Below are 115,343 nucleotides of genomic sequence, written 5' to 3'. Positions count from 1 at the left end.
GCCGACCTCAAGCCCAACAGCGAAAAACTGCTGCAATACCTTTCTCAAACCGAGCTCGATGAACTGCTGACACTGGGCAGTGATGCGATAGCCCAAGGCTTGTTGGTGCTCAGTGATGAGCCGCTGCTGTTTATCGACCTGACGGCGCTGGTCAGCTGGATGCGCATGCTCCCGCCACCGGAGATGGCTGAACTGTGGGGTGAGATTACCGGTGAGGTGCTGATCAATCTGCTGCTGATTCGCGTGTTGGGTGCGATGGGCGTGGTGGTGCGATTGGGGGCTCGTGTGCTCAATCACGTCAAATCCGGGCGGGCGCGGGCGTTGTTGGAGTTGCTGGCCAAGCAGGTGGCGGGGCCTCGGCTGGAAACCCATGTCGAGGCCGCCAAGCCGGTGTTGCTGAGCAGTGCGGCGACGCCGATTAAGACGGTGCCGGCTGTGCCGTTGAAGGCGGGCGACACGCTGGTTTCGAACCCGGTGCCGATGGTGCGCGGCAAGGCCCAGCGCACGACGTTGGTCCGTCATGAGCCTGTCGATGATGCGCCGGCCATGGCTTCAAATCCGAAGGGGGACGCGGCGGCGCCAGCGGACAAGACCGTTACCCACGGTTGCCCGGTGTCGATGGTCACTGGCGAGGAATTGCTGACCCTCACCGATGGCGTGCTGGATGGGATCTTGCCGTTTGAGTGGACGCGGCTGTACCGCACCAGTGCGGTGGACATTGATTGTGGGTTGGGGTTTGGCTGGAGTCATGCGCTGGCTCATCGGCTGGTGGTGTCGGGCGATTTGGTGGTGTGGACTGACCATGAGAACCGCTCGACTACCCTGCCCTTGCCCACCGACTCTCGGCCCGCGATCACCAATAGCCTGGCGGAAGCGGCGATCTACTTGGGTTCGGCTCCTGACGAGTTGGTGCTGGCCCAGGCCTCGCGTTTTTATCACTTTCGCGACGGTGTGCTGGTCTCGATCAGCGACGCGTATGACAACCGCCTGCGCCTTTGCCGGGATCGTTCAGGGCGGATTGAGCGGCTGGATAACGGTGCGGGTCGCTCGTTGCTGTTGCGTTATGAGTTGGGTCGCATCGTTGCGGTGGACTACCAGGTGCATCGCGCCAAAGGGCGTGAGCCCTACGTGTGGGAGACCGAGCAGAACCTTGTTTCCTACGCCTATGACGAACATGGACGACTGGTTTGCGCGACCAATGCTGTCGGTGAAAGCGAGCGTTATCGCTACGACGATCAGCACGTCATTCTTGAACGCCAACTGGCCGGTGGGGCGAGTTTCTTTTGGGCGTGGGAACGCGCTGGCAAGGCGGCGCGTTGCGTCCGGCATTGGGCGAGCTTCTCGCAGATGGACACGCGTTATGCCTGGGGCGATGACGGCCACGTCACCGTGCATAACGCCGATGGTAGCCAGGAAGTCTATGTCCATGACGACCGGGCGCGCTTGGTGCAGCGCATCGATCCGGATGGCGCTCAGCATTACAAATCCTACGATGCCAAGGGCCGGCTGACCGTCGAGCAAGACCCGATGGGCGCGGTGACGGCCTATCAGTATGACGACGCCGGACGCTTGGTGGCGCTGTTTCCGGGGGATGATGAGCCGACTTCCTACGAACATGACAACGGTTTTGTTCGGGTTGTCAGGCGTGGGGAGGCGGTCTGGAAATATGAGCGCAATGTTCAGGGCGATGTCATCCGCAAGATTGACCCGGATGGCAATTCGACTGACTACAGCTATGACAAACATGGGCAATTAGTTGGGGTTTGGTATCCCGACAGCAGTTGCCATCGGCTGGTGTGGAACGAACGCGGGCAACTGCTTGAGGAGCAATTACCCAATGGTGGGATCAAGCGTTATCGCTATGACGATCTGGGGCGGCAAGTTGCCTGTGAGGATGAGCATGGTGCGCTGACGCAATATCACTGGGACTGCGTCGGCAGGTTGATTCGTCTTGTATTGCCAGGCGGTGGTTGTAGGGAATTCAGCTACAACCCCTACGGCAAAATCATCGCCGAACGCGACGAACTCGGCCACGTCACCCGCTATGAATACGCCGACGGCCTGCACCTGATCAGCCGCCGTCTCAACGCCGACGGCACCCAGGTCAAGTACCGCTACGACAACGCCCGGCTGCTGCTCACCGAGATCGAAAACGAAGCCGGCGAAACCTACCAACTCGACTATCACCCCAACGGCCTGATCCGCCAGGAAACCGGCTTCGACGGCCAGCGCACCGCCTACGCCTACGACCTCAACGGCCACCTGCTGGAGAAGACCGAATACGGCGACGATGGCAGTCAGCTAATCACCCACTACCAGCGCGACCACGCCGGGCGCCTCGTCCGAAAAACCCTGCCCGATGACAGCGTTGTCGACTATGCCTACGACCGCCAAGGCAACCTCCTCAGCGCCGAAGACGGCCACTGGGCGCTGGCCTACGAGTACGACCGCCAAAACCGCCTCACCGCCGAACACCAGGGATGGGGCACCCTGCGCTACGGCTACGACGCCTGCGGCCAGTTGAAAAACCTGTGTCTGCCAGACAACAATCGCATCACCTTCAACCACGACAAAGGCGGCCACCTCGCCACGGTCGAACTCAACGGTGAAGTACTCACCTCACATCTGTTCAAGAGCGGCCGCGAACATCAGCGCCAGCAAGGCCAACTGCTCAGCCACTACCACTACGATGACCAACACCGCCTGCACGCCCACGCGGTGACCCAACAGCAAAACCACCTCTACCAACGCCAATACGACTACGACAAATCCGGCAACCTCACCCGCCTGCTCGACACCCGCAAAGGCGAACACCTTTACCGCTACGACCCGCTTAATCGCCTGACCCGCGCCGACCACTCCCATGACGTACAGGAACGATTCGCCCACAACCCGGCCGGCAACCTGCTAATGCAAGACCGCCCGGGCCCGGACATCGTCGCGGCGAATCGTCTGATGATCCAAGGCGACTGCCATTACGACTACGACGCCTTCGGCAACCTCATCCGCGAACGACGCGGTAAAGGCCAGCAAGTTGTCACTGAGTACCGCTACGACTCCCAGCATCGGTTGGTCGGGGTTACAACGCCCAACGGCCAAACCGCCAGCTATCGCTATGACCCATTTGGACGCCGCATCAGCAAAACCGTGGACGACAAAACCACCGAGTTTTTCTGGCAAGGCGACAAGCTAATTGCCGAACACCATGCAGAACGCCATCGCAGCTACCTCTACGAACCCGGCAGCTTCCGCCCACTGGCACTGTTGGACGGTTTCGGCCCAAAAGAAACCAAGCCCTACCACTACCAACTCGACCACCTCGGCACCCCGCAAGAACTGACCCGCCCCGAGGGCGAAATCGTCTGGTCCGCCCACTACCGCGCCTACGGCCAGATCGCCCGGCTCGACGTGGGCAAAGTCGACAATCCACTGCGGTTTCAAGGCCAGTATTTCGATGCAGAAAGCGGCCTGCACTACAACCGCCATCGCTACTACAATCCGGATATTGGTCGTTACCTGACGCCAGATCCAATGAAGCTGGCGGGGGGGATCAATGGGTACCGGTATGTGCCCAATCCGACAGGTTGGGTAGACCCGCTGGGACTGAGCTGTAAAAAAACAAGCTGCCCTGAAGGTCCGTATAGCGTAATCGTTCCAGGAGGAGGTTTAGCCGCACATGAGGCGGCAGGAGGACATCTAATGCAAAAGCATGTCGGTAGAACTGATCAACAGCTGCTTGACCGCTTGAGACAGGAACCACATATCCCGGCAGCCTCTACGTTTCATGATCGCGCAACAGCTGAACTCGCCGTTTCAAAGGTATTGGATAACAATCAAGACAAAATCAAAGACTTCCTAGAAGGAAACAACCAGCAGATAGTCATCACTCAACTATCCCCAGAGCCAATCGGCACAAGTTTCAAAAAGAACACTACGACACCTGTACCCGGAAAAGAAATTTACTTAATTATTCGCAGAGACCAAAAAATGCATACTGGATATCGAATTCACACAGGGTTTCCAAACCCATGAATAAAGACTACCCCGAGCTGCAGCAATTTCTTGCTGGATACTTCAATCAAGATTGGGTTGATGATCATAAAAGCGCAAACGACGTAATTGATTTTTTTATTTCGGAGTCGCCTGAAGATACGATAAAAATAGTGCTATCAGAGCTAGAAAAACTAATCTCAGCCAAAAAAACAGAGCAAGATCTTCAAGACTTTTTACTCTCTGATATCGGCTGTTATTACTATTACCCTAATGAATGGAGTGATGGGCAAAGGTGGTTAAACCATGTTGCCTTAACATTAAAAAACGCCATTAAATAATTTCCTGGCCGAGATACGGGGCTGCTAGGCAGCCCCACGCGAGCAAGCTCGCTCGCCACCGGTGTACTCAGCTCCTTTAGATCCCCGCCACCGCCAAATCCATCGCAAAATACGTAAATATCAAATCCGCCCCCGCCCGCTTGATCGACCCCAACGTCTCGCGCACCACCCGATCCTCATCAATCGCCCCGGCCTGTGCGCCGAACTTGATCATCGCGTACTCACCGCTCACCTGGTACGCCGCCACCGGCAGGCGCGAGGCTTCGCGGATGTCGCGGATGATGTCGAGGTAGGCACCGGCAGGCTTGACCATCAGCGCATCAGCGCCTTCCTGTTCGTCCAGCAGCGATTCGCGCACGGCTTCGCGGCGGTTCATCGGGTTCATCTGGTAGCTTTTGCGGTCGCCCTTGAGCGCGCTGCCGCCGGCTTCTCGGAAGGGGCCGTAGAGGGCCGAGGCGAATTTGGTGGAGTAGGCCATGATCGGGATGTGGGTGAAGCCGGCGTCATCCAGCGCGCGGCGGATGGCCTGGACCTGGCCGTCCATCGCCGCTGACGGGGCGATCACGTCGGCGCCGGCGCGGGCGGCGGCCACGGCTTGTTTGCCGAGGTTGACCAGGGTCGCGTCGTTGTCGACATGGGCACCGTGCATCACGCCGCAGTGGCCGTGGTCGGTGTATTCGCAGAAGCAGGTGTCGGACATCACGATCATTTCCGGCACGGCGTCCTTGATGATCGAGGACATGCGCGAAACCAGGCCGCGTTCTTTCCACGTGTCGCTGCCGCTGGCGTCGAGGTGGTGGGACACACCGAAGGTCATCACCGACTTGATGCCGGCGCGAGCGTAACGCTCGATCTCACCGGCGAGTTTTTTCTCAGGAATGCGCAACACACCCGGCATGCTGGTGATGGGCACGAAGTCGTCGATTTCTTCTTCGACGAAAATCGGCAGTACCAAGTCGTTGAGGGTGAATTCGCTTTCCTGGAACAGGCCACGCAATTCCGGGGAGCGGCGCAGGCGACGTGGACGGGCTTGGGGGAACTGGCTGGTCATGGCAATCCTGAAAAATGGCTGAACACTTTGGGGCGAAAGCTTATGCCCCCAAGTCCCGGCAACACAAATGCCGAGGGGCCAATAGTGTATTGCCGGGTGCGTAACAATTCATTGATCTAAAGCTGTAGACGCCCTTCGATGCACAACGCTACGGCGCCGCCCACCCAGATTTCATCGCCCTGGCGCTCGATATGAATACGCCCCGCTCGCCCAATCGCCGTGCCTTGGCTGACCACGTAACGGCTGGGCGCCAGGCCCTCGGCGAGCAGCCATTGGGCCGCGCCGGCATTCAAGCTGCCGGTGGCCGGGTCTTCGGCGGCGCCATCGCCAGCGACAAAAGCGCGCACTTCAAAGTGCGCGTCCACCGCATCACGCGTCGGATCACAGGGGGCGATCACCCCTACGGCCAGACCCAGCAGTTGCGCATAGTCCGGTTGCAACGCAAGCACCGCGTCACGATCAGCCAGCATCACCGCCAGCCAACCCGCACCATTGTCGACCCACTGGCTGCGCACAATCGCCTCGGGCGCCAGCTTCAAAGCCAGGCGCACGCGCTCCAGCAACGGCGCCTCCACGGGCCCTGCACGCAACAATGGCGGCGCGATAAACGCCAGTTGGTCACCCTGGCGACGAATACGCACCAAGCCGATTTCGCACTCCTGGATAATCTCCTCCCCACGTGGCACGCCGCCAGCCTGCAACCAGGCGTGGCAACTGCCCAAGGTCGGATGCCCGGCGAACGGCAGCTCTTTGAGGGTGGTGAAGATTCTTACCCGATAGTCAGCACGTGGGTCGCGCGGCGTCAGTAAAAACGTGGTTTCGCTGAGGTTGGTCCAATTGGCAAAGTCCGCCATCTGCTGGTCGGTGAAGCTATCGGCCCCCAGCACCACGGCCAAGGGGTTGCCTTTGAGCGGCACGCTGCTGAATACATCCAGTTGTTGAAAATCGAAAGTCGACATGCTTCAGCTCGGAATGTTCAGGCCACGGATCACCGCAGGACGTGCGACAAAGCCGTCCAGCGCGCGCAGTACGTTAGGGAAATCGGTGATGCCTACCAGATCACCGGACTCGTAGAACCCAATCAAGTTGCGAACCCACGGAAAGGTCGCAATGTCGGCGATGCTGTACTCGTCGCCCATGATCCAGGTGCGGCCCAACAGGCGCTTTTCCAGCACGCCCAGCAAGCGCCGCGATTCGGCGGCGTAGCGATCACGCGGGCGCTTGTCCTCATAAGCCTTGCCGGCGAATTTGTTGAAGAACCCCAGTTGGCCAAACATCGGGCCAATGCCGCCCATCTGGAACATCAACCATTGCAGGGTTTCATAGCGGGTGGCCGGGTCTTCGGAGAGCAACTGGCTGGTCTTTTCCGCCAGGTAAACGAGGATCGCGCCGGATTCGAACAGTGCCAGCGGCTGCCCGCTCGGGCCGTTGGGGTCGATAATCGCAGGGATCTTGTTGTTGGGGTTCAGGGACAGGAACTCGGGAGACAATTGGTCCTGGGTGTCGAAGCTGACCTTGTGCGCCTCGTAAGGCAGGCCCAGTTCTTCGAGCATGATCGACACCTTGACGCCGTTGGGCGTGGGTAGCGAATACAGCTGCAGGCGTTCTGGGTGCTGGGCGGGCCATTTGCTATTGATCGGGAAAGCGGCGAGTGCGTTCATCGAGAACCCCCTGGTCGGAAAGCCCCATCATAGTCATCTGCCTGCCGCCGTGCATGGGTCATCGTTGCGCAACATTTGCCGGCTAGTATCCCGCGTGGGCGAACCAAAGCGCCCGAATGCACTCTTAAAGAGCGCCCGAACAATGAATGGAGGCTGCTTGCTATATCGACAGGGAACACCGCAGGACGCTGATGCGTCACTGGGGCCGGGCTTGCCCGCCTTAACCCGACGCACGAAGACTCGAACCTATCATGAAGATCAAGCCTCTGCGCCTTGTGCCACGACTCAAACGTTATTCCTACATGGTATTGCCGCTGCTGCTGGTCAGCGCTGCTATCGTCACCGCCCTGGACGCCCGTGAAAGCCGTGCGCAACCGGTCGATGGCGTGCAAACCCTGGTATTCCTGCGCCATGGTGAAAAACCCGCCGGTGGCCTGGGCCAACTCAATTGCCAGGGCCTGAACCGCGCCATGAACCTGGCGACCCTGTTGCCGGAAAAGTTCGGCAAAGCCAACTATGTGTTCGCTGCCAACCCGACGCGCAACGTCGAGGAAGGCGAACTGGATAACTCCTACAGCTACATTCGCCCACTGATCACCATCAGCCCCAGCGCGATCAAGCTCGGCCTGCCGGTGAATATCGAGTTCTCAGCGAATGACACCAGTGCCCTGGCCGAAGAACTGGTCGAGGACAAGTACCGCAACGCGACCATCTACACGGCCTGGTCCCACGGTTACTTGCCGGAACTGATCAACAAAGTCGCCAGCGAAGCCGCTGGCGAAAAACACACCATTACCGATGATTGGTCTGGCAATGACTACGACTCCCTGTACGTGCTGACATTGACCTGGCACAACGGCAAGGCTTCGCTGCTCAGCCGCAACTACAAGCAAGGGCTGAATAACGGCGGGGAAAACTGCCCGGACCCGACCCAGGTCAGCGCAGATATCTGAAGCTTGGGCCGCAGGGGCGTATGATGCCGGGCTATCGACTCACCTGCGGATCCTCTCCATGTCCAACCTCGCTTCCACCCAGCCCAACCGCGGCTGGGCATTCTGGTGCAAACCTGCGCTGTTTCTCCTGGTGGCCTGCATCGGCCTCTACTATGTGAAGTGGTCGCCCTACTACCTCAAGGCGTTTGTAGCGGCCGACAACCACAGCATTGGCGCCTCGATTCTCAATGACCAGCAAAGCTCGCCCCTGGCGGCGGCGCTGGCCTATGCCCAGGTGTATTTCCTGGCCATCTGGAAAGCCGCCGTACTGGCAGTGATCCTCGGTTCATTGCTGCAGGTATTGATCCCTCGCGACTGGCTGCTGCGCCTGTTTGGCCGCGCCGGGCTGGGCTCGACCCTGCGCGGTGGGCTGTTCGCCCTGCCGGGGATGATGTGCAGCTGCTGCGCGGCCCCGGTGGCGGCGGGCATGCGCCGCCAGCAAGTGTCGGTCGGCGCGGCGCTGGCGTTCTGGATTGCCAACCCGGTATTGAACCCGGCCACACTGGTATTCATGGGCTTTGTGCTGGGCTGGGGTTTCACCGCGCTGCGGCTGGTGGCGGGGATTGTGCTGGTGGTGGGCGTGTCCCTGGTGGCACAGCGCATTGCGCGCCCGGACCACGTGCCGGAAGCAGCACTTGAAGCCGTTGCCGACGTCAGCACAGTGGAGTCGCAACCGTTCTTGAGCCGCTGGTTACGCACGCTGTGGCAGCTGTTCTGGAGCACTATCCCGGTTTATATCCTGGCGGTGCTGATCCTCGGCGCGGCACGGGTTTGGTTGTTTCCCCATGTGGACGGAGCGATGGCCGACAGCCTGGTGTGGCTGGTGCCGCTGGCGATTGTGGGCACGCTGTTTGTGATTCCGACAGCGGCAGAGATTCCCATCGTACAAACCATGATGGCCCTGGGCATGGGCACCGGCCCGGCCGTGGCCTTGCTGATGACCCTGCCGAGCGTGAGCCTGCCGTCGCTGTTGATGCTGCGCAAGGATTTCGATGCGCGGGTGCTGGTGACGGTGGCCGGCTTGACCATGCTGGTGGGGGTGGTGTGTGGGTTGATTGGAGCGGTAATTCTTTAGATTTTCAGTGGGGCCGATGGCCTCATCGCAGGCAAGCCAGCTCCCACCTTTGTATGTATTCACACTTCAAAAGGTGGAAGCTGGCTTGCCTGCGATGGCGTCCCAAAGGTCACCCCACCCGGGCCGCCCGCTCGCGCAAATACTCCACCACTGCACCCTGCTCCCCGGCAAACTCGATACGCGCGCCCTTGCTTTCGCGCTGGAACGCATACATCGGGTCGTAATACTCACGCAGCAAACCTTCAATCCATACCCGATGCAACTCCACTGCGCCGCTGCGTGCCTGTTCGGCCAGGGCATCCTGCAACACCGCCTGCAACCGCTGGAAACGCTCGCCGCCCAGTCGCTTGTGAATATTGGCCAGGCTTTGGGTCAGGCGCTCGGCAAATAATCGCTGGCCGGTTTCCCCAAACACCTCAATGAACTCGGCGCACAGGTCCACCACGTAATCCTTCAGGATGCGCTCGACACGGCCCTCGACGCTGTCTTCCAGCCACACCATCGGAAACGTCTGCATGCCCTTGTGCAATGGCAGCGGCAGCGCACAGCTGCCGATCATGCGGCTCTCGTCCTCGACCACGAACTGGTCAATGCCCGTCGCGCGCTTCTTCAACAGGTCCACCGCCAGGCGGTTCTCGAAGTCGATATTGGACGGTTGCGCCGTAGCACGCTTGCCGAAGCTGGAACCGCGATGGTTGGCGTGCCCTTCCAAATCCAGCGCATTGCGCAGTTGGCCGAGCACTTCGGTCTTGCCGGTGCCGGTCATGCCGCCCAGCAGTACGAAATCACACTGGGCAGTCGCCTGCTCCAGGGTCTCCAGCAGGAAGGTGCGCATGGCCTTGTAGCCACCGCCCACGCGGGGATATTCGATGCCCGCTTCGGTTTTCAACCATTGCTGCACGATCTGCGAACGCAGGCCGCCCCGAAAGCAGTAAAGGTAGCCATTGGGGTTAGCCTGGGCAAACTGCGCCCACTGTTCGATGCGCTCGGCCTTGATCGCCCCGGACACCAACTCATGCCCCAGCACGATCGCCGCTTGCTGGCCTTGCTGCTTGTAACAGGTGCCGACCCGCTGGCGCTCGTCGTCGGTCATCAGCGGCAGGTTGATCACCCCGGGGAACGCGCCCTTGGTGAATTCGACCGGCGCGCGGGTATCCATCATCGGGCGGTCGTTGAGGAAAATGTCGCGGTAATTGGTGATGTCCGTCGCCATCAAATCACCTCAACCGCGTTGGTCTGTCGCTCCAGCAGTTCACCGATAGGCTCAAGGGCCAGGCCCAGCTCGGCGGCGACGGCGTGGAACTCGGCATCACCCTCCGGGGTAACGGCGATCAGCAGGCCGCCGCTGGTCTGGGGGTCGCACAGCACGCGCTTGTGCAGTTCCTGCACACGCCCCAGCTTGCTGGCGTAGCTTTCAAAGTTGCGCAAGGTGCCACCCGGCACACAGCCCTGGTCCAGGTAATACTCCACCCCTGGCAGGCGCGGAACCTTTGCATAATCGATGCGGGCCGTCAGGCCACTGCCGTCGGCCATTTCCACCAGGTGGCCGAGCAGGCCGAAACCGGTGACATCGGTCATGGCCATCACGCCGGCCAACTTGCCGAAACGGCTGCCAGGCTTGTTGAGGGTGCACATCCAGTCACGGGCCAGGCCGATATCCGCCTCGCGCAGTTTACCCTTCTTCTCGGCGGTGGTGAGGATGCCGATGCCCAGGGGCTTGGTCAGGTACAGGCGGCAACCGGCGGTGGCCGTGTCGTTACGCTTCATATGGCGCTTTTGCACAATGCCGGTCACGGCCAGACCGAAGATCGGCTCCGGCGCGTCGATGGAATGCCCGCCCGCAAGCGGGATGCCCGCCGCGTCGCACACCGCCCGACCGCCACGAATCACTTCGCGGGCAATCTCCGGCGCCAGCACGTTGACCGGCCAGCCGAGAATGGCGATGGCCATCAAGGGATCGCCGCCCATGGCGTAGATATCGCTGATGGCATTGGTGGCGGCAATGCGGCCGAAGTCGAACGGGTCGTCGACAATCGGCATGAAAAAGTCCGTGGTGGACACCACGCCGCGCTCGTCGTCGATGGCGTATACCGCCGCATCGTCGCGGGAGGCATTGCCCACCCACAGGTTGGGGTCGAGGTTCTGTGCACCGCTGCCCGCAAGGATCACTTCCAGCACCTGGGGCGAAATCTTGCAACCGCAACCCGCACCGTGGCTGTACTGGGTAAGGCGAATCGGCTCGTTCATGGGGGACCTCAAGCTAACAAGTGGGCCGATTCTAGCAGACAGCAAAAGGCCGGCTGGGCTCTTGTGAGCACAGCCGGCCTGTTTGTTCAGCGATTACTGGCGTGCAGCGAGCAAACGTGCGTGCCGGTTACGCCGGGCGATGTTCAAGCATTCGATCGCAGCCGAGAACGCCATGGCCGCATACACGTAGCCTTTTGGTACGTGGGCGCCGAAGCCTTCGGCGATCAGCGTCATGCCGATCATGATCAAGAAGCCCAGGGCCAGCATCACCACGGTCGGGTTGTCGTTGATGAACTTGGCCAACGGCTCAGCGGCCACCAGCATCACGATCACCGAGACCACCACGGCAATGATCATGATCGGCAAGTGCTCGGTCATGCCCACGGCGGTGATGATGCTGTCGATGGAGAACACCAGGTCGAGCATCAGGATCTGGCCGATGGCGGCGGCAAAACCGATGGTCACGGTGTTGCTGACAGTTGCCTTCTCTTCAGGCTCCGGGTCCATGCTGTGATGGATCTCGGTGGTTGCCTTCCACACCAGGAACAGGCCGCCGGCGATCAGGATCATGTCCTTCCACGAGAACGCCTGGCCGAACACTTCGAACACCGGTGTCGTCAATTGCACGATGAATGCGATGGTGCTCAGCAGGCCCAGGCGCAAGATCAACGCCATGCTGATACCAATGCGCCGCGCCTTGGCCCGGTGCTTCTCCGGTAGTTTGTTGGTGAGGATCGAGATAAAGATCAGGTTATCGATGCCCAGCACGATTTCCATGACGATCAAGGTAGCCAATGCGACCCAGGCGGTGGGGCTGGCGGCCAGTTGTAAAAGGTAATCCATAGGTCAGTCCTGACGTGGTAGTGCTGGGGAATTAGGTTTCTTTGGTGTCGGATTCAGCAGCGTTTTCGGCGTCTTTTTCCTGCTTCTCAGGGCTGATCAAGCCCTGGGTTGCTTCACTCAATGCCTGTTCGGCGGCCTTGTGGGTGTCATCGATCGCCTGCTTGGCCGACTCGGTGGCTTTGCCCAGCACCTGTTGCGCGCTTTTCTCGACTTGATCACAGCCGCTGACCCCTATCAATGAAAGCGCAAGCAACGACGCCGCGCCCAGGGAATTGAGTTTCATGATGTCTTCCTCGTTAGAACCATTGGGTCCAAGTAGTGGCCCCTCGATAGCGAGGCATTCTATGCAGGCGAACAGTTCAGGAAAATTCGTATTTTTCTCGCGTATACTTCGATTTTTACGAAGTGTAGGCCGTGATGCTCAATTATCGACAACTGCATTACTTCTGGGTGGTGGCCAAGACCGGCAGCATCGTGCGCGCCTGTGAGCAATTGAACCTCACGCCGCAGACCATCAGCGGGCAGATCAGCCTGTTGGAGCAGACCTTCGGTATTGCCCTGTTTCAGCGGGTCGGGCGCCAGCTTGAACTGACCGAAGCCGGGCGCCAGGCGCTGCCCTACGCCGAGCAGATGTTCCAGACCGGCAACGAACTGGAGGCGATGCTGCGCGCCCAGCCCGACGAACAGCAGATCCCGTTCCGCGTTGGGGTGGCGGATGTGGTGCCCAAATCCATCGTGTACCGGTTGATCGCGCCGACCATGGAGTTGAGCGAACCGATCCGCATCACCTGCCGTGAAGACAAACTCGAACGTTTACTGGCCGACCTGGCGATCCAGCGCCTGGACCTGGTGATTTCCGACAGCCCCATGCCCACGCACTTGGACATCAAGGGCTACAGCCAGAAGCTGGGAGAATGCGGCATCAGTTTTTTCGCCACCCAGACGTTGGCTGACCAGCATGGGGGGGATTTTCCCCAGTGTTTGCAGGGCGCACCGCTGCTGATCCCGGGCGCTGAGACCGTGGTGCGCAGCCGTTTGCAGCGCTGGTTTGCCGAACAGCAAATTCAACCCCGCATCATCGGCGAGTTCGACGACAGCGCTTTGATGCAGGCCTTCGGGCAATCCGGCAGCGGAATTTTTATCGCGCCCAGCGTGATCGCCGACGAGGTGGTGCGCCAATACGGCGTAGCGCTGATCGGCCAGACCGATGCAGTGACCGAGTCGTTTTATGCAATCTCAGTGGAGCGCAAGGTCAAGCACCCCGGCATTGTGGCAATTACCGAGGGTGCCCGGCGGGAGTTGTTTACCGCCCTGCCCTGATCGCTCAGGCATTGAGCGCCGTGGGTTTGGCGGTCATCAGCCACAGTGCGAGCAGGATCGACACCAGGATAAACCCCGAAGCGGCAAACCCCAGGCTGCCCAGGCCCAGGGTGTCGATGACATGCCCGCCCACCATCGCGCCCAGGCCAATGCCGAGGTTGGCGCCGGCGATATTCAGCGACGCGGCAAACGCCGGTGCATGGGGCGCGGCCTTCATCAAGCGCACATGGCTGACCAGGAACATCGCCGCCTGGGTCACGCCCCACACCGCCATCGCCGCGGCCAGGCCGATGGTCGAGTGAATCGCCGGCACCACCGCCACCATGCCCGCGATCATGAACCCGCAAAACACCATGGACGCAATCAACGGATGACGATCCACGGCACGTCCGCCCAGGGAGTTACCGATCAGCCCGACCGCGCCAAAGCCCATCAGGCACCAGCCCACCAACGTGCCGTCGAACCCGGCCAGGCGCTCAAGGATATCTGCCAAGTAGGTATAGGCGGTGAACATGCCACTGAACACCAGGATCGACAGCAGGATATGCCCCTGCATCACGGGGCTGCGCAGGATCTTGAATTGCGAGCGCAAGCTGGCCTGCTGGTGCTTGGCCGGGGTAACCGGCAGGTAGACGTACAGCAGCAATGCCTTGGCCAGGGCAATCACCGCGAGCACGGCGAACGCGGTGCGCCAGCCGAACATATCGGAAATCAGCGTGCCCACCGGAATACCAAATACGGTGGCGCAAACAATGCCAAAGCCGATTTTTTCAATCGCACGCCCGGCGAACTCAGGGCCGACAATGTCAACCGCCGTTTCGCTGGCCAGGGCCCAGAACACGGGCAAGCCCAGGGCCGGGATCAAACGGGCCAGGGCCATTACCCAAATATTCGGCGCCAGTGCCGCCACCGTATTGGCCGCTGCAAACATGATCAAGATGCTGATGAACAGACGCTTGCGTGGGAAGCGTGCGCAGTAGGCAGTGAGGAACGGGCCGAACGCGGCCACGGTGAACGCGAACAAGGTCACCAGCAGCCCGGCCTGGGACACACTGACGTTCAGGTCCCGAGCAATCGAGGGCAACAGGCCGACGATGACGAATTCTGTGGTCAGCACGGTAAAACCGGCGGCTGACAGCAGCAGGATAGGAAACAACATGAAAACTCCAGAAACAACGACATCAACGACAGCCCGAGGGGCCCGCTGACGGATAGGAAAGATGAGAGGGATGAATCTTAACAGAACATGTGCGGATCTGACCAAGCCCGACTGAAACGGGTGACGGAATGCCGCAGCGAACGAGACGCGTCCTACAGCATGCTAGACTTCGCGCCTGCTTCCTACAGTGCTTTCTGCCTGCAATGCTGTGCCCTACTAAAAAAACTAGAGACAACTCTTTATGACTGCTGCCCCTTCCCTGTTGCAACGTTTAATGCGCGTCAGCCTGGTCACCCAAATTGTCATCGGCCTGATTGCCGGGATCGTGTTGGCCTTGCTGTTCCCCGAGGCCGCGCGCGCCACCGGTTTTATCGGCAAGGTATTTGTCACGGCACTGAAGGCTGTCGCGCCGATCCTGGTGTTTGTGCTGGTCATGGCCTCGATTGCCAACCACAAGCACGGTCAGGAAACTCACATCCGCCCGATCCTGTTTCTGTACCTGCTCGGCACTTTTTCCGCCGCCGTGGTTGCAGTGGTCGCCAGTATGTTGTTCCCGTCTGCCTTGGTACTGGTCACCCATGACGCCACGGTAAGCGCCCCCGGCGGTATCGGCGAGGTGCTGCAAAGCCTGTTGCTCAGCGTGGTGGATAACCCGGTCAGTGCGCTGATGAACGCCAACTTCATCGGCATTCTGGCCTGGGCCATTGGCATGGGCATCGCCATTCGCCATGCCGGTGAAACCACCCGTACGGTATTGGACGACTTGTCCAACGGCGTCACCCTGATCGTACGCGTGGTGATCCGCTTCGCCCCGCTGGGCATCTTTGGCCTGGTGGCCTCCACCCTGGCCACCTCGGGTTTCGGTGCCCTGCTCGGCTATGCCCATCTGCTGGTGGTGCTGATCGGCTGCATGCTTTTCGTGGCGTTGGTGATCAACCCGGCCATCGTGTTCTGGAAACTGCGCCGCAACCCGTACCCGCTGGTGCTGATGTGCCTGCGTGAAAGCGGGATCACCGCCTTCTTCACGCGCAGCTCGGCAGCGAACATTCCGGTCAACCTGGCGTTGAGCAAACGCCTGGGCCTGCATGAAGACACCTACTCGGTGTCGATCCCCCTCGGTGCCACCATCAACATGGCCGGCGCCGCCATCACTATCACCGTGCTGACCCTGGCGGCTGTGCACACTCTTGGGATTACCGTGGACCTGCCAACCGCCGTGCTGCTCAGCGTGGTCGCGGCCATTTGCGCCTGTGGGGCTTCCGGCGTGGCGGGCGGCTCGCTGCTGCTGATCCCGCTGGCGTGCAGCCTGTTTGGTATTCCAAGTGAAATCGCCATGCAGGTTGTCGCCGTTGGTTTCATCATCGGCGTACTGCAGGATTCGGCCGAAACGGCACTCAACTCATCTACCGATGTGTTGTTTACTGCGGCGGCGTGCCTGGGTAAAGAAGATCAGACCGCCTGATTGAGCAAAAAAAGCCCGAGCCGTTCACTCCTGAACCGACTCGGGCGTTTTTCATGGCGGCTGAATATCCATCAAGGTGGCGAAGTGGCCGCAGTGAATCCCTGAAGGGGCATCCCGTATCGCTCGTTTGTTTGCGGATTGAATCGGTACCATTTACCACTGACGGAATCTAGCTGAGCGATAATCTTTGTCGCGTCCTCGCCCGCAGAAGTGCCAACCATTACATTTTTCGGCTTGTGCTGAAAAACCCTGTTAACACTAATGTTAGCCGCAACGCTTTTCCAGCCAAGGCTTAATTTGCCCACTACCGAAGAAAACGCTGTCAGGCCTCTAGTCCCGATGGCCGCCCCGCCTGCAAAGGGGTTGGCGGCGCTTATAAATGCCCGCCCCAGCCTGCCTGTAACACCTCCGCGCCCTAGCTGCCCACCTACCTTCGCGATCTTTGAAATTTTTCCGACGGCGCCTGCACCTGCGACAACAAAACCAAACACGTCAAATGCAAGGAATTTCAGCCCTTCACCAACCCTACCCTGCTGAAAACTGTGAAGCGCCGACGCTCCCGGTATCAGTGCACGGGTCACCGCCTGGATTTTTTCGAACTCAGTCACTTCAGTGTCGAACGTGGTGACACCTCTGGCCGCGTTGACCACCGTTTCACGTTCGTCGGCCCTGAAAAAATGGCGTGTGACTGCGTCTGCTATATGCTGCGTTCGCTGCGAACTGAAGGCTTGGATAGGAGATGAAGTTTGAAGCTTTGATTCTCGCTCTTTACGTTCTGCCGAATCATTGGCATTAATTTCACTGATTTTGGTGTTGGATCGAACTCTGACCTTGGGTTTATTCGTAGCAACGGGGCTCCACTCGCCTTGCAGCCCTGTCTTGAGCCCCTCCGCTAAATCTGCGCGATGCTGCAGCCCGCCCGTCGCGGGATTGAATTCGTAAATCCGTTTCTTGCCTTTATGCAGCGTCTCAAGAAATACAGAGCTACTTTTAACTTCTTCAGTCTCCGAAACATCGTATTGAATCTTGTAACCTGCCGATGTAATGGTTTGGGTGACTTTTTCCTCCCCATAGATTTTCAACGCGCCGTGCTGCAGTGCCTCCTGATCCTCCTGAGGCAGCAAAGACATCTGATGTTTAACATTCACGCTCATGGCGTCTTTAAATCCGTCGAAATACTCCAAGACATGTGATTCGAACGCTTCGTTTAAAGATCCCATCTCGTGAACGTCAGCCGCTATTTTTTCAATCGGAACAGCGGGATCATTGGAAAACCATCTGACATGTTGCTGCGGGGCGGAATAGATATCCAATATCGAATAGGGGCCTTTTAAGTCGCGGTGTTTCTCGGTGGGATAGATTGTTTTTTTCTCGAAGTCTATTTTCCCATAGGTTTCCTCGGGAAAACGGGCCTGAATTCATAGAATAAGCGCAACGCTTGAAACGAGAGGCAGAGAGCCAGCCACCGGTAGAATCCAGGCTCTCACACCGAAGGATTCAAGCGCAGATGACTACGCATTACCGGCAGCTGACTCAGGGACAACGTTACCAGATTGAGGCTGGCTTGAGCGCCGCAGAGAGCCAGGCGAGCATTGCAAAGCGGGTCGGCGTGCATCCCTCGACGATCAGTCGCGAGGTTCGCCGCAACAGCACCCAGAATATCTACAAGGCTGTTTCTGCGGCCCATGAAAGTGATGCTCGTCGAGCGGGTGCGCGCAAGTTTTGCAAGCCGGCGACATGGCTCAGCCATCATCTCCCGGTGTGGCTCAAGCATGGCATGAGTCCGGAGCAGATCGCCCAGCGGTTGAAGCAGGAGCAGCCAAGCCGGGCGGTCAGCCATGAGTGGATTTATCGGTTCATTGCCGCCGAACAGCGCGCCGGTGGTGAGCTTTATACCTATCTGCGACATCGCCGAAAGCGCTACCGGAAACGCTATGGAAGCCACGATCGGCGCGGGCAGCTGCGTAATCGCGTGTCAATCAGTGAACGCCCAGCCGAGGTCGAAAGCCGCGAGCGCCTGGGGGACTGGGAGGGCGATACGGTACATGGACTGGGCGGTAACCTGGTGACCCTGGTTGATCGCAAAAGCGGCTATCTGAGCGCCTATCCGGTCAAGCGCAGAACGCGCCGGCAGGTAACGCGGGCGATCAATCTGATGCTTCAGGGCCATGCCGCTCACACGCTGACGCTGGATAACGGAAGGGAGTTTGCCGGGCATGAACGCATCGCGCTACGGAGCCAGTGCCAGGTCTTTTTTGCAGACCCCTATTCATCCTGGCAACGTGGCACCAATGAAAACACCAACGGTCTGCTCCGCCAGTATTTCCCCAAGGGCAGCGACTTCAGCAAGCTGACCGTCGAAGCCGTCAATCGGACAGTAGCGAGGATCAATCTACGCCCGCGCAAGCGCTTGGGCTGGAAGACGCCGTACGAAGTGCATACAGGGGTGAGCGTTGCACTTATGTGTTGAATTCAGGGGGCCCTCAATATACTGAGCCCTAATTCCGAGCGACTATGTAATATCGTGCGTTGCGCTTCTGAAGCCGTTGTCAATAACTCGAAGCGCTCGTTGGCGAGGACGCCGGCACGTTCAATTTCTTCATCCGTATAATTGTTATCCTCCCGTTTTTCGATGGCCCCATCCGCCACTGCCCAATGAATCAACCCCTCTCGCGCCGCCAACGCTTCCACTTGTATCCCGGCATCGTCTATGGGCCTCAAGTCGTCTTTGAGCAACTGCTCATATGTTTTAGTCGCCGCCACACCTGGAGAGCGCATTTCAGCTTTGGCAACGATCGATTTCAAACTGACCCAACCCGGTGAGCCGTAAGTCACATGATCCGGGACATCTTTGACCAGTAATTCCGGAGCGTGGTGCGACAACGGCAGATAGGCCGCAACAGGAGCGTTACCGCCGTATGACTTGCTCAGATGATCAGTGAGCCCCTTCAGAACAAATGACAGCGGTTTTCCCCAGTTCTCGCGCGCCGACAGATCAAACCCGGCCACCTTGTTCTTTTCGCCCGGTTTCCATAACGCATCCTGATTGAGGCCTATCTGGAGAGCCGAAAGTACCCAGTCCTCAACACTGCCGACCCCCTCGAACTTATCGCGCAAGGCTTCGCCCAAGGACTGCGCAGCCGGGCTTTGCAAAAGCCTCAAGATCGCTTGTCGGGGATCTTTCAACTCTGCTTCGGACCATTGGATGGTTTGTGTCAGATACCCGAACGCGTTTTGGCTCAATTTCAACTGGTCGAATTCGGGTAGCCCCATCGCGTTATAGGAAACAGCATCGTAGATCGCCTGCTGTTGCGTCGTATCGAGCGGCGTTGGCCACGCTAGTCCTCCGCCCAAATCCTGACGCCGTTGTGGGTACTGGAGCTCTGCTAAACTGAGGCCAATTTGTCGCATTTCTTCTGTATTAACCGGATGTTTCCAACCATTGGCCGTCATGAACTGCAAGAGGTTCACTTGTCGTCCGGCCATTGGTTGGTTATCCAAGTGGAAACCAGATTCAGGGCCAATCGTGAACAGTTGCGATTGCAGGTAGGATAGAAATCCGGCTTCACGATCATAGGGAGGCTGGAAGCCAGGGCGAAAAGAGAGGTTACTCTGATGCAAGCGCTCTTGTTGATCCAGATACTTGCCTACCTTAGCATTAGCTTCGACCAGGGCATCTTGGAAGGCTTGCAGATCGCGTCTATCGGCAAGTTGTTGTTTTTGTAACATCAGGGTTTCTTCAGAACGCGCTTGACCAACGCCCGACGTCGCAAATGCGTTGTTTTTTTGCAACGCTTGAGCTCGTGCTCGATCCTCGGTTGAATCGTTATGTATCGTCTCTCCATAAAACTGGGCGATCAACTTGAGCGGTACACTGTCGGCGCGCACGGCCGAGTAGCTTATCCCGTCGGGAGCATAGGCTTTCAATGCGGCCAGAATTGGCCCTGCGTATAACGCCCAGCGAGGGTGGTCTTTTAAAGTAAATCGGGCAATTGCTCCATTTTTTTCTTTAACGCTCAGCGTCCCGTCTGGGGCGATCTCCATGGTGGTCGGGTCCAAACCCTGCCTCTTCAGCACATAGGCAAGATACGGGTCTGCAAATGTATTACGCAACTGTGTACGCCATTGGCCGAGAGACGACGCGTCTGGAATATTCGGAATAATAGTGTGCTCATCACGGGCTCGACTCTCCAGGGCTTCTGCATAACGGGCGGCCAATTCACTGTCGGCTTGAGCACGGTCAGAAGTTGATAGAACCGCTTCGTTACCGGGAGCCTCTCGACGGGTCCGGCTCATCGCAAACGAACGTGAAGACGAATCCTGGCTGACGGAGGTATTGCGTGTATCTTCGAAATAAGCGTTATGGGTTGTCGACGTTAACGCAGAGGAGGAAAGCTGCATTTAGTTTGTGGTCTCCAGGTTCTTCGGTTGAAAGTTTAATAGGCACTCCTGAGTGAGATTTACTTAATATTGGTTGCATCAAGATATGTAACAAAGCATTGGTGAAAAGAATATCCTGCAAAAAAAAACCGAGGCCGTTCATTTCAGAACAAGCCCCGGTTTTTTATTGAAGCGTGAGTTTAGAACGCGCCCATGTAATCACGCTTGCCCACTTCCACACCGTTATGACGCAGCAAGGCATAAGCGGTAGTGATGTGGAAGAAGAACTGCGGCAGGCCGTAGGTCAGCAGGTAGGACTGGCCGCTGAAGCGCTTCTCTTTCGGCGTGCCTGGGCGGGTGATGATTTCGATACCTTCCTTGCCGTCGATCTGCTCGGGCTTGATGGTGTCGACGAAGGCCAGGACCTTGGCGATCAGTGCTTGCAGGTCGGCAAAGGTGACTTCGTTGTCTTCGTACTTCGGTACTTCGATCTCGGCCAGGCGTGCCGACACACCTTTGGCGAAGTCCACGGCGATCTGCACTTGGCGCACCAACGGGAACATGTCCGGGAACAGGCGCGCTTGCAGCAAGGCGTTGGGCTCGATGTTCTTGGCGCTGGCGTGGGCTTCTGCTTTCTTCAGCACATCGCTCAACGCGTTGAGCATTTGCTTGAAGACTGGGATAGAAGCGGCGTACAGGGAAATGGTCATGTCAGTCTCACTGATAATGGCAGGGTTGGAACCAGCGGCGATTATAGCCATGCCCGGTGCTTGTCTTTTATTTTTTGAGGATTACGCTGGTGAGCTTCACTGCATAGGGAAAGCGCGATGACCGCCGAGCACGACACCGACACCCCTGAGCCGCGCCTGAACAGCACGGAAATCCGCATCCTGGGCTGCCTGATCGAAAAACAGGCGACCAACCCGGAAACCTACCCCCTCACCCTCAACGCCCTGGTGCTGGCCTGCAACCAGAAGACCAGCCGCGAGCCGGTGATGAACCTCAGCCAAGGCCAGGTCGGCCAGAGCCTGCGCGCGCTCGAAGGCCAAGGCTTCACGCGCCTGGTGATGGGCAGCCGCGCCGACCGCTGGGAGCACCGTGTGGACAAGGCCCTGGAACTGGTGCCGGCCCAGGTGATCCTGACCGGGCTGCTGTTCCTGCGGGGGCCGCAGACCGTCAATGAGTTGCTCACCCGCAGTGGGCGTATGCATGACTTTGAGGATGCCGAACAGGTTGTGCATCAGCTCGAGCGCCTGATTGCACGAGGACTGGCGCTGCTGGTGCCGCGTCAGGCGGGGCAGCGGGAAGACCGATATACCCATGCACTGGGGGACCCGGCAGATATTGAAGCGATTATGACCGCGCGGGGGAATCCGGTAGAGCGTAGCGCAGGGGCTGTTTCGGTGGAGCGCATTGAAGAGCTGGAAGCGCGGATTGCCGCACTGGAAGAACGGCTGACGCAGCTGGAACAGGTATAACGCAGATAAACATGTGGGAGCTGGCTTGCCTGCGATAGCCATTGGTATCGACACAACTTTGTAGGTTGCAGCAGCCAACGGTAACTACGATGCGAAGCGAGCCGCTCTTGATCTTGCTCTGCTTTTGATCTTAGGCGCCCCGTTAAACCACGCTGGCCGAACGCAGGCTTTAATTCGTGGGTAACCCGGCAGGACGCCGGGTTAGCCGCCCCGCGCCATGGATGGCGCGTGGCGGCGGCCCACGGATTCAAGCCTGCGTTCGGGCACACCGAGCCTAGGCGAGGTGCCGAGTGGTGGGGCAAGAGCCTTTTGCTTACTTTTGGGCTCTTTTCAAAAGTGAGCCGCTGTAAAAGCGGAACCCTAAGTAGCCGTTACCGCAGGAATGGATATGTACTCGGTATTACGGCGTCGACTGTGAGGCCGTCTTCGCAGGCAAGCCAGCTCCCACAGATGGATCGTGGGGTGTCAGGTAGATAGCCGTCGCCTGGCAGGCCGCCATCGCAGGCGAGCCAGCTCCCACAGTTGGATCGCGTGCGCGTCAGTTAGATCACCGAATGGTTGTGCGTAAGGCTTTAGCTGCGGGCGAAGGCCACCGCTGCCTCGAACTGCTCCTGCGTAGGCCGCACACCGGTATAAAGCACAAACTGCTCCAACGCCTGGATAGCGATCACTTCCAGCCCGGTAATCACCCGCTTGCCCTGGGCACGGCCACGCACGATCAACGGCGTTTCCGCTGGGATCGCCACCACATCGAAGACCGTCTCGGCCTGATCGATTGCCTCGGCGTCAAACGCCAACGCATCCGCTTCCGCACCGCCGGTCATGCCAATGGGCGTCACGTTGATCAGCATCTGTGGCCGCAGGCTGCCCAGATCCGCCTGCCACGCGTACCCCAGGTTCCTGGCCAATGCCTGGCCCGCCACCTCATTACGTGCCACGATCACGCCATTGGCGTACCCCCCGTCACGCAAGGCACTGGCGACCGCCTTGGCCATGCCGCCGCTGCCGCGCAGGGCGAAGCTGGAGTCCTTGGGTACCGCGTGTTTTTTCAACAGTTGCTCGATGGCGATGTAGTCGGTGTTGTAAGCCTTGAGGTGGCCGTTGGTGTTGACGATGGTGTTCAGGGAGTCGATGGCTTGAACCGAATCGTCGAGTTCGTCCACCAAGGCAATGGCAGCCTCCTTGAACGGCATGGACACCCCGCAACCGCGCACACCCAGGGCGCGGATACCGCCGATCGCGCCGGGCAGGTCCTGGCTGCTGAAGGCTTTATAGTAAAAATTCAGACCCAGTTGTTCATACAGGTGGTTATGAAAACGCAGGCCAAAGTTCCCAGGGCGCGCCGACAGTGACATGCACAGTTGGGTGTCCTTGTTGGGGTGCATCTGCATGGATAACTCCTTGAAGTAAGCAAATCGGTACAGACCTTACACAACCTTTACTCACTGGCCGTGCTGTTTTCTCGAAATACGTTGTCTTAAAAGTATCCCCGCGACAATCCTTGAGTCTATTGATTGCAGACCACAAGCGCAGGGGCTAATTGAGGAATGACCATCATGCGTAAACTTCCCAGGATCGCCTTGCTTATCGGCGCACTCGCAATGGCCGGCCAAGCTTCCGCCCACGGTGGTGGTTGGGGTGGCCCGGCCGTGTTCGGTGCGCTTGTCGGCGCAGCGGTAGTCGGCTCTGTGGTTGCCAGCCAGCCGCGTGAGGTGTACGTGCAACAACCGGTGTATGTGCAGCCGCAGCCGGTGTATGCCGCGCCGCCGCCGGTCTACTACGCGCCACCGCCACCAGTGTATGTGCAACAGCAGGTTTACTACCGCCCGGCGCCCGTCTATTACGGCCCACCGCGCGGTTATTATGGGCCACCTCGCGGCTACTACGGCCCGCCCCACGGCTACTACCGCCATGGTTGGTAAGTTTTAATCCATTGACAGACACAGGCCTCGCCCACACGCGGGGCCTTTTTTTGGTGCGCCAGGCATGGCGCGTTGCGCGCAAGCGCAACCAGCTTGGCTGTGGTGGCCACGCTGGTGACTGGGAGGTGAAAGTCCTCTACACACCCGGCAAGGGGAAGTGTTAGCCAGAGGCAAGGGTGTCGCGGGTGACTGCGAATCTGAAGGAAGCCCGAGGCAAAATGCTGGCCTGACGAACAGGAAGCGGATAGAGGCGGCGCAGCGGGGTAAGAAGGCCAAAATCTTCAAAGCCCAATACTTGCACGGAACGCTGTGACGTAGATCCGACAGGCATAAGCAGGAAGGTCGCGCGAATTACCCTGGGAGATCTGCACGTTTGCCAGTGTGCTACCGAGCGTCGAGAGGCGATGGGATGAGCGTGCAGAAGTCAGCCGAAGCCGTAGTAAGTGGCGAATAACCGCGCCACCAAGGGCCGAACAGGTTATGCCGCCAGTAGGCGTCAGAGTCTCGTTGAATACCGAAATGCAGAAATTTCTCCAAGAGAAGACTGTGACTCCGAGTCCCGGACAGAATCCGAGGATGACGGCTGACAGCGCAAAGGTATCGACGGCATCTGTGACGTGGACGAACGCGGAGCCGGACACGCTGATGGCGCGGGTGCTTGCACCGGCCAACCTCAGACGTGCGTATCAGCGCGTGGTCAGCAACAAGGGCGCGCCGGGTGCCGATGGCATGACGGTCGACGACTTGGCGGACTACGTGAATCAGTATTGGCCGATCCTCCAGAGGAGGTTGCTGGCCGGCGAATACCACCCGCAAGGTGTACGCGCCGTCGACATCCCCAAACCCAAAGGCGGCACCCGACAACTGGGCATTCCCTGCGTCGTGGATCGCCTGATCCAACAGGCACTGCTGCAACAGCTCACGCCGATCTTCGACCCGCTGTTTTCGGATTACAGCTACGGCTTCCGTCCGGGCAGAAGCGCCCACCAAGCCATCGAGACAGCCCGCGCCCATGTGGCGGCAGGGCATCGCTGGTGCGTGGAACTCGATCTTGAGAAATTCTTTGACCGGGTCAACCACGATCTCCTGATGGCGTACGTGGCGCGCCAAATCGTAGATAAACGCGTGCTCAGACTGATCCGGCGGTACCTCCAAGCCGGTGAGATGTCGGGTGGGATCGCCAGCCGACGGCAGGAAGGGACGCCGCAAGGCGGCCCGCTCTCGCCGTTGCTGTCGAACATCCTGCTCAACGAACTCGACCGCGAGCTGGAACGGCGGGGTCATCGCTTCGTGCGTTATGCCGACGATGCGAACATCTATGTGCGCAGCCCTCGTGCTGGCGAACGAGTGATGGCCAGTGTTGAGCGCTTCCTGAATCAGCGCCTGAAACTAACGCTGAATCGGGATAAGAGCCGAGTAGCCGGGTCTTGGATGTGTGATTACTTGGGTTACGGGATGAGCTGGCATCAGCAACCGAGACTGAGAGTGGCGACGATGAGCCTGGGTCGCTTGCGCGACCGGCTCAGAGAGCTGCTACGTAAAGCGCGGGGCCACAAGGTGGCGACTGTCATCGAGCGGATAAACCCCGTGCTGCGCGGATGGGCGGGCTACTTCAAGCTGAGCCAGAGCAGACGGCCACTTGAGGAATTGGACGGCTGGGTGCGTCACAAGCTTCGCTGTATCGTCTGGCGTCAATGGAAGCGGCCCTCTACGAGGGCGCGCAACTTGATACGCTTGGGACTTAATGCGGCGCGGGCGTGGAAATCGGCAGTCAATGGCCGAGGCCCATGGTGGAACTCGGGAGCGCCCCATATGAATCAGGCGTTGCCGAAGAAGCTGTGGGACCGCCTCGGGCTGGTCTCGATACTGGATACGATAAACCGACTTAACCGTATAACCTGAACCGCCGTATACGGAACCGTACGTACGGTGGTGTGAGAGGACGGCGGATGTGAATCCGCCTCCTACTCGATCCTGAAAAGTCCGGATTTATCCTGCCGATGTCGCTGTGAGAACAACGCACGAGCGCCAATCCCACATCATGAGCGTCGAATATCCTCTTGATCGATGGCGGGCTGCGCTGTCATGTTTGCGTCACAAAACAGTCGCACTATCGACCCAGTCCAGCCAATAACAATTAAGGACGATTGACCATGCCCACGCAAAACCCGCACCGCACCGCCGGCCTGTGCACCTCCAGCAAGGTCTATAACGCTTTGACTGAACTCAAGCACCTTGAAGGCCATCGCAGCGCCAAGTTCCTGGCATTGCTGGCCGAAAACCTGGTGCGCAAGGGCCTGCTCAGTGAGCACGAAGTGGTGAACATGCTCGACCAGGTGGTGGATTAACGCCTGGCATTGATGTCGACTATCGAGCCAGGTGATTTTTCCCAAGCACCGGCAAACCGTAAGGTGACCTCCATAACGTTTGGAGGTACTTATGCCCACTGTTCAAATCATGTCTGTCATCGGTAGCGCCGTCCCCGCCCCTCTGCGCAAACTGGGCTTGCTCGCCTGCTGGTATGTGGTGCGCGATGGCGAGCCGATCAGCGGCCCGCTCACTTCGTTATCGGATGCCGAAACACAACGCCGAATGGCAACCGACTTCAGGCTAGAAGCCTGAACGCTATGGCAGCGGCAACTTGACCCGCGGCTTGGTTTCGACGAACAACGCCCAGCACGACATGAACAACGCCGCCACCAGCGGCCCGATGACAAAGCCGTTAAGGCCGAACACCGACAGGCCACCCAAGGTCGAGATCAGGATCAGGTAGTCCGGCATCTTGGTGTCCTTGCCCACCAGGATCGGGCGCAGTACGTTGTCCACCAGGCCAATCACGAACACCCCGAACAGCCCCAGCACCACGCCCTGCCAGATCGAACCGCTCAACAGGAAGTAAACCGCCACCGGCCCCCAGACCAGCCCGGCACCCACCGCTGGCAATAGCGACAGGAACGCCATCAGCACGGCCCAGAGCAAGGCACTGGGGATGTCCAGGAACCAGAAGATCAAACCTCCCAGCGCACCTTGGGTCACAGCCACCAGCACGTTGCCCTTGACCGTGGCGCGCACCACGCGGTTGAACTTGAGCTGCAGGCGACGCTTTTGCGGCTCGGCCAACGGTACGGCTGTGCGCACTTTGCGTACCAGTTCCGGGCCATCGCGCAGCAGGAAAAACAGCAGGTACAACATGATGAAAAAGCTCACCAGGAAATCAAACGTCCCCTGGCCGAAGCTGAACGCCTGAGAGGCAAAGAACTGACTGCCCTGCATCGCGCCCTTGACGACCTTTTCCCGCAGCCCTTCGAGGTTGCCCATGCCAAAACGGTCGAGCAACTGCTGGAAATACGGTGGTAGGACGTTCTTGAATTGCTCGATATAACCCGCTACGTCGAGTTTGCCGCTCTCGATGTTTTTGTAGAGCGTGGCCCCCTCTTGCACCAGCAAAGCACTGGTGATGATCACCGGCAGAATCGCGATCACCAGGCACACCATCAAGGTGGTCAGGGAGGTCAGGTTGCGGTTCCAGCTAAAACGCTGCTGCAGGCGGCGCTGCATCGGCGCAAAGATAATGCCCAGGATCACGGCCCAGAACACCGCGCCGTAGAACGGCAGCAATATCCAGATAAAAGCCACGGTGACCAAGGCCAGTAGCAGCAACAGGGTTTTGAATTGCAGGTTGGTTTGATTCATGTCCGGTCCATGTCAGAAAAACAGGGCCGATGGCGGCCCTGTTGCTTAGTCCGCAGCCAAACGTGGGAGTGCCCTTGTTTATCGAACAAGCATAGATCGCCATGCGTAGACGTGGATCAATGAACGGCGCCCGGCCCTGCACTACCCTCGCGCCTTTTGCGACCTACAGCCATGCCCTCGATGATTGCCCCCGAACTGCTCGCCCCTGCCGGCACCCTGAAAAACATGCGCTACGCCTTCGCCTACGGTGCCGATGCGGTCTATGCCGGCCAACCGCGCTACAGCCTGCGGGTGCGCAACAACGAGTTCGACCACGCCAACCTGGCCCTCGGCATCCACGAAGCCCATGACCTGGGCAAGCGCTTCTACGTGGTGGTGAACATTGCGCCCCACAACGCCAAGCTCAAGACCTTCCTCAAGGACCTGGCGCCGGTGATCGCCATGGGCCCGGATGCGCTGATCATGTCCGACCCGGGGTTGATCATGCTGGTGCGCCAGCACTTCCCGCAGATGCCGATTCACCTGTCGGTACAGGCCAATACGGTGAATTGGGCCAGCGTGGCGTTCTGGCAGCAACAGGGTATTTGCAGGGTGATTCTGTCGCGGGAGCTGTCCCTGGAAGAGATCGGCGAAATCCGCCAGCAAGTGCCGGCGATGGAGTTGGAGGTGTTTGTACATGGCGCCTTGTGCATGGCCTATTCCGGGCGGTGCCTGCTGTCGGGCTACATGAACAAGCGCGATGCCAACCAGGGCACCTGCACCAATGCCTGCCGCTGGAAATACCAGGCCACGCCGGCAGTGGAGAATGCCACTGGCGATATCGTCCATGAATATCAACCCACATTAGGGATCGGCACGCCCACCGATCAGGTGTTCCTGCTACAGGAAGCCAATCGCCCCGATGAACCCATGCCCGCCTTCGAAGACGAACACGGCACCTACATCATGAACGCCAAGGACCTGCGGGCCGTGCAGCATGTGGAGCGCCTGGCACAGATGGGCGTGCATTCGTTGAAGATCGAAGGCCGCACCAAGTCCCACTTTTACTGCGCGCGCACCACCCAGGTCTACCGCCAGGCCATCGATGACGCAGTGGCCGGGCGTGCATTTGACCGCGGCTTGATGACCAACCTCGAGTCCCTGGCCCAGCGTGGCTACACCGAAGGTTTTCTGCGCCGCCACGTGCACGATGAATACCAGAACTACCAGAACGGCAGCTCGGTTTCCGAGCGCCAGCAGTTTGTCGGGGAGCTGACCGGCGAGCGCCGTGGCGCGTTGGCGGAGGTGAAGGTCAAGAACCGCTTTGCGCTGGGCGACCACCTGGAGTTGATGACGCCCGCGGGCAATTTTCATTTTGACTTGCCGAGCCTGCATAACGCCAAGGGCGAAAGCATTGAGGTGGCGCCGGGGGACGGGCATACGGTGTATGTGCCGATTCCGGCGCAGATGGACCTGCGCTTTGGCCTGCTGATGCGCGACGTTTAAACCCTGCCATGGGTTGAATGGGTCAGATCCTGAACTGGCCCACCAACTGTCCGAGGCGCTGGCCCAGGTCGGCCAGACTGCGAGACGTCTGAGCGCCCAGTTGGGTTTCGTCCGCCACGCTGTCTACCGCTACCGCAATCTGATGCACGCTGCGGTTGATCTCTTCCGCCACGGCGGTCTGCTCTTCCGCGGCGCTGGCGATCTGGGCGTTCATTGAGTTGATGGTGCCAATCAGTTGCGCCATGGTGTCCAGGGACGCGCCGGCCTGGTTTGCCTGGGCCGAGGTGCCGTCGCCGGCATCGCTGGAGCGGCGCATAGCGTCCACGGCCGCCTCGGTGCCTTTTTGCAGGCGATCGATCATGCCCTGGATTTCCTGGGTGCTGGTTTGGGTGCGACTGGCCAGGGCGCGCACTTCATCGGCGACTACGGCAAAGCCACGCCCAGCCTCCCCGGCCCGTGCGGCCTCGATGGCAGCGTTGAGCGCCAGCAGGTTGGTTTGCTCGGCGATGGAGCGGATCACGCCGAGCACACTGACGATTGACGACACATCCTGCTGCAGACTGTCCAGGGACACGCCGCTGCTACGAATGTCGTTCACCAGCGCATGGATCTGCGCGATGCTGCCGTCTACCACACGTTTGGCGGCCTGGCCTTCGGCGTCGGTCTGCTGCGCAGCGACGGCGGCGCCTTGGGCACTGCGTGCCACTTCGTGCGCCGCCGAAGACATCTGGTTGATCGCAGTGGCCACCTGGTCGGTCTCGTGGCGCTGGCGTTCCATGGCCTGTTCGGAACGCTGGGCCTGGTCGGACACCTGGCTCACCAACCCGGTGAGTTGGGCGGTCATGTCGGTGATCTGGCGCACCAGGCCGTGGATTTTATCGACAAAGCGGTTGAATGCACCGGCCAGGTCGCCGAGTTCATCCTGGCTGGTAATGGCCAGGCGGCGGGTCAGGTCACCTTCACCCGCGGCGATGTCATCGAGGTTGGCTTTCATCAGGTGCAGCGGGCGCAGGATGGTATTGGCCAGCAGCATGCCCACGGCGGCGATCACCAGCAACACCACCACGGCCACGCCGAGGATGCTCAACAGCACGCCTTGCATGCGCTTCTCGACTTTTGCCTGCACCACCGCCACTTGGGCGTCAATGCCATCGAGGTTCACCGAGGTGCCGATCACCATGTCCCACTTGGGCAGGTACTCGGTATAGCCGAGCTTGGGCACCAGTTCGGTCTGGCCGGGCTGGGTCGAGCTGTATTGCAGGTAGTGGCTGCCGTCCTTGCCGACCTTGACCAGGTCGCGGTTGACGTAGACGCCGTTGGGGTCGCGGTTGTCCTTGAAGCTTTTGCCTACGCCGTCCGGGCTGTTGCCCTTGAACAGGCGGATGGTCTCGGAGTCGTAGCCGAAGAAATAGCCGTCTTTGCCGTAGCTGGTATTGGACAGCAACTTGACCACCTGCGCCCGCGCCGCGCTGTCGCCGGGGGCTGCCGCGTCGTAGAGCGGCTTGATGGTGGTCATAGCCACCTCGACATAACTTTGCAGGGTGGCCTTGGCGTCGTTGAGCAGGCGCTGACGGGTTTCATCCACCTCGTTGCGGGCCTGGCCCTGCAGAATCCACACGGTGGTCAGGCTGATGACCACGGCAAACAACAACACCGGCACGACAGCAAGGGCCAGGACTTTGGCCTTCAAACTCAGACGCATGGCTTTTCTCTCTTGTTAGTGGCGACTTGAGAGGTTAACGGCCATGTGAGCGATTACTGTAGGCGCGAGCTTGTGTGGCCAGAGCTTGCTCCCGCTCGGGTGCGCAGCGCCCGCAAGCTTTTTGGGGCTGCTTCGCAGCCCAGCGGGAGCAATCTCTGGCCACAGGGGGCTCACTTGGATCAGAGCGTCATCGCAGCCAGCCAGCCGAACGCCAGCAGCGGCAGGTTGTAGTGCAGGAAGGTCGGTACCACGGTGTCCCAGATATGGTGGTGCTGGCCGTCGATGTTCAGGCCGGAGGTGGGCCCGAGGGTGGAGTCCGAGGCGGGCGAACCGGCGTCGCCCAAGGCACCGGCGGTACCGACAATGCACACGATGGCCAGCGGGCTGAAGCCCAGTTGCACACACAGCGGCACGAAAATCGCCGCGAGGATCGGCACCGTGGAAAACGACGAGCCGATGCCCATGGTCACCAACAACCCCACCAGCAGCATCAACAACGCGCCGACGCCCCGGCTATGGCCGATGAACGCTGCCGAGGCCTGCACCAGCGAGTTCACGTCACCGGTCGCCTTGAGCACTTCGGCAAAACCTGAGGACGCGATCATGATGAAGCCGATCATCGCCATCATCTTCATGCCTTCGGTGAACAGGTCATCGGTGTCGCGCCAGCGCACGATGCCCGACACCGAGAAGATCAGGAACCCGGCCAGGGCGCCGATGATCATCGAGTCCAGCCACAACTGGATGATGAACGCCGAGGCAATCGCCAGGCCGGCCACCAGCAGGGTCAGCGGGTTGTACTGCACCGCCACTTGCTCGACACGCTCGATTTTCTTCAGGTCGTACACACGCTTTTTGCGGTAGCTGATCAACACCGCCACCAGCAGGCCGACCACCATGCCCAGCGCCGGCAAGCCCATGGCGTGGGTGACATTGACCCCGCTGATATCCACCCCGCTCTTGGCGACGTTGGCCAGCAGGATCTGATTGAGGAAGATATTGCCAAAGCCCACCGGCAGAAACATGTACGGGGTGATCAGGCCGAAGGTCATCACGCAGGCGATCAGGCGACGGTCCAGTTGCAGCTTGGTCAGCACATACAGCAGCGGCGGTACCAGCAGCGGAATAAACGCAATGTGGATCGGCAAGATGTTCTGCGAGGCAATCGCCACCACCCACAACAGGCCGATCAGCAGCCATTTGACGTGGTTGCCACCGCTGGCGTCCTGGCGGTCCACCAGCAGCAAGGCTTTGTCCGCCAGCGCATGGGCCAGCCCGGACTTGGCAATCGCCACGGCGAAAGCCCCGAGCAATGCGTAGGACAAGGCCACGGTTGCGCCGCCGCCCAGCCCGCCGTTGAAGGCCTTGAGCGTGGCCTCGATACCCAGGCCACCGGTCAAGCCGCCCACCAGGGCGCCGACGATAATGGCGATGACCACGTGCACGCGGGACAGGCTGAGTACCAGCATGGTGCCGACCGCGGCGATGACTGCGTTAATCATGGTTACCTCAAGCAGAAACAAAAAAGACAGGCATGCCCGCGCGCGGCCCATGGGAACAGCTGCCGGCGTGCAAGCTTGAAAGAGGTCTTATTAGAGGGCGCGCACTTTGCAGGAGCTGGGCTGTCATGTCAAAAACTGTGGTGAGGCAAAGCCCTCTGCACGCATAAAGAATTACAGGCGCTGGCCGATACGCTGTCTCTATGTGCTTTCAGGTAAGGATGTCCCGATGTCGCTCAGGCAGCTCTCCATTCAATGGAAAATCACCCTGCTGGCGGGCCTCTGCCTGCTGGGGATCGTGACCCTGCTGGTGGGTCTGTCGCTGTATCGCATGGCGCAGAGCTCCCAGCAGGTCAAGGCGTCCAGCATGCAGATGCTCGACGAAGCCGCCCAGTCGCGCATCGAGGCCCAAGGCGAAGTGCAAGCGCTGGGCATTCGCCAGCAGTTCATGGATGCCTACCAATACGGCCATGGTTTTTCCCGCCAGGTGCTGTTTTTGCGCGAACAGGCCGAGAAGCGCTTTCTCGATGCCTTCGACACCCGTGAAGACCTAACCCGCCAGGTCAAGGCCGCCCTGCAGGCCAACCCCGACCTGCTCGGCCTGTCCCTGGTGTTCGAAGCCAATGCGCTGGACGGCAAAGACGAACTGTTCGCCAACCAGGCAGAACTAGGCAGCAATGACAAAGGCCGTTTCGCACTGTACTGGTCGCAACCGACACCGGGGAAAATCACCTCGATGGCACTGCCCGAGAGCGACATGGCCGACACCTCCATCGGCCCCAGCGGCGAAAAAGCCAACGCCTGGTTCACCTGCCCGCGCACGACTCTCAAACCCTGCGTGATCGAGCCCTACTTCTATGTGATCGACGGCCAGAACGTGCTGATGACCAGCATCGTGTTCCCGCTGATGGTCAATGGCAAAGTCATCGCCTCGCTGTCGGTGGATATCAACCTCAACAGCCTGCAGGCGGTCAGCCAACAGGCCAGCCAGAAACTGTACGACGGCCAGACCCAGGTCAGCATCCTCAGCCCGACCGGCTTACTGGCCGGCTACAGCCCGGATGCCAGCAAACTCAGCCAACGCCTGGAGCAGGTCGACCCGGCCAGCGGCGCACAGTTGACCAGTGCCTTGGCCAGCAGTACCCAGACCCACAGCCTGCGCACCGACCATCAACTCAAGGTACTGGCGCCTTTTGCGCCGATTCCCGGCGGTAAGGCGTGGGGCGTATTGCTGGATGTACCGGAAAAAGTCCTGGTCGCCCCCGCCGAAGCGCTGAAAAACCAGCTGGACGCCGACAACGCCAAAGGCACCCTGCTAGAACTGGGCCTGGGCCTGCTCGCCGCCGTGGTCGGCTTGATCCTGGTGTGGCTGATGGCGCGCAGCGTGACCCGGCCAATCCTTGGCGTGGCGCACATGCTTGAGGATATCGCCAGCGGCGAAGGCGACCTGACCCGGCGCCTGGCCTACGCCAAACAGGACGAACTGGGCCAATTGGCAGGCTGGTTCAACCGCTTCCTCGACAAGCTGCAGCCGATCATTGCCGAGGTCAAACGCTCGGTGCAGGACGCCCGCGGCACTGCCGACCAGTCCGCGGCCATTGCCACGCAAACCAGCGCCGGCATGGAGCAGCAGTACCGCCAGGTGGATCAGGTGGCTACCGCATCCCACGAAATGAGCGCCACCGCCCAGGACGTGGCCCGCAGCGCCGCCCAAGCGGCCCAAGCCGCCCGAGATGCCGACCAGGCAACTCGTCAAGGCTTGACGGTTATCGACCGCACCACCGCCAACATTGGCGAGCTCGCCGCCGACATGAGCACCGCCATGACCCAGGTAGAGGGCTTGGCCGCCAACAGCGAACAGATCGGCTCGGTGCTTGAAGTGATTCGCGGCATCGCCGAGCAGACCAATCTGTTGGCGCTCAACGCCGCCATCGAAGCCGCTCGCGCCGGTGAAGCCGGCCGCGGTTTTGCCGTGGTCGCCGACGAAGTGCGCAACCTGGCGCGGCGCACCCAGGAATCGGTGGAAGAAACCCGCCTGGTGATCGAACAATTGCAAACCGGTACCAGCGACGTGGTCGGCTCCATGGGCAACAGCTATCGCCAGGCTCAGGGCAGCGTCGAACAGGTCGGCCAGGCCGTCACCGCCTTGCGCCAGATTGGCGATGCGGTCACGGTGATCAGTGATATGAACCTGCAAATCGCCAGCGCCGCCGAAGAGCAAAGCGCCGTGGCCGAAGAGATCAACAGCAACGTGGCGACCATTCGCGATGTGACCGAGTCGTTGTCGGAGCAGGCCAATGAATCGGCGCGGGTCAGCCAGGCGTTGAACAGCCTGGCAAATCAGCAGCAGGGGTTGATGGATCAGTTCAGGGTCTGAATGTAGCAAGGCTTTACTGTGGGAGCCGGGCTTGCCCGCGATGCAGACACCTCGGTATGTCAGGCAAACCGAGTCGATGCTATCGCAGGCAAGCCAGCTCCCACATTTTGAGCGGTGGTGTGTGAATGCTAGCGCCGTGGCAACTGGATCAATACCTTGAGCCCACCCAGCTCGCTCTCTTGCAGTTGCAACACCCCACCCCACACCTCAACGATATCCCGCACGATCCCCAAACCCAGGCCATGGCCAACCCTTTGCTCATCCAGGCGTGCGCCACGGCTGAACACTTGGTCGCGCTGGGCCTCGGGAATGCCGGGGCCGTCGTCTTCCACCGCCAGCCGATAGCCCTGGGGCGTCTCGCTAACGCTCAGGCGTACCTCGGCGTCCGCCCATTTACAGGCGTTGTCCAACAGGTTGCCCAGCAGTTCCAGCAGGTCTTCACGGTCCCAAGGCAGTTGCAGGCCCGGCGCCACCTGGTAGCTGAGGTCCAGGTGTTCGCCGTGGATCATGCGCAGGGTGGCCAGTAAACCGGGCAGTTCTTGTTCACAGTCAAACAACGCGCCCGGCAGCGCATCACCCGCCAGGCGCGCACGGTTGAGTTCACGGTTGAGGCGCTGCTGCACCTGCTCCAATTGCTCGCGCAGCAACTGGCTCAGTTGCGGATGATCCTTGAGGGCGTCACTGGAGGCCGCGCTCAACAACACTGCCAGCGGGGTTTTCAGCGCATGCCCCAGGTTGCCGAGGGCGTTGCGCGAGCGCTTGAGGCTGTCTTCGGTGTGCGCCAACAGGTGGTTGATTTGCGCCACCAGTGGCTCCAGCTCAAGCGGCACCTGAGTATCGAGTTGCGAGCGCTGGCCTTGTTGCAGTTGGGCGATCTGGTTACGTGCGGTCTCCAGGGGGCGCAGGGCACGGCGCACGGTGACCCGTTGCAGGATCAGCACCAGCAGCAGCGCCGCCAGCCCCATCACCAGGCCGACCTGACGCATCAGGCGAAAGCTCTCGCGCACAGGCGTGTAGTCCTGGGCCACGCTGATGGAAATCGATTGGCCAAAGCGCTTGTAGTCCGAGCGCAGCACCAACAGTTGCTGGCCTTCGGGTCCCAGTTGCAGGTTGCCCTTGAGCCCCGCCACCGGGAGCCGGGGCAGTTCCTGGTCCCACAGTGAGCGGGAGCGCCAATGCACATCGGCAAAGTCGATACGAAAGTAATGCCCGGAAAATGGCCGTTGGTACGCCGGCGACAGGCGTTGCTCATCCAACTGCACGCCGTTGGGCCCACGCACCAGCGCCACCAGCAGGTTTTCGCTGTCGTTGCGCAAGCCCGCTTCAAGGTAGCGCTGCAAACCCGCCTCGAACAACCACAGGCTGGTTTGCGCCAGCACCACGCCGACGATCACCATCACGCTGATCAACCCCAGGCTCAAGCGCCGCTGGATCGACCTCATGCCGGGGTGGCGCCGAAACGGTAGCCCTGGCCGCGGCGGGTCTCGATCACGCTGCGGCCCAATTTGCGCCTCAGATGGTTGACGTGCACCTCCAGCACATTGGAGTCGCGCTCGGTCTCGCCGTCATACAAGTGTTCGGCCAGGTGGCTTTTGGACAGGATCTGTTCGGCATGGAGCATGAAATAGCGCAACAAACGAAACTCGGCAGCCGTCAGCTGGATCTCGGCGCCGTCGCGTAGCACGCACTGGCGACCTTCATCCAAATGCAGGCCGGCGGCTTGCAGGGTGGGCTGGTTCGTCTGGCCGTGGGAGCGGCGCAACAGCGACTGGATGCGCAGGTACAGCTCTTCAGGGTGAAAGGGTTTGCTCAGGTAATCATCGGCGCCGGCCTTGAGCCCTTCGATGCGCTCGGCCCAGGAATCGCGGGCGGTAAGGATCAGCACCGGGATGGCCAACGCGGCGGCGCGCCATTGGGCCAGCACATCAAGCCCGGGCAAACCGGGCAGGCCAAGGTCGAGAATGATCAAGTCATAGGGCTCGCTGCGCCCTTGATACACGGCGTCCCGGCCGTCGGCCAGCCAGTCGACTGCATAACCCTGGCGCTGCAGGCCGGCCATCAGTTCGTCGGCCAGGGGCACGTTGTCTTCCACCAGGAGCAGGCGCATCAGTCTTCCTCATCTTTGATCAGGTCGCCATTGGTGGCATCCAGCTTGATCTCGCGCACCACGCCCTCGGTGGTCACCAGTTCCACTTCATAGGCGTATTGCCCGTGTTTCTTTTCCAGTTCGGCCTCCAGCAGCCGCGAGCCGGGGTATCGCGCCATGGCCTGCTGCAACAGCTGTTCCAATGGCAGGATCACGCCTTGCTGGCGCAGGGCCAGGGCTTCGTCCTGGTTGAGGTCGCGGGCCGCCAGGCTGGAACAAAACACCATGAGCACCAGCGCCACGCGACTGCCGACGCGTAAATTTACCTTCATTACGTATCCTGATGATTCTTGAGAACCTGCCCGGTGAGCGCATTCAATTCAACATCCCATTCAATGCCGTCGGTATCTCGTAGCTCGACTTCATAAACGTACTTGCCGTATTCCTCATCCAAATCGGTGTCCAGCAGCGTCGAACCAGGGTGAAGGGCCAGGGCCGTAGCGTCCAATTGATCGAAAGCGACAATTGTAACAGTGGCCGGCACGATCAGTGGCTTGTCGGGGTCCACGGCGGCGGCCGGGGTCGCCGTAACGAGGATGATAGCGGCGGCGCCCAGGGCAGTGAGGCGCTTCATGATAAGTCTCCGTTACATGATGTTTTCCTACGCCGGCCACGGTACGCGCTGCAACTTAACTGAAACTGAATTGCCACCATGGCAATTCCGGTTAAGCCATTTTTCCCACTGCCTGCGAGATTTCTTATACTGCCCCGCTCGCCTCAACAGAGACCGGTATGACAGCCATCCATATCAAGTTCCCGGCCTTGACCCTCAAGGCCGGCAAACGCGCCTTCACCCGCATCCGCGAGCAGGGCCTTGCGCCTGCCGACGTCGGTATCCTCCCCGGCGCGGCGGGCGGCCCCAAGGCCCTGGGTATCCAAGGGCTGGACCTGGCGCTGTTCGGTGACTGGTTGCCCCGTGCGCCGCGCGAGCGTGCGCTGATCGGCGCGTCCATCGGCTCGTGGCGGTTCGCCAGCGCCTGCCTGCCCGACCCGGTGCAAGGTTTGCTCGACCTGGGCCGCCTGTACAACGAGCAGCGCTTTGCCAAAGGCGTGACCATGGCGCAAGTCAGCCAGAGCTGCCAACGCATGCTCGACGACCTGCTGGCCGGGCGCGATGCGCGGGTGCTGGACAACCCCGACTATCGGCTGAACATCATGGTGGTCAAGAGCCACGGATTGCTCGCCGATGACCACCGTGGGCGGCTGGGGCTGGGCCTGTCATCGGTGATTGCCGATAATCTGCGGGGCCGCGCACGGCTGTCGCGGCATTTCGAACGGCTGATCATCCACGACCCGCGCCAGGCGCCTCCGGTACACCCCCTGAAAGATTTCCCCTCGCGCTTCCTCACCCTGGACGTGGGCAACCTGCGCCAGGCGTTGCTCGCGTCCGGCTCGATCCCCATGGTCATGCAAGGCGTGCGCGACCTGCCCGGTGCCGGGGTCGGCACCTACCGCGACGGCGGCCTGTTGGATTACCACCTCGACCTGCCCTACCACGGCGATGACATTGTGCTGTACCCGCACTTTACCGACCGGGTCATCCCCGGCTGGTTCGACAAGGGCCTGCCATGGCGACGCAGCAACCAGCAGGGCTTGCAGGATGTGTTACTGCTGGCGCCGTCCAGGGACTACCTGGCCCGCCTGCCCCACGGCAAGCTGCCAGACCGCAGCGACTTCAAGCGTTTCATGGGCGATGATCCAGGCCGCAACAAATATTGGCAAACTGCCATGAGCGAGAGCCAACGACTGGGGGATGAGTTTTTGGCATTGGCGGATAACGGCAAGCTCGGCGACCGTTTGCTAACCCTTTGACCGCATGGGTGCCTGCGGCCGAGGGGCGGTATGCGCAGAGGTTGATCAAACTGTTAAACTCGCCGCCTGCCAGACACCTGACCGAGCTGAAAACACTGTGGAAATCTTCAAAGAGTTTACCTTCGAATCCGCCCACCGCCTGCCCCACGTACCGGAAGGCCACAAATGCGGGCGTCTGCATGGGCACTCGTTCAAGGTGGCCATCCACCTGAGCGGCGACCTGGATCCCCATACCGGCTGGATTCGCGACTTCTCGGAGATCAAAGCGATTTTCAAGCCGCTCTATGAACGCCTCGACCACAACTACCTCAATGACATTCCCGGCCTGGAAAACCCCACCAGCGAAGTGCTGGCCAAGTGGATCTGGAATGAACTGAAACCCTTGCTGCCGGAACTCAGTGCGATCCGTATCCACGAGACGTGCACCAGTGGCTGCATCTATCGCGGTGAGTAAGAACCACCTGCGGGTGGTTTTTTTCGAAGCGCCGGCGGGCTGATCCATTTGGGAAACCCGCACAGACGCTGTTCGACTGAGCCAGTTTGGCTCACCGCTGCACTGCTTTTGCGCTGATTGGGAGGGGGCGACCTTATAAAAGGCTTGCTCCCGTCAGCCCATACCTGCCTGCACCTGCATTGGCACGCAGGATGCACACGACCTGGGTCACCACTCAGGGAGCAGCCCCCATGACGCAGCAAGAACCCGGCAACGACTACCCTCTCAGCGAAGTCCCCTTGCACGCGCGTAAGGGCCTGGCCTCTACGGCCATGGTGTTGCTGGGGTTCACCTTTTTTACCGCGACCATGTTCGCCGGCGGCAAGCTGGGGGTAGCGTTCAGCTTCATGGATATGCTCGGCGTCGTGGCCCTGGGTAACCTGTTGTTGGGTATCTACGCCGCAGGCTTGGGTTACATCGCGTTCAAGAGCGGCTTGAACTCGGTGTTGATGGGGCGTTTCTGCTTTGGCGAAGTGGGCAGCAAGCTCAGTGACTTGATCCTCGGTTTTACCCAGATCGGCTGGTATGCCTGGGGCACAGCCACGGCTGCGGTGGTATTAGGCAAGTATTTCCAATTGAGCCAAGGCAGTGTGCTGGGGCTGATGGTGGTATTTGGCTTACTGTTCTGCGCCACCGCCTACGTGGGGTACCGCGGCTTGGAAATCCTGTCCTACATCGCGGTACCGGCCATGGGCATCCTGTTGACGCTGTCGATGTGGGTCGCCACCGTGAAGGTCGGCGGGTGGGAGGGGCTGCTGGCGGTGGTGCCCAGCGCTGAGCTGGACTTGTCCACCGCCATCACGCTGGTGTTCGGGACCTTTGTCAGCGGGGCAACTCAGGCCACCAACTGGACACGGTTTTCGCGCTCGGCCAAGGTTGCGGTGCTGGCCAGCCTGATCGGCTTTTTTGTCGGCAACGGCTTGATGGTGCTGATCGGGGCCTATGGCGCCATCGTCTATCAGCAACCGGATGTAGTGGAAGTCTTGCTGCTGCAAGGTTTCGCCACGGCGGCGATGGCGATGTTGCTGCTCAATATCTGGAGCACCCAGGACAACACCATCTACAACTTCGCCGTCGCCGGTTGCAACTTGCTGCGCACCCAGCGTCGCAAGAGCGTGACCCTGGCCGGCGCGGTGATCGGCACCCTGCTCGCCTTGTTCGGCATGTACGACCTGCTGGTGCCGTACCTGATCCTGCTGGGTACGGTCATCCCGCCGATAGGAGGCGTGATCATGGCGGACTTCTTTTATCGCTATCGCGGCCACTATCCCCGCTTGGCAGAGGCTCGCTTACCGGCGTTCAATTGGCCAGGTCTGATCGCGTATGGGGTGGGCACCGTGGTCGCATTCAACTCGCCGTGGGTCGCGCCGTTGGTGGGAATTTTTGCCGCATCGCTGACCTATGTGCTGCTCAGCGCCATACTACGCGCCATGACCGCCTGGACATCGGTATCGCCCTGAGGATCTGGCGGCTGTCTGCCTGATTGTTTTTAGCCAAGAGGAACTTGCCCATGCACATCATCAATGCCCGCCTGCGCAACCGTGAAGGCCTGCATGATCTGCACCTGGAACACGGCCGGATCGCCAGCATCACTGCGCAAACGGGGGAGCCGGCGCTGATGGCCGGCGACTTGGACGCCGCCGGCAACCTGGTCATACCGCCCTTTGTCGAGCCCCACATCCACCTCGACGCCACCCTCACCGCCGGCGAGCCGCGCTGGAACATGAGCGGTACGCTGTTTGAAGGCATCGAGTGCTGGGGCGAACGCAAGGCCACCATTACTCTGGAAGACACCAAGGCCCGGGCCAAAAAAACCATTCAGACCCTCGCCGCCCATGGCATCCAGCATGTGCGCACCCATGTCGACGTCACCGACCCGGACCTCACCGCACTCAAGGCCCTGCTGGAGGTACGTGAAGAGAGCACGCACCTGATCGACCTGCAAATCGTCGCCTTTCCCCAGGAAGGCATCGAGTCCTTCCGCAATGGTCGTGAGTTGATGGAAGAAGCCATTCGCCTGGGTGCCGATGTGATCGGTGGCATCCCGCACTTCGAATACACCCGCGACCAAGGCGTGAGTTCGGTGAAGTTCCTCATGGACCTGGCCGAACGCACCGGTTGCCTGGTGGACGTGCACTGTGACGAAACCGACGACCCCCACTCACGCTTTCTCGAAGTCCTAGCGGAAGAAGCCCGCAGCCGCGACATGGGTGCCCGCGTGACCGCCAGCCATACCACCGCCATGGGTTCCTACGACAATGCTTACTGCGCCAAGCTGTTTCGCCTGCTGGGGCATTCCGGCATCAGCTTTGTCTCGTGCCCCACCGAAAGCATCCACCTGCAGGGCCGCTTCGACAACTTCCCGAAACGGCGCGGTGTCACCCGTGTGAACGAACTGCTTGAGGCCGGCATGAACGTGTGTTTCGGCCAGGATTCCATCGTCGATCCCTGGTACCCGCTGGGTAACGGCAACATTCTGCGAGTACTGGAGGCCGGTCTGCACATCTGTCATATGCTCGGTTACCGCAATTTGCAAAACGCCCTGGACCTGGTCACCGACAACAGTGCCAAAGCCATGGCCCTGGGTGATCGTTATGGGTTGCAAGCAGGCCGCCCGGCTAACCTGTTGATCCTGTCGGCCGACAGCGACTACGAAGTCATACGTAGCCAGGGCTTGCCGCTGTACTCGATTCGCAACGGCAAGGTGCTGATGAAGCGGCAACCGGCGCAGGTAGAGTTTATGTAACCGCGCGGGTTAGACGATTGAGTCGATGTCCAGCGTTTGCCCCCGTGCCTGTTCGTCGTGGGCAGGCGGCGGGATGCTGGCGAATTGGGCCGGCTCACGATTCTCGCGGTGGCTGAACCAACGTTTGAGGCTCGATTGGAGATGTGCAGAACGGGCATGGCTGCCGTAGACATCGCGGGCTTCCAGGCGTCGCCAGCGCAGGCTTGCCAAGCGCTCACGACTGGTGTGCAACCGGTCGATCTCTGCGTTCAAGGCATCAGTAGGTTCATGGCTACGATCATTGGCAGGGCGCCGTAGCGCAAGTTCACGCCGCTTGGCCCGGAGTTGCTCGCGCATGTCTTCAAAGGCCCGGTCGAGCAGCTCGAACTCCCTCTGAGTCACCAACGCGCCCTCACTCTCCAGGGTTTGTTGCCAGCGGCGCAATGTCGCCCACGCCGCGGGGATGTAGCTGGTGGTCATGAAGTGCTGGTCGGCTTGAAACAGCTGCCTCAGCACATTATCGCGCTCGGGCATGTCGCCCTGCAGTTGCAATGCGCGGTTGCAACCCGCTTCTTGGAGGGATTCACAGCCAGGCTTCCATAACACCGAGGAGTGGCTGCCATCCGGGAGCGTGATCGGCATGAAGTGATATTGCTCGCCATGATGTCGATAAGGGTTACCACCCACCCGCACCAGCCCTGCGGCGAACAACAGGCCACCGGGCACGGGGTGGCTGAATAGCGTGATGGCTCCGGGAATCCAGAGCTTGGCGGTGGTATTCATCCAGGGTGCCGGGACGCTGGGGACAGGGTCGTTGTGGTTGACGATGCGGTGGTGGACCAATGTTGAGGCGCCGGCAGTGAATTCGGCGTCGGCGGCGCGGGGGGCGCCGTAGGTGTAGAGCAGAATGTTGTAGTGGGCGTCTGGGGTTCGGCGCAGTCCTTCGGCCAACAGCAATGCAATGGCGCCGCCGAGGCTGTGACCGCAAATTACGATGCGCTGACCTGTGTGAAACTGATCAAGATATTGCAATACGAAATTACGCATAGCCCGATAGGCCTGGTAAAAACCATCGTGTGCTTTTCCAATACCGCCTTCAAAAGCCACCTGATGGGCGTCGGCGTCACGTAATGCGTCGGCACGGCTGACCGTTCCTCGCACAGAAATCAGGATGGCTTCATCGTGGTGGGTGATGAAAGCCTGGGTGTCAGTACCGAATTTTTCATCATCGAAAAAGTGCAAGCGTGCGGGGTGTTCCTGTTCTTCCTTCCGTTCCGGGCGATTTTGTGGATACAACTGCGGATCGAAAGGCAGGATTTCGAAGCGTTGGGAGTAAGGGATATCTTCGTAGAGGGGGTAAAAACGGTGTGATTGCTTCGGATCAATTCGCCAGGCTTCGTGATACACCGAAAGCTGTTCAGCGAATAAATTTCCAACGCTCGGATCTAACGGAAACCGAACTTCGTCTAACGGTCTTTCTGCGGGGACCTGCCCAAAATCGCAGTAACTCAACGCAGCAAACAATGCCAGTTGGTATAGGTTCAAGGCGCAGAAGCTGTCTTCGGTGGATAACATTGGGCGTAACGCCCGTAGGGGTCGTACTTCTAGAACGGTGTGCTTGTTGGGGAACAGTACGATACCCACCAATGAGGGCTGAGGCGGGCCGAAGCCCAGATCGGCCATCATTTTCAATGCGTGACGCTTGGGTCGCAAAGCTGACGAAGCAGGTCGGGGCAGATGAGCGCTATGGCGTACCAAATCGCTTACTTCAACCTGATAAACTCCATCCGCTTGTGGGTAGGCAGGCGCCCCCTCAACGCGTCTTCCGTCAGCACTAGCAAAAAAAGTTCGCTCAGCGCGAATTTGAAGTTCGGTGATAGGTAGTTTGTACGTTCGGCGCGTTCTTAGCTGGTAGTACGGCTCCTCAGTCCCGCTATACAAATCATCCAACATGAGAACAACAGGGCCGCAATAGAAATCCTGCAGACTGGCAAAACCCTCACCATTCAATTTACCGACGTACTGCCTCCCTGAACTGTCATGGACCGAAAATGATTGTCCGCCATAGGCTTTTCCATTGCCCGCCATATCGACTAAACGAAAACTTACCCAGTGCCCTTTCAATGCGCAAGCAGGCATTCGTTCACTGAAAAAAGCGTGCTTCCATGCATCCAGCTTCATGAATTCGTCCTTGTTATTGGCATGTTGGATAGACGTCGCATATGCGCCCGTCCGGCATTTTTATGGGTTTGAAGTCCGTGGTGTTACCTGCGCAATATGCAAAAAGGTCTTCGAAACTCTTGCCTCTGCATCGCCGCCATCCACCCGGCACAGCTACCCACCTATCATCAAAGGCAGGTAACTCATCCTCACTGACAGATAGCACCAACCTCAGCTTTTTCCCCGGTAATTGCGGACGTTGCGCCACGCCCCCTACCCGCGACTCTTGCAAATTGCCCATCGAATCCAATGAATTGCAGATCAGAAGTTTTCTAATCGCGTGCAAAGGCCCGACCGTCCGAAAGTGCCATTTACATTGCCCACGTATTTCCTGCACACCCGACTCGGGCATCCCAGGTAGGTCGGCCTCCAAACGGTCGCGAATGGAAATACTCCCGAAATTCCCGCCCACATCCGTACTCCGCGTCCCCCACTTCGCATAGAAGTCAAACTCCACACTGCGTAGTACCAACGGACAACCCTCTACCGTTTCAGTCAATGGCAACTCATAACTCACGCTGCTCGCTACAGGCTTGTAGTCTGTAAAAAAGACTTTTCGCTCAGGTCTTTTGCCTCGCCGCCGAGGCAAGGTGCAGGTCTCACCCGTTGCGGGCCGGTAGTTGGCAGCCGTTTTAAGTTCAAATTGCGCCGGCAAATCCACCTCCAATGTAAAACGCTCCACCGTCCTCCCCGTACACCCCGAAAGCCACGCACCCGTAATAACCACCAGCACCCACCCTATCCACCTATTCACCTTTCCCTACCTCGCTGTGCCACTGCTCCATCACTCGTTCAAAATGCTCCCCTGGCGCCTCGCCAATCCTCGGTAACCAATTAATAACACTGCTGCCGGTCGCCTCTGCCAACCGGCGTACCACCAGGAACTCGAGCTGCGCCGGCTCCCGCCATTGCCAGCTGCGTGCCTGCTCCAGTACCTGGGCCAGCCAAATCCTGGGGTCTTGGAATTCGACCAATGCCGCCAGGTCTTCACTGTGCTCAGCCAGCAGGTAGCGCAGGATATTGGCGTGCAGGATGGCTTCGGCGTGAGGGTTGGGTGTGTCGAGCCACGGCGCTGGATCAGGCGCAGGGTAGTCGCCCGGCGCAGGATTTTCGTGGTGATGCCAACGGCCTTCATGCCAATAGCACACGCTGATCAGTGGTCCGAGGTAGGCGGGCCAATGCTCTTTGCCCAGATGGGCCAAGGCACGGGCCAGGGTGCGATTGTCGTGAATGCGATAAAGCACCTGACGGCCTTCTGGCGCCACCCGCAGTCTCTCGCTCCAATGGCGCGCCACACCCACCAGGTCGCTGGCCGACAGGCTGGCAAGCCAGCCCCAGTTCGACTCGGGGTGTAGCAACAGGTCGGCCAAGGCAGGCTCATTCAGTTGTTCCAGTAACAGTATGAGCGGGCCTGTATTCGCCAACTCCGCCGCAGCGGTCTCGCTGTAGAGGTTGCAATAGTGCGACGGAGCACGGTTTGCCATCAGGCGTTGGCGAGCCTCGTGGTTACCATCAAGCATCAGGCACAATGGGTGTCCGCTCTGCTGTTGTTGGGCCATCCAACAATGGAGCAAGCTGTCCATCAGGCCGCCCTCCCTGGGATATCGCACAGGCCTTCGCGGCAGCCTTCGCACAGAGGGCAAAAGTCGGCGCCCAGTTGCTTGGCCAAGTCCATGATGACGTTTTGCACAGCAGAGATTTGCGTGCCGGCAACCCCTGATGGGTTCACCGAACGGCTTGCAGACGGCGAACCGCCCAGAGTGATGGACCGGCTGCTGGAAATACTGCCGGCTTGCATCACCAGGTGTTCCCCGCCTGCCTTCAAGCTCAGTTGTGCGCCGGCCTCTATCACCAGGCTGGCGCCGGCCTTGAGATGAACCTGCTGCCCGGCTTCGATCAACAAGCTCTTGCCAACGCGAGTCACGCTATCGCCCTCCACCTCCAGGCGACTGTCATGCCCCACCCGTTGCTCCAGGTCACGCTGGGCACGCAGGTAGATGAGTTCTTCGCCGCGCCGGTCTTCCAAGTGCAACTCGTTGGCGCCTCCGCCGCCCGGCGAGCTGCGGCTACGCAGTACGCTGCGTGTCTTGTGCTGCGGCAAAGCGTACGCCGGCAAGTGCGATGCATTGGGCAGGCAACTGGTGACAAGGGGTTGGTCCGGGTCGCCCTCCAAAAAGCTCACCAGCACTTCCATGCCCACCCGTGGAATGACCATGGCGCCAAACCCATCACCCGCCCAACCGGACGCCACGCGCAGCCAACAACTGCTCGTCTCGTCGCCCTTGTCCGCGCGATCCCAATGAAAGCGCACCTTCACACGGCCATAGGCATCGCAGTGCACGTCCTCGCCGGCAGGCCCGGTTATCGTCGCGGTCTGGCTGCCACTGATCGTCGGTTTGGGGTGCTTGAGGGCAGGTCGATGCACTGCGCGCCAGGGGGTTGCAGTGAACCGGTTGCGATAGCCTTGGAACCCATTGGCATCAACGATCGACTCCTCCAGCACCTGCGGCTGGTAACCCTCATGACGCACCGAGGTCAGCAACCATAAGTCGTTGCAGGCTGGGTCCGGGTGATCGCACAGTTCAAGGAAGTGGCCACTGCATAGCGCCGGTTGATCGCTCTTGCCCAGCACTCGATGGCGATCACGCTGGTGACGCTCCAGGCTGCGTCGCGCCAGCTTCGCACCACGTGCATGGCTCGTAAAGCCAGCAGGGTAGCCATAGTCTTCCAAAGGATCCGCCGGCCCGGCACCGGCTTGGTCATGCAGGCGAAACGAAGGGTGCTCAAAGTCATAGTCACGACGTACGGTGCGCCGGCTGCGCGTGACCAGGCGCCGGTCGAAACGTTGGACGACCGGGGCCCCAAGCGATGGATCAGCCGAGGAACAATAACGCTGTACCGGCAACCGGCGAAACACCGTCTGGTCATCACCAAACACCAGCAGATGATTCTCTGCACTGTGACGAAAGTGATAGTGAATGCCCTCCTCTTCACACAGCCGTTGGATGAAATGCAGGTCGGACTCCCTGTACTGCACGCAAAAGGCGCGTGGTGGATACACCACCGGCCCGAGCTCAAAGGCATAGGCGTCGGCGAAGATGCCGTGCTGTTCGAGGACCGCAACAATGATCTGCGGTACGCTGCGCTGCTGGAAAACCCGCTGGTCGCAACGATAGGCAAGGGATGCCAGACGTGGCGCCAGTGTCAGGTGATAAAGGGCGAGCCGCATACCGGGATCATCCCGACCGATGGCAAAGATTTGCCCATGCAAGCCCTGACCTGCTTCGCCGAAGTGCAGATAGGCGGGTTGATGAAGCAATGCCTCCAGGTCAAGGAAGGGGTCTTCGCTGACTAACTGCACCTGTATAAAGTAGGGCTGGTCGAGGGCTTCGCTGCCTTTGAATGCCACTATCTGAAAATCTGTCTTTATACCTGCAAGGACCAATTTGAAACGTGACGAAACAAACGCGTTAACCATCCTTTGTTACCCGTCTTCAACTTTTCGTTTGAACAGCTTTCCCTCGTCAACGCCATTTGGATTGAGAAAAAGCACCTGAATGCGCTAAAGCTTAGCGATTTCAGGCGACTTTCGGCCCTTCAGAAATAATAAAGAAGTTTCGTACAGCAAAGATGGAAGTGTCTTTTACAGAATATAAATACAGCCAAAAAATCATCTAATAATTAGAGGCAAACTCTGACTGCGGCTTGTACTCTCTTAACTGAGTTTTAAGGAAACGGCTGACGCTTATTTAAGGCATCAGTCATTTCCGATGTTCAGACTTTTAATTGCGCTGTCCCGAAAAGACTAACACTCAGCACGTCTCCTGATTCGATCTGCAAGCGCACTGGCGCCGTGCCACCCGGCATTACCACCGCTACGTCGCCCCCCTCAACCCAACCTGCTCGCCATGCCGCGCACGCCACTGCACTGGCGCTGGTCCCCGAGGACGCCGTAGGCCCCTCTCCTCGCTCAAATACGCGTGCGATGATTCGATTGCCAGCGTCTCGAGCAACCCATTGCAGGTTGACCCCACCGACACAGGGTTGGCCGCACCCTGCCGGCGGTGCAAAAGCGATGGCCTTCAACTGCTTGAAAAGTACCGACTGATGCATCGTGTCACAGCCTGGCAATGCCGAAACCTGCTCAACCAGCGTCACACAATGGGGGTTGCCAACCCGGACAAATTGACTGCTCCCCCATTGCGGATTGAGCGACGTCAAGGCTGCCACATGACTGAGTTCATGCCGCCCCACAGCCACCGGGCTCACGCCAACCGCCCCCACCGCCAAGGGGCCAAACTCGGGCCGGCCCAAGGCCAGCCAGAAGCCTGGCACCTGTTCATGCTCAGCCGGCTCGACACAGGTGATTACGGGCGATACCGCATCCGGCTTGTCGTGATACACCCGCAACTCGCTGCCATGGACCAGCAAACCCTGGTCGGTCAACGCTTGGGCAAAGATAGTCAGCCCATTGCCACTGCGTTCGGCGAGAGAGCCGTCGGTATTGATGATCAGCAGATCAAACGGTGGCTGGGCCTGAAATGGCCCGACCAACAAACCATCGCAGCGATGCGCCTTGGCACCAGCAGGACGCGGCAACGAACCCCAACCACATTCCGACGCAATCGCCGATGCGGCCCACGCCTTACGCGTGCTCGCAGCCAAGCCGGCAGTGTCGGGCACGGCAATACCCTGGCGGCATAAATAGGCGGGGCTGACCACCCCATAGATATTGCCGCGCGCGTCGTAGAATCGGGTCATAACCACGCCAACCGGAAATTCTTCATCGGTTCGTCCGTTCACTTATCTACTATCGGGACAGCAGCGTATTACACAACGGCCGGTCTGTGGGAAGTGAGCTGGAAGGTGGTAATCCGCCACAAGAAACCTGGGGTTCAGCCACTCCTGCAGGGATTACACACCTTCCAGCCCACCTCCTACAGGCTCGATCATTTCTACGTGGTGACCGGCCACCAAAGCGTTCCGTGTTTGTAAAAAAATGAGGCTTGCACCCCGTACCTTTAATCCTGAACACCAACGGAACCCGATTCGCTCAAGAGAGCCTGATATGCAAGGATGTCGCGCCGGACATCGTTCGTTGAACGCCAAACCAAGGATTTTCCATGACTGCCATTCCCACTCCTGCCCCCGTGGTTCCCGGGCGACTGGAGCAGATGTCGACCCGCATCGCTTTTTTTATCGCAGGTTTTGGTATCGCCGCCTGGGCGCCGCTGGTGCCGTACGCCAAGGCGCGTGCGAACCTGAATGAAGGCACCCTTGGCCTGCTGCTGTTATGCCTGGGGGTGGGGTCGATCATCGCAATGCCGGCAGCGGGCGCGCTGGCCTCGCGTTACGGTTGCCGACGCGTGCTGAGCGCAGGGACACTGATGATCTGCCTGGCCCTGCCGATGCTGGCCACCGTCAGTTCCATCCCGTTGCTGATTGCCGGGTTGTTCCTGTTTGGCGCAGGCCTGGGCACCGTGGACTCCACCGTGAACCTGCAAGCGGTGATCGTTGAGCGCGCCAGTGGCAAAACCATGATGTCGGGTTTCCATGGTTTGTTCAGCCTGGGGGGCATTGTCGGCGCTGCGGGGGTTGCGGGGTTGCTGGGCCTGGGCCTGTCGCCATTGCAGGCGACCCTGGTGGTGGTGGTTATTACACTGGCCGCGCTGTTGAAGGCTGCACCGCACTTACTGCCTTATGGCAGTGAAAGTTCGGGGCCGGCATTTGCAGTGCCCCATGGTGTGGTGTTGTTTATCGGTTGCCTGTGTTTCATCGTGTTCCTGGCTGAAGGCGCCGTACTGGATTGGAGCGCTGTGTTCCTCAGCGCCGAGCGCGGCCTGGATGAGGCTTACGCCGGCCTGGGCTACGCGGCATTTGCCTTGACCATGACCGCTGGACGCCTGACCGGTGATGCGATTGTTCGACGCCTGGGCCCCACGCGGGTCATCGTGATGGGCGGCACGCTGGCCTGTGCCGGCTTGCTCCTCGCGACGCTATTGCCTGCGTGGGAAACTGCGCTGCTGGGGTATGCGCTGGTGGGGGCCGGGTGTTCGAATATCGTGCCGGTGCTGTACACCGCCGTGGGTAAGCAAACGGTAATGCCGGAGCATATTGCAGTGCCTGCCATCACCACATTGGGCTACGCCGGCATTCTCGCCGGCCCCGCCGTGATTGGTTTTATCGCCCACGGCAGCAGCTTGAGCACTGCCTTCATCCTGATCGCCGTATTGCTGGCGGCGGTGGCCATCAGCGGCAAAGTCCTCAAGGTGTAGCTTGCCTTTCAGCGTGCCTTGCGTGCGGCGTCTTGCTCATGCCACCGTTCGAGGCTTTTGTTGCTGAGCCACCCCTCTTTGTGAGGCGGGCCAAATAGTCGTGTGCCATTGGCGCGCTCCAACGAAGGCAGCAAACCTGGACGCTCAATAATGTTCTTCGCGGTGTAGACACAGAGTTCGCTGTATTTGGACTGGGGCATGCCCGTGGACGCATCCAGCACCGGCGCGCCCTGCTGATCAACCTCATGCGGGTCCTGCATGACCTCCCGCAGCCTGGCTATTTCAACATACTGATGCGGTTCAAACAGGTAGGTTCGGTCCATGGCCTTGTCTCTCAACAGCGGAAACTGGCTTTGTAGCGCCTCCACCACCTGCGCATTGCCTTGCGCATGAAACGGGTCCTGACTGAACTCGGTTGCCGAGCTGTTCCCCTGCAACGCTTGGGCCGCCGCGCGGAGGCTGTCACGGGTGATATCGCCGTCACGACTGAAGATCGCGTCACTTAACCGCGGGCGCTTGAGCATTTCCCCGACGACCTGAATCACGCCGTCCAACGCCTCGCTTTCACCCATAGGATGAACGGCGATCCGCTGCAAAGACATCCACGTCAAGCGCCCATCATTCAGAAAGGAGTGCAGCAGGCCGAAGGATTTTTCCAGGGCCTTCGCCAGTTGGTTGTCCGTTGAGCTAGCACCCGGCGGGGTACCACTGGCCCGCCCAATGGGAAAGTTCTGCAAGTCACGATGGCGTAGAGCGGACAATGTTCCGCGTAAAAGAAAAGGCTTGCGCGACCCCTCGCCCGACGTCGATGAAGGGGGCTGATGCCAGGTCTCAGGGTGGATGGCCGCTGATGACGTAGTTGAGTATACGGCCGGCTTGTCGGGGGGCAGAGGCCGTCCGGAAGGTAATACACCCTCGATTGTCATGGGTTTTCTCCAACACTTTTCAGATGCATATCCGCAGGGTGATTTTTACCTTGATGGGCAAAATCAACGAATGGACTCTACCCAGGCAGGCACCTCATGTGTGGTTGGAGGAACTCGGCAGTTCCGAGTCAACGATACCTACCAATGACAATATGTAAAACCGTGGTCAGCCGCGGTTAACCCAGCTTGCGCCTACGCCACCAGCCTGCCAGGCAATTGATCAACCCCGTGTCGTTCAACGAATCGGCGCCCTCCCCCCTGACCTGCGGGTCTGCCAGCATGCCCCGGGAAAAGTCGTCCGACACGGGCGCCTGGAATCTACGCTCGCCGGCATAAGCCTTCATACGCCGTGCTTCTGCCTCATATTCCGTCGACGCAAAAGGGAAGCTACGCGAGGGGCCGCGCTCCTTGGATACTGGTGGACTTGTACGTTGGGTACTGCGCAACAGGTCGATGGGACCGTTTGGGGAAGAATTAAACGAGGCTGAAGTCATATGTTTTCCCTCATTCAGAATCTGAAAAGCGGCGGGTCGAATTACAACCGCAAGTATCACCTCTGTGGCAAATGGGCGTAATTCGTTCCTTGAAACATATTGGACTGGCGCCGCCCCCGAGAGGCGGCGCCTGAAGAGCGGTCAGCGGGACAACAAGTACAGTCCTGTACGGCTGATTTTCCCGTCGTCATCTTTACTGGCGCGGTTATCCATTTTCTCCAGCAGATCACTGCGCTTGCGTATTATTTCCTGGGATAACTGAATCAGATGGTCCTTGGCTGCGTCGCCGGTAAGTGGCTGGCAGGCCCACTTTTTCAGGTCGCGGATTTTAAGGCTTGAGCCCCCGCTCCCGTTTTTCAACTCGTCGAAATGCTCAAGCAGCTCACCGGCCAGTTCCTTGTCGCTCTTGTACTTGAAGTAGTTTTCTCCTTTGATTACCGCGTTCAGGCTGTGCCGGTCGATCAGGCCATCCAAAGCGCCCGTGGAACCGTGCCGGTCCAATGCGGCCATCAGTTCCGGACGTCGTAGCAGTTCATTGGCCAGGCGAATGTTCTCGTTCATGACGGGGTTGGGCGACCACCCTCTTTTTGCCATTGCAAGAATGCTGTCAACGCTAATGGAACCAGGGTTCTTCGGGTCTCTGAAGGCATTGAAGTTATCGCGCAACTGCTGCGCCAGCTCTTCTCTATTTTTCAGCGAGTACTGCGGATCAGGCCTGCCGGGGGCGGGCGGATACGGCCGACCTGCAGTGGGGTCCGGCCTCGGTGGCGGATTACTCCCAATGGGGTTCGGCCTGGGTGGCGGGTTGCTGCAACCTGGGTTCGGCTTTGGCGGCGGATGCCCACAGCCAGGATGCATAGACGGCCGATGTCCGAAGAACCAATGACTGATCCAGTGCGGGAGTTGGCCCAGGAAATTCTGCATCGCCGGTGGTCTGTGGTGATGTCCACGCACGTCAGCTGCGGAGGTGGGTGCCTGGGGGTTACCGAATACCGGCCCGGCTTTGTTGTCCCCCGATTGAAAATTCACATGGGCAGCATTCTGGCCCTTGAAGGAAGGTGCAGCCTGGCGCGTGTTTTTGACCTCGGCCTTGGCGCTGGCCTGTGAAAGGTCAGGCGTTGATGAAGCAGAGACGGGTGTATCCAACATCGATACCGACATAAGTTTCTCCATACAGTGGGCGATTTTCAGCTTGTCGCTCCAACGCAGTGTCGAAGCCCATCAGCTTTCCCATGTGTGGTTTTGCGTCGGAATCAGTTCCTGATCCAGCCATAATCTGTGCTGTGGTGATGTAGGAAACAGAGTGTGGTCTTGCAGCAATGAGTGCGCGGAGCGCTTTGCCCAGGCAAAAAAAATCGCCCCCCTGAGGTTGCGATTTTCCCCAGAGACGACAGATCAGAACCCGACGCTTGCCTGTACAAAGAAGGTGCGAGGCTCGCCCAGGTACAAGCCGGCATTGTTATCGCTGGAGCGCGTGTAATGCTGCTGGTCGAAGACGTTTTTCACGCCCACACCCAGCTTCAGGTTCGACAACTGCGCGCCGAAGTCATAACCGCTGCGCACGTTGACCGAGACATACCCTGGGATATCACCGTATTGACCATCCGCGGTGCCTTGGGTGATGTAGGTGGTTCCGGTGCCTGGCGCCCGTTGGCCGGACTGGGCATAGACATCCAGGTTGTGGGTCCAGTGGTTGACGTCGTAACGCAGGCCCAGGGTCGCCACTTGGCGGGAATACAGTGGCAGGTCGCGGCCCTTGAACGGCACATCACCTTCGGAGGTGGCCTTGGTGTAGGTGAAGCCCGCGTTGGCGGTCAGGCCGTCGAGGCGCGGGTCGAGGTTGGACAGGTCGTAATGGGCCGATGCTTCGATGCCGCTGTGCTTGGTGGCGCCGAGGTTGGTCCAGCCTACGTCATTGCTGACGTATTGCAGTTCATCCGAGAAGTCGATGTAGAACAGCGTCACTTCGCCGCCCCAGACGCTGTCGTTGTAGCGCGTACCGACCTCGTAGGTCTTGGCCTTTTCCGGGTTCAGGCCGTTGGCCGTCTGGTCGCCGGTACCGCCCTGGCCCAGTTGGAAATACTGCAGGCTGCCGAAGGAGGTTTCGTAGTTGGCGAACAGTTTCCAGGCTTCAGACACGTGGTACATCACGCTCAGCGCCGGCAGCGGTTCGTTGTTGTGGACCTCGCGGCGTTTTTCCTCTGTACGCTTGCCGTTCAGGGCCACGACTGGGCGGTCATGCCATTCGGTACGGATATCTTCAAAGCGAATGCCCGGGGTGATGGTCCATTTGCCAATATCGATTTTGTTATCGATATAGAAGGCGTTGGCTTCAGTGCCCCCCGTGCGGTCCTGATACACGTGACCGTCGCTCTGCCCGCCCGGCGTCGGTACGTTGTTGACCAGGTTCAGGCTGGTGGCCTCCTCGTGCATGCCTTCTTTGAGGTAGCGATAGCCCACGCTGACTTCCTGGGTACTGGGCCCCAGGTCAAACACATGGGACACACGCGGCTCGATGCCGAAGGTGTAGTAGGTGCGCGGGTAGGAACTGAGGGTCTTGAGGTCGCGGTTGGCAATGTTGCTGCCACGGAAACTGTCGGAATAGTAAGTCAGCACTTCGGCCTGGGTGCGGTCGTCGATCTGGCGGATGTACTTGAAGGAGATGTCCTTGCGGCGCCCGCTGAAGTTGTCCCAGTCACGCACCGATTGGTACGGGTTGGCATCGAACTGCTTCTGGGTCAGGCCGCCGGGCATATCGGCGCTGGCATCGTAATAGTGGAAGTTCAGCGAGAAATCGTCTTGATCGGTCGGCGCCCAGTGGGTCTTGAAGATCACGTCATCGATGTCGTTGCCGTTGTTGCTGTTGCGGTAACCGTTGCCATTGACCCCGGAGTACAGCAGCGCGGCACCGATACCGTTGTCGGCCGTGCCGCCGATAAAGGCGTTTTCCACATGCTTCCAGCCCCCGTGGGCAGACGTTTGCAGGGTGGTGCCGACTTCCCCGGAGAAGTCCTGCGGGATCGCACGGGTTACGAAGTTGATCACGCCGCCGACGTTCTGTGGCCCATAACGCACCGAACCCGCGCCACGGACAACGTCGATACTTTCCAGGTTACCGGCAGAAATCGGCGCCATCGACAGCTGTGGCTGGCCGTAGGGAGCGAATGCAGCCGGTACGCCGTCGATCAGCACGGTGGAGCGCGGCGACAGGCGTGACGTCAGCCCGCGCACACCGACGTTTAGGGAAATATCACTGCCGCCGGTGCCGTTGGATTCCTGCACTTGCACGCCAGGCACACGGCGCAGCACATCACCGACGTTCATCGCGCCCTGCTCTACCATGGCCTCGCGGCGAATAACCGTGCGCGCACCGGGGTGGTTCTGCACCACTTCGGCATCGGCGTCGGCAAGCCAGTCGCCCACCACTTTGATATCGGTGACCCCCAGTTCCAGCGGTGAGCCCGCTTCACCGGTGCCGCTGCGCACCGGACGCAAGGTCACGGAGCCGGCGTCAATCTGGTAATCCAGGCCACTGCCTTGCAGTAATTGCCGCAGGGCTTGTTCGGGCGAGAGGTTGCCATCGACCGCGGGAGCTTGCTTGCCAGCCACCATATCGGGGCTGAAGAACACTTGCAGCGAGGTCTGCTGGCCCAATTGGCTCAAGGCTGCGCCGAGGGATTGGGCACGAATGTGGATGCCCTCGGCAGCCTGTGCGGTACTGATGGCAACGGCCAGGGCCAAGGGCGCCCAGCGGGAAATTTTATTGTTGTGAAGAGCAAGTTTTTTCACGTCGAACCTAGTCCTGTGATCGCAAGCATGCGCAGCCGTTAATGCAAACCAGTTGCAGTTGTACGAGAAGACGAAGAACTCGAAAAAAACCTGAACGTCAGCGTGAAATAATTTCCTGGCTACCGTCCGGCAAAGTGCGCAAGGCGACCGGCAGGATGTGGGGCAAGGCCTTGAGCAAAGCGTCGGTGTCGCTGGATTTGAAGACGCTGGTCAAGCGCAGGTTGCCCACCGCTGCCGTACTGACCCGCAGCGGTTGCTCGCGGTAGCGCGACACTTCCCGCGCCACGTCTACCAGGGTGGCGTTGTTGAACACTAGTTTACCGCTGCGCCACGCGGTCAGTTCTTCAGGGTTCACCGCGTAGGCCGCCGCCACTTGGCCTTGGGGATCGACATGGGTGCCACGCCCGGCGGTGAGCGTGACGATGTGATCGGATGCCCGGCCCTGCACCTTGACCGTGCCGGCTTCGACCGCCACGCGGGTCTGGTCCGCCTCCCGACGTACATCAAAGCGCGTGCCGGTGACGGTCACCTGCCCTGCCCCGGCTGCGACCACAAACGGGCGTTCGGCGTCATGTTGCACGCTGAACATCGCCTCGCCCTGCTTGAGCTCTACGCCCCGACGGCTCTTTTCGTAGCGAACCGCGACCACGCTGCGGCTGTTGAGGTCCATCACGGAACCGTCAGGCAAGGTCACCTGACGATGCTCGCCTAACCGCGTGCTGAATTCGGCATTGTAGGGCTTTGGCTGCCCCAGACCGCTGTACGCACCCAGGCCCACTGCAACGGCGACCACACTGGCGGCCACGGCATAACGCAGCAGCGCACGCCGTCCAAGGCGCTCGGTTGGCGCATCGCCCAGCGCCTGCAAGCGGGCCTTGGGCAGCAAATCCGTCGCACTCCATAGCCCTTGCAGCACATCGATTTCGTACTGATGCGCGGGCTGCGACCTGCGCCAGGCATCGAAACGTTGACGTTCCTGGGCGCTCAATGGGCCGTCTTGCAGGCGTACAAACCACTGCGCGGCCTCATCACGGACACGGTTATCCATCGTGGAAGATCCTGTTTCAAAGCCGGTCATGGCGCGCTCGCATCCAGACGATCACGCAGATGCCGCAAGGTGCGGATCATATACTTTTCCACCATGTTTTTAGACAGCCCCAGGCGTGTGGCGATTTCCTGCTGGGTGAGCCCTTCGATCTTCTGCCAGATAAAAATCCTGCGACAGTTGAGCGGCAATTCGGCCAGCGCCCGCTCGATGGCGTCGGCCAATTGGATCGCGTGCATGTAATGTTCCGGGTCGCTACTGTGCGGCGTACTGTGATCAACCACCTGCAGCGTCAACGTCTCGCGACGGTCTTCGCGGCGGTAGGCGTCCACCGCAATATTGCGCGCGGTTTGATGCAGGTAGGCGCGCGGTTGCGCCACCTCGCAGGCAGCGGACTCAAGCACACGCACGAAGGTGTCGTGCGCCAGGTCTTCGGCTTGCTGACGGTTTCTCAGGCGGCGTGTCCAGGTGCCGATCAACTCTTCGTAGTGCTCGAAAAAGCCTGTTCTGCGGGGCGGCTGAGGAGTCATCGCGAGAGCACTGGGGAGGCGGGGCGTGAATAGTAATGCTTCCTATTAAGTGGGGCAATTGCTGCTCATCGCCCACCCACTATTTGTTTGAAATGACCTCACTCATGTATTGATGCAAATCACGAAAGTCTTTAACGCTCCAGGCATGTGGCGCGATCTTTACGCCATTGTCTTGCAGCGTCTTGGGGATCAGGTTGCCATTGGGGCGAAGGATGACCGAGGAGACGATAACGCCAGGATATTCATGGAGTCGTTTCTTGAAGGCGGCGGTTGTCAGGTCAGGGGTTGGCGGATTGCTTTTTTTAGCCAATGGCCCCGTGCCTTTGATATCGGGCCCATGGCATACAGCACAGCGCTGTAGATACAGCGTTTTACCATTGCTGTTATCGGCAAGGCACAGGGCTGTTTGAGTCAGTGATAAAACGGCCAAGACGCCGCTGACTAACAGTTTGATCAATCTGGTATCGGCCCGCGCCTGCATTCCATCGCTTCCTGTATTGCCCTTTGTTTTCAGCATCATACGATAAAGTCGCGCTTTTACCCGCGCTGGGCGTAAACGCGAGGGGGTGAACTTCCGCTCCCCGCCGCCAGTCAGCAAGAAGGACTCTCATAAAACGGTGGGTGGGCGATGCAGATTTCCTTGCAGCAACAAGTGGCCCTGGTCACCGGGGCCAGTTCCGGCATTGGCGCGGGCGCGGCCAAAGCCCTGGCCGCAGCGGGCGCCGCGGTGGTGCTTAACTACAACTCCCAGGCGGCACCGGCTGAGGCTCTCGCCGCGCAGATCAATGCCAACGGCGGCCGAGCGCTTGCGATTGGCGGCGATGTGTCCAAGGAGGCCGATGTCGAACGCCTGTTCGCCCAAACCCTCGACGCCTTCGGCCATCTGGATATTCTGGTGGCCAACTCCGGCCTGCAAAAAGATGCCAATCTGGTCGACATGACCCTTGAGGATTGGAACACGGTGATTGGCGTCAACCTCACCGGGCAGTTCCTGTGCGCGCGGGCGGCGGTGCGTATCTTCAATCGCCAGGGCGTTCGCGAAGGTGTGTCACGGGCGGCCGGCAAAATCATCCATATGAGTTCGGTGCATCAAGTCATCCCCTGGGCCGGGCATGTGAATTACGCCGCGTCCAAGGGCGGCGTGGAGATGCTGATGCGCACCCTCGCCCAGGAAGTCAGCGAACAGCGCATCCGTATCAATGGCATTGCGCCAGGGGCGATTCGCACGGCGATCAACCGCGCGGCCACCGAAGGCGCGGCAGAACAAGAGCTGCTTAAATTGATTCCCTATGGTCGTGTCGGTGACGTCGAAGACGTGGCCAACGCCGTGGTGTGGCTGGCCAGCGATGCCTCTGATTATGTGGTTGGCAGCACCTTGTTCATCGATGGCGGTATGAGCCTCTACCCGGAGTTCCGTGGCAATGGTTGATTTCAAGAACGAACCTCAAAGCGCCATTGATGCCCACGGGATCATTGGCGACATGCGCAGCGCGGCACTGGTGAACGACCGCGGCAGCATCGACTTCTTCTGCTGGCCGGAATTTGACAGCCCGTCGGTGTTTTGCGCATTGCTCGACACGCCCGAGGCCGGCACATTTCAGCTTACCCCGGACCTGCCCAACGCCCGCCGCGAGCAGATCTACCTGCCCGACACCAACGTGCTGCAGACCCGCTGGCTGAGCGATGAAGCGGTGGTGGAGATCACCGACCTGCTGACCGTCAGCGAAAACGTCGATGAACTGCCTTTGCTGATCAGGCGGGTACGGGTGGTCAGTGGCAAGGCGACTATCCACTTAAGCTGCGCCGTGCGCCACGACTATGCCCGGGCCGCTACCGAGGCGAAGGCCGAGGCTGCCAGTGTCGTGTTCACCGCCAGCGGCCAACCCGGCCTGCGCCTGACCGGCAGCCAGCCGCTGACCCTCCAAGACAACACCGCCATCGCCACCTTTACCCTCGCCCAGGATGAAGGCGCCGAATTTGTCCTCGGTGGCCAGGAGGATGCGCGCGTCACCAACGACTGTACTGACCTCTACCTGGAGCGCACCTTGAAGTTCTGGCGCGGTTGGATCAGCCAGTCCAACTATCGCGGGCGCTGGCGCGAGATGGTCAACCGCTCGGCACTGGCGCTGAAACTGCTGACCTCGCGCAAACACGGCGCCATCATCGCCGCGGCCACGTTCGGGCTGCCGGAAACGCCCGGCGGCGAACGCAACTGGGACTACCGCTATACCTGGATCCGCGATGCGTCGTTCACCGTCTATGCGTTCATGCGCCTGGGTTTCGTCGAGGAAGCCAACGCCTATATGCGCTGGCTCAGGGGTCGGGTCAGCGACTGCTGCGGCCAGCCGACCAAGATCAACATCCTGTACGGCATCGACGGTCGCCAGGAACTGCCGGAAACCACCCTCGACCACTTGAGCGGCCACGGCGGCGCCCAACCGGTACGGGTGGGCAATGAGGCGTTCGATCAGATCCAGCTGGATATCTATGGCGAACTGATGGACGCGGTCTATCTGGTGAACAAGTACGGCGAAGCCATCTCCCACCAAGGCTGGAAACACACGGTGGAAGTGGTCGACCAAGTGTGTGAGATCTGGAACCGCAAAGACGTAGGCATCTGGGAAATGCGCGGTGAGCAGCACCACTTCCTGCATTCACGCCTGATGTGCTGGGTGGCCCTGGACCGTGCCATTCGCCTGGCCTCCAAACGTTCGCTGCCGGCCCCGTTCGCACGCTGGGACCAGACGCGCCAGGCGATCTACGCCGACATCTGGAGCAACTTCTGGAACGAAGAACGCGGGCATTTCGTCCAGCATATCGGCAGTACGGCGCTGGACGGCTCGATGCTGTTGATGCCGCTGGTGCGCTTCGTTGCAGCCACCGACCCGCGCTGGCTGGCGACGCTGGAAGCGATCCAGAAAAGCCTGGTGCGCGACGGCATGGTCTACCGCTACCGCAATGACGACAGCCAGATCGATGGGCTGCAAGGCGTCGAAGGCGCGTTTGCCGCCTGCTCGTTCTGGTACGTCGAATGCCTCGCGCGCGCCGGGCAAGTCGAAAAAGCTCATCTGGAGTTCGAGCAGTTGCTGCGTTACGCCAACCCGCTGGGGTTGTACGCCGAAGAGTTCGACAGCCAGGCCCGGCACTTGGGTAACACGCCCCAGGCCTTGAGCCACTTGGCATTGATCAGTGCGGCAACGTTCCTGGACCGCAAACTCAGCGGGGAGAAAACCGTATGGCAACCGTGACGTCCCCTGCGCCGCTGCTGTATGTGCGCACAACCCTGCTTGATGTGGCTTACGAAACCCACGGCCCCATCGATGGCGAACCGGTGATCCTGTTGCATGGCTTCCCTTACGACCCACGGGGCTACGACGACATCGCGCCGGTGCTGGCTGAACGTGGTTATCGGGTATTGGTCCCGTATTTACGCGGTTATGGCCCGACGCGATTTATCAACACGCAAGTGATGCGCTCCGGCCAACAGGCGGCGCTGGCCAAGGATTTGCTCGACTTCATGGATGCATTGTCGATCCCGCAAGCCACCCTCGCCGGCTTTGACTGGGGTGGGCGCGCCGCCTGTATTGTCGCGGCGCTATGGCCACAGCGGGTGCGCGGGCTGGTGACCGGCGATGGCTACAACATCCAGGCCATCAGCCAGTCGCTCAAACCCCGGCCGCCTGAGACAGAGCACCGGCTCTGGTATCAGTACTACTTTCACACCCAGCGCGGGGTCGACGGCTTGACGGCCAACCGGCGTGAACTCTGCCAATTGCTCTGGACGCTGTGGTCACCGTCCTGGGCCGAAGGGCCAAGCCGCTACGCCCTGACCGCGCCGTCGTTTGATAACCCGGATTTTGTCGAGGTGGTGATTCATTCCTATCGCCATCGCTTTATGTATGCGCCGGGTGATCCCGCGCTGGAATACATCGAGCAGGCGCTGGTGCCCCAACCGGCGATATCGGTACCGAGCATTTCGTTGTGTGGGGCCGACGATGGCGTGGGCCCGCCGTCGCTGGAGGATGATGACGTGGAGCACTTCAGCGGTTTTTATCGCCGCCAGGTGTTGCCCGGCGTGGGTCATAACGTTTTCCAGGAAGCGCCCCAGGTCACGCTTCAAGCTTTGCTGGAACTACTGGAGCGGTGAAAAACGCTCTCGATAAGCCTGGGGCGTCACCGACAAAGCCCTTAGAAAGCTGCGGCGCAAAGTCTCTTCACAGCCAAAACCGCATTGCATGGCGATACGTTTGATGGAGGTCGTGCTGTCTGCCAGTTGCCGGCGTGCGTTTTCGACGCGAATCAGTTCCACGGCCCGCGCCGGGGTTTGGCCAGTCTCGGTGCGGTAGTGGCGCACAAAGCTGCGCTCGCTCATACCAGCCTGGGCTGCCAGGGTGGCGATGCTCAAATCCAGCGTCAGGTTATCGGCGATCCAGGCATGCAGCTCGGCTAAGCGGCTGTCGCTCTTTTGCAGGGATAACGTCACGCTGAATTGCGACTGACCGCCAGGGCGCTTGAGGAACACCACCAAGTGGCGCGCCACCTCCAGGGCAATCGCACGCCCCAGGTCATCCTCTACCAGGGCCAGGCACAGGTCGATCCCGGCGGTCACGCCAGCAGACGTCCACACCGCGCCCTGCTGGATGAAAATCGGATTGGCCTCCACCGTGAGTGCAGGGAACTTGCGCGCCAGTTCTTCACAGCGCGTCCAGTGCGTGGCCACGCGGCAACCATCAAGCAGACCACTGGCGGCCAGCAGAAAAGCCCCGGTGCAGACCGAGGCCATGCGCCGGGTGTGCAGGGATTTATCACGCACCCATTGCACCAGCGTCGGGTCCTCGGCAACACCGTACACACCCCAGCCACCGGCGATCACCAGCGTGTCGCAGGGCTGGTCAATGGCGGGCAGCGGCTCGGCCAGCAGCGCCAGGCCGGCCGACGTCATTACCGGCCCAGCCTGAGTAGCAATGACGTTGACCGCGTAGGGCAATGGCAAACCACGTTGGCGCGCCAGATCGTTAGCCGATGCGAACACTTGTAGAGGCCCGGTGACATCGAGCACCTGGGCATTCTCAAACGCGAGTACATGAATAATTTTTGGCATGGTTGGCGCGATTAGTGGGCTCTATGGCGTACTCGCCAAAGCCTAGGCTTCTACAGTGAGGGCGTCCATTCCTTTTCGGAGCTTGAACCATGACTTTGCAGATCGGTTTTCTATTGTTCCCCGGCATCCAGCAACTGGACCTTACCGGCCCCTATGATGTCCTCGGTTCGCTGCCAGACGTGAAACTGCACCTGGTGTGGAAAGACCTCGCGCCGATCACCTCCAGCACGGGCTTGGTGTTCACGCCGACCATCACTTATGCCGACTGCCCGAACCTGGATGTGCTTTGCGTACCCGGCGGCGCCGGTGTGGGCCCTTTGATGGAAGACCCGCAAACCCTGGACTTCCTCAAGGCCCAGGCACAGACAGTGCGCTACATGACCTCGGTGTGCACCGGTTCATTGGTATTGGGCGCGGCAGGGTTACTGCGCGGTCGCAAGGCCACCACCCATTGGGCCTACCACCACCTGCTCGCCCCGCTCGGTGCTATTCCCGTACAGGAACGTGTAGTGCGTGACGGCAACCTGTTTACCGGCGGCGGGATCACCGCCGGCATCGACTTTGCCCTGACTCTGGCCGCGGAGTTGTACAGCGAAGCGGCGGCGCAACTGGTGCAACTGCAGATCGAATACGCGCCAGCCCCACCGTTTGACTCAGGCCGCCCGGAGACGGCGCCCCGGCATGTGCTGGAGGAAGCCAACAAGCGCACGGTGGAGTCACGCAGAGTGCGCGGGGAGATTGTTGCGCGGGCAGCTGCGCGGCTGGGGTGAAGTTGGATTTCTCACGTCCGGTCGCTGAATTTGCAGCGACTGGGAAGGTCCGTGGGAATGAACCGGTTTCAACGCTTGAACGTGAGATAAGTCCTAGTCCGCTGTACGAAACTCCCTTTGATTCTTTCGGTGCTCAACGGCTGTCCAGTCGTAGCCAGTCTTTCGACTGACCTGGTAGTCGCGGCAGAGCTGGCCAAAGGTATCTCTTTCAGTCAAATAGGTGGCCGTTACCGCAGGAATGGATATGTGCTCGGTCTGATACCCGGTGTCGGCTGGCAGGCCGCCTTCGCGAGCAAGCCAGCTCCCACGATTGGATCGTAGGGTGTCAGGTAGAGAAGCGTCGGCTGGCAGGCCGCCATCGCAGGCAAGCCAGCTCCCACAGTTGGATTGCGGGGTGTCTGGTAGATGAGCGTCGGCTGTCGGGCCCCCGCCACAAAGAAACTTGCTTGGCTTCCCGCCTGTCATTCAGGCAGGACGCGACATCACCGCCAAGCGCACGGCCAACGCCGTCAGCACCGCTGCCAAGCCCCACTTCTGCAGCCAGGCGCTTTTGGTGCGCTTGGCGAAGAAGCGGCTGAGCGCCCCGCCAAACAGGCCCAATAGCATGTGAAACACGCTCGCGATCAACGTCAGCACGCCGCCCAGCACCATCAGTTGCAAGGCGATGGGCCCCGCCTCGGGCCGCACAAACTGTGGCAGGAACACCATGAAAAACAACAACGCCTTGGGGTTGAGCAAACTGTTGAGCATGGCCTGCAGAAACACTCGGCCCAACGCCACGCGGCCGACGTGAGCGGTGTCCAGGCCGGGGCGTTTTTGCAAGGTTTTGAAGGCCAGCCACAGCAGGTAAATCACGCCCGCATAACGGATCAGGTCGAACGCTGGCGGCCAACTGGCGACCAACGCCGTCACCCCCATGGCGGTCAACGCTGTCAGCAACAGGTCGGCCACGCCAATGCCCAGGGCCGAAGCAACGCCGCCGCGCCAGCCATGGGTGACGCCCTGACTGATGACAAATGCCATGTTCGGCCCCGGTGACAGCAACAACAGCAACACAGCGCCGGAAAAAACACCAAGTGTGACGAGGCTGATCATGGTCGAACCGTCCGCTGGGAAAAAATCCAGATTAATCGGCGCTGGCAGGCGCTACAAAAAATTGTGCTGGATACATTGCTCACGCAGCGAACCGAGTGATTGCTGAATGCCACAACCAACGTCTAGAATGCGAAACATTATCAATTAAGCCTGCTGCGCCAGGATGACCATGTCGAGCAATCACCCACTGGACCTTGCTGCCATCGGCCAGCTTTACCAAGCCCACCATTCCTGGCTGCGGGGCTGGTTGAGCCGGCGCACGGGTTGCCATGAGCGCGCCGCCGACCTCGCGCAGGACACCTTCGTGCGCCTGCTCAACGCGCGTCAGCAACAGACCTTGCAGCAGCCGCGCGCGTACCTGAGCAGCATCGCGCGCAGCTTGATGATCGACCAATACCGGCGCCGCGAACTGGAACGCGCCTACCTGGAAAGCCTGGCGCACTTTGCGCAAATGGAGGTGCCGAGCGAGGAAACACGGCTGCTGATCCTCGACAGCCTGGAGCGCATCGACCGTTTGCTCGACCAGCTCAAGCCACGGGTGCGCGAGGCGTTTCTGTTGGCCCAATTGGACGGCCTGACCTGTCCACAGATCGCCCTGCGCCTGGGCGTGTCCAAGGCCACAGTGGAGCGCGACCTGTCCAAGGCGCTGCACGCCTGTTACCGGTTGCGCTATGCCGACTCCTGACTCGCGCCTGGTCGACCAGGCCATCCAGTGGATGATCAAGCTGCGCTACAACACCGCCGACGACGCCAGCACCGCGGCCTTTGAGCAGTGGCTGCAGACCAGCGAGGCGCATCAGCAGGCCTGGCAACGGGTCGCCACCCTGAATGACGATTTCAACCACTTGCCGGCGCATGTCAGTCGCCATGCACTCGACGGCGCACGCCGGCACATCAGCCGTCGTGAAGGGCTGAAAATGCTCGGGCTGTTTGCCGGCGCCGCAGGTTTGGCCTGGCTGGGTCGCGACTACACGCCCCTGCCCGCCTTGATGGCGGACTACCGCACCGCCACTGGCGAGCGGCGCTGGGTAGCATTGGAGGATGGCAGCAAAGTCCAGCTCAACAGCGCCAGCGCCGTCGACATTACCTCCAGCGCCGAACAACGGCTGGTGAACCTGCGCCAGGGTGAAATATTGATCAATACCGGCGTCGACCGCCGTCCGCTATGGGTGCATACCCGCGACGGTTACCTACGCGCCCTGGGCACACGCTTGCTGGTGCGCGAAGAACCCCAAGGCACCCTGCTGGCCGTGCAGCAGGGTGCGGTGGCGGTGTTTGCCGACCGCCATGACGGCACGGCACGCCAAGTGATCAAGCCTGGCGTACAGGTGGTGTTCAACCGTAGCGGTATCCGCCCGTCCCCCAACAACGGCCTGGACCCTTGGGCCTGGAGTGACGGGGTGATCAGCGCCCACAACATGCGTCTGGAGGACTTCCTGGCCGAGCTGGGCCGCTATCGCAATGGGTTGCTGCGTTGCAGCGAAGCCGTGGCGGGGCTGCGGGTGTCGGGTACTTACCAACTGGACGACACCGACCAGGTGCTCAAGTTGGTGGCGCAATCGCTGGCAATCGATGTGACCTACCGTAGCCGTTACTGGGTGACCGTCTCCGCTCGCGTGTGACCTTGCAAAATAAATGAGGTGAATTCTCATTGCCATTCGACCTGTAAGGAGAGGCCGATCAACAGGCCCGTGTTGTCCACTTCCTTCAGGAGCATCCCGCGGTCATGCAAGCGTTCCCCTCCAAACGTTCACCCCTCAGACACGCCCTCAATGCCACCCTCCTTGGCGCGTGCGTGGCGGCCAGCGCCTTGCCGTATACCGCAAGTGCCCAGGAGCCCGGCAGCGAGCGCCAGGCCCGCGCCTGGAATATTGCGCCTGGGCCGCTGGCGGGCGCCCTTGATCAGTTTGCGCGGCAGGCCGGTATCAGCCTGTCGTATGACGCTGGCAGCGTGGCAGGCAAAAGCAGCCCGGGGCTGAGCGGTACCCTGGCCCCACAACAGGCCCTGAACCGGTTACTTCAGGGCCAGGGCTTGCAGGCGCAAAGCCAGGGCCAGAACGCTTGGTTACTGCTACCCCAGCAGCAAGCCGGCTCGACGCTGAACCTGGGCGCCACCACCATCACCGGTGATCGTTTGGGCGCCACCACCGAAGGCACCGGCTCCTACACCACCGGCGCCGTGACCATCGGCAAGGGCGAACACAGCCTGCGACGCACGCCGCAATCGGTGAGTGTGATGACCCGCAAGCTGATGGATGACCAGAACATCACCACCATCGACCAATTGCTGGAGCGCACCCCAGGCATCACCAGCTACGAATCACCCATGGGCGGCAAGTATTTTTACTCCCGGGGCTTCAAGATGCTCGGCCAATACCAATTCGACGGCGTGCCACTGGATATCGGCAAGGACTACGTACAGGCCGACAGTTTCAGCGCGAACATGGCGATCTATGATCGGGTGGAAGTCCTCAAGGGCGCTGCTGGCATGCTCAAGGGCGCCGGCACCGCCAGTGGTGCGGTGAACTTCGTACGCAAACGGCCCCAGGACAAGCCCACCACCAGCCTTGGCCTCTCGGCGGGCACCTGGGATAACTATCACGCCGAATTCGACACCGGCGGCCCATTGAACGACAGCGGCACGGTGCGTGGCCGCGCGGCGGTTAGCCAACAGAATCGTGGCTCGTACATGGACCTTGCCAAGCGTCAGGACCAGGCGTTTTACGCGGCCCTGGACATGGATGTCAGCCCTGACACCACCCTGGGCTTCGGGGCCAGCTATGAGGATGTCGACTCCACGCCGTGCTGGAGCGGCCTGCCGCGTTATCGTGACGGCAAAAGCCTCGGCCTGAGCCGCTCCACCTGCCTGGGCCAGGCCTGGAACGATTGGCAAAGCCAGCGCACCACGCTGTTCGCCGATCTGACCCATCACTTCAACGACGACTGGAAGCTCAAAGTCAGCGCCGTGCATAGCCGCAACCTGCAAGACATCAAATACGCCGCCAGCGAAAGCACCGTGGACTATGGCAACCCGGCCCCCACGCTCACCAGCTATGCAGCCTTGCTGGACTACGATCACAAAGACTACGGCCTGGACGCCTACATCGATGGTCAATTCGAAGCCTTTGGCCTGCAACATGAGTTGATCCTCGGCGCCAATGGCAGCCGTGGCACCCAGGACGATGTCTATGCGATCCGCAACCTGCCCCAGCGCCAAAGCGTCTTCAACCCCAACCACCACTTCCCGGAACCTGCCGACGACACCTTCTGGCCCAACATGTACCGTGGCGGCACGGTCAAGGAAACCGCCACTCAATACGGTGCCTACGCCACCTTGCGCCTGCGTCTGGCCGAACCTTTGATGCTGGTTTTGGGCAGTCGCGTCAGTTGGTATGAAAACCGCCGTGAGTCCCTGAACCTGGCCTGGGGCGAGTGGACCGACCAGGATGCACGCACCAAGGAAACCGGGGTGGTCACGCCGTTCGCCGCGCTGATCTACGACCTCAATGACAACCTTTCGGTGTACACCAGCTACGCCGATATCTTCCAGCCACAAAGCTCCTACGCTACGGTCAGCGGTTCGGCCCTCAAGCCGAAAATGGGTGAGAACTATGAGTTGGGCATCAAGGGCGAATGGTTTGACGGGCGCCTGAACAGCTCCCTGGCGCTGTTTCGCGCCATCGAAAAAAACGCCGCCCAAACCGATTTCGAGACCCGCTGCGGCAGCTCCTCCGACGGCTACTGCTACACCGACACGGGCAAAGTTCGCGCCCAAGGGGTCGAGGCCGAGCTGAGCGGCGAATTGATCGAGCGCCTGCAAGTGTTTGGCGGCTATACCTACACGCAAACCAAGAACCTGAAGAACATCGACAGCGCAGCCGAAGGCGCGGTGTCCAACACTTACGTGCCACGGCATATGCTGCGCTTGTGGGGCGACTACCAGTTGGACGGTGCGCTGTCGAAATGGACAGTCGGCGCAGGGGTCAACGCCCAAAGCAGCAACTACCGGCTGCAAACCATCAAACTGGAACAGGCCGGGTATGCGTTGTGGAATGCACGCCTGGCGTATCAGGTGGATGACACCTGGACCGTGGCGCTCAATGGCAACAACCTGTTCGATAAAAATTACTACCAGACCGTGGGCACCTCAGGCTGGGGTAATCTCTATGGAGAGCCGCGCAACCTGACCCTGAGCCTCAAAGGCAACTTCTAGGCACTGCCCCTCCTGTAGGAGCGAGCATGCTCGCTCCTACAACTTCCCCTTCCTGCCATCGTCAGAAAGCTTTTTTTCGCTGCCAGGCAAATCCCTACGTTTGTTCCTACACTCCAAAAAGCCAGCATCAATTCTCGATTTTTCTGAAAGCGTCCCCTCTTATGTCAATTAATCGTCATATCATGGAGGCCTTACGAGAGCCATTGACGGCAAAGGCCAAAAAGCCAAAACATTGACACGGACCCTCAAGAGAGCCACTATTTAGCCATCACTCCGTAAATTCCTGCGTCTGAACAGGCATTACGTATTACCCAGCAACAGCAGTTGTTCGATTTGCACCACTTGTAAAGCAAAGCTGCCTTATGGATGAGCAAACGAATAGGAACGTTCTGGTGGTGTATTGAGGATCTGATTTATGCGCGGTAAATCGTCGGTCGATAGCCTGTTTCTGACTCGTCCCGGTTTCGTTGAGTTTTTTGTCGTTTTCGTGAAACTGATCCACGGCCTTACGGCTGTGGTGCCGGCCATTATTCTGTTGTTCTACCCGGACCCCGTCGCCGAGCACATGCGCAACCACTACCTGGGCCTGCTGGTGTTTTTTGCGCTCCTGACCATCATTCTGTTCCAGGCTCTGGGGGTGTACTCCGAGGATCTGTTCAGCAACCGCCTGCGTTTTCGCGTGATGCTGGTGGCCTGGGTCTCGGCGTTTTGCATCCTGCTGTTCATGTACCAGATCCTGCTGCTCTTCCCACAGTTGAGCCCACGCAACCTGGCGGCCTGGTTTTCCATGAGCCTGGTGCTGTTTGGCGTGGAGCGGATATTGATGCTGCGCCTGTACCGCCATCTGATGGATAACGGCAAATTCCTCCAGCGCACCGTGATCCTGGGCTTTACCGACACGGCCGTGCATGTGGCTGAACACCTGTCGCGCAACAGTGACATCCGCTCCGGCCTGATCGGTTTTATCGACGACCGTACCGAGCGCATTCCCAAGGAATTGAGCCGCCTGCCGTTGCTGGGCAATACCCGCGACCTGGAAAAGCTGATCCGCTCCGAACAGGTCAACCAGGTGATGATCACCCTGCCCTGGGCTGCCGAGCAGCGCATCAATGGGTTGGTCAAGCGCCTGCGGCAGATGTCGGTGAACGTCATGCTGGTGCCGGATATGGCCGCCCTGCGCTACGGCCATAACCGCATCACCGATGTGGGCGGCATCCTGATGTTCAACACCTCGCAGTTGCCACTGCGGGGCTGGTCGCCCTTTATCAAACGTTGTGAAGACCTGCTGCTGGCCAGCATCGGCCTGCTGCTGCTGTCGCCGGTGATGCTGGTGACCGCCATCGCGATCAAACTCGATTCCAAGGGCCCGGTGCTGTTTCGCCAGAAGCGCTTTGGCTACAACGACAACCTGATCCGGGTATTCAAGTTCCGCTCAATGTACGTCGAACAGACCGACCTCAACGCCGAAAACCAGACCACGCGCCAGGACCCGCGCATTACCCGGGTCGGCAGGATCATCCGCAAGACCAGCATCGATGAGCTGCCCCAGCTGTTCAACGTACTGCTGGGCAATATGTCGATGGTCGGCCCGCGCCCCCACGCCACGGCCACCAAGGCGGCCGGGATTCCTTTCGAGCAAGCGGTCAGCGAATACAGCTCGCGCCATCGGGTCAAGCCTGGCATCACCGGCTGGGCGCAGATCAATGGTTACCGCGGCGAGACCGACACGCTGTTCAAGATTCAGAAACGGGTCGAATACGACCTGGAATACATCGCCAAATGGTCCGTGTGGCTGGACCTCTACATCGTTTTCATGACGGTCCCGGCCGTTCTTTCCACCAAGGAAGTCTATTGATGAACCCACTTAACGGATTGATCCCGTGCATCATCTCCGGTGGTTCGGGTACGCGGCTGTGGCCGGTTTCGCGGCAGAACATGCCCAAGCCGTTCATGCGCATGCGCGACGACCAGAGCCTGTTGCAGAAGACCTTCCTGCGGGCCAGTCACTTGCCGGGCGTCGACAGCATCCTGACCGTGACCAACCGCGACCTGCTGTTTCGCACCCTGGACGACTACCGCGCGGTGAACACCCAGCGCCTGGGCCTCGACCTGCTGCTGGAGCCGTTTGGCCGCAACACCGCCGCCGCCATCGCCGTGGCTGCGTTGCATGTGCAGGAGCATTTCGGCGCAGACGCGCAGTTGCTGGTGATGCCGGCCGATCATCTGGTCCTCGATGAAGGCGCCTTTGCCCAGGCGGTGGAAAAAGCCCGCGCGTTGGCCGAGGCCGGTTACCTGGTGACCTTTGGCATCCAGCCTGACCGAGCAGAAACCGGCTTTGGCTATATCGAACAAGGGCCGGCACTGGGCGCTGGGTTTCGGGTGCAGCGCTTTGTCGAAAAGCCCGACCAAGCCACCGCCCAAGGCTACCTGGACGGCGGCAAGCACCTGTGGAATGCCGGCATGTTCTGCTTCAAGGCAGCCACCCTGCTGGAAGAATTGGCCAGCCACGCCCCGGCGGTTCTGGAGGCGGCCAAGGCTGCACTGGAGCACAGCCAGAGCCTGCAAAACAGCAGCAGTCGCCAGCGCGAACTGAGCCCTGAAGGTTTCGGCACCGCGCCGGATATCTCCATTGATGTGGCGCTGATGGAAAAATCCGCCCAGGTCGCGGTCGTGCCCTGCGACATTGGCTGGAGCGATATCGGCTCCTGGGAAGCCCTGCGCCAACTCACGCCCAGTGACGACAATGGCAACCAGATCAATGGCGAGGCGATCCTGCACGACGTGCATAACTGCTACATCGATTCGCCCAAGCGGGTACTCGGTGCGGTGGGCGTGCGCGACCTGATCATCGTCGACACCCCGGACGCCCTGCTGATCGCCGACGCCCATCGCAGCCAGGACGTGCGGCATATCGTTGCCGAACTCAAGCGCCAGAATCACCCGGCGTTCAGCCTGCACCGCACTGTCACCCGGCCTTGGGGCACCTACACGGTGCTGGAGGAAAGCACGCGGTTCAAAATCAAGCGCATCGTGGTCAAGCCCAAAGGCTCGCTGTCCCTGCAAATGCACCATCACCGCAGCGAGCATTGGGTAGTGGTCAGCGGCGCAGCGATGATCACCAATGGCGAACGCGAGATCCTGCTCAACATGAACGAGTCCACCTACATTCCCGCCGGGCACAAGCACCGCCTGACCAACCCCGGCATCATCGACCTGGTGATGATCGAAGTACAGAGCGGTGAGTACCTGGGTGAAGACGACATCGTGCGTTATGACGACATCTACGGCCGCGCGCCAGTTGAAGTGAAGCCCTGATGCGTACGTCATTGATCATCCCCACCCGCAACGCGGCCAGTCACCTGGACCGCCTGTTGCCAGCGCTGCGCATGCAGACGTTGCAACCGGACGAGATGCTGGTGGTCGACAGCGCATCGAGCGATGACACCGTGGCGCGCTTTCGCGAGTTTGGCGCACGTGTGGAGGTGATTGATGCCCGCGACTTCAACCACGGCGGCACCCGGCGCTGGGCCAGTGAACAGGTGGGCGGCGACGCCTTGATCGTGATGACCCAGGACGCGATTCCCGCCACCGCCGAGACCTTCGCCAACCTGATCAGCGAGCTGCAACTGGAGCCGCTCAATGGCGTGGCCTATGGACGGCAGCTGCCGCACCCCGGCGCCGGCGTGCTCGGCGCGCAGTCGCGGCACTTCAATTACCCGGCGGCCAGCCGCACCAAGCGCCTGGACGATGCAGCGCAACTGGGCATCAAGACCTGCTTCAGCTCTGACTCGTTTTCGGTGTACCGGCGCAGCGCCCTGAGCGCGGTGGGCGGTTTCCCCCGGGATGTGATTGGCAGTGAAGACGCCTATGTGGCCGCGCGCATGCTGCTGGCCGGTTACCAGGTGCGCTATGCCGCGAGCGCGCAGGTGTATCACTCCCACGATTACCGCTTGCTGGAAGAGTTTCGCCGCTACTTCGATATCGGTGTGTTCTACGGCCGCGAACCGTGGATTCGCCAGGCGTTTGGCGACGCCGGCGGCGAAGGCAAACGTTATGTGCTGGCCGAACTGCACGCATTGCGCGAGGCCAACGCGCTGTATCGCGCCCCCGAAGTGGTGGTGCGCAGTGCCTTTAAATTGCTGGGCTATCGCCTCGGCCACCTTGAACGCCACCTGCCCAACGCGCTTAAACGGCGCCTGGGCATGTTTTCCACCTACTGGACTTGAGCCGTCATGAAGACTATCAACCGACGTTTCCGTCTTACCCTGCTCGGCCTTTTGAGCACCTCAATCTGGCTGGCCGGTTGTTCGACCCCCGCGCGGGTGCCGCTTCCTGACAACACTACGCTCAAGGCCGGCCATCAAGCGGCGCTGACCCTGGCCGACCTGCCACCGCCGCAGGTGCTGATCCAGAGCGGCGACTCGCTGCGTATCGTGCGTGATGCCCAGGAACCGGCGGCGGCCGATGACATGACGGTGTTCGTGGTGCGCCCCGACGGCGTGATCTCGGTGCCCAACATTGGCCGGGTCAAGGCGGCCTTGCGCACGCCCGAAGACCTGGGCAAGGAGATCACCGAGAAGTATAAGCGCATCTACCGCGAACCTGCGGTGACGGTGAACATCGCCAGCGCACCGAGCAACAAGGTGTTTATCGGCGGCGCGGTGTCCAACCCGGCGTTTTTCGACCTGGCCGGCAACGTCAGCGTCGAGCAGGCGCTGCTCAGCTCCGGTGGTGTATTGCCCTCGGCGGATGCCTCCAACGTGGCCTTGCTGCGTACCGGGCCCGACGGCAAGTACAGGACGTACTTCATCAGCCTGGAAAGCATGCTGACCAACCCCAATCACCCGCGGGTGGCGTTGCAGCGCGGCGATTTGATCTTTGTGCCGCAGTCGGGCATCGGCGCGACGGTGGAGGCCGTGGACATGTACTTCACCAAGCTGTTTCCGATCAACAAAGGGATTGGCATTGGCTTGAATTACGACCTGAACAAGAGCGACGTGAAAAACAGCGGCAACACCATCTACAACAACCCAACCATCAACGCAGGCCAAGGATTATGAAGCGGGCTTCGTATCACTCGAACCAAGCGTTCCCGCCTTTCGTAACCCCCATATGCAATGGAGTGATCCTGTGATCGAAATCCGCTCTCTTCGCGACCTGCTGCGGCTGTTTTTCATCTACCGCCGCGAATTCAAACTGGCCGTGATCACCACGATCGTCGTTGCCGTGCTGGGTGCCTTCCTGTTGCCGGCTCGCTACGAGTCGGACGCACGCTTGCTGGTAAAGCCGGGCCGGGACAACACCACGTTGCCGATCGAAGCCGCCAACCGTCAGACGCTGATTGCCCCGAGCACCCAGCACGACCCGATTGTCGACGAAGAAAAAATGCTCACGGGCCGGCCCATCGTGCATATCGTCGCCGAACGCTATATGGCGATGACCGCCGAACCGCCGCAAGGCTTCTGGAAGGTCACCAAGTTCTACATCAAAAAGGGCGTGGGCGAAGTCATCAATGGCATTCGTAGTGTGCTGCAGTTCGTCGGCCTTGCCGAGAAACAAAGCCCGCTGGAGCGCCTGGCGACCTCACTGGAGAAGAACTTTACCGCCGGTCACGAGCCGGGTTCTTCGGTGATCGAGATTTCCTTCACCTGGGACGATCCGGCGGTGGCGCAAAAAATCGTCGAGGAATGGGTCAATGCCTACCTTGAAGAGCGTGCACGAATTCTCGGGCGCAAGAGCCTGCACACCTTCTATGAAACCGAACGCGCCAAGGTGGCAGAGAACATCCAGAGTCTGAAAGATCAGTTGCAAGGCCGCTTGAAGCAGATCGACTCGATCAGTGTCGATGCACGCCTGAAGAACCTGACCAACCAGATCGACCGCGTCACCGATGCCAAGGTCAGCGCACAGAACCAGATAGCGGGGATTCGCAGCCTCCTGGCCAACGCCAGCCAGCAGATCAAGAGCCAGCCGGCAGACGTGGTCACGATGCGCGAAACCAGCCTCAACCCCACCCAGCTCGACCTCAAGCGCCAGCTCAATGCGCTGCAAGTGGAGCGGGCTCGGCTGCTGCGCACTTACCTGCCGGGCACGCCGCAGGTCAATCAGATCGAGCAGAACATCCGCGACATGGAAGCCCTCAGCGCCCAGGAAGCTACACGCCTGGAACGCTCGCAGAACACCGCGCCCAACAGCCTGGTGATCAACGTTAAACAGCAAATGATCGACGCCCAGTTGCAAGAGCGCAAACTGGCCGGGGAAATCGAGAACTACGACAAGACCCTTGCCGAACTGCGCGCCCAGCGTGACCAGGCGATGACCGATGAACCGCAACTCAACACCCTGAGCCAACAACTGCGCACGGCCGAAAAGAGCTATGCGTTGTACTCGGACAATCTTGAACAGGCGCGAATCGACCACGAACTGGACAACAGCCAGATCAGCAACATCGCCCTGATCGAACACGCCACCCTCAACCCGGCCCGCGTGTTTCCCAAGAGCCTGCTGATGCTGTTGTTCGCCCTTCCTGCTGGCGTGGCCGTGGGCTTGCTAACCATCTATGTGCTGTACCTGCTGGACCAGCGCATCCACGATGGCACGCGCTTGCAGGAGATGTTCCATGTGCCGCTGTGGAGCAGCATTCCCGATGTGCAAGACGCAACGCCGGCAGCCGTCACCGCCAGCCTTTATCGCTTGTACAGCCTGCTGCCCCTGGATCGTATTGCCGCCGACGGTTTTGCCCTGGGCCTGACCTCGGCGCGCCATGGCGAGGGTGTGACCTTTATCGCCTCGCAACTCAAGCGTCTGCTGGAGGAGCGTGGTCACCGCGTCTCGGTCGATGGGGCGAGCGCGCCAACGCCGGGTGAGGTGTTGCTGCTGGACGCCTCGGCGCTGTCCTCCAACCCGCAGGCCTTCCTGACGCTGCGCCGCGCTGACCAGATCGTACTGGTGATCGAGGCCCGCACCAGCACCGTACCGATGATCGAAAATGCCGTGTCGTTGCTGACCACCGCGTTCGGCAAAGTCGACGGCATGATCCTCAACCGTCGTCGCTTCGAAGTGCCGGCCAAGGTGCTGGCACGACTCAACAGCTGGCGCGGGGCGGCCTGATGCGTATCGCACTGCTGGCGCCGCTGCCACCGGAGCAGACCGGGATCGCCGATTACGCCGCGCATCTGCGCCATGCGTTGATCGAACAGGGGCTAGAGGTGGTGACCCCGCTCGCCGGCTGCCTGGAATTGCCTGAACAGTTGAAGCGCCTGCAGGCCTTCGACTGGCGCGGCGTGGACCTGGTGCATGCCGAACTGGGGGGTGGGCGCTTCGGTGAGTTCCAGGCGCTGGAGTACCTGCGCCGGGCGCAACCGCACCTGCCGTTGACCGCCACGGTGCATGACCCGGAGCGCCTGATCTGGCGCCGGGCCAAGCTGTTTTTCCCCTTGACCCTGCTTGAACGCCTGCCCCATCCGCTGCCCCAGGCGGCGGCGCTGCTGGCCGACCCGTTGACCTTGCACGAAGAGCGGCGCCTGGCCAAAGGCATGCGCCGCCTGATCACCCTCACCCGCCTGGGCGGCGACTGCCTGCGCCAGCGCATGGGCCTGCGCCCGCAACAGGTGGCGGTGATTGCCCATGGCAACCTGCCCATCGTGCCCCAGGCGTTGCCGCCACTGGCACCGTTGCGCCTGCTGTATTTCGGTTTTATCTACCGTGGCAAGGGCATTGAAGACCTGCTCCAGGCCCTGGCCCAGTCACTGGCCGCCCACCCGCAATGCCGAAGCCAGGTACGCCTGACCCTGGCCGGTGGCACCGCGCCGGAAATGACCTTTGACCCCGCCGGCAACTACCTTGATGGCCTGCGCGAGCAGATCAGCGCCCTGCATCTTGAGGATGTGGTGGACTGGCAACTGAACCTGCCATCGGCGCAGATCCCTTCTACGATCCAGGCGCACCACGTGATGGTGCTGCCCTATCGCGAATCGAAAAAACTCAGTTTCCTAGGGCAAATGCGCGGCACCAGTGGCGCGCTGTCGTGGGCCAATGCATGCGGGCGCGGGGTGATCACCTCCAACGCCCGCGCCTTTGCCGAAGAGGTGGCTGGCGGTAATGGCATCACCTATCAGCAGGGCGATACAGCGTCCTTGAGCAACGCCTTGAGCCGCTTGATCCTTGACCCGCAACAGGCGCAGCAATGGGCCGCCCGGGCTGGAGAAATCGGCCACCAACGCCAGTGGGCCAACACGGCCCAGCGGTTTGCTGAATTATTTCGGGATGCTTGTGAGGAGCCGTTGCGATGAACCTGTCATCCGTTCGCCCACTGTGGCGCTACTTGCCGCTGGCGCTGTCAATCGCCGTCGGTAGCGCCCTGCTGTTGAGTGAAAAAGTCGATGCGCAGCCGGTGAACCTGGCCCCGGAGCGCACCGTCGTCTGGAAGGACTTTCTCGGCGTAAACGCACACTTTCTGTGGTTCACACCCGAGCAGTACCACAAGCAGATCAAGCAGTATAAAAAGCTTGGATTGCAATGGGTGCGGGTCGACCTGCACTGGGATCGCCTGGAACCCAAAGAAGACGGTTATCAGCTCAACACCTTCGATGAACTGGACCGCACCCTGACCGCTGAAAAAATCCGCTCGGTGTTTTACCTGGTGGGCTCGGCGCCCTTTATCACCACCGCCCCCAAGGGTGCGCAGTTCCAGGATCAGTACCGACCGCGGGATCCGGAAGTGTATGCGTTGCGCCTGGCACTTCTGGCCAAACGCTACCCCACTATTGATGCCTGGCAGGTATGGAACGAGCAGAACCTGCCGAACAACTGGCGCCCCAAAGTCGACGCCAAGGAGTACGGGCAATTGTTATTGGCCAGTCACCAGGCGCTGAACCTTGCCGCGCCCGGCAAACTGCAGGTCATGGGCGGCATGGCGTACTACAGCCAAATGCCGCCGCGTGGCAAAACCCTGATGTTTGAAGCACTCGGCGCGCTGGGTGTGCAAAACCTGGGCATGGTCGCGGCCTATCACCCTTATTCGATGACCCCGGAAACCGATGAGCCGGGCAAGAACGAAGTGCTGCTGCGCGGTGATCAACTCAACTCAATGCTGCACGGCGCCGGGATCAAGAACGTATGGGCCACCGAGTGGGGCTGGTCCAGCTACGCCGGCCCCAAGGAGATGCAGGACCTGATCGGTATCGACGGGCAGGCCGACTACACCTTGCGCCGCCTGGCGTTGATGGCGTCCCAGGACTACCAGAAGATTTTCCTGTTCGCGCTGTCCGACCTCGACCAACGCGCCTCGCCACGCGACCAGCATTACGGCCTGTTGAACCTTGATGGCGAACCCAAGCCGGTATACACCGCCCTCGCCCGCTTCCTGGAGATTACCGGCCCCACGCTTGAACCCGGCAACACGCCGCAGTTGCAGGATGTACCGGACAGCTTCTACAGCGTGGCCTGGACCCGCCCTGACGGAAAACACCTGCTGATGTATTGGAGCGCCAAAGGCAGCAGCATCAGCCTGCCCGGCATCAAACACGCAGAACTGCTGGACCCGCTGACCGGCGCCCGGCAAACCCTGAGCGACGACAACGGTATTCGCCCAGCGGTGAAGCCAAGTTTGCAGATACTGGTGTGGTAGCCCCGGGCATGGAGAGCTGTACATGAGAATCCTCTGGATTGTGCCCTACCTGCCGTGGCCGACCACCAGCGGCGGCAAGACGCGGCAGTACCATTTGCTGCGCACCTTGAGTGAGCGCGGGCATCGCATCACGCTGCTGGCGCAATCGAAAACGCCGGCCGATGACGCGGCGCATGCGGCCTTGGAGCCGTTGCTTGAACGCCTGATCGTGGTTCCACGCCGGCCGCTGAAACATCCGCTGACCCTGCTCGGCGGCCTGTTCGCGCCCTGGCCGCTGTTGACCACGGTCAACGGCCTGTCGGCACCGTTGCAGGCCCAGTTTGCGCAACTGTTGAATGAGCGCTGGGACGTGATTCAGGTAGAACACAGCTACAGCCTGCAACCGTTTCTGCGCACTTTGCAGCAGCAACGGCGCGAGTTTGTGCTGACCGAGCACAACCTGGAATCGAGCCTCGGCGGCGCCACTTACGACCGTTTCCCCAAGTGGGCCGCACCGTTTGTACAGTATGACCAGTGGCGCTGCCGGCAATGGGAACGCAAGGCGTTCGATGCCGCCGCTCATGTGGTCGCCGTGACCGAGGCGGACGCTCAGGCCATGCGGCCGTTGTCCTCGACGCCGGTAAGCGTGGTGGTCAATGGGGTCGACAGTCGTGCCTTTGCCGAGGTCAGCGCCGATGCGCAGAGCCAGCGCCTGTTGTTCGTCGGTAACTACGAGTACGCACCGAACCTGGACGCCGTGCAGTGGCTGCTCGACGAGATCTTCCCCAGGCTCTGGTTGCAGTGCCCGAGCGCACGCCTGGCAGTGGTCGGCTATGGCTTACCCGAACACTGGCGCGAGCGCTGGCCCGATGAACGTATCGAGTGGCTGGGGTTTGTTCCCGACCTGTGTGCCTTGCAACGCCGCTGCGCCGGTTTTGTCGCCCCGTTGCGCCATGGCGGCGGCTCCAAGCTCAAGGTGTTGGAGGCGATGGCCGCCGGCTTGCCGCTGGTGAGCACGGCCCAGGGCGTGTCCGGGTTGGCGGTACAGCCACAGGTACATTACTTGGCCGGCGAAAACGCTGAGGCCCTGGCCGACGCCGTTGTGCGCCTGCTGGATGAACCGGCGCTGGCCGGGCGACTGGCCGATGCGGCACGCGACTACGCGCGGCAATACCACGACTGGGCGGTGGCGGCTAATGAACTGGAGCACCTCTACCGCAGCTTGCTCACCGCCAAGGAGTCTCAGCCATGCGTGTAGCCCTGGACTATCGCCCCGCCACGGTTGCGCCGTCTTCGGGCATCGCCCGCCAGGTCGTGGCCCTGGAAGACGCCCTGCGCGCGCGGGGCAACACCGAGGTGGTGCTGTTCAGCGAAGCGCCCCTGGAGCATCCGCAGCGCCAGACTGCCGTTTGCCCGGCCTGGGCCAGCCCGCTGGACGGCCTGCAACGCCCACAAGTGCGCCTGCGGTTCGAGCGCGGGTTCTTGCCCAGGGCGCTGCACGAGCAGCAGATCGACCTGTACATCGCCACCGCCAATATGGGCTTGCCGTTGTGCCGTAAACCCGCCGGCACCCGCTATGTACTGGTGCTGCATGACCTGTTTCAGTTGACCCACCGCAACTTCCATCGCTCCAAACTCAAGGCCCTGGCCTACCGCCTGATCGACGGGGCCTCGATTGCCTGGTCGGTGTGGCAGGCTGATCGGGTGTGGTGCCCGTCGCAGTTTTCCTGCAATGAAGCCGCGCGCCTGTTCCCCTGGGCACGGGCCAAGTTCCGCGTGCTGAACAACTTGGTGCCCGAATTGAATGCAGCGCCAGAACCGCTGCCCGCCAACCTGCCGGCGCGTTACTGGCTGGTGGTGGGCACGCGGGAGCCGCGCAAGAACATGGAGTTCTTTCTGCGCCAATGGCAGGCCTGCCGTGCGCTGAACCCTGAGGTGCCGGACTTGGTTCTGGTGGGCCACCCCAGCGATGTACCGGCGACACTCGGTGAGCTGCCGGGCCTGCATTGGTGCAGCGGTTTATCGGACAGCCAACTGCAAGCGCTCTACCGTCATGCGGCGTGCCTGTGGCAGCCGTCCTATGCCGAGGGCTTTGGCTTGCCGGTGGTGGAAGCCTTGAGTGTCGGCACGCCGGTAGCAGTGGCACGCGGCAGCGCCCTGGATGAAATCGCGCCGCCCGACGCCCCGCGCTTCGCCCCCCATGACGCCGAGCAATTGCACAAGGTCATGCAACAACTGGCAGGCGCCGAGGCCATGCAAGACGGCGACACACACCGCGCCTGGGCCCGGCAATTTGCCGAACCGGCTTATCGCGCGCGCCTGGACACTTTGCTCAAGGAATTGGACCGCTAATGCTGCCAGGAAAATTCGTCAGTCTGCTGCTGGGCCTTCTGTTCGGCGGGTTGCTGTTGGCTCTGTCGCCGATCAAGGTCATGCTGGTGGTGGCCGGTGTGGCCGTGGCCTTGACCCTGATCCGCTTTCCCCTGTGGGGCTTGCTGATTTTCGCGGTACTGGCCACCAGTATTCCCTACACCACCTTGCAACTGGGCATCCGCACCACCGTCAGCGAGGCGGTGCTGGGGCTGACCTGGGTCGGGGTGTTCTGGCAATCTTTCATCGGCAAGACCCGTGGCTTCATGCTGTGGCGACCGACCGAGCGGGCGCTGATGTGGCTGATGCTGTTCAGCACCATTCCGTTCATCTGGGGCATGCTGATCATCCATGCCGAAGGCAACGGCCCGGTGAACTGGGTGCGCTGGCTGATGAACCTGTCGATGTTGTTTATCGTGCCGCTGTTGCTGCGCACCGACGCCGACCGCGACAAGGTGGTGGTCGCCCTGTTGCTGGGTAACCTGGCGATGCTGCTGCTGTCGATCTTCATGTTCCTGAAGACGCGCAATGCGATGTCGATGATCGATATTCTCACCGACCTCAAATACGCCCACCCGGAAGCGGTGAAGGATATTTTCTCTGCCAACTACACGCGCATGGCCTCGCCCTGGGTGCACCCCAACCTGACCGGTGGCGTGCTGGTGCTGTTTATTCCCCTGGCGCTGTTCTATGGCTGGACCCGCAGCGGCTGGCGTCGGGCCCTGGGCCTGGCGGTGGCGGTGCTGGGGTGTGCCGGCCTGCTGCTGAGTATTTCCCGTGGTGCCATCGTGGCCCTGGCGCTGGTATTGATCTGGCTGGCCTACAAGCGCGTGCCGAACAGCGGACGCATTATCGGTATCGGGGCGGCGTTCGCCGTTGCGCTGGTGATGTTCTATCCGCCGTTGCAGGAGCGCTTGCTGACCATCTTCTCGACCACCAACGCCAGTACCGAAATCCGCTTTGACGAGTACGCCCGGTTCCCCACCGCCATGGCGACCTACCCCCTGGGGATCGGCTTCAAGATCGACCCGCCCGTGCCCGGCTCCAATCTGTTGGGGATCTCCAACCTGTGGCTGAACTTCATCTACAAAGTCGGCATTCCAGGGATGCTGCTGTTTATCACCGTCACCCTGTTGTGGTGGCGCGAAGTGCGCCCCCTGGGCCAGGTGCGCAAAGTCACCGCCGACAATGCGCTGTGGCTGGGGTGCCTCTGTGGTGTGTTGGCGGCACTGCTGACGGGGATTTTCGACCATTATTTCAGCTTCACCTTTGTACTGATCGCGCTGTTCTGGCTGTTGATGGGCATGAGCCTGCAACAGGTGCGTCTGCGCCCCTCCATTACCGCCCCTGTTGCTGCTATTGCGCCAAAGGATAACCAACCATGAAGCACCGGATGATCCACTCCACCGACTTGCGTGACCGCCTCCCCACGCTGGCCGCTGAAATGGGCGTGAGCCTGCCGGACCTGGAAGAGGCGCTGGACTGGTGCCTGGCCAACGACGTGGTATTTGAAGAAGGCGAAGGCGACAACAAGCGCTTCTGGATCAGCTCCATCGATCTGGAAACCGCGATTGAGCACCCGGTGGCGCGCCGCCTGTTCCACCGGATGAAACAGGACCTTGCGGCCCAGCTACTGCCGCGTTACGGCAAAAACTGGGCGACCGTCAAAGACCGGTGGCGCAGTGTCTGGGACATGGCCTACAACATCTTGATCAACAAGATCCCCAGCCACCATGTACGCATCGCCTGGCTGCGCCTGGGTGGCGCGAAGATCGGCAAGAGCTCCAGCTTGTGGCGTAACACCGAGGTGCTGGGCATGCACAATCTGGTGGTCGGCGACGATTCGGTAATCGGTTGGCATTGCCAGGTGGACGCCCGTGCCGGGCTGGTGATCGGTAACCACGTGGCGATCGCCTCCCACGTGCTGATCATCGCCGGCAGTCATGATTTGCAGGCACCGGAGTTCTGGTCGATTTCCGGGCCGATCTACATCGACGACTACGTGTGGATCGGCAGCCGGGCGTTGATCGGCTACGGCACGCACCTGGGCTATGGTTCAGTGATCAGCGCCAATACCGTGGTGGCCAAGGCAGTAGCCCCCTACAAAATCATTGGCGGTTCCGGGGCCAAAATCATGGGCGAACGTTGCCATGATCTGAACTACAAGGTGGGTGGCAAAGGCCTGTTCACCCTGTTTCACTGATGTTCGGCAGCACGCTCTGGCTGACCCTCGCGACCCTCGCAGGGCTGGTCGCCGGTTTCGCCCGCGAATGGCTGCTGGTGGCGGCCTGGGGCGCGGGCAGTCGCAGCGACGGGTTTCTGGTGGCGGTGTTTTTGCCCGAAGCATTGCGCATGACCCTGGCCGCCGGCTTGCTTGCGGCGGCTGCCCTGCCCCTCTATCAACAACGCGACCCACACCGCCAGCAGGCCTGGCTGGCCAGCCTATCCCCACGCCTGCTGGGAGTGGGCCTGGCGCTGTTTGCCGTACTGGCGCTGGGCGCGCCGCTGTGGGTGCGCCTGATCGGCCCCGGCCTGGACGTGGCGGCCCATGCCGAAGCCGCCGCTAACTTGCGTTGGCTGGCCGCCTGTGCGCCGGGCCTGGTGATGCATGGGCTGTTCAGTATTCCCTTACAGGCACGCCAACGTTTTGTCCTGCCGGGCCTGGGCTCTTTACTGTTCAATCTGCCACCGGTGCTGTACCTGTTTATCCGTGGCAGCTCCAGCGACAGTGCCGAACTGGCCATGAGCTTTTTTGCCGGCAGTGTGTTGATGTGCCTGCCGTTGCTGGTGCCGGTCTGGTCTTTCGGCTGGCGGCCGTGGCAGATCAGCGGCGACCCGCTGGCAGGCCGCGAATTGCTGGGCCGCATCGGCCCGTTGTTGGCCAGCAACGTGGCCAGCCAGGGCCTGGCGCTACTGGAGCGATTGATCGCCAGTTTCCTGGGGGAAGGCGCTGTGACGTGGGTTAACCTCGCACGCAAGCTGATCAACCTGCCATTGATCGCCCTGATGAGCCTCAACCAAGTGCTGCTGGGCATGATGAGCGGCGAACAAGGTCAGCAGCGCCTGGCCCTGCTGCGTCGCGGCCTGGATGCAGCGACCCTGCTGAGCCTGCCGGCGGCCTTCGGCCTGATTGGCGCCAGCCCCACGCTGATCCATCTGCTGATGCCCGCCCAGAGCGTCGATGGCCCACTGCCGGCGCTGCTGGCCTGGTTCGCCACGCCTCTGGTGTTTGGCGCCTGGAACGCGATGCTCGCTCGCTATGCCTATGCCAGCGGCGACACGCGCCTGCCGCTCAATTGCGAACTGCTGGGCAGCCTGGTCAACGCCGCCTTGCTGGTGGTGCTGCCCTATTGTATCGGCCTGCCGGGGATCGCCTTGGCGGCGTTGGGTGGCGTCGTGGTGACGAACTTGTTGCTGATGCACCGCCAGCAACTGCTCGGCCAACTGGGCTGGCCATTGCAGTGGGGCTTGAGCGGGGTGCTGTTGGGTGTGGCGGCGCTGGCCCTGCACCCCTTGCACAACGATGGGTGGCAGTTGGGGTTGAGTAGCCTGGCCGGCGCGCTGGTGTTGGTGGGGTTGGGGTTTTGGCTCAAGCCGTGGAAAGCCTGAGGCCGGTTCCCACCAGAACGGTGGGAGGGGACCTGTTCAATCTTCCAGCGGCTTGGGGGCTTTGTTGCCGGGCTTGGCGGGCTTGGTGCCCTTGGCCGCAGCCGCTGGCGCGGCTGGAACAGGCTCCGGCTCCGCAGGTGCGGCAAGCTCCTTTTCCGCCTGAGGCATCTGGTCAATGGCGCTGAAGAACTCCTTCAGGTCAAGGCTGTCCGGTGGCACGGTTTTTTCGAGTTTCTTCTCGCCGTCCTTGCCGATCAGAATCACCTTGGTGCCGCTGCCGACGCCGAGCTTGAGGGCGCGGATCAGCGCGTTGGTTTCAGGCGGCGTGAGCTTCTTGCTGTCCTTTGGGTCCTTGGCGAACTTCTCTCCTTCAGCGCCAATGCTGCCGAACTTCACGGTATAGAACACCATGCTGCGCTCTTCGAAGGACTGCTTGATGGCAGCCTCTTCCAGTTGTTTCTTCAGCGTTGCCAGTGTCGGGTTTCCAGCATCAAGCTCCACGACCACCAGGGGGCGCGTCTTGCCCAACTCCTGCTTGAGCGGATTATCATCAGCGGCCAACAACGGCCCCGTAAAAGCCATCAAGGTAGCCAGGGTCAGCGACCGGATGAGCATGCGCACCTCCTTTGAATTCCATGCAGGGTTCTTGAGTTTCATGTCTGCGACAGCCAAATTCAAGGATGATTCCTACACCACCTTGAGAAGCGTAGGTCAGGAAGCCCGCTACGCAAGGGCTTGGACAGTGGCCTGGTCATTGTTTCTTCCGGTTACGAGACCTTCCACTGCGGCCAATGCCGGGCAAAAACGGGGGCCACGACAGGGTCGGCGTCTACCCGCTCCAGGCTCTGCGCAAAGCCCGGCGCCAGGTTGCCGAGCACCTCGCGCGCGTCGTCCCAACGCGATACCGCCGCCGCCATGATGCCGAGTGCATTCGGCGCGTTGCTGGGTGTAAACAGTTGGCCGGCAAACTGATCGGCAAACACGACCCAGGCCTGATGCAGGTAGCGCCGTGTGCCGCTGACCAGTTGTGCTTGCTGCGCCTCATCGGCGTTGCCCAACCAGCGTTGCGGGTAGTCGATGATGCCGATCGCCGAATAGCAGTTGGCGGCGATGTACAGCAAGCCGCGCAGGATCTGCGTACGATCGCCAGCCAGCAACTCGGCCTTGGGATACTCCAGGCCCAGGTGGATCAGGATCGCGGCGCTTTCGGTCAGTACCTGGCCATTTGGAGTGACCAGGGTGGGGATCTGCTTGAGTGGATTGATACGTGCAAGGGCGTCGCTACCCTCGCCGTCCTGCCAGGAACTGGCCTGCACGCGATGCCACGGCACTGCGCAGCGCTGCAGGGCGATTTCGATCATGCAGGATCCGGATTCGTCGGTGCCGTAAAGGGTGTACATGGGCGTTTCCTCCTGAGCGATGGGCAATATTGAGCCTGTGGTGATTACCTAGAATAGCCCCATCTGCCCGCCTACCAGGGTACCGAAATCGTCATTCACGAACGGCAGGATTGCGTCAGCCACGGGCTGCAATTGGCGCGTGACGTAGTGGTCGTAGTCGATGGGCGCCTGCCGCACTTCCAGCGGTTCCGGGCCGTTGACGCTGATCACGTAGCTGATCCAGCCACCGCGCTGGTACTGGCGCGGGCGGCCCAGGCGATCGTTGTACTCGTCCGCCAGGCGCGCGGCGCGTACGTGGGGCGGGACGTTGCGTTCGTAGTCGTGCAAGGGCCGGCGCAGGCGTTTGCGGTAGATCAGCAACTCATCGAATTCGCCGCTCAAGGTACGCCGCACGTAATCGCGTATGTAGTCTTGATGGGGTTGGCGATGGAAGATGCGTTGGTAGAGTTCCTGCTGGAATTGCCGGGCCAGGGGCGACCAGTCGCTGCGCACGGTTTCCAGGCCTTTGTAGACCATTTCTTCGCCGCCATCTTCGCGCACGACCAGGCCCGCATAGCGCTTTTTGCTGCCCTCCTCGGCGCCACGAATGGTCGGCATCAGGAAGCGGCTGAAGTGGGTTTCGTATTGCAGCTCCAGGGCGCTTTGCAGGCCGTACTCGTTGCTCAGGTGCGCGCGCCACCAGTCGTTGACGTGCTGCACCAGCGCCAGGCCGATGCGATTGGCGTCCTGCGCAGAGTGCGCGCTGCCCAGCCAGACGAAGGTGGAGTCGGTGTCACCGTAAATCACCTCGTACCCTTGGGCCTCAACCAGCGCGCGGGTCTGGCGCATGATCTGGTGCCCCCGCAGGGTGATCGAGGATGCCAGCCGGGTGTCGAAGAACCGGCAGCCGCTGGAGCCGAGCACACCGTAAAAGGCGTTCATGATGATCTTCAGTGCCTGGGACAACGGCGCATTGCGCTCGCGCTTGGCCTCTTCGCGGCCTTCGGACACCCGGGTGACGATGGACGGCAGGCAATGCCGGGTGCGGGAGAAGCGTGCGCCGCGAAAGCCTTCCACCGAGTCGCTGTCGTCAGGATGCTTGAGGCCTTCGATCAAGCCGACCGGGTCGATGAGGAAACTGCGGATGATCGATGGGTAAAGGCTTTTGTAGTCCAGCACCAGCACCGATTCATAGAGGCCCGGGCGCGAGTCCATGACAAACCCGCCGGGGCTGGCTTGGGGCGGTTTGTCACCCAGGTTCGGCGCGACGAAACCCTGGCGGTGCATCAACGGCATGTACAGGTGGGTGAAGGCGGCCACCGAGCCGCCGTTACGGTCGGCCGGCAACCCGGTGACGCTGGCGCGTTCGAGCAAGAACTTGAGCAGCTCGGTCTTCTCGAAAATCCGCGTGACCAGTTCGCAGTCCTTGAGGTTGTAGCGCGCCAGGGCGGGTTTGTCCTCGGCGAACATGCGGTTGATTTCGTCCATGCGCTGGTACGGCGTGGAGATGTCCTTGCCTTCGCCAAGCAGGGTTTGCGCGACGTTTTCAAGGCTGAAGGATTCAAAACTCCAAGTGGCCGAACGCAACGCTTCGATACCGTCGATGATCAACCGCCCCGCCGCCGCCGCGAAGTAGTGATTGCGGCTGCCATGTTCGCGCCAGGCCATGGTTTCACCGCCACGCCCCAGCAACAGCGGCACGTTCAGGCGCTGGGCGTGTTCGTGGAGTACGCGCAGGTCGAACTGCACCACATTCCAGCCGATGATCGCGTCGGGGTCGAAAGTGGCCAGCCATTGGTTGAGGCGTTCGAGCAGTTGAGCACGGGTGTCGCAATAGTCGAGCTTGAAATCCACCGCGTCGGTTTTGTTCGGCGGGCCGAGCATGTACACCTGGCGCTCGCCGCAGCCTTCGAGGGCGATGGAATAGAGATCGCCCTGGGCGGTGGTCTCGATGTCCAGGGACACCAGCTTCAAGGGCGGGCGATAGTCGGGGGCAGGCTTCATCTGCGCGTCGAGCACGGTGCCGCTTGCATCAGCGGTGCCCCCGAACCAGACGGGAGCGGTGATAAAACGCTCCATCATGTAGCGCTCCGGCGGGCGCACGTCACCTTCGTAGACATCGACTCCAGCAGCGCGCAGGCGCTTCTCGATATCCATCAACTGGCGGTGCTGGCGCGCATAGAGGCCCAGAACCGGGCGGTGATGAAAGTCGCATAGCTGCAAGGGGCGCAACTCGAGATCACGTTCACCCTTGAGCAGCCAATCGAGCGGCTTGCGGTGGGCTTGCGGGATGAACACCACCGAGGTCTGCACGGGTAGGCGAATGCACCGTGGCCCTTGGTCGGTGGCCAGCCAGAAGCTGACCTCGGTACCCGCCGGGGTATCGCGCCAATGCCGGGTCAGGACAAAACCCTGCTGTAAATCCACCGTACCGCACCTCAAGAATCGCGTTCAGGGCGTGATTCTACTCGGCATCCGGGCCAAGGCGTCGGGTAAACGCACACCTAGCGCGCAATATCATAAAAAGGATGTCATCGCTTTTTAGGATAAGAATGCGCTGGCAATATCAAATGGCTATATAGGAAGATAGCGCGATTCAAGAAAAGGATTTCGCGCATGTCGTTCGTCCCCCGCCGTCTGGCCCTGACTATTTCGTTGATTGTTTCCGGCGCCTCGCTTTCTCCTGCCAGCCTTGCTCAAGCATTCATCGATACCCCAACCAATACCCCGCTCACCGTGGGCAGTGGCTATTTTTACAATCCCAGTTTGTGGGTGACCAAGACCGGCAGCATCACCACCCCTACGACCGCCGTCAGCGTTCGCCAAAACCTGCCTGATTGGCAACGCAATGTCTTCATTCAAAATGACGGCTCGATCAGTGCCGATAAATTAGACGCGATCAGCCTGGGCGCTGCGACCGATGTGCGCATCGACAACACCGGGGTAATCTCGGGCGCCCGGCATGCAATCTCAGGCGAACAACTCAATTTGCTGAGCAATAATGGCACGCTTACCGGACGTGACGGCGCTGGGGTTTCGATAACGGGCGATGCCATGGTTTACAACGACGGCACGATCACTGGCGGACGAGAGGGACGCCTGGAGAATATCGATGGCGATGGCCTACGCGTAGGGGGCATTGCCCACATCGAAAACTCTGGCGTTATCCGGGCATTGGGCGCCAGTGGAGCGGACAATAATGGCCGAGCCAACACCAGCGATGGGGTATCGATTGGCGGTGGCTACCTGTTTAACGGCGGCAGGTTTGATCCTTCCACAGGCATTCCACGTACCGGCTCAATCACAGGTGCCAACAATGGCCTCTTAGTCAGTGATGGCCATGATGGGCCGGCAACCGGCGCAACGGAGCTGAGAAATTTCGTCGACCTGCGTGGGCTTGATGGCTATGGCGCACGCTTTATCGGTAATTTCGACGACCGGGTATTCAACGGTGCCCTGATCAGCGGGAGTAATGGTGTAGCCCTGGACATGGGGGGCGGCAACGACACCTTGACGCTGTACCCCGGCGCCCGTTTTGAGGGGTTAGTTGACGGCGGCGCAGGGCATAACACCATGATTCTGGAGGGCTACCAATATTATCCTTCAGATACGCGTGAACCCGACGGGACGGTCGAGGCGACGCGCAATTTTGACGTACTACAAGTGAGTCGCGGCTACTGGGTACTCAATGGTCGCGGCGATTTCAGCGAAGGCGCACGCCTCTCTGCCAATGGTCACTTAAACAACCAGGGCAACATCGCTGGTGACGTGATCGTCGACCAAGGCGCGACTTACCGGGGCCGAGGCTCAGTCAACAATCTTACCGTCAGCGGGAGATTGATCACGGATACCGTTGTCGGCGCTCCTCAGGTCAACGGCAACCTGATCATGAAGCCAGGCTCTGCATTCGAGTTCGCTACTTATCCCGACGGCAGTGCTGCGACAACCCATGTGGTCGGCAATGCCAGCCTCAACGGTGCCTATTTGTGGCCGCAGCCGGGTTACTCGATGGACTATCCCTGGCACAGCACGTACACGGTCCTGCAAGCAGGCAGCATCACGGGGACCTTTGATGACTCCAACCTGCGCAGCTACTACGCCTTCCTGACGCCAACACTCAGCTACGACAATAACCGGGTGAACCTGAGCTACACACGCAACGATGTCGAGTTCATCGATTACGCCCGTACCCGTAACGCCGCCCACGCAGTCAACAGCATCGAGTCCATCACGTGGCGCCACTGGAGCAACTGGGATGGCAGTTTCCCCCCGCCCTCCATGATGCGAAACCCCAACCCGCTCTACGACGCGCTGCTGGCCACCTCGGAGACTACGGCCAGCGCCGCGCTCGAGGGCCTGGCAGGCAGCAGCAACGCCAACCTCGCCAGTGCCACACTGGCGGCCAGCAGCCAGGTGGCCACGTCCATGCTGTCGGCCATGCGCCAGATGAGCAGCAGTTCAAGCTTGCTCGTCGGGCTTGATCCAGTACAAACACCTGAGCTGGCCATAAGTGGCATCCCCAGCAGTGCCCGCAACTTGAATGATCCAAACGCGCGAGGCCGCGTGTGGCTGCAAGGTATCGGCAGCTACGGCAAGCTTGATGGTCAACACGGCAATGCGTCTTCACAGCAACGCACACAAGGCAGTCTGCTGGGTATTGACTGGTCCTTGTCGCCTCTCTGGCGCCTGGGTGTACTGGGCGGCTATTCGAAGACCGATATGGACAGCCACAACGTCGATAATTCATTGCGCAGCTGGCACGCGGGGGCATATGCCGTACGCCAGGATGGCCCAGTTGCGTTGCGCCTGGGGGCTGCGTACAGCCAGCACAGGGGTAACAACAAGCGCACAGTGGAATTCGCAGGTTTCAGCGAGCGCCCCAAGGGTGATTACGATGCCAATAGCCAGCAAGCCTTTGCCGAGATGGGTTACATGCTGGGTAACGGCCGATTGAATATCGAACCCTTCGCCAACCTCGGCTATCAGCGCTATCACCGCGACAACTACCGCGAGAAAGGCGGCGATGCTTCACTCAAGGTGGATGCACAAACCCAGGACAATGTCAGCAGTACCTTCGGGGTGCGCCTGGCTCATCTGAGCCAACTGGACAATGGCATCAGCCTGACCCCGCAGGCCAGCTTCGGCTGGCGGCACCTCTATGGCAATGTCGACAGTAAGACTCGGCAGGCTTTTTTGATTGGCGGCGACGCGTTCAATATTGAAGGCAGCGCACTGGACCGCGACGGCTTGATGGTTGAAGTGGGGTTGGCGGTGGGTTTGTCTGCGCAGCAGAACCTGGGTGTCGGTTATAACGGCGAGCTGGGTAGCAATAGCCGCAATCATGCGGTGGTCGGCCAGTGGCAGATGAGTTTCTAAAGCAATCGAATGCACGCTGGCGTGAAGCCGGGCATCAACCATGATGCCCGTTCGGGTCAGGCTTGATTCAGATAGCTTTCGATATTGCCCATTTGTTCGTCCCAGCCACGGGAGTTCATCTTGAAGGCTTTCTGGCGCCGCGCTTCGGGGATCTGGTCAAACCCGGACTCGACGACCCGCAAGAGGATGCCTGGAGCGCGATCCTCAATCGTGAACTCCACCAGCGTCGGTGTTTCCTTGTCGTAGTCGACGCCCTCTTCCACTGCAAAAGGATGCCACCAGAAAGAAAACAGCGTTTGGGGCAGGATGCGTTCGATCCTGGCCTTCCACACGACATGTTCGTAACCTGGGTAGGTAATTGGCGCTTCGATGGTTTCTCCGGCCACAAAGGTTTTACCTTTAAGCGCGATACCGAACCAGTTACCAAATTGCTCGGCCTGCGTGAGTGCCTCCCAGACCTGTTTACGTGATGCGCTGAGCAGCACCTTGCGTTCGATGCGATCTAATACGTGCATGAGTCACCTCCTTCACTGAACACTAGGCGACATCAACCAATGCGCAACCTTGCGTTGTGCGCGATGATGATGACCCCCTCCTTGCCTGGCCATAGGTTATGACTGACCCACTGAATGGAAGTTGCTTGTGCAAAGGTGTGCGCTACCAAGTCGACAGCCTGGACATGCCCATCAGCCACTGCCACTGCGAAAGCTGCCGCAAGGCACACGCGGCCGCGTTTGTTGCCACGGCCGGGGTGATGCGTGAGCATTTTCGCTGGACGCAGGGTGAGGAGCTGCTGTCGTCCTTTGAATCTTCGCCGGGCAAATTCAGGCATTTCTGCTCGCGTTGCGGCGCGCATCTGATTGCTGAACGTGGGCATCAGCCCCACGTGATCGTGCGGGTGGCGACGCTAGATGATGATCCGGGCGCCAGGCCCACCTCGCATATCTGGACGGCCCATGAAGTGCCCTGGCTGGCCTATGACGGCGTAGCGCGCTGGGACGAATGGAAGGTCTGAGTCAAACCCGTGGATCACCCGGAGCCTTGGCCGGCGCCGCGTATTGCGGCTTGAGGTGGCCTTCCTGGTCGAGCAGCCAGGCATCCATGATCTGGCGCACCACAGGCCCGGCTACACGGCCGCCGGCCTCACCGTTTTCGATCATGACTGAAATCACGATTTTCGGATGTTCGGCCGGCGCGAAGCCGACGAACAAGGCGTTATCGCGATGCCGCTCCAAGGTCTTGTTGCGGTTGTAGCGCTCACCCTGTTTGATCGCCACCACCTGGGCGGTACCACTCTTGCCGGCGATGCGGTATTGCGCGCCTTGCGCTGCCGCTCGGGCGATACCGCGGGGATCGTGCATCACCAATTGCATGCCGTGGTTGACCTGCTCCCAGTCACGCGGGTCCTTGAGCACCACGTTGGGCATTGGGTGCTCATCTACAGGCGCCACGCCATTGATGGTCTTGGCCAGGTGCGGGCGGTTCCATACACCTTTGTTGGCAATCAATGCTGTGGCCTGGGCCAATTGCAGTGGCGTCACCTGCATATAGCCTTGGCCAATGCCGAGGATCACGGTTTCGCCTGGGAACCACGGCTGGCGACGGGTCGCACGCTTCCAGGCTTGGGATGGCATCAGGCCGGCAGACTCTTCGAACATATCTAGGGACACTTTCTGGCCCAGGCCGAACTCGGCCAGATAGTCGTGCAGGCGGTCGATCCCGAGCTTATGGGCCAGGTCGTAGAAGTAAGTGTCGTTGGAACGCATGATGGCCGCGTCCATGTCCACCCAGCCGTCACCGCTGTGGTTCCAGTTGCGGTATTTGTGGTCAAAGTCTGGCAACTGATAGTAACCCGGGTCGAACACTCGGGTTTGTGGGGTAACGACACCGCTGTCGAGACCGGCAATGGCCACTTCCGGCTTGATGGTTGAACCTGGCGCGTAGAGCCCGCGTAGCACGCGGTTGAACAGCGGCCGGTCAATGGAGTCGTGCAGCGCGGCGTACTCCTTGAAGCTGATGCCGGTGACGAACAGGTTCGGATCGAAACTCGGTTTACTGACCATAGCCAGTACTTCACCGGTTTGCGGGTCCAGGGCGACCACTGAACCGCGACGGTCGCCCAAGGCCTCTTCGGCGGCTTCCTGTAGCTTGACGTCGAGGCTCAGGACGATGTTTTTGCCAGGGATCGGGTCGGTGTGCTTGAGCACGCGCAGCACACGGCCCTGTGCGTTGGTCTCGACCTCTTCATAACCGACATGGCCATGCAGTTCTGACTCGTAAAAGCGCTCGATTCCGGTTTTGCCGATGGATTGGGTACCGCGGTACTCCACCGAATCCAGGGTCTTGGATTCTTTTTCGTTGATGCGGCCGACGTAGCCGATGGAGTGGGCAAAGTGCGCGCCCAGGGGGTAATGGCGAACGAATTGTGGCTCGACGTCCACACCAGGTAGACGGAACTCGTTGACGGCCAAAACGGCGATCTGCTCTTCGGTCAATTCGTAGAACAACGTGACGGGAACAAACGGGTGACGGGCCTGCTTGAGCGCCTTATCAAACACCGCACGGTCTTCGGCAGGCAGGTGCAACAGATTGACGATTTCGTCCAGCTCACCCTTGAGGTCGGCGGTGCGCTCACGGGTGATGGTCAGGTTATAACTAGGGCGGTTGTCGGCCAGCACCACGCCATTACGGTCATAGATCAAGCCGCGAGTCGGTGTGATGGGCAGTACGTGGACCCGGTTGTTTTCCGAAATTGTGGAGTGGTAGTCGTACTGCACCACCTGCAGGAAATACATGCGCCCTACCAGCGCACAGGTGATCCCAATCACCAGCACCGCACAGGCGAGCAAGCGCTTGTTGACCAGGCGGTTTTCTTTTTCGTGATCTTTGATAGGTATCGGTTCAGGCATTTCTACAGCATCTCGTTGGAAAAGGTCGACGCCGCATCCTGCGGATAAGGATCAATCCTTGTGAAAATGTGCTGCACCATAGCAAAAATGCAGAAACACTTTGTATCGAATTCCCTCAACGGCAGCTTATTTAATGTTGCCAGAAGCGCTGGAATTTTCGAGCGCCCAAAACAAAACCCCAACTGCTTTCGCAATTGGGGTTTCGGAATTTAATCTTGACGATGACCTACTCTCACATGGGGAAACCCCACACTACCATCGGCGATGCATCGTTTCACTGCTGAGTTCGGGATGGGATCAGGTGGTTCCAATGCTCTATGGTCGTCAAGAAATTCGGGTACTGAGTCGTGGCCAGCTGGCCTCGCTTCAGCAAATTGGGTATGTGATAGATCGTGGTGTTTTGTGAGCGTCGAACTTTCGGTTCATTGCGTCTTCACACACCGCAATCTGGTCTCTCTCGAGTTCGCAAATTGCTTGGGTGTTATATGGTCAAGCCTCACGGGCAATTAGTATTGGTTAGCTCAACGCCTCACAGCGCTTACACACCCAACCTATCAACGTCGTAGTCTTCGACGGCCCTTCAGGGAACTCAAGGTTCCAGTGAGATCTCATCTTGAGGCTAGTTTCCCGCTTAGATGCTTTCAGCGGTTATCTATTCCGAACATAGCTACCCGGCAATGCCACTGGCGTGACAACCGGAACACCAGAGGTTCGTCCACTCCGGTCCTCTCGTACTAGGAGCAGCCCCTCTCAAATCTCAAACGTCCACGGCAGATAGGGACCGAACTGTCTCACGACGTTCTAAACCCAGCTCGCGTACCACTTTAAATGGCGAACAGCCATACCCTTGGGACCGGCTTCAGCCCCAGGATGTGATGAGCCGACATCGAGGTGCCAAACACCGCCGTCGATATGAACTCTTGGGCGGTATCAGCCTGTTATCCCCGGAGTACCTTTTATCCGTTGAGCGATGGCCCTTCCATACAGAACCACCGGATCACTAAGACCTACTTTCGTACCTGCTCGACGTGTCTGTCTCGCAGTCAAGCGCGCTTTTGCCTTTATACTCTACGACCGATTTCCGACCGGTCTGAGCGCACCTTCGTACTCCTCCGTTACTCTTTAGGAGGAGACCGCCCCAGTCAAACTACCCACCATACACTGTCCTCGATCCGGATAACGGACCTGAGTTAGAACCTCAAAGTTGCCAGGGTGGTATTTCAAGGATGGCTCCACGCAGACTGGCGTCCACGCTTCAAAGCCTCCCACCTATCCTACACAAGCAAATTCAAAGTCCAGTGCAAAGCTATAGTAAAGGTTCACGGGGTCTTTCCGTCTAGCCGCGGATACACTGCATCTTCACAGCGATTTCAATTTCACTGAGTCTCGGGTGGAGACAGCGCCGCCATCGTTACGCCATTCGTGCAGGTCGGAACTTACCCGACAAGGAATTTCGCTACCTTAGGACCGTTATAGTTACGGCCGCCGTTTACCGGGGCTTCGATCAAGAGCTTCGCGTTAGCTAACCCCATCAATTAACCTTCCGGCACCGGGCAGGCGTCACACCCTATACGTCCACTTTCGTGTTTGCAGAGTGCTGTGTTTTTAATAAACAGTCGCAGCGGCCTGGTATCTTCGACCGGCATGAGCTTACGGAGCAAGTCCTTCACCCTCACCGGCGCACCTTCTCCCGAAGTTACGGTGCCATTTTGCCTAGTTCCTTCACCCGAGTTCTCTCAAGCGCCTTGGTATTCTCTACCCAACCACCTGTGTCGGTTTGGGGTACGGTTCCTGGTTACCTGAAGCTTAGAAGCTTTTCTTGGAAGCATGGCATCAACCACTTCGTTAACTAAAAGTTAACTCGTCATCAGCTCTCGGCCTTGGAATCCCGGATTTACCTAAGATTCCAGCCTACCACCTTAAACTTGGACAACCAACGCCAAGCTGGCCTAGCCTTCTCCGTCCCTCCATCGCAATAACCAGAAGTACAGGAATATTAACCTGTTTTCCATCGACTACGCTTTTCAGCCTCGCCTTAGGGACCGACTAACCCTGCGTCGATTAACGTTGCGCAGGAAACCTTGGTCTTTCGGCGTGGGTGTTTTTCACACCCATTATCGTTACTCATGTCAGCATTCGCACTTCTGATACCTCCAGCAAGCTTCTCAACTCACCTTCACAGGCTTACAGAACGCTCCTCTACCGCATCACTTACGTGATACCCGTAGCTTCGGTGTATGGTTTGAGCCCCGTTACATCTTCCGCGCAGGCCGACTCGACTAGTGAGCTATTACGCTTTCTTTAAAGGGTGGCTGCTTCTAAGCCAACCTCCTAGCTGTCTAAGCCTTCCCACATCGTTTCCCACTTAACCATAACTTTGGGACCTTAGCTGACGGTCTGGGTTGTTTCCCTTTTCACGACGGACGTTAGCACCCGCCGTGTGTCTCCCATGCTCGGCACTTGTAGGTATTCGGAGTTTGCATCGGTTTGGTAAGTCGGGATGACCCCCTAGCCGAAACAGTGCTCTACCCCCTACAGTGATACATGAGGCGCTACCTAAATAGCTTTCGAGGAGAACCAGCTATCTCCGAGCTTGATTAGCCTTTCACTCCGATCCACAGGTCATCCGCTAACTTTTCAACGGTAGTCGGTTCGGTCCTCCAGTTAGTGTTACCCAACCTTCAACCTGCCCATGGATAGATCGCCCGGTTTCGGGTCTATTCCCAGCGACTAGACGCCCTATTAAGACTCGCTTTCGCTACGCCTCCCCTATTCGGTTAAGCTCGCCACTGAAAATAAGTCGCTGACCCATTATACAAAAGGTACGCAGTCACCCAACAAAGTGGGCTCCCACTGCTTGTACGCATACGGTTTCAGGATCTATTTCACTCCCCTCTCCGGGGTTCTTTTCGCCTTTCCCTCACGGTACTAGTTCACTATCGGTCAGTCAGTAGTATTTAGCCTTGGAGGATGGTCCCCCCATATTCAGACAAAGTTTCTCGTGCTCCGTCCTACTCGATTTCATGACTAAGAGATTTTCGCGTACAGGGCTATCACCCACTATGGCCGCACTTTCCAGAGCGTTCCGCTAATCTCAAAGCCACTTAAGGGCTAGTCCCCGTTCGCTCGCCACTACTAAGGGAATCTCGGTTGATTTCTTTTCCTCAGGGTACTTAGATGTTTCAGTTCCCCTGGTTCGCCTCTTGCACCTATGTATTCAGTACAAGATAACCATCTTATGATGGCTGGGTTCCCCCATTCAGACATCTCCGGATCAAAGTCTGTTTGCCGACTCCCCGAAGCTTTTCGCAGGCTACCACGTCTTTCATCGCCTCTGACTGCCAAGGCATCCACCGTATGCGCTTCTTCACTTGACCATATAACCCCAAGCAATCTGGTTATACTGTGAAGACGACATTCGCCGAAAATTCGAATTTCTCAACTAAGAGAACTCACAAATTTTACCTTAGCCTGATCCGTTACCAGTGAAAGTAACGTTCAGTCTATCTTTCTATCACATACCCAAATTTTTAAAGAACGAACTAGTCAAAGACTAGAAATCAACATTCACCATCACAACGATGGAATGCTCATTTCTAAGCTTTATACAAACAGAAGCAGTAGTGGTGGAGCCAAACGGGATCGAACCGTTGACCTCCTGCGTGCAAGGCAGGCGCTCTCCCAGCTGAGCTATGGCCCCGTATTTCTACAGGCGTTTCCCACACAAAATTGGTGGGTCTGGGCAGATTCGAACTGCCGACCTCACCCTTATCAGGGGTGCGCTCTAACCAACTGAGCTACAGACCCAATTTCGGGCTGCTTCTTTCGTCTTCTTCAATGAATCAAGCAATTCGTGTGGGAACTTATGGAGCAGCTGATGTCGTCGATTAAGGAGGTGATCCAGCCGCAGGTTCCCCTACGGCTACCTTGTTACGACTTCACCCCAGTCATGAATCACACCGTGGTAACCGTCCTCCCGAAGGTTAGACTAGCTACTTCTGGTGCAACCCACTCCCATGGTGTGACGGGCGGTGTGTACAAGGCCCGGGAACGTATTCACCGCGACATTCTGATTCGCGATTACTAGCGATTCCGACTTCACGCAGTCGAGTTGCAGACTGCGATCCGGACTACGATCGGTTTTATGGGATTAGCTCCACCTCGCGGCTTGGCAACCCTCTGTACCGACCATTGTAGCACGTGTGTAGCCCAGGCCGTAAGGGCCATGATGACTTGACGTCATCCCCACCTTCCTCCGGTTTGTCACCGGCAGTCTCCTTAGAGTGCCCACCATAACGTGCTGGTAACTAAGGACAAGGGTTGCGCTCGTTACGGGACTTAACCCAACATCTCACGACACGAGCTGACGACAGCCATGCAGCACCTGTCTCAATGTTCCCGAAGGCACCAATCTATCTCTAGAAAGTTCATTGGATGTCAAGGCCTGGTAAGGTTCTTCGCGTTGCTTCGAATTAAACCACATGCTCCACCGCTTGTGCGGGCCCCCGTCAATTCATTTGAGTTTTAACCTTGCGGCCGTACTCCCCAGGCGGTCAACTTAATGCGTTAGCTGCGCCACTAAAAGCTCAAGGCTTCCAACGGCTAGTTGACATCGTTTACGGCGTGGACTACCAGGGTATCTAATCCTGTTTGCTCCCCACGCTTTCGCACCTCAGTGTCAGTATTAGTCCAGGTGGTCGCCTTCGCCACTGGTGTTCCTTCCTATATCTACGCATTTCACCGCTACACAGGAAATTCCACCACCCTCTACCATACTCTAGTCAGTCAGTTTTGAATGCAGTTCCCAGGTTGAGCCCGGGGATTTCACATCCAACTTAACAAACCACCTACGCGCGCTTTACGCCCAGTAATTCCGATTAACGCTTGCACCCTCTGTATTACCGCGGCTGCTGGCACAGAGTTAGCCGGTGCTTATTCTGTCGGTAACGTCAAAATTGCAGAGTATTAATCTACAACCCTTCCTCCCAACTTAAAGTGCTTTACAATCCGAAGACCTTCTTCACACACGCGGCATGGCTGGATCAGGCTTTCGCCCATTGTCCAATATTCCCCACTGCTGCCTCCCGTAGGAGTCTGGACCGTGTCTCAGTTCCAGTGTGACTGATCATCCTCTCAGACCAGTTACGGATCGTCGCCTTGGTGAGCCATTACCTCACCAACTAGCTAATCCGACCTAGGCTCATCTGATAGCGCAAGGCCCGAAGGTCCCCTGCTTTCTCCCGTAGGACGTATGCGGTATTAGCGTCCGTTTCCGAACGTTATCCCCCACTACCAGGCAGATTCCTAGGCATTACTCACCCGTCCGCCGCTCTCAAGAGAAGCAAGCTTCTCTCTACCGCTCGACTTGCATGTGTTAGGCCTGCCGCCAGCGTTCAATCTGAGCCATGATCAAACTCTTCAGTTCAAACATCTTTGGGTTTTTAAGAAACCCTAAACTTGGCTCAGCAATCGTTGGTTACATCTTTGATTTCTCGCGGAGTAACTTGTGATGCTGATAATCTTGTTGACTATCAGTCTGACTCCACAAGCACCCACACGAATTGCTTGATTCAGTTGTTAAAGAGCGGCTGGTTAAGATCTTTCGTCTCAACCGAGGCGCGCATTATACAGCAGCCTCATTTGCTGTCAAGTAGTTATTTTCAGAAGTTTTCGAAGATTTCTTCAACAACTTCAACCACTTGCGCTTGCGATCTCTCGTAAGCGGGAGGCGAATTCTACAGCGTTACACGCTGCTGTCAACACCTCTTTTTCAACTTCCTTTTGGCTTCGATGAACTGAAGCAACTTGCTGTCGAGAACTGCGTAACTCATTGTTTACCAAGGAGTTTCCGTTTCGACTGCGCCGGAAGTGGGGCGAATTATAGGCTTCCAGAATCTGCCGTCAACCCAATTATTCGGTTTTTCTATCAAAAACCTCGAAAAACCGATGCTTCCACTATATAGATAGCTACGAGTCAGCATTTGAGCAATATATTGCTCATTCATTGACAGTTAAGCATCATAGCGCCACGTATTTATCGATCATGACTTCGGAAGAACTCCCGCAATGACCACCCCTCCTCGCAGCCTGGCATCCGCATTGTTTCCGATCGGCCTGCTATTGATCGCCATGGCGTCCATCCAATCCGGTGCGTCATTGGCCAAAAGCATGTTTCCTATTGTTGGCGCACAAGGCACCACTGCTCTGCGTTTGATTTTCGCCAGTGTGATCATGCTGGTGCTATTACGCCCATGGCGCGCCACGCTGACGGCCAAGTCCTTGCGCACGGTGATCATTTACGGGATGGCGCTGGGCGGCATGAACTTCCTCTTCTATATGTCCCTTCGTACCGTACCGCTGGGGATTGCAGTAGCACTCGAATTCACAGGCCCGCTTGCCGTCGCTATCTATGCCTCGCGCAGAGCTGTCGACTTCCTGTGGATTGCCCTGGCGATCATCGGCCTGCTGCTGTTAATTCCGATGGGCGAGGCCAGTAGCGGTATCGACTGGGTCGGCGCGGCTTACGCACTGGGCGCAGGCGGATGCTGGGCCCTCTATATTTTATTCGGCCAAAAGGCTGGGAACGACAATGGTGTTCAGACCGCTGCACTCGGCGTGATGATTGCGGCCCTGTTCGTCGCACCGATCGGCATCGTGCATGCGGGCGCCGCGCTGCTGACGCCCGCCCTGATCCCTGTCGCCATTGGCGTCGCAATTCTGTCCACCGCCTTGCCCTACACCTTGGAGATGGTCGCACTGACTCGCCTTCCCGCTCGCACATTCGGCACGTTGATGAGTATCGAACCGGCGTTCGGCGCCCTCTCCGGCCTGTTCTTTCTGCATGAGCATTTATCCCTGGCCCAATGGCTGGCCATCACCTGCATTATCCTGGCTAGCGTAGGCGCGACGTTGACGATGCGCAACGAATCCAAACCACTGGTGCCTGCCGACTGATCATCTTTAAAGCCAGCTCTGGTATTTGCCGCTCATTTAGGCCATGTTTAGGCCGTAACCGAATGTCATTCATGGAGAATTTCGACACGGACAGCATGAACGCTTCGCTCGAGAGCGAGTAAAGCGGCTCTGTTCTTTTGCAGGGCGGCTATTAAGGATGGGAATGAAACGAATTTTGATACTGTTGCTGGTTGTGGGCATCGCTGGCTGTGCTGCAACCACAAAAACAGAAGTGAAACGGGGAAAAAAAGGGCTGCATATCAACTGTTCAGGCCTGTCCTCCTCCTGGGACCAGTGCTACACCAGTGCAGCCAACTCATGCGGTGCCAAGGGCTACCGGGTGATAGCCAAATCCGGCGATAACTCCGAAGAGCCTGGGGACTATCCTTTCGGCCTCAACCCAGCTGGCTATACCAGCCGCAGTATGATCGTCATCTGCAAATAGCTGCCCGAGCAGTCTTTCCTGACTGCTCATCTTAAATTCAGGCCAGTTGCGGCACGAAGGCTAAACTCCTGCTCGACCATCGAGCCAATGGAGTTCCCATGCCGCACAACAAGAAAATCGTATTAGTAGTGGGTGCCGGTGACGCGACCGGCGGCGCCATAGCCAAACGCTTTGCCCGCGAAGGCTACATCGCCTGCGTCACCCGTCGCAGCGCCGACAAACTGCAGCCCCTGGTAGACAGCATTCAGTTGGCGGGCGGTGAAGCCCATGGTTTTGCCTGTGATGCACGTAAAGAAGAGGACGTGATCGCACTGGTCGAGCAAATCGAAACCGAGCTGGGACCTATTGAAGCGTTCGTCTTCAACATCGGCGCCAATGTGCCTTGCAGCATTCTGGAAGAAACCGCACGCAAGTACTTCAAGATCTGGGAGATGGCGTGCTTCTCCGGCTTCCTGAACGCACGGGAAGTCGCCAAGCGCATGGTCACGCGTAACCGCGGAACTATCCTGTTCACCGGAGCCACCGCCGGCTTGCGCGGAAGCGCGGGGTTTGCCGCCTTCGCCGGCGCCAAGCATGGGATACGCGCCCTGGCACAAAGCATGGCGCGGGAGTTAGGCCCGATGAACATCCATGTCGCCCATGTGGTGGTGGACGGTGCCATCGATACCGACTTCATTCGCGAGAACTTCCCGCAAAAATACGCCCTCAAGGATCAGGACGCCCTCCTCAACCCTGACCATATTGCCGACAACTACTGGTTCCTGCATCGCCAGCCACGGGACGCCTGGACGTTCGAACTGGACCTGCGCCCCTGGAATGAAACCTGGTGACTCCCTCTATAACAATAAGCAGTGAGTACAGACCATGAGTAAAACCCTGGAGTTCTTCTTTGATCTCGGCAGCCCCGCCACTTACCTGGCCTATACCCAGTTGCCGGCGCTGTGCGCTAAAACCGGCGCACAGGTGGTGTATCAACCGATGCTGTTGGGCGGTGTATTCAAGGCCACGGGCAATGCCTCGCCGATCATGGTGCCCGCCAAGGGGCGCTATATGCTCGATGACCTGGCGCGTTACGCCAAACGCTACAACGTGCCGCTCAGGTTCAACCCGCACTTTCCCATCAATACCTTGGTGCTGATGCGCGCCGTCACCGGCATTCAAATCCACCAGCCTGAGCGCTTCCTCGACTTCATCGACTGCCTGTTCCGCGCACTCTGGGTGGAAGGCCGTCACCTGGGCGACCCAGAGGTCGTGGCCAATGTGCTCACCGAACAGGGGTTCGATCCCGAGCAGGTACTGGCTCTGTCCAATGATGCAGCCGTCAAGGACGCTCTCAAGGACAAAACCGAACAAGCCATTAAGCGCGGCGTGTTCGGCGCTCCCAGTTTCTTTGTAGGAAACCAGCTGTTCTTCGGCCAGGACCGCCTGGACTTTGTGCGTGAAGCCCTCAGCTAGGTGTTGATTGCAGCCGGCAATGCCTTGGCTGCAACCGATCAAATCGCCGCAGTGCGCACCTGCAACCATTCAAGCGCTGCACCATTGAGCAGCGGGCTCAAACGCTCACGCACCTGGGCGTGATACGCGTTGAACCATTCACGCTCATCCGCCGTGAGCAACGACGGCTCCAGGCAGCGGGTATCAATTGGGCACAGGGTCAGGGTTTCGAACTTGAGGAATTCGCCAAACTCGGTCTTGCCCGCTTCACGGTTCAACACCAGGTTCTCAATGCGCACGCCCCAACGGCCAGGGCGATAAGTACCCGGTTCAATTGAAGTAATCATCCCTGGCTGCATCGCCGTTTGTGGCGCCGCAGCAGCCTGATAGGCAATGACCTGCGGACCTTCATGTACGTTGAGGAAATAACCCACGCCGTGGCCTGTGCCGTGACCGTAGTCCACGCCTTCTGCCCATATCGGCGCACGGGCAATGGCATCCAGCAACGGTGAAAGAATGCCCTTGGGGAACTGCGCACGGGACAGAGCAATCACACCCTTGAGCACCCGCGTGCAATCGCGTTTCTGCTCCTCACTCGGTGTACCGATAGGCACCATCCGCGTGATGTCCGTGGTTCCGCCCAGGTATTGGCCGCCCGAGTCGATCAACAGCAAGCCATCACCTTCGATCAGCGCATGCTCTTCTTCGGTGGCGTGGTAATGCGGCATCGCGCCGTTGGCGTTGAAGGCGGCAATGGTGTTGAAACTCAGCGATACATAGCCTGGGCGGCGGGTACGTGCAGCGGTCAGGTGTTCGTCAATCGTCAGTTCGGTAATGCGCTCGCGACCCAGGGCGCTGTCGAGCCAGGCAAAGAATTCGCACAGCGCCGCACCATCCTGCTCCATGGCTTGGCGGATATGTTCCGCATCCGCCAGGCTCTTGCGGGATTTAGCCAGTGTGGTGGGGTTGAGGCCTTCAACCAGCTTGACGCCCGCGTCGAGGTTTTCCAGCAAGCCGGCGGTGACGCGGGCAGGGTCTACTTGCAAGCTTGCGCCCGCCGGTACCGCTCGCAGCGCTTGCGCCACCTCGCTGTAATCACGCAGGGTCACGCCATCCTGCTCAAGCACCGCCCGCAGTTGCGCATCGACCTTGCCCAACGCCACAAACAAAGTGGCCTGTTGCTGATTGATCAAGGCAAAGGACACAAACACCGGATTGAACGACACATCAGCGCCGCGCAGGTTGAATAGCCAGGCGATGTCGTCCAGCGTCGCGATGAAATGCCAATCGGCGCCCTTGTCTTTCAAACTGGCACGCAAGGCGGCCAGTTTCTCGCCACGACTGACGGTGGCTTGGGGCGGCAGATGCTGATAGATCGGCTGGTTCGGCAACGCTGGGCGGTCTTGCCAGACTTCATCGAGCACATCGATATCGGTACGCAGACGCGCGCCACGCTCGGCCAATTTGCCACCCAGGGTACGTGCCGAGGCCACGGCCATGACCGCACCGTCCACCGCCACCACGCCACCCTCAGGGGTTTGCTCGGCCAGCCACTCCAGCGGCCCGGGCTGACCCGGTTGCAGCTTCACCAGCTCGATACCGCTGCCCTTGAGCTCCTTGGTCGCCTGTTCCCAATAACGGCTATCCGCCCAGACCCCGGCGAACTCCGCCGTGACGATCAGAGTGCCCACCGAGCCATGAAAACCGGACAACCACTGGCGCCCTTGCCAGTAACCCGGCAAATATTCGGACAAATGCGGGTCCGCCGATGGCACCAGCAAGGCATGAATGCCTTCGCGGCGCATCAGTTCACGGGTGTGCGCCAGGCGCTGGGGAACCGCTCCATTGGTCAAAGGCTGCGTACTCATTGTGTCTCCTGCTAACCACTAATAATTGTTATGTACTGCGATGATAAATCAGACTGCCCAAAACGCTGGCGCACTCGCCAATGCGGCCTTGATCAACTGCGCGGCCTGGTCGATATCCTGTTCGGTGGTAAACCTGCCCAGGCTCAAGCGAATAGTGCGAGCGGCACTGCGAGCGTCATGCCCCAAGGCCAGAAGCACATGGGACGGCGCATTGCTGGCCGAATTGCACGCCGAAGTCGCGGAAAAGGCAATGCCTGCACTCAATGCGGCTGAATTGAATTCGCCTTCGCTGAAGGTAAGGCTCAATGTGTGTGGAATACGCTGGGTTGAGCTGCCATTAAGACGCAAGCCGGCAACCGACGCCAATTGATCCAGCAAGCGCTGGCGCAGCGCGACAATCGTGGCCTTCTCATCCTCGAAAGACGCCGCCGCCAGAGCAAACGCCGCGCCCATGCCGGCAATCTGATGAGTCGCCAGGGTGCCGGAGCGCAAACCGCCTTCGTGGCCCCCCCCGTGAATCTGCGCCAATACCTTCTGCTGCGCCCGAGGCCCGACATATAACGCGCCGATACCCTTGGGCCCATACAGCTTGTGAGCAGAGAACGACATCAAGTCCACCGGCCACCGGGCCAGGTCGATAGCCACTTTGCCTGCCCCTTGCGCCGCGTCCACATGGAACAACGCGCCGTGCTCACGTACCCGCGCGCCAATGGCCGGGATATCGTTGAGGGTGCCCAGTTCGTTGTTGACCAGCATCAGCGAGACAAGAAAGGTATCCTCGCGCAAGGCTTCGCTGACCGCTTCGACGCTGATCAAGCCGTCTGCATCCGGTACCAGGTAAGTCACTGCCACTCCGGCTTCCTGCAATTGCCGCGCGGTGTCCAGCGTGGCCTTGTGTTCGATCTGGCTGGTGATGATATGCCCACCCGCCACACCACGGGCCTGGGCCACGCCCTTGAGCGCAAGGTTGTTGGATTCCGTGGCACCGGAGGTCCAGACTATCTGCTCGGGCTCGGCCACCACCAACTCGGCTACCTGGCGACGCGCCTGTTCAACCTTCTGCCGGGCCGCTTGGCCGAATGCATGGGAACTGGACGCAGGGTTGCCGAAGTGGGCGTTGAAACCCAGACACTCGACCATCACCTGGATAACTCGCTCATCCACCGGCGTGGTGGCGGCGTAGTCGAAATACAGCGGACGTTTATTCATGAGGTTAAAACTCGCAGAGCGTATTCCCAAGAACAGCGTCTCGGGGGGCATCGACCAGAACAGAGGTCGTCAGGTTTAACCGATCGAATGCCATTAAAGAAGGTAACTTTATTTAAATGTGCGTAGGAACGCTCCTGGAATTGAGCTTAACAGGCTGAAGTAGCCCCATGGCAAACAAAAAGCCCGAGGTTCCTTGTGGGAAACCTCGGGCTTTTTGCTGCATGAAGCGCGCTCAACTGGGCCGACCATGCAAAACCACGCTGCGCTCGGCGTTCATTTCACCCTGGTGATCAAAGCCGAAGGGCTTTGGCTGGCCAAGCAACGCGGCGCGTTGGCGTTGATAGTCGTCAAACGACAAGCCGCGACGGCCCAGGGCCTCCAAAGCCAACTGCTTGGTTTCCTCGGCCGTATAAGGGCGCATTTCCGGGGATGGCTGGGTCGCACACCCCGCAAGGACAGAGGTGACAAGTAAAAGGGAAACAGCGAGGAAACGGTTCATGGCGATGGCCCTGCGAAGATGGTTTCGAGTCAATGAACACAGGCTACTCCCGCCCCTTCTCGCTGAAAAATCATCGTCCGTGATAGTCGCTATCACGCGTATCGGCGTCCACAGGGGGAACGCCTTTATATTCATTTAAGTTCTATAAATATAGAAACACCTTCATTTACGAATTAAGACGATACCTCTATAAAGACCTTGCGCGCAGCCCACTGTCCACCCGGCAACAGCCCTTCAACAAAGCTTGAATTCCCATGAGAGGTCACCATGCAGCTGTTCACCCTGCCGCCCTCGCCTGCCCTCGCGACCTCGATCCGCGCCACAGCCCAGGTCTTCGAAGACCCAAAGTCCCAGGCCCTGCTCGACCATATCCAGCAAGTGGCCCCCAGCGAGGCCAGCGTGCTGATCATCGGCGAAACCGGCACCGGCAAAGAGCTTGTTGCGCGGCATATCCACCACCTCAGTACGCGGCGAAATCGGCCCTTCGTGGCAGTGAACTGCGGGGCTTTTTCGCAAGCACTAGTGGAAGCCGAGTTGTTCGGCCATGAGAAAGGCGCCTTTACCGGTGCCCTCAGCGCCAAGGCCGGCTGGTTCGAAGAGGCTGACGGCGGCACCTTGTTTCTGGATGAGATCGGCGATTTGCCGATGGCCATCCAGGTCAAACTGCTGCGGGTGCTACAGGAGCGTGAGGTGGTGCGCCTGGGTTCGCGCAAAAGCATTGCAATCGATGTGCGAGTCCTGGCCGCCACCAATGTACAACTGGAACAGGCCATCAACGCCGGGCATTTCCGTGAAGACCTCTACTACCGCCTCAATGTAGTCAGCCTGGAACTGAGCCCGCTGCGCGAACGTACCGGCGATATCCTGCCGCTGACCCGGCACTTCATCCAAACCTACAGCCAGCGCCTGGGCTACGGTCCGATCAGCGTGAGCCACGAGGCCGAGCACAAGCTCAAGCGCTACAGCTGGCCGGGTAATATCCGTGAGCTGGAAAACGTGATTCATCACACCCTGCTGGTCTGCCGCAACGCTGTGATCGAACCCGACGACCTGCGCCTGTCGAACCTGCGCATCGAACGCCAGAACGACAGCGACACCGATACCTGTGCAGAAGCCCTGCTGGCGCGGGCGTTTCAAAGGCTCTTCGAGGAACAGTCCGGCGCCCTGCATGAAAAGGTCGAGGACGCCTTATTGCGCGCTGCTTATCACTTCAGCCACTACAACCAAGTACACACCGCCACCTTGCTGGGACTGAGCCGCAACATCGCTCGCGCTCGCCTGATCAAGATCGGCGAACTGGCGGTCAACAAGCGCAGGCCCGGGAAAAATGCGCAAGGCGAACGGATGCTGCACCTATCCATTTAGTCGGCAGTGCAAGGCATCGTCCTGACTGCGCTCAAAACTGCGCAGTACCTGGAATGCGCCAAAGGTCACGGCCGTGGCCCGGTGGGCGCGGATCAGCGTCCAGAAATCTTCGCCGCCCTGCTCAAAACATTTGAAGGCCGCCTCACCCTCTTCCCGCGATTGCCATTGCAAGTAATTGAGCACCCTGCGTCCGTCATCGCTGACCTGTACGCTGGCACTCAAGAAGCCGCCATGGCGCACGGCCAGACGCTCGCTCTGGGTGGTCAAGGCGGCCACCAGGGCGGATTGCTGACGGGGTTCGATGTGAAATTCGATCAGCTGAGTGAAGCTGCGACTCTTCTCTGATACCTGCATGAAAACCCCCTCTCTCTGTAGGAAGAATCTTGCGATTCGATGCCACGCAGGGTAAAACCTCTAGTTAAGTCGAGGTCAAGCACTGTTTGGGAGCCTTACATGCTCAGCAACGAACTCAGCGTCGGTCAGTTGGCCGCTCGCAGCGGCGTGGCGGTCACCGCGCTGCACTTCTACGAATCCAAAGGGCTGATCAAGAGCAATCGCAATGCCGGCAATCAACGACGATATCCACGGGATGTACTGCGCCGGGTGGTGCTGATCAAAATCGCCCAACGTCTGGGCATTCCGCTGGCGACCATTGGCGAGGCCTTGCGGGCCCTGCCCGATGGGCGCACACCGAACGCTCACGACTGGGAACGGCTGTCGGCGTTGTGGCGTGAAGATCTGGATGAGCGCATCAACAAACTGATGCTGCTGCGCGACAAGCTCAATGGTTGCATCGGGTGCGGGTGCCTGTCGATGGAGGCGTGCCCGCTGCGCAATCACGATGACCAGCTGGGTGAGCGTGGCCCTGGTGCGCAGTTGCTGGAGCCCACGCCTGATGCTGATCGGTAAAGCCAGTTGCGCAATGCAACGTGACCTATAGTGAAAAGGCTGTAACCCCATAACCACAATCAAAGGAGAACGTTATGAGCGTTAAACCTATTCCCGAGGGTTATCACGGCATTACCCCCTATCTGGGCATCAACGAGGCCGCAAAGGCGATCGAGTTCTACAAGAAGGCCTTTGGCGCCTCAGTGTTCATGCGCCTGGACATGCCCGACGGCAGGGTCGGCCATGCGGAGCTGCGTATTGGCGAAGCGGTGATCATGCTGGGCACGCCCTGCGATGAAACGGCCCTGCGCAATCCGGACGCGCATCCCAGTGTCGGTTTGCACCTGTATGTGAATGATGTGGACGCACAATTCAAACAAGCGGTTGATGCCGGCGCCAGCGCAGTGTCCGAGCCGCAGGATCAGTTCTATGGGGATCGCTCGGCGAGTGTGACGGATCCGTTCGGGCACCTGTGGTTCCTGGCCACCCATAAGGAGGACCTGACCGAGGAGCAAATCCGCCAGCGTGCCATGGAGATGTTCAAGCAACATTAACCCTGTGGGCGTGAGCTTGCTCGCGCCTGCAACACGCCACGCCTTGCCCCAGGTTCCAACCGGCCTGCTCCGGCAAAGTAAAGGCCTGCGTGGCGTTGGAACACTTCAAGGGTTTGTCGATCTGACACCCCGGTAGGCATTGCGCCCCAGCCATATCGTCATGACCAACAAGGCGGTCAATGGCAGTCCATGGAACAACACGATCACCTGGGCCGGCGTCCACGTCACATAGAACGGCCCGACCACCAGCATGCCCACGCCAAAACCGGCCATCTGGATCAGGGTCAAGAGGCTGAACAGCGGCAAGCGCAAGCTATCGGGCTCGCTTTGCGCACGGGAGATCAACGCCACCTCGGACAATCCATCGCCCAGCCCCGCCCACACCACCAGCAACAGCGCCAGCCACAGTTCGGTCTGCTGGAATGTCAGGATAAAGCCGCTGGACATCAACGCCACACCGAGCATGAACAAGCGCTCCATGCCTTGGGTGCCACGACCTTTCAACACTGCACTGGCGATGCGCGCGCCAACAAACTTGCCACAGGCCCACACGGCCAGCAGATAGCCCATGACCGTTTTGGCCGTGTCCGGTGAAATGTACTGCGACAGCACTGGCCAACCGACGTTATGGGCCGCGCTGCCGAGGGTGTCTAACATGCTGATCAGCAACATCGCAGCCAGCACCGGCGCACCGCGCAACCCCTTGGTCAGCTCATGCCATTCGGCGGCGAGTCCGCGATGCGCGGCAACAGCAACGCTAAACAACGCGCGCAAGGGCAAGACCAGGCAAGCGGCAATCACATAGGTGCCGATGTTGACCGCAAACACCGCTTCAAATCCGCCCGTGGCGATCAGCAAGCCGGAGAGCAAACTGCCGAAGACCGCGCCGGTGGCGGCCGCCGAGGTGATCCATGCGTTGGTATTCACCCGCTGCTCAAGCGCGACCCAAGTGGGCAACTGACTGTTGAGGCCAATGGCAAACAGCGAATTGCACAGGCCGATACCGAAGGCGATAAAGGGAAGAAGGGTAAGTTGATGGGCCGGTAACAACACCAGCAGCGGCATCAGCAACAGCGCCCGGGCCAGGTCCAACCCCGCCAACGTCCCACGCCCGGCAAACCGCCGGAAAAACGGAATGCCAAACAGGCTCGCGACAATCCCGCCGGTGACCCGGCACGCCAGGAAGATGCTGACAAACACCACGCTCTGGCTGAGCCAGTACACATAAGTGGACAACGCCACCATGTTAAGGAATGCGCCAAAATCCGACACACCGCGGGCAAAGATGATCAGGCGAGCGTTGCGGGTCGACAGATTCAGTTGTTGATCGTGACTCATGCAGGCTGTGCCCCCTCGACACTGCGCAGGCTTACCAAGAGCACATCGCGCCAGGCCGGTTCCGTCTCTACCCGCGGTCGCACCTCCCCGGCCCGATGGTAGAACCCACGGTCGTTGATCACGATAGTCTCCAGAAATTTCTCCATCGGCAGTTTCAGTAGCCGGCTGTGCTCCGTTTCGTCGGCAAACACCTCCGACACCACCGGCACCGTGTTGCATTCGCCAATAAAGTGCATGAACACCCAATCCAGGCCGTCCTGGTGAATCCCCGATGTGGTCGGGCTGCTCGATGACACGTCCGCCCGCACCCGGAACTGATGGATATCGATCGTATAGGTCTGTTCGCCCAGGTGCGGGGCAATCACCGCGAGGTCCGTCGCCAGCAGCTTGTGCATGAGGGGATGCTCGATAAAGCCCTCCTCGCTATAGCTCAGGTGATTCACGCCCTGGCGATAGTTCACCGCGTAGGTGACCGGCGATTTGAACGCCGTATTCCTGTCGATCTGCAATTGCCGTGACGGTAACAGACGATAGCGCAAGATGCGCCGTTCGCGGTGGGTGTAAGTCCTGAACGCCTCGTCGCGCACCAGGTTATCCCAATACGCGCGAAAGCTTTGTTCCTCACCGGGTTCAACGTTGACCAGTTCGCGAAAGTCCGGGCGATGACAGAAGTGATGTTCGCGCAAAAGCGCCGAGATCTGAGGGATGTCCATATCGCTATCCTGCAACCGGTGGATCGATGAGGATGCGCAGATGTTGCTGCAACGCATCGTGCAAGGCATGGGCGTCGGCGGCATTGCCAACCTGGGCCCAGCATTTGAGCAAATAATGCTCCTCGATATCCGCGTCAATGTAGTGGCCGGGGTCCTGCGGGGCGTATTCCAGCACCGAGCGGTGTTGGTCGAGGAACTGCAGGCCGTCAATGCCCCTGAAAAGGCCACTGTGCTGCGGATAAATCGCCAGCATCGCGTAGTGTTGCCCCGCATCGGCAACCTTATGTGCGCCAGCCTCCAACTGTGCATTGATGCCCTTCTCGCCCAACAACAATCCCATGTACAGCTGATAAGGATCGATACCGGCCAGGTCGCGGAACGCCGAGTTCACATACAGTCCGCCCAGACGCGGGTTGATCTCGATGGCCACCGGCCCTGCGTCCGTCATGCGAAACTCGAAATGCACCACAGCGTTGGTCAGGCCCACCGCGTGCAGGCAGTCCACCGCGTACTGGCGGATCTGCTCGCACTGGGCCTGGCTGAACGACGTCGGCGGGGAAATCAGCAGGTTCTCCAGGACCGTGCCGCTGCGCTCGGTCAGCAGCAGTTTTTCATTGATCAGCAGCGGATGGACACGCTCGCCGACAATCACACATTCCACACTGCCTTCGATGCCTGGAATATAACCTTCCAGCAGAATGCTGTGGCCTGGCAAGTATTCACGCCGCAGCCCATCCTCAAGCGGCAGGGCGTGCGCACAGCCGTAGAAGTCCGCATAAGCGGCGGCGCCATGATCACTTACGAAATGCCAATAGTGGCTGCGTAGCTCCTCCCAGCTCGAGCATTTTTTGATAAACGCCGAAGCCCCGCCAAAGGGCGGTTTGGCGATCAGTGGATAACCCACGCGCTCGGCGCCTTGCTGGAGTTCCTGTTCGTTGTTGCACAGCACGAACGGTACCGAACGCAATTGATGCTGTTTCAACACGCGGCGCATCAAGAACTTGTTATTGCACGCGGCAATCGCCTCCGGGTGGCTGTAGACCAAGCCCAACCGCTGACACGCCTGCGCGACGATACAGCCCACCTCCCCTTGTGCGGACGGGTGCCCGGCCTGGCAGAAAATCCCACGCACCTGATAACGCCCGTCCAACTGTCCGACCAACTCCAAGACAGACTGCTCACTGAGCGTTTCGAGCAGGAACACTTCGTCACTGTCGTCCCTGAGACGTTGCAGGTGCTTGCGCCCCGCCACGGCGGCCGTCAAACACGCCAAACCGTGGGCGCGGGCCACCGTGAAATGCGGTTCCCGGTAGCGGTAGCGAGCGCAAGCACTGTCATCTACATCAATAAACAGAATCGCATCCTGTTTCATACCGCATCCTGCCAACTGCACCATTGGCCCTCCCAGTTGCGAAAACGGTAAGTCCGCTGCCCATCGCGGACTTCAAAATGCGGTAAGTCTTCAGGCTTTTCAAAGTCCAACAATGGCACGGTGAACTTGCCTTGTGCATGCGGCAGTACATACTCGGGCAGGGCAATATTCGATACACGGCGTTTGAGCCGATCCATGATGGCGATGGCTTGGCTGATCGACGCCTTATATTCTGAAGCACCGGGTGAAAACGGCATGAAGTGATATAAGTAATATGGCTTTACGCCCAAACGATAAAGATCAATGAATAATTTATGCAACGTCGCTTCATCATCATTCACGCCACGCAACAGCGGCATGTTAGAGAATACAATCGGGACCACACCCTGAATCCGTTTAACCGCGACGGCAAAATCAGCACTGAGCTCAAGCGGTTGGCAGACATGCACACCAAATGCATTGACCTTGTACTTCTCCAGCATCGCCACCAACTCATCGGTCACGCGAAACGGGTTGAAACTCAAGGCCCGCGAATGAATGCGTATCAGCAGATCATCACGAATGCCGCGCAATGCGGCCAGCATCTCCTCAAGCTTGCGGTCGGCCAGCATCAGTGGGTCACCGCCGCTGAGAATCACCTCTTCAATCGCTGGATTACCGCGGATGTACTCCACCGAATCCTTGAACGAGTCAGTGTTGGCGTTAGCTTTGTCGGTGCCCACCTGCAGCGTGCGCAGCGCCTCGAAACAGAACTGGCAATAGGCATTGCACGTGTTGGTGGTGCGCAGGATCACGCGGTTGTCGTACTTGTGCTGGCAGATGGGCGTCTTCATCTCATGATTGAGTTCCCAGTTTTCGGAACTGCCGTCGTAGTCGCCCTGCACCTGTTCGCTCCAATACGGTACTACCTGGCGCCACAGGGGGTGGTCCATCACCTCTGCGCTGGTGAGTGAACGCTTGATTAAATCAATGTAATAAGGCGTGATCTGCATCTTGCGATCTTGCAAGTTGTGCTCGATATGCGCCGTTGTGGCCTCGTCCCATCCACCGCAGGCATTGCGCAGTGCAGGTTCATCGCGGATGGCATTCTTCTGCTGCCAACGCCAGTCTTGCCATTGAACTGAACGATGCATGGCTTGATCAAAAATCGACATGAGTTTGAACTCTCTGTTAAGGCATAGGGACGCGTACTTTTCCAGCACAGGAAAAGTATGATTCGCAGCAATGACAATCGACGGGCAGGCGACAGACCACAATCAAGTAACTAACTTGATCACCGGCACCAGAGAGATATAACGGTTCACCACGTGATGGCGCGAATAAACGACTAGCACGGTCATGCGATTAACTTCCTTTTTATACTATTGCGACTTCCAAGTCCGCACTCACTAAAGCCGATGCCCGCCAATGTGTCAATACAATAACCTTGTCATTCCTCTGGAATTAACCTGCACCCGCGCCAACACCCCGTAATGACAAGGGGCGCTTTCGTTCAAGCCCAGCTATTTGAAAAACAAATAATACTGAAAGCAACACGCTCAGTGAGTATAGAGAGCGTTACTTCTACTTATATAACTACGTAGCCGCACTTCAGCTGAGCCAGGGGTTGGCCGCGAGGAAGTGGCGCTCAGATGCGTGGCTGCTGACGACATCACACAGCGGCATGATCACGTCCTTGGAGGTCTGCCCCGGCCTAACGCAAGCCGCTGAACGCCTGCGGGCTGGCGTACTGCGTGTTCGATCAGCGCATAAATGCGGCCTGAATGTGAACCTGAAACATTTTCTTTCATATCCACCTTAGGGATTTCTCATGCTCATCCGTCTTAACTTAGATACAGCCTGTCGCGTCAGCAAAAGCTACGACTGGCCTTTTCCGGGCCTCTATTGCCCCCTCCGATCAAGACCCTCATTCATATGTCGAAGAAGTCACGCTCCAAACTCTGGTTTCTCGTCCATAGCTGGCTGGCGTTGCCCATCTGGTTCTTTGTACTGATCGTCTGCGTCACCGGCACCCTGGCCGTGGTGAGCCAGGAAATCGTGTGGCTGGCCAACCCGGATATCCGCGCCAGCAAGCCGTCGGATGACGCTCAGCCGCTGAGCTTTGACCAGGTGATCGCGGCCATCAAGCACGATGAGCCCAAGGCCATCGTCCAGTCCATCATCCGCCCGGATGAATCGCACTTCGCGCTAAGCGTCGGCCTCAGCTACCCGGACGGGCGCTCCGTGGAGGTGTATGCCAATCCCTACACCGGCGCGATCCAGGGCATCAGCCCCTCGTTCAACTTCCAGCAATTCACCCGCGCCCTGCATGGTTGGTGGCTGGTGCCGTTCACCAATGGGTACAGCTGGGGCTGGTACCTGGTGTCTGCGTTGGGCTTGCCGCTGCTGGCTTCACTGGTCACCGGGCTGGTGGTGTACAAGCGCTTCTGGAAAGGCTTCCTGCGCCCTACCCTGCGCATCCGCCACGGTGCGCGGATCTTCTGGGGCGACTTTCACCGCCTGAGTGGCATCTGGTCGATCTGGTTTATCGCGGTCATTTCTATCACCGGCACCTGGTTCCTGATCGAGGCTGTCCTGGGCGACAACCAGATATCCATTTCCAGTGAACCCATCGTGCCAGTGATCGCACGGGATAAGGTGCCGCTGTCGGCGCCGGGCGTGCCGGCACCGATGATCCCTATCGACAAGGCGATCGACATCGCCGCCGAGCGGATCCCCGGCCTGGACGCCAGCTTTGTGTTCATGCCAAGCAACGCCTACAGCCACCTGCAGATCGGCGGGCGTGGCTGGTACCCGTTGATGTTCCAGACCGCACAGCTGAACCCCTATGACGGTGAAATCGCGGTCTCGAACCTGTTGTCCGACCGTACCCCGCTGGAATTCGTCACCGAGTCGATGCGCCCACTGCACACCGGGGACTTTGGCGGTTTGTGGATCAAGCTGATCTGGGCATTCTTCGGCCTGGTGCTGAGCATGATGGTATTGAGCGGCTTGCTGATCTGGACCAAGCGCACCGCTCTGGCCACCCTCAACGCCCTCAAGCGCGAGGCCAAGACACAACGTCAGCACGCGCCCATCCCGACCATGCACGCCGACACCTCGGAGGCCCAGCGATGAGCAAGGTTGCAACCGTACCGCCGTCC

95 protein-coding genes, 2 tRNA genes, 3 rRNA genes and 2 pseudogenes (2 of these 102 running past the window's edge) are annotated in these 115,343 nt (G+C 59.7%); 50 read left to right on the top strand and 52 right to left on the bottom strand.

Annotation, left to right across the window (positions count from 1 at the left end; translation table 11 throughout):
- Both RHM69_RS01320 and RHM69_RS01315 read left to right on the top strand, forming a co-directional pair.
- Positions 1–4,032: the 3' portion of an RNase A-like domain-containing protein gene (locus RHM69_RS01320; RefSeq protein WP_200601162.1), read on the top strand. The gene continues 636 nt to the left of window position 1, outside the view; only the last 4,032 of its 4,668 coding nucleotides appear in the window; its start codon lies beyond the left edge, outside the window; its stop codon occupies positions 4,030–4,032.
- Positions 4,029–4,331 carry a contact-dependent growth inhibition system immunity protein gene (locus RHM69_RS01315; RefSeq protein WP_019817509.1) on the top strand — a complete coding sequence of 101 codons (303 nt, stop codon included), beginning with the start codon at positions 4,029–4,031 and terminating at the stop codon, positions 4,329–4,331. The genes RHM69_RS01320 and RHM69_RS01315 overlap by 4 nt, the downstream gene beginning before the upstream one ends.
- 76 nt (positions 4,332–4,407) lie before the next feature.
- Here the strand turns inward: RHM69_RS01315 and hemB are convergent, their stop codons facing one another.
- The 3 genes from hemB to RHM69_RS01300 form a co-directional block, all read right to left on the bottom strand.
- Entirely contained in the window at positions 4,408–5,382 is a 975-nt protein-coding gene (gene hemB, locus RHM69_RS01310) for a porphobilinogen synthase (protein ID WP_019817510.1), read from the bottom strand.
- 116 nt (positions 5,383–5,498) lie between these two features.
- Entirely contained in the window at positions 5,499–6,341 is an 843-nt protein-coding gene (locus RHM69_RS01305; protein ID WP_019817511.1) for a PhzF family phenazine biosynthesis protein, read from the bottom strand.
- Positions 6,342–6,344: 3 nt separating this feature from the next.
- Positions 6,345–7,043, bottom strand: coding sequence for a glutathione S-transferase N-terminal domain-containing protein (locus RHM69_RS01300; RefSeq protein ID WP_019817512.1), 699 nt, complete (start codon positions 7,041–7,043; stop codon positions 6,345–6,347).
- 251 nt (positions 7,044–7,294) lie between these two features.
- On the opposite strand from RHM69_RS01300, the gene RHM69_RS01295 reads away from it, so the two are divergent.
- Both RHM69_RS01295 and RHM69_RS01290 read left to right on the top strand, forming a co-directional pair.
- Positions 7,295–7,996, top strand: coding sequence for a hypothetical protein (locus RHM69_RS01295; RefSeq protein ID WP_019817513.1), 702 nt, complete (start codon positions 7,295–7,297; stop codon positions 7,994–7,996).
- A 58-nt stretch (positions 7,997–8,054) separates the two neighbouring features.
- Positions 8,055–9,110, top strand: a complete 1,056-nt coding sequence (locus tag RHM69_RS01290) for a permease (RefSeq protein WP_019817514.1) — start codon at positions 8,055–8,057, stop codon at positions 9,108–9,110.
- Between the two features lie 109 nt (positions 9,111–9,219).
- Here RHM69_RS01290 and mnmH read toward each other — a convergent pair whose 3' ends face one another.
- The 4 genes from mnmH to RHM69_RS01270 form a co-directional block, all read right to left on the bottom strand.
- Positions 9,220–10,323 carry a tRNA 2-selenouridine(34) synthase MnmH gene (gene mnmH / locus RHM69_RS01285; RefSeq protein ID WP_168224630.1) on the bottom strand — a complete coding sequence of 368 codons (1,104 nt, stop codon included), beginning with the start codon at positions 10,321–10,323 and terminating at the stop codon, positions 9,220–9,222.
- Positions 10,323–11,357, bottom strand: coding sequence for a selenide, water dikinase SelD (gene selD / locus RHM69_RS01280; protein WP_014717959.1), 1,035 nt, complete (start codon positions 11,355–11,357; stop codon positions 10,323–10,325). The genes mnmH and selD overlap by 1 nt, the downstream gene beginning before the upstream one ends.
- Before the next feature lie 93 nt (positions 11,358–11,450).
- The gene (locus RHM69_RS01275; RefSeq protein ID WP_014717958.1) at positions 11,451–12,200 is read right to left on the bottom strand and encodes a TerC family protein; all 750 of its coding nucleotides are present in this window, start codon (positions 12,198–12,200) and stop codon (positions 11,451–11,453) included.
- 31 nt (positions 12,201–12,231) lie between these two features.
- A complete protein-coding gene (locus tag RHM69_RS01270) occupies positions 12,232–12,483 on the bottom strand; it encodes a hypothetical protein (RefSeq protein ID WP_014717957.1) in 252 nt (83 codons plus the stop codon).
- Between the two features lie 134 nt (positions 12,484–12,617).
- On the opposite strand from RHM69_RS01270, the gene nhaR reads away from it, so the two are divergent.
- Positions 12,618–13,520: a transcriptional activator NhaR gene (gene nhaR / locus RHM69_RS01265; protein ID WP_014717956.1), complete on the top strand. Its 903-nt coding sequence runs from the start codon at positions 12,618–12,620 to the stop codon at positions 13,518–13,520.
- Positions 13,521–13,524: 4 nt separating this feature from the next.
- On the opposite strand, the gene RHM69_RS01260 is transcribed toward nhaR, so the two are convergent.
- On the bottom strand, positions 13,525–14,679 hold the full coding sequence (locus tag RHM69_RS01260) for an MFS transporter (protein ID WP_020302054.1): 1,155 nt from the start codon (positions 14,677–14,679) through the stop codon (positions 13,525–13,527).
- Between the two features lie 241 nt (positions 14,680–14,920).
- Here RHM69_RS01260 and sstT point away from each other — a divergent pair, with 241 nt between their 5' ends.
- Complete coding sequence (sstT, locus tag RHM69_RS01255; protein WP_014717954.1) at positions 14,921–16,141, top strand: serine/threonine transporter SstT; 1,221 nt, start codon at positions 14,921–14,923, stop codon at positions 16,139–16,141.
- Between the two features lie 71 nt (positions 16,142–16,212).
- Here the strand turns inward: sstT and RHM69_RS01250 are convergent, their stop codons facing one another.
- On the bottom strand, positions 16,213–17,454 hold the full coding sequence (locus tag RHM69_RS01250; RefSeq protein ID WP_322255462.1) for a hypothetical protein: 1,242 nt from the start codon (positions 17,452–17,454) through the stop codon (positions 16,213–16,215).
- Positions 17,455–17,648: 194 nt separating this feature from the next.
- Here RHM69_RS01250 and RHM69_RS01245 point away from each other — a divergent pair, with 194 nt between their 5' ends.
- The gene (locus RHM69_RS01245) at positions 17,649–18,611 is read left to right on the top strand and encodes an IS30-like element ISPpu17 family transposase (RefSeq protein WP_004577240.1); all 963 of its coding nucleotides are present in this window, start codon (positions 17,649–17,651) and stop codon (positions 18,609–18,611) included.
- A gap of 2 nt (positions 18,612–18,613) precedes the next feature.
- Here RHM69_RS01245 and RHM69_RS01240 read toward each other — a convergent pair whose 3' ends face one another.
- Together RHM69_RS01240 and RHM69_RS01235 are read right to left on the bottom strand one after the other, a co-directional pair.
- Positions 18,614–20,542 (bottom strand): hypothetical protein, encoded by a 1,929-nt coding sequence (locus RHM69_RS01240; RefSeq protein WP_322255461.1) that lies wholly within the window; start codon positions 20,540–20,542, stop codon positions 18,614–18,616.
- 179 nt (positions 20,543–20,721) lie between these two features.
- A complete protein-coding gene (locus tag RHM69_RS01235) occupies positions 20,722–21,231 on the bottom strand; it encodes a DUF1993 domain-containing protein (protein ID WP_019817519.1) in 510 nt (169 codons plus the stop codon).
- A gap of 117 nt (positions 21,232–21,348) precedes the next feature.
- Here RHM69_RS01235 and RHM69_RS01230 point away from each other — a divergent pair, with 117 nt between their 5' ends.
- Positions 21,349–21,999: a YceH family protein gene (locus tag RHM69_RS01230; RefSeq protein ID WP_032903698.1), complete on the top strand. Its 651-nt coding sequence runs from the start codon at positions 21,349–21,351 to the stop codon at positions 21,997–21,999.
- A 572-nt stretch (positions 22,000–22,571) separates the two neighbouring features.
- Here RHM69_RS01230 and RHM69_RS01225 read toward each other — a convergent pair.
- Positions 22,572–23,390: a shikimate 5-dehydrogenase gene (locus RHM69_RS01225; RefSeq protein WP_014717950.1), complete on the bottom strand. Its 819-nt coding sequence runs from the start codon at positions 23,388–23,390 to the stop codon at positions 22,572–22,574.
- Positions 23,391–23,546: 156 nt separating this feature from the next.
- Between RHM69_RS01225 and RHM69_RS01220 the strand changes: the two genes are divergently transcribed.
- The 4 genes from RHM69_RS01220 (at position 23,547) to RHM69_RS01205 (ending at position 26,543) form a co-directional block, all read left to right on the top strand.
- Positions 23,547–23,921: a hypothetical protein gene (locus RHM69_RS01220; RefSeq protein WP_019818659.1), complete on the top strand. Its 375-nt coding sequence runs from the start codon at positions 23,547–23,549 to the stop codon at positions 23,919–23,921.
- A gap of 480 nt (positions 23,922–24,401) precedes the next feature.
- A complete protein-coding gene (gene ltrA, locus RHM69_RS01215; protein ID WP_011805433.1) occupies positions 24,402–25,823 on the top strand; it encodes a group II intron reverse transcriptase/maturase in 1,422 nt (473 codons plus the stop codon).
- A gap of 251 nt (positions 25,824–26,074) precedes the next feature.
- On the top strand, positions 26,075–26,269 hold the full coding sequence (locus tag RHM69_RS01210) for a hypothetical protein (RefSeq protein ID WP_014717949.1): 195 nt from the start codon (positions 26,075–26,077) through the stop codon (positions 26,267–26,269).
- 91 nt (positions 26,270–26,360) lie between these two features.
- A complete protein-coding gene (locus RHM69_RS01205) occupies positions 26,361–26,543 on the top strand; it encodes a hypothetical protein (protein ID WP_003190283.1) in 183 nt (60 codons plus the stop codon).
- Positions 26,544–26,546: 3 nt separating this feature from the next.
- Here RHM69_RS01205 and RHM69_RS01200 read toward each other — a convergent pair whose 3' ends face one another.
- On the bottom strand, positions 26,547–27,614 hold the full coding sequence (locus RHM69_RS01200) for an AI-2E family transporter (protein ID WP_019818663.1): 1,068 nt from the start codon (positions 27,612–27,614) through the stop codon (positions 26,547–26,549).
- A gap of 171 nt (positions 27,615–27,785) precedes the next feature.
- Here RHM69_RS01200 and yegQ point away from each other — a divergent pair, with 171 nt between their 5' ends.
- Positions 27,786–29,099 (top strand): tRNA 5-hydroxyuridine modification protein YegQ, encoded by a 1,314-nt coding sequence (gene yegQ, locus RHM69_RS01195; protein ID WP_019818664.1) that lies wholly within the window; start codon positions 27,786–27,788, stop codon positions 29,097–29,099.
- A gap of 22 nt (positions 29,100–29,121) precedes the next feature.
- On the opposite strand, the gene RHM69_RS30990 is transcribed toward yegQ, so the two are convergent.
- The 3 genes and pseudogenes from RHM69_RS30990 to RHM69_RS01185 all read right to left on the bottom strand — a co-directional run bounded on the left by RHM69_RS30990 (position 29,122) and on the right by RHM69_RS01185 (position 32,300).
- A complete protein-coding gene (locus RHM69_RS30990; protein WP_370004746.1) occupies positions 29,122–29,877 on the bottom strand; it encodes a methyl-accepting chemotaxis protein in 756 nt (251 codons plus the stop codon).
- Positions 29,878–29,979: 102 nt separating this feature from the next.
- A pseudogene (locus tag RHM69_RS30985) lies at positions 29,980–30,801 on the bottom strand (cache domain-containing protein); the annotation flags it as partial.
- 179 nt (positions 30,802–30,980) lie between these two features.
- On the bottom strand, positions 30,981–32,300 hold the full coding sequence (locus RHM69_RS01185) for a Na+/H+ antiporter family protein (protein WP_161794324.1): 1,320 nt from the start codon (positions 32,298–32,300) through the stop codon (positions 30,981–30,983).
- Positions 32,301–32,529: 229 nt separating this feature from the next.
- Between RHM69_RS01185 and RHM69_RS30980 the strand changes: the two are divergent.
- Positions 32,530–33,819: pseudogene (locus RHM69_RS30980) on the top strand (HAMP domain-containing protein); the annotation flags it as partial.
- A 102-nt stretch (positions 33,820–33,921) separates the two neighbouring features.
- Positions 33,922–34,677: a methyl-accepting chemotaxis protein gene (locus RHM69_RS30975; RefSeq protein WP_370694801.1), complete on the top strand. Its 756-nt coding sequence runs from the start codon at positions 33,922–33,924 to the stop codon at positions 34,675–34,677.
- Between the two features lie 128 nt (positions 34,678–34,805).
- On the opposite strand, the gene RHM69_RS01175 is transcribed toward RHM69_RS30975, so the two are convergent.
- Genes RHM69_RS01175 through RHM69_RS01160 form a run of 4 tightly spaced genes read right to left on the bottom strand, consistent with a single transcriptional unit; the run spans position 34,806 to position 37,397 of the window.
- A complete protein-coding gene (locus RHM69_RS01175) occupies positions 34,806–36,119 on the bottom strand; it encodes a sensor histidine kinase (protein WP_014717944.1) in 1,314 nt (437 codons plus the stop codon).
- Complete coding sequence (locus RHM69_RS01170) at positions 36,116–36,784, bottom strand: response regulator transcription factor (protein ID WP_019818668.1); 669 nt, start codon at positions 36,782–36,784, stop codon at positions 36,116–36,118. Before RHM69_RS01170 ends, RHM69_RS01175 begins: the two co-directional genes overlap by 4 nt.
- On the bottom strand, positions 36,784–37,095 hold the full coding sequence (locus RHM69_RS01165) for a PepSY domain-containing protein (protein ID WP_003190266.1): 312 nt from the start codon (positions 37,093–37,095) through the stop codon (positions 36,784–36,786). The genes RHM69_RS01170 and RHM69_RS01165 overlap by 1 nt, the downstream gene beginning before the upstream one ends.
- The gene (locus tag RHM69_RS01160) at positions 37,095–37,397 is read right to left on the bottom strand and encodes a PepSY domain-containing protein (protein ID WP_014717943.1); all 303 of its coding nucleotides are present in this window, start codon (positions 37,395–37,397) and stop codon (positions 37,095–37,097) included. The genes RHM69_RS01165 and RHM69_RS01160 overlap by 1 nt, the downstream gene beginning before the upstream one ends.
- Before the next feature lie 158 nt (positions 37,398–37,555).
- On the opposite strand from RHM69_RS01160, the gene RHM69_RS01155 reads away from it, so the two are divergent.
- From RHM69_RS01155 to codA, 4 genes are all read left to right on the top strand, one after another.
- Positions 37,556–38,635 (top strand): hypothetical protein, encoded by a 1,080-nt coding sequence (locus RHM69_RS01155; protein ID WP_019818670.1) that lies wholly within the window; start codon positions 37,556–37,558, stop codon positions 38,633–38,635.
- Positions 38,636–38,732: 97 nt separating this feature from the next.
- Complete coding sequence (queD, locus tag RHM69_RS01150) at positions 38,733–39,089, top strand: 6-carboxytetrahydropterin synthase QueD (RefSeq protein ID WP_003190259.1); 357 nt, start codon at positions 38,733–38,735, stop codon at positions 39,087–39,089.
- 230 nt (positions 39,090–39,319) lie between these two features.
- Positions 39,320–40,588 (top strand): cytosine permease, encoded by a 1,269-nt coding sequence (gene codB / locus RHM69_RS01145; protein WP_019818676.1) that lies wholly within the window; start codon positions 39,320–39,322, stop codon positions 40,586–40,588.
- A 50-nt stretch (positions 40,589–40,638) separates the two neighbouring features.
- The gene (gene codA, locus RHM69_RS01140) at positions 40,639–41,874 is read left to right on the top strand and encodes a cytosine deaminase (RefSeq protein ID WP_014717864.1); all 1,236 of its coding nucleotides are present in this window, start codon (positions 40,639–40,641) and stop codon (positions 41,872–41,874) included.
- Between the two features lie 9 nt (positions 41,875–41,883).
- Here the strand turns inward: codA and RHM69_RS01135 are convergent, their stop codons facing one another.
- The 5 genes from RHM69_RS01135 to RHM69_RS01115 form a co-directional block, all read right to left on the bottom strand.
- Positions 41,884–44,034: a lipase family protein gene (locus RHM69_RS01135; protein ID WP_322255459.1), complete on the bottom strand. Its 2,151-nt coding sequence runs from the start codon at positions 44,032–44,034 to the stop codon at positions 41,884–41,886.
- Between the two features lie 13 nt (positions 44,035–44,047).
- Positions 44,048–44,827 (bottom strand): hypothetical protein, encoded by a 780-nt coding sequence (locus tag RHM69_RS01130; protein ID WP_371103922.1) that lies wholly within the window; start codon positions 44,825–44,827, stop codon positions 44,048–44,050.
- Entirely contained in the window at positions 44,820–45,656 is an 837-nt protein-coding gene (locus RHM69_RS01125; RefSeq protein ID WP_282376562.1) for a DUF4123 domain-containing protein, read from the bottom strand. Before RHM69_RS01125 ends, RHM69_RS01130 begins: the two co-directional genes overlap by 8 nt.
- On the bottom strand, positions 45,656–47,551 hold the full coding sequence (gene tssI, locus RHM69_RS01120) for a type VI secretion system tip protein TssI/VgrG (RefSeq protein ID WP_038449673.1): 1,896 nt from the start codon (positions 47,549–47,551) through the stop codon (positions 45,656–45,658). Before tssI ends, RHM69_RS01125 begins: the two co-directional genes overlap by 1 nt.
- Positions 47,552–47,847: 296 nt before the next feature.
- Positions 47,848–48,834, bottom strand: a complete 987-nt coding sequence (locus RHM69_RS01115) for a diaminopimelate epimerase (RefSeq protein WP_073454024.1) — start codon at positions 48,832–48,834, stop codon at positions 47,848–47,850.
- A 362-nt stretch (positions 48,835–49,196) separates the two neighbouring features.
- On the opposite strand from RHM69_RS01115, the gene RHM69_RS01110 reads away from it, so the two are divergent.
- Complete coding sequence (locus RHM69_RS01110; protein WP_014717858.1) at positions 49,197–50,348, top strand: MFS transporter; 1,152 nt, start codon at positions 49,197–49,199, stop codon at positions 50,346–50,348.
- A gap of 8 nt (positions 50,349–50,356) precedes the next feature.
- Here the strand turns inward: RHM69_RS01110 and RHM69_RS01105 are convergent, their stop codons facing one another.
- From RHM69_RS01105 to RHM69_RS01075, 7 genes are all read right to left on the bottom strand, one after another.
- Positions 50,357–51,274: a type III secretion protein gene (locus tag RHM69_RS01105; protein WP_238347436.1), complete on the bottom strand. Its 918-nt coding sequence runs from the start codon at positions 51,272–51,274 to the stop codon at positions 50,357–50,359.
- 176 nt (positions 51,275–51,450) lie between these two features.
- A complete protein-coding gene (locus tag RHM69_RS01100) occupies positions 51,451–51,618 on the bottom strand; it encodes a hypothetical protein (protein ID WP_020301887.1) in 168 nt (55 codons plus the stop codon).
- Positions 51,619–51,909: 291 nt separating this feature from the next.
- Positions 51,910–52,929, bottom strand: coding sequence for a type III secretion effector protein (locus RHM69_RS01095; RefSeq protein ID WP_172832669.1), 1,020 nt, complete (start codon positions 52,927–52,929; stop codon positions 51,910–51,912).
- 234 nt (positions 52,930–53,163) lie between these two features.
- Positions 53,164–55,557, bottom strand: a complete 2,394-nt coding sequence (locus RHM69_RS01090; RefSeq protein ID WP_106111608.1) for a TonB-dependent siderophore receptor — start codon at positions 55,555–55,557, stop codon at positions 53,164–53,166.
- 97 nt (positions 55,558–55,654) lie between these two features.
- Entirely contained in the window at positions 55,655–56,605 is a 951-nt protein-coding gene (locus RHM69_RS01085; RefSeq protein WP_019818704.1) for a FecR family protein, read from the bottom strand.
- Between the two features lie 26 nt (positions 56,606–56,631).
- Complete coding sequence (locus RHM69_RS01080) at positions 56,632–57,132, bottom strand: sigma-70 family RNA polymerase sigma factor (protein ID WP_014717852.1); 501 nt, start codon at positions 57,130–57,132, stop codon at positions 56,632–56,634.
- Between the two features lie 79 nt (positions 57,133–57,211).
- Positions 57,212–57,613, bottom strand: a complete 402-nt coding sequence (locus RHM69_RS01075; protein WP_106111607.1) for a cytochrome c — start codon at positions 57,611–57,613, stop codon at positions 57,212–57,214.
- 147 nt (positions 57,614–57,760) lie between these two features.
- On the opposite strand from RHM69_RS01075, the gene RHM69_RS01070 reads away from it, so the two are divergent.
- Genes RHM69_RS01070 through RHM69_RS01060 form a run of 3 tightly spaced genes read left to right on the top strand, consistent with a single transcriptional unit; the run spans position 57,761 to position 61,279 of the window.
- Positions 57,761–58,561, top strand: coding sequence for a glucose 1-dehydrogenase (locus RHM69_RS01070; RefSeq protein ID WP_019818709.1), 801 nt, complete (start codon positions 57,761–57,763; stop codon positions 58,559–58,561).
- Positions 58,554–60,380: a glycoside hydrolase family 15 protein gene (locus tag RHM69_RS01065; protein ID WP_106111606.1), complete on the top strand. Its 1,827-nt coding sequence runs from the start codon at positions 58,554–58,556 to the stop codon at positions 60,378–60,380. Before RHM69_RS01070 ends, RHM69_RS01065 begins: the two co-directional genes overlap by 8 nt.
- Positions 60,368–61,279: an alpha/beta fold hydrolase gene (locus tag RHM69_RS01060; RefSeq protein ID WP_103451771.1), complete on the top strand. Its 912-nt coding sequence runs from the start codon at positions 60,368–60,370 to the stop codon at positions 61,277–61,279. The genes RHM69_RS01065 and RHM69_RS01060 overlap by 13 nt, the downstream gene beginning before the upstream one ends.
- Here RHM69_RS01060 and RHM69_RS01055 read toward each other — a convergent pair.
- A complete protein-coding gene (locus tag RHM69_RS01055; RefSeq protein WP_282376551.1) occupies positions 61,265–62,233 on the bottom strand; it encodes a GlxA family transcriptional regulator in 969 nt (322 codons plus the stop codon). The genes RHM69_RS01060 and RHM69_RS01055 overlap by 15 nt on opposite strands.
- Positions 62,234–62,322: 89 nt before the next feature.
- On the opposite strand from RHM69_RS01055, the gene inhA reads away from it, so the two are divergent.
- Entirely contained in the window at positions 62,323–63,003 is a 681-nt protein-coding gene (gene inhA, locus RHM69_RS01050; protein WP_019818712.1) for an isonitrile hydratase, read from the top strand.
- 465 nt (positions 63,004–63,468) lie between these two features.
- On the opposite strand, the gene RHM69_RS01045 is transcribed toward inhA, so the two are convergent.
- Positions 63,469–64,098, bottom strand: coding sequence for a LysE family translocator (locus RHM69_RS01045; protein ID WP_014717845.1), 630 nt, complete (start codon positions 64,096–64,098; stop codon positions 63,469–63,471).
- A gap of 169 nt (positions 64,099–64,267) precedes the next feature.
- On the opposite strand from RHM69_RS01045, the gene RHM69_RS01040 reads away from it, so the two are divergent.
- The 15 genes from RHM69_RS01040 (at position 64,268) to RHM69_RS00970 (ending at position 83,897) form a co-directional block, all read left to right on the top strand.
- Positions 64,268–64,783: a sigma-70 family RNA polymerase sigma factor gene (locus RHM69_RS01040; protein WP_014717844.1), complete on the top strand. Its 516-nt coding sequence runs from the start codon at positions 64,268–64,270 to the stop codon at positions 64,781–64,783.
- Complete coding sequence (locus tag RHM69_RS01035) at positions 64,770–65,720, top strand: FecR domain-containing protein (RefSeq protein ID WP_106111605.1); 951 nt, start codon at positions 64,770–64,772, stop codon at positions 65,718–65,720. The genes RHM69_RS01040 and RHM69_RS01035 overlap by 14 nt, the downstream gene beginning before the upstream one ends.
- 104 nt (positions 65,721–65,824) lie before the next feature.
- On the top strand, positions 65,825–68,311 hold the full coding sequence (locus tag RHM69_RS01030; RefSeq protein ID WP_019818720.1) for a TonB-dependent siderophore receptor: 2,487 nt from the start codon (positions 65,825–65,827) through the stop codon (positions 68,309–68,311).
- 415 nt (positions 68,312–68,726) lie between these two features.
- Positions 68,727–70,166 carry an undecaprenyl-phosphate glucose phosphotransferase gene (locus tag RHM69_RS01025; RefSeq protein ID WP_014717841.1) on the top strand — a complete coding sequence of 480 codons (1,440 nt, stop codon included), beginning with the start codon at positions 68,727–68,729 and terminating at the stop codon, positions 70,164–70,166.
- A complete protein-coding gene (locus RHM69_RS01020; protein WP_014717840.1) occupies positions 70,166–71,626 on the top strand; it encodes a mannose-1-phosphate guanylyltransferase/mannose-6-phosphate isomerase in 1,461 nt (486 codons plus the stop codon). Before RHM69_RS01025 ends, RHM69_RS01020 begins: the two co-directional genes overlap by 1 nt.
- Positions 71,626–72,537 (top strand): glycosyltransferase family 2 protein, encoded by a 912-nt coding sequence (locus RHM69_RS01015; protein WP_014717839.1) that lies wholly within the window; start codon positions 71,626–71,628, stop codon positions 72,535–72,537. The genes RHM69_RS01020 and RHM69_RS01015 overlap by 1 nt, the downstream gene beginning before the upstream one ends.
- A 6-nt stretch (positions 72,538–72,543) precedes the next feature.
- Positions 72,544–73,371, top strand: coding sequence for a polysaccharide biosynthesis/export family protein (locus RHM69_RS01010; protein WP_014717838.1), 828 nt, complete (start codon positions 72,544–72,546; stop codon positions 73,369–73,371).
- Between the two features lie 70 nt (positions 73,372–73,441).
- Positions 73,442–75,421: an exopolysaccharide transport family protein gene (locus RHM69_RS01005; RefSeq protein ID WP_106111604.1), complete on the top strand. Its 1,980-nt coding sequence runs from the start codon at positions 73,442–73,444 to the stop codon at positions 75,419–75,421.
- Positions 75,421–76,602 (top strand): glycosyltransferase, encoded by a 1,182-nt coding sequence (locus tag RHM69_RS01000; protein WP_106111603.1) that lies wholly within the window; start codon positions 75,421–75,423, stop codon positions 76,600–76,602. Before RHM69_RS01005 ends, RHM69_RS01000 begins: the two co-directional genes overlap by 1 nt.
- A complete protein-coding gene (locus RHM69_RS00995) occupies positions 76,599–77,939 on the top strand; it encodes a beta-xylosidase (protein WP_032903762.1) in 1,341 nt (446 codons plus the stop codon). The genes RHM69_RS01000 and RHM69_RS00995 overlap by 4 nt, the downstream gene beginning before the upstream one ends.
- A 22-nt stretch (positions 77,940–77,961) precedes the next feature.
- Positions 77,962–79,176 carry a glycosyltransferase family 4 protein gene (locus tag RHM69_RS00990; RefSeq protein ID WP_014717834.1) on the top strand — a complete coding sequence of 405 codons (1,215 nt, stop codon included), beginning with the start codon at positions 77,962–77,964 and terminating at the stop codon, positions 79,174–79,176.
- Entirely contained in the window at positions 79,167–80,270 is a 1,104-nt protein-coding gene (locus RHM69_RS00985; RefSeq protein WP_060767117.1) for a glycosyltransferase family 4 protein, read from the top strand. The genes RHM69_RS00990 and RHM69_RS00985 overlap by 10 nt, the downstream gene beginning before the upstream one ends.
- Positions 80,270–81,673, top strand: a complete 1,404-nt coding sequence (locus tag RHM69_RS00980) for an O-antigen ligase family protein (protein WP_014717832.1) — start codon at positions 80,270–80,272, stop codon at positions 81,671–81,673. Before RHM69_RS00985 ends, RHM69_RS00980 begins: the two co-directional genes overlap by 1 nt.
- Complete coding sequence (locus tag RHM69_RS00975; RefSeq protein ID WP_282376544.1) at positions 81,670–82,491, top strand: acyltransferase; 822 nt, start codon at positions 81,670–81,672, stop codon at positions 82,489–82,491. The genes RHM69_RS00980 and RHM69_RS00975 overlap by 4 nt, the downstream gene beginning before the upstream one ends.
- Positions 82,491–83,897, top strand: a complete 1,407-nt coding sequence (locus RHM69_RS00970) for a lipid II flippase MurJ (RefSeq protein ID WP_014717830.1) — start codon at positions 82,491–82,493, stop codon at positions 83,895–83,897. Before RHM69_RS00975 ends, RHM69_RS00970 begins: the two co-directional genes overlap by 1 nt.
- A 36-nt stretch (positions 83,898–83,933) precedes the next feature.
- Here the strand turns inward: RHM69_RS00970 and RHM69_RS00965 are convergent, their stop codons facing one another.
- The 3 genes from RHM69_RS00965 to RHM69_RS00955 all read right to left on the bottom strand — a co-directional run bounded on the left by RHM69_RS00965 (position 83,934) and on the right by RHM69_RS00955 (position 87,703).
- Entirely contained in the window at positions 83,934–84,512 is a 579-nt protein-coding gene (locus RHM69_RS00965; RefSeq protein ID WP_014717829.1) for a DUF4174 domain-containing protein, read from the bottom strand.
- Positions 84,513–84,664: 152 nt separating this feature from the next.
- Entirely contained in the window at positions 84,665–85,297 is a 633-nt protein-coding gene (locus RHM69_RS00960; RefSeq protein WP_032903754.1) for a glutathione S-transferase N-terminal domain-containing protein, read from the bottom strand.
- A gap of 48 nt (positions 85,298–85,345) precedes the next feature.
- On the bottom strand, positions 85,346–87,703 hold the full coding sequence (locus RHM69_RS00955) for a DNA polymerase II (protein ID WP_032903753.1): 2,358 nt from the start codon (positions 87,701–87,703) through the stop codon (positions 85,346–85,348).
- 189 nt (positions 87,704–87,892) lie between these two features.
- On the opposite strand from RHM69_RS00955, the gene RHM69_RS00950 reads away from it, so the two are divergent.
- A complete protein-coding gene (locus RHM69_RS00950) occupies positions 87,893–90,652 on the top strand; it encodes an autotransporter outer membrane beta-barrel domain-containing protein (RefSeq protein WP_106111601.1) in 2,760 nt (919 codons plus the stop codon).
- Between the two features lie 56 nt (positions 90,653–90,708).
- Here RHM69_RS00950 and RHM69_RS00945 read toward each other — a convergent pair whose 3' ends face one another.
- Complete coding sequence (locus RHM69_RS00945; RefSeq protein ID WP_038449647.1) at positions 90,709–91,167, bottom strand: SRPBCC family protein; 459 nt, start codon at positions 91,165–91,167, stop codon at positions 90,709–90,711.
- Positions 91,168–91,265: 98 nt separating this feature from the next.
- Here RHM69_RS00945 and RHM69_RS00940 point away from each other — a divergent pair, with 98 nt between their 5' ends.
- Positions 91,266–91,667, top strand: a complete 402-nt coding sequence (locus tag RHM69_RS00940) for a GFA family protein (RefSeq protein WP_060767113.1) — start codon at positions 91,266–91,268, stop codon at positions 91,665–91,667.
- Between the two features lies 1 nt (position 91,668).
- Here the strand turns inward: RHM69_RS00940 and mrdA are convergent, their stop codons facing one another.
- From mrdA to RHM69_RS00910, 6 genes are all read right to left on the bottom strand, one after another.
- Entirely contained in the window at positions 91,669–93,561 is a 1,893-nt protein-coding gene (gene mrdA / locus RHM69_RS00935; protein ID WP_014717825.1) for a penicillin-binding protein 2, read from the bottom strand.
- A 213-nt stretch (positions 93,562–93,774) separates the two neighbouring features.
- Positions 93,775–93,890, bottom strand: a 5S ribosomal RNA gene (rrf, locus tag RHM69_RS00930).
- Between the two features lie 156 nt (positions 93,891–94,046).
- Positions 94,047–96,938 (bottom strand): 23S ribosomal RNA (locus RHM69_RS00925).
- A 247-nt stretch (positions 96,939–97,185) separates the two neighbouring features.
- Positions 97,186–97,261, bottom strand: a tRNA-Ala gene (locus tag RHM69_RS00920).
- A 30-nt stretch (positions 97,262–97,291) separates the two neighbouring features.
- A tRNA-Ile gene (locus tag RHM69_RS00915) sits at positions 97,292–97,368 on the bottom strand.
- 81 nt (positions 97,369–97,449) lie between these two features.
- A 16S ribosomal RNA gene (locus RHM69_RS00910) occupies positions 97,450–98,986 on the bottom strand.
- The 16S, 23S and 5S rRNA genes sit together here with 2 tRNA genes alongside, the layout of an rRNA operon.
- Positions 98,987–99,627: 641 nt before the next feature.
- Between RHM69_RS00910 and rhtA the strand changes: the two genes are divergently transcribed.
- From rhtA to RHM69_RS00890, 4 genes are all read left to right on the top strand, one after another.
- A complete protein-coding gene (gene rhtA / locus RHM69_RS00905) occupies positions 99,628–100,515 on the top strand; it encodes a threonine/homoserine exporter RhtA (protein ID WP_014717824.1) in 888 nt (295 codons plus the stop codon).
- A gap of 163 nt (positions 100,516–100,678) precedes the next feature.
- Positions 100,679–100,960 carry a hypothetical protein gene (locus RHM69_RS00900; protein ID WP_003190182.1) on the top strand — a complete coding sequence of 94 codons (282 nt, stop codon included), beginning with the start codon at positions 100,679–100,681 and terminating at the stop codon, positions 100,958–100,960.
- Positions 100,961–101,058: 98 nt separating this feature from the next.
- Entirely contained in the window at positions 101,059–101,790 is a 732-nt protein-coding gene (locus RHM69_RS00895; RefSeq protein ID WP_014717823.1) for an SDR family oxidoreductase, read from the top strand.
- Between the two features lie 34 nt (positions 101,791–101,824).
- Positions 101,825–102,415: a 2-hydroxychromene-2-carboxylate isomerase gene (locus RHM69_RS00890; RefSeq protein ID WP_032901924.1), complete on the top strand. Its 591-nt coding sequence runs from the start codon at positions 101,825–101,827 to the stop codon at positions 102,413–102,415.
- A gap of 38 nt (positions 102,416–102,453) precedes the next feature.
- Here the strand turns inward: RHM69_RS00890 and RHM69_RS00885 are convergent, their stop codons facing one another.
- From RHM69_RS00885 to RHM69_RS00875, 3 genes are all read right to left on the bottom strand, one after another.
- Entirely contained in the window at positions 102,454–104,262 is a 1,809-nt protein-coding gene (locus tag RHM69_RS00885; RefSeq protein ID WP_106111808.1) for an aminopeptidase P family protein, read from the bottom strand.
- A gap of 48 nt (positions 104,263–104,310) precedes the next feature.
- The gene (locus tag RHM69_RS00880) at positions 104,311–105,471 is read right to left on the bottom strand and encodes a cysteine desulfurase family protein (RefSeq protein ID WP_014717820.1); all 1,161 of its coding nucleotides are present in this window, start codon (positions 105,469–105,471) and stop codon (positions 104,311–104,313) included.
- Between the two features lie 232 nt (positions 105,472–105,703).
- The gene (locus RHM69_RS00875; protein WP_032904559.1) at positions 105,704–105,970 is read right to left on the bottom strand and encodes a lipoprotein; all 267 of its coding nucleotides are present in this window, start codon (positions 105,968–105,970) and stop codon (positions 105,704–105,706) included.
- 267 nt (positions 105,971–106,237) lie between these two features.
- Here RHM69_RS00875 and RHM69_RS00870 point away from each other — a divergent pair, with 267 nt between their 5' ends.
- The gene (locus tag RHM69_RS00870) at positions 106,238–107,335 is read left to right on the top strand and encodes a sigma-54 interaction domain-containing protein (RefSeq protein WP_060766808.1); all 1,098 of its coding nucleotides are present in this window, start codon (positions 106,238–106,240) and stop codon (positions 107,333–107,335) included.
- On the opposite strand, the gene RHM69_RS00865 is transcribed toward RHM69_RS00870, so the two are convergent.
- A complete protein-coding gene (locus RHM69_RS00865) occupies positions 107,324–107,689 on the bottom strand; it encodes an antibiotic biosynthesis monooxygenase (protein ID WP_019817256.1) in 366 nt (121 codons plus the stop codon). The two genes, RHM69_RS00870 and RHM69_RS00865, sit on opposite strands and share 12 nt — an antisense overlap.
- 99 nt (positions 107,690–107,788) lie before the next feature.
- Between RHM69_RS00865 and soxR the strand changes: the two genes are divergently transcribed.
- Both soxR and RHM69_RS00855 read left to right on the top strand, forming a co-directional pair.
- Positions 107,789–108,244 (top strand): redox-sensitive transcriptional activator SoxR, encoded by a 456-nt coding sequence (gene soxR, locus RHM69_RS00860; RefSeq protein WP_014717816.1) that lies wholly within the window; start codon positions 107,789–107,791, stop codon positions 108,242–108,244.
- Between the two features lie 74 nt (positions 108,245–108,318).
- Positions 108,319–108,777, top strand: coding sequence for a VOC family protein (locus RHM69_RS00855; RefSeq protein ID WP_014717815.1), 459 nt, complete (start codon positions 108,319–108,321; stop codon positions 108,775–108,777).
- Between the two features lie 105 nt (positions 108,778–108,882).
- On the opposite strand, the gene RHM69_RS00850 is transcribed toward RHM69_RS00855, so the two are convergent.
- Genes RHM69_RS00850 through RHM69_RS00835 form a run of 4 tightly spaced genes read right to left on the bottom strand, consistent with a single transcriptional unit; the run spans position 108,883 to position 113,354 of the window.
- Complete coding sequence (locus RHM69_RS00850) at positions 108,883–110,115, bottom strand: MFS transporter (protein WP_014717814.1); 1,233 nt, start codon at positions 110,113–110,115, stop codon at positions 108,883–108,885.
- Positions 110,112–110,828 (bottom strand): 2OG-Fe dioxygenase family protein, encoded by a 717-nt coding sequence (locus RHM69_RS00845; RefSeq protein WP_019817257.1) that lies wholly within the window; start codon positions 110,826–110,828, stop codon positions 110,112–110,114. Before RHM69_RS00845 ends, RHM69_RS00850 begins: the two co-directional genes overlap by 4 nt.
- 4 nt (positions 110,829–110,832) lie before the next feature.
- Positions 110,833–112,200: an ATP-grasp domain-containing protein gene (locus tag RHM69_RS00840; RefSeq protein ID WP_106111807.1), complete on the bottom strand. Its 1,368-nt coding sequence runs from the start codon at positions 112,198–112,200 to the stop codon at positions 110,833–110,835.
- A complete protein-coding gene (locus RHM69_RS00835) occupies positions 112,197–113,354 on the bottom strand; it encodes a KamA family radical SAM protein (RefSeq protein WP_322255457.1) in 1,158 nt (385 codons plus the stop codon). Before RHM69_RS00835 ends, RHM69_RS00840 begins: the two co-directional genes overlap by 4 nt.
- A 760-nt stretch (positions 113,355–114,114) precedes the next feature.
- Between RHM69_RS00835 and RHM69_RS00830 the strand changes: the two genes are divergently transcribed.
- Together RHM69_RS00830 and RHM69_RS00825 are read left to right on the top strand one after the other, a co-directional pair.
- The gene (locus RHM69_RS00830) at positions 114,115–115,317 is read left to right on the top strand and encodes a PepSY-associated TM helix domain-containing protein (RefSeq protein WP_014717810.1); all 1,203 of its coding nucleotides are present in this window, start codon (positions 114,115–114,117) and stop codon (positions 115,315–115,317) included.
- On the top strand, positions 115,314–115,343 hold the beginning of the coding sequence (locus tag RHM69_RS00825; RefSeq protein WP_014717809.1) for a hypothetical protein. It continues 507 nt past the right edge of the window; only the first 30 of its 537 coding nucleotides appear in the window; its start codon is at positions 115,314–115,316; its stop codon lies beyond the right edge, outside the window. Before RHM69_RS00830 ends, RHM69_RS00825 begins: the two co-directional genes overlap by 4 nt.

Origin of the sequence: Pseudomonas sp. CCI1.1 (assembly GCF_034348165.1) — a bacterium.
Classification (GTDB): Bacteria; Pseudomonadota; Gammaproteobacteria; order Pseudomonadales; family Pseudomonadaceae; genus Aquipseudomonas; species Aquipseudomonas paracarnis.
Note: the sequence above shows the minus strand (reverse complement) of the source record. Positions and strands in the feature narration are given on the sequence as shown.

Excerpts from the sequence above, each read along its gene's own strand:
- RHM69_RS01315 (WP_019817509.1), top strand. The coding sequence starts at position 4,029 with ATGAATAAAGACTACCCCGAGCTGCAGCAATTTCTTGCTGGATACTTC.
- hemB (WP_019817510.1), bottom strand. The coding sequence starts at position 5,382 with ATGACCAGCCAGTTCCCCCAAGCCCGTCCACGTCGCCTGCGCCGCTCC.
- RHM69_RS01305 (WP_019817511.1), bottom strand. The coding sequence starts at position 6,341 with ATGTCGACTTTCGATTTTCAACAACTGGATGTATTCAGCAGCGTGCCG.
- RHM69_RS01300 (WP_019817512.1), bottom strand. The coding sequence starts at position 7,043 with ATGAACGCACTCGCCGCTTTCCCGATCAATAGCAAATGGCCCGCCCAG.
- RHM69_RS01295 (WP_019817513.1), top strand. The coding sequence starts at position 7,295 with ATGAAGATCAAGCCTCTGCGCCTTGTGCCACGACTCAAACGTTATTCC.
- RHM69_RS01290 (WP_019817514.1), top strand. The coding sequence starts at position 8,055 with ATGTCCAACCTCGCTTCCACCCAGCCCAACCGCGGCTGGGCATTCTGG.
- mnmH (WP_168224630.1), bottom strand. The coding sequence starts at position 10,323 with ATGGCGACGGACATCACCAATTACCGCGACATTTTCCTCAACGACCGC.
- selD (WP_014717959.1), bottom strand. The coding sequence starts at position 11,357 with ATGAACGAGCCGATTCGCCTTACCCAGTACAGCCACGGTGCGGGTTGC.
- RHM69_RS01275 (WP_014717958.1), bottom strand. The coding sequence starts at position 12,200 with ATGGATTACCTTTTACAACTGGCCGCCAGCCCCACCGCCTGGGTCGCA.
- RHM69_RS01270 (WP_014717957.1), bottom strand. The coding sequence starts at position 12,483 with ATGAAACTCAATTCCCTGGGCGCGGCGTCGTTGCTTGCGCTTTCATTG.
- nhaR (WP_014717956.1), top strand. The coding sequence starts at position 12,618 with ATGCTCAATTATCGACAACTGCATTACTTCTGGGTGGTGGCCAAGACC.
- RHM69_RS01260 (WP_020302054.1), bottom strand. The coding sequence starts at position 14,679 with ATGTTGTTTCCTATCCTGCTGCTGTCAGCCGCCGGTTTTACCGTGCTG.
- sstT (WP_014717954.1), top strand. The coding sequence starts at position 14,921 with ATGACTGCTGCCCCTTCCCTGTTGCAACGTTTAATGCGCGTCAGCCTG.
- RHM69_RS01245 (WP_004577240.1), top strand. The coding sequence starts at position 17,649 with ATGACTACGCATTACCGGCAGCTGACTCAGGGACAACGTTACCAGATT.
- RHM69_RS01240 (WP_322255461.1), bottom strand. The coding sequence starts at position 20,542 with ATGCAGCTTTCCTCCTCTGCGTTAACGTCGACAACCCATAACGCTTAT.
- RHM69_RS01235 (WP_019817519.1), bottom strand. The coding sequence starts at position 21,231 with ATGACCATTTCCCTGTACGCCGCTTCTATCCCAGTCTTCAAGCAAATG.
- RHM69_RS01230 (WP_032903698.1), top strand. The coding sequence starts at position 21,349 with ATGACCGCCGAGCACGACACCGACACCCCTGAGCCGCGCCTGAACAGC.
- RHM69_RS01225 (WP_014717950.1), bottom strand. The coding sequence starts at position 23,390 with ATGCAGATGCACCCCAACAAGGACACCCAACTGTGCATGTCACTGTCG.
- RHM69_RS01220 (WP_019818659.1), top strand. The coding sequence starts at position 23,547 with ATGACCATCATGCGTAAACTTCCCAGGATCGCCTTGCTTATCGGCGCA.
- ltrA (WP_011805433.1), top strand. The coding sequence starts at position 24,402 with ATGCCGCCAGTAGGCGTCAGAGTCTCGTTGAATACCGAAATGCAGAAA.
- RHM69_RS01210 (WP_014717949.1), top strand. The coding sequence starts at position 26,075 with ATGCCCACGCAAAACCCGCACCGCACCGCCGGCCTGTGCACCTCCAGC.
- RHM69_RS01205 (WP_003190283.1), top strand. The coding sequence starts at position 26,361 with ATGCCCACTGTTCAAATCATGTCTGTCATCGGTAGCGCCGTCCCCGCC.
- RHM69_RS01200 (WP_019818663.1), bottom strand. The coding sequence starts at position 27,614 with ATGAATCAAACCAACCTGCAATTCAAAACCCTGTTGCTGCTACTGGCC.
- yegQ (WP_019818664.1), top strand. The coding sequence starts at position 27,786 with ATGCCCTCGATGATTGCCCCCGAACTGCTCGCCCCTGCCGGCACCCTG.
- RHM69_RS30990 (WP_370004746.1), bottom strand. The coding sequence starts at position 29,877 with ATGGAACGCCAGCGCCACGAGACCGACCAGGTGGCCACTGCGATCAAC.
- RHM69_RS30975 (WP_370694801.1), top strand. The coding sequence starts at position 33,922 with ATGGAGCAGCAGTACCGCCAGGTGGATCAGGTGGCTACCGCATCCCAC.
- RHM69_RS01175 (WP_014717944.1), bottom strand. The coding sequence starts at position 36,119 with ATGAGGTCGATCCAGCGGCGCTTGAGCCTGGGGTTGATCAGCGTGATG.
- RHM69_RS01170 (WP_019818668.1), bottom strand. The coding sequence starts at position 36,784 with ATGCGCCTGCTCCTGGTGGAAGACAACGTGCCCCTGGCCGACGAACTG.
- RHM69_RS01165 (WP_003190266.1), bottom strand. The coding sequence starts at position 37,095 with ATGAAGGTAAATTTACGCGTCGGCAGTCGCGTGGCGCTGGTGCTCATG.
- RHM69_RS01160 (WP_014717943.1), bottom strand. The coding sequence starts at position 37,397 with ATGAAGCGCCTCACTGCCCTGGGCGCCGCCGCTATCATCCTCGTTACG.
- RHM69_RS01155 (WP_019818670.1), top strand. The coding sequence starts at position 37,556 with ATGACAGCCATCCATATCAAGTTCCCGGCCTTGACCCTCAAGGCCGGC.
- codB (WP_019818676.1), top strand. The coding sequence starts at position 39,320 with ATGACGCAGCAAGAACCCGGCAACGACTACCCTCTCAGCGAAGTCCCC.
- codA (WP_014717864.1), top strand. The coding sequence starts at position 40,639 with ATGCACATCATCAATGCCCGCCTGCGCAACCGTGAAGGCCTGCATGAT.
- RHM69_RS01135 (WP_322255459.1), bottom strand. The coding sequence starts at position 44,034 with ATGAAGCTGGATGCATGGAAGCACGCTTTTTTCAGTGAACGAATGCCT.
- RHM69_RS01125 (WP_282376562.1), bottom strand. The coding sequence starts at position 45,656 with ATGGACAGCTTGCTCCATTGTTGGATGGCCCAACAACAGCAGAGCGGA.
- tssI (WP_038449673.1), bottom strand. The coding sequence starts at position 47,551 with ATGGTTAACGCGTTTGTTTCGTCACGTTTCAAATTGGTCCTTGCAGGT.
- RHM69_RS01115 (WP_073454024.1), bottom strand. The coding sequence starts at position 48,834 with ATGACCCGATTCTACGACGCGCGCGGCAATATCTATGGGGTGGTCAGC.
- RHM69_RS01110 (WP_014717858.1), top strand. The coding sequence starts at position 49,197 with ATGACTGCCATTCCCACTCCTGCCCCCGTGGTTCCCGGGCGACTGGAG.
- RHM69_RS01105 (WP_238347436.1), bottom strand. The coding sequence starts at position 51,274 with ATGACAATCGAGGGTGTATTACCTTCCGGACGGCCTCTGCCCCCCGAC.
- RHM69_RS01100 (WP_020301887.1), bottom strand. The coding sequence starts at position 51,618 with ATGAAGGCTTATGCCGGCGAGCGTAGATTCCAGGCGCCCGTGTCGGAC.
- RHM69_RS01095 (WP_172832669.1), bottom strand. The coding sequence starts at position 52,929 with ATGTCGGTATCGATGTTGGATACACCCGTCTCTGCTTCATCAACGCCT.
- RHM69_RS01085 (WP_019818704.1), bottom strand. The coding sequence starts at position 56,605 with ATGGATAACCGTGTCCGTGATGAGGCCGCGCAGTGGTTTGTACGCCTG.
- RHM69_RS01080 (WP_014717852.1), bottom strand. The coding sequence starts at position 57,132 with ATGACTCCTCAGCCGCCCCGCAGAACAGGCTTTTTCGAGCACTACGAA.
- RHM69_RS01075 (WP_106111607.1), bottom strand. The coding sequence starts at position 57,613 with ATGCAGGCGCGGGCCGATACCAGATTGATCAAACTGTTAGTCAGCGGC.
- RHM69_RS01070 (WP_019818709.1), top strand. The coding sequence starts at position 57,761 with ATGCAGATTTCCTTGCAGCAACAAGTGGCCCTGGTCACCGGGGCCAGT.
- RHM69_RS01065 (WP_106111606.1), top strand. The coding sequence starts at position 58,554 with ATGGTTGATTTCAAGAACGAACCTCAAAGCGCCATTGATGCCCACGGG.
- RHM69_RS01060 (WP_103451771.1), top strand. The coding sequence starts at position 60,368 with ATGGCAACCGTGACGTCCCCTGCGCCGCTGCTGTATGTGCGCACAACC.
- RHM69_RS01055 (WP_282376551.1), bottom strand. The coding sequence starts at position 62,233 with ATGCCAAAAATTATTCATGTACTCGCGTTTGAGAATGCCCAGGTGCTC.
- inhA (WP_019818712.1), top strand. The coding sequence starts at position 62,323 with ATGACTTTGCAGATCGGTTTTCTATTGTTCCCCGGCATCCAGCAACTG.
- RHM69_RS01045 (WP_014717845.1), bottom strand. The coding sequence starts at position 64,098 with ATGATCAGCCTCGTCACACTTGGTGTTTTTTCCGGCGCTGTGTTGCTG.
- RHM69_RS01040 (WP_014717844.1), top strand. The coding sequence starts at position 64,268 with ATGTCGAGCAATCACCCACTGGACCTTGCTGCCATCGGCCAGCTTTAC.
- RHM69_RS01035 (WP_106111605.1), top strand. The coding sequence starts at position 64,770 with ATGCCGACTCCTGACTCGCGCCTGGTCGACCAGGCCATCCAGTGGATG.
- RHM69_RS01030 (WP_019818720.1), top strand. The coding sequence starts at position 65,825 with ATGCAAGCGTTCCCCTCCAAACGTTCACCCCTCAGACACGCCCTCAAT.
- RHM69_RS01025 (WP_014717841.1), top strand. The coding sequence starts at position 68,727 with ATGCGCGGTAAATCGTCGGTCGATAGCCTGTTTCTGACTCGTCCCGGT.
- RHM69_RS01020 (WP_014717840.1), top strand. The coding sequence starts at position 70,166 with ATGAACCCACTTAACGGATTGATCCCGTGCATCATCTCCGGTGGTTCG.
- RHM69_RS01015 (WP_014717839.1), top strand. The coding sequence starts at position 71,626 with ATGCGTACGTCATTGATCATCCCCACCCGCAACGCGGCCAGTCACCTG.
- RHM69_RS01010 (WP_014717838.1), top strand. The coding sequence starts at position 72,544 with ATGAAGACTATCAACCGACGTTTCCGTCTTACCCTGCTCGGCCTTTTG.
- RHM69_RS01000 (WP_106111603.1), top strand. The coding sequence starts at position 75,421 with ATGCGTATCGCACTGCTGGCGCCGCTGCCACCGGAGCAGACCGGGATC.
- RHM69_RS00995 (WP_032903762.1), top strand. The coding sequence starts at position 76,599 with ATGAACCTGTCATCCGTTCGCCCACTGTGGCGCTACTTGCCGCTGGCG.
- RHM69_RS00990 (WP_014717834.1), top strand. The coding sequence starts at position 77,962 with ATGAGAATCCTCTGGATTGTGCCCTACCTGCCGTGGCCGACCACCAGC.
- RHM69_RS00985 (WP_060767117.1), top strand. The coding sequence starts at position 79,167 with ATGCGTGTAGCCCTGGACTATCGCCCCGCCACGGTTGCGCCGTCTTCG.
- RHM69_RS00980 (WP_014717832.1), top strand. The coding sequence starts at position 80,270 with ATGCTGCCAGGAAAATTCGTCAGTCTGCTGCTGGGCCTTCTGTTCGGC.
- RHM69_RS00975 (WP_282376544.1), top strand. The coding sequence starts at position 81,670 with ATGAAGCACCGGATGATCCACTCCACCGACTTGCGTGACCGCCTCCCC.
- RHM69_RS00970 (WP_014717830.1), top strand. The coding sequence starts at position 82,491 with ATGTTCGGCAGCACGCTCTGGCTGACCCTCGCGACCCTCGCAGGGCTG.
- RHM69_RS00965 (WP_014717829.1), bottom strand. The coding sequence starts at position 84,512 with ATGCTCATCCGGTCGCTGACCCTGGCTACCTTGATGGCTTTTACGGGG.
- RHM69_RS00960 (WP_032903754.1), bottom strand. The coding sequence starts at position 85,297 with ATGTACACCCTTTACGGCACCGACGAATCCGGATCCTGCATGATCGAA.
- RHM69_RS00950 (WP_106111601.1), top strand. The coding sequence starts at position 87,893 with ATGTCGTTCGTCCCCCGCCGTCTGGCCCTGACTATTTCGTTGATTGTT.
- RHM69_RS00945 (WP_038449647.1), bottom strand. The coding sequence starts at position 91,167 with ATGCACGTATTAGATCGCATCGAACGCAAGGTGCTGCTCAGCGCATCA.
- RHM69_RS00940 (WP_060767113.1), top strand. The coding sequence starts at position 91,266 with ATGACTGACCCACTGAATGGAAGTTGCTTGTGCAAAGGTGTGCGCTAC.
- mrdA (WP_014717825.1), bottom strand. The coding sequence starts at position 93,561 with ATGCCTGAACCGATACCTATCAAAGATCACGAAAAAGAAAACCGCCTG.
- rhtA (WP_014717824.1), top strand. The coding sequence starts at position 99,628 with ATGACCACCCCTCCTCGCAGCCTGGCATCCGCATTGTTTCCGATCGGC.
- RHM69_RS00900 (WP_003190182.1), top strand. The coding sequence starts at position 100,679 with ATGAAACGAATTTTGATACTGTTGCTGGTTGTGGGCATCGCTGGCTGT.
- RHM69_RS00895 (WP_014717823.1), top strand. The coding sequence starts at position 101,059 with ATGCCGCACAACAAGAAAATCGTATTAGTAGTGGGTGCCGGTGACGCG.
- RHM69_RS00890 (WP_032901924.1), top strand. The coding sequence starts at position 101,825 with ATGAGTAAAACCCTGGAGTTCTTCTTTGATCTCGGCAGCCCCGCCACT.
- RHM69_RS00885 (WP_106111808.1), bottom strand. The coding sequence starts at position 104,262 with ATGAGTACGCAGCCTTTGACCAATGGAGCGGTTCCCCAGCGCCTGGCG.
- RHM69_RS00880 (WP_014717820.1), bottom strand. The coding sequence starts at position 105,471 with ATGAATAAACGTCCGCTGTATTTCGACTACGCCGCCACCACGCCGGTG.
- RHM69_RS00875 (WP_032904559.1), bottom strand. The coding sequence starts at position 105,970 with ATGAACCGTTTCCTCGCTGTTTCCCTTTTACTTGTCACCTCTGTCCTT.
- RHM69_RS00870 (WP_060766808.1), top strand. The coding sequence starts at position 106,238 with ATGCAGCTGTTCACCCTGCCGCCCTCGCCTGCCCTCGCGACCTCGATC.
- RHM69_RS00865 (WP_019817256.1), bottom strand. The coding sequence starts at position 107,689 with ATGCAGGTATCAGAGAAGAGTCGCAGCTTCACTCAGCTGATCGAATTT.
- soxR (WP_014717816.1), top strand. The coding sequence starts at position 107,789 with ATGCTCAGCAACGAACTCAGCGTCGGTCAGTTGGCCGCTCGCAGCGGC.
- RHM69_RS00855 (WP_014717815.1), top strand. The coding sequence starts at position 108,319 with ATGAGCGTTAAACCTATTCCCGAGGGTTATCACGGCATTACCCCCTAT.
- RHM69_RS00850 (WP_014717814.1), bottom strand. The coding sequence starts at position 110,115 with ATGAGTCACGATCAACAACTGAATCTGTCGACCCGCAACGCTCGCCTG.
- RHM69_RS00845 (WP_019817257.1), bottom strand. The coding sequence starts at position 110,828 with ATGGACATCCCTCAGATCTCGGCGCTTTTGCGCGAACATCACTTCTGT.
- RHM69_RS00840 (WP_106111807.1), bottom strand. The coding sequence starts at position 112,200 with ATGAAACAGGATGCGATTCTGTTTATTGATGTAGATGACAGTGCTTGC.
- RHM69_RS00835 (WP_322255457.1), bottom strand. The coding sequence starts at position 113,354 with ATGTCGATTTTTGATCAAGCCATGCATCGTTCAGTTCAATGGCAAGAC.
- RHM69_RS00830 (WP_014717810.1), top strand. The coding sequence starts at position 114,115 with ATGTCGAAGAAGTCACGCTCCAAACTCTGGTTTCTCGTCCATAGCTGG.